101 protein-coding genes and 1 tRNA gene (2 of these 102 running past the window's edge) are annotated in these 115,343 nt (G+C 58.1%); 67 read left to right on the top strand and 35 right to left on the bottom strand.

Going from position 1 to position 115,343, the window contains the following annotated elements; translation table 11 throughout:
- The 11 genes from PVT68_RS10540 to PVT68_RS10490 form a co-directional block, all read left to right on the top strand.
- On the top strand, positions 1 to 565 hold the 3' portion of the coding sequence (locus tag PVT68_RS10540; RefSeq protein ID WP_280317826.1) for a zinc-binding dehydrogenase. Its footprint begins 458 nt before the window's first position; 565 of the gene's 1,023 nt are visible here — the last part of the coding sequence; its start codon lies off the left edge, out of view; its stop codon occupies positions 563 to 565.
- A gap of 269 nt (positions 566 to 834) precedes the next feature.
- Positions 835 to 2,451, top strand: a complete 1,617-nt coding sequence (locus PVT68_RS10535) for a type I restriction-modification system subunit M (RefSeq protein WP_280317825.1) — start codon at positions 835 to 837, stop codon at positions 2,449 to 2,451.
- Complete coding sequence (locus tag PVT68_RS10530; RefSeq protein ID WP_280317824.1) at positions 2,441 to 3,838, top strand: restriction endonuclease subunit S; 1,398 nt, start codon at positions 2,441 to 2,443, stop codon at positions 3,836 to 3,838. The genes PVT68_RS10535 and PVT68_RS10530 overlap by 11 nt, the downstream gene beginning before the upstream one ends.
- Positions 3,839 to 3,842: 4 nt before the next feature.
- A complete protein-coding gene (locus tag PVT68_RS10525; RefSeq protein ID WP_280317822.1) occupies positions 3,843 to 4,097 on the top strand; it encodes a hypothetical protein in 255 nt (84 codons plus the stop codon).
- 58 nt (positions 4,098 to 4,155) lie between these two features.
- Positions 4,156 to 5,376 carry a TIGR00725 family protein gene (locus PVT68_RS10520; RefSeq protein WP_280317820.1) on the top strand — a complete coding sequence of 407 codons (1,221 nt, stop codon included), beginning with the start codon at positions 4,156 to 4,158 and terminating at the stop codon, positions 5,374 to 5,376.
- Entirely contained in the window at positions 5,354 to 6,196 is an 843-nt protein-coding gene (locus PVT68_RS10515) for a M20/M25/M40 family metallo-hydrolase (RefSeq protein ID WP_280317818.1), read from the top strand. Before PVT68_RS10520 ends, PVT68_RS10515 begins: the two co-directional genes overlap by 23 nt.
- Positions 6,184 to 7,701 (top strand): asparagine synthetase B family protein, encoded by a 1,518-nt coding sequence (locus tag PVT68_RS10510; RefSeq protein WP_280317816.1) that lies wholly within the window; start codon positions 6,184 to 6,186, stop codon positions 7,699 to 7,701. The genes PVT68_RS10515 and PVT68_RS10510 overlap by 13 nt, the downstream gene beginning before the upstream one ends.
- The gene (locus PVT68_RS10505) at positions 7,698 to 8,426 is read left to right on the top strand and encodes a hypothetical protein (protein WP_280317814.1); all 729 of its coding nucleotides are present in this window, start codon (positions 7,698 to 7,700) and stop codon (positions 8,424 to 8,426) included. Before PVT68_RS10510 ends, PVT68_RS10505 begins: the two co-directional genes overlap by 4 nt.
- A complete protein-coding gene (locus PVT68_RS10500; RefSeq protein WP_280317812.1) occupies positions 8,423 to 10,930 on the top strand; it encodes a glycosyltransferase family 2 protein in 2,508 nt (835 codons plus the stop codon). The genes PVT68_RS10505 and PVT68_RS10500 overlap by 4 nt, the downstream gene beginning before the upstream one ends.
- Positions 10,927 to 11,580, top strand: a complete 654-nt coding sequence (locus PVT68_RS10495) for a DUF6933 domain-containing protein (protein WP_280317811.1) — start codon at positions 10,927 to 10,929, stop codon at positions 11,578 to 11,580. The genes PVT68_RS10500 and PVT68_RS10495 overlap by 4 nt, the downstream gene beginning before the upstream one ends.
- Before the next feature lie 11 nt (positions 11,581 to 11,591).
- Positions 11,592 to 14,822: a type I restriction endonuclease subunit R gene (locus PVT68_RS10490; protein WP_280317809.1), complete on the top strand. Its 3,231-nt coding sequence runs from the start codon at positions 11,592 to 11,594 to the stop codon at positions 14,820 to 14,822.
- A 33-nt stretch (positions 14,823 to 14,855) separates the two neighbouring features.
- On the opposite strand, the gene PVT68_RS10485 is transcribed toward PVT68_RS10490, so the two are convergent.
- The 4 genes from PVT68_RS10485 to PVT68_RS10470 all read right to left on the bottom strand — a co-directional run bounded on the left by PVT68_RS10485 (position 14,856) and on the right by PVT68_RS10470 (position 18,188).
- Positions 14,856 to 15,794, bottom strand: coding sequence for a restriction endonuclease (locus tag PVT68_RS10485; RefSeq protein ID WP_280317807.1), 939 nt, complete (start codon positions 15,792 to 15,794; stop codon positions 14,856 to 14,858).
- 13 nt (positions 15,795 to 15,807) lie between these two features.
- Positions 15,808 to 16,662, bottom strand: a complete 855-nt coding sequence (locus PVT68_RS10480) for an Nmad3 family putative nucleotide modification protein (protein ID WP_280317805.1) — start codon at positions 16,660 to 16,662, stop codon at positions 15,808 to 15,810.
- Positions 16,647 to 17,363 carry an Nmad2 family putative nucleotide modification protein gene (locus PVT68_RS10475; protein ID WP_280317804.1) on the bottom strand — a complete coding sequence of 239 codons (717 nt, stop codon included), beginning with the start codon at positions 17,361 to 17,363 and terminating at the stop codon, positions 16,647 to 16,649. Before PVT68_RS10475 ends, PVT68_RS10480 begins: the two co-directional genes overlap by 16 nt.
- A 225-nt stretch (positions 17,364 to 17,588) precedes the next feature.
- A complete protein-coding gene (locus PVT68_RS10470) occupies positions 17,589 to 18,188 on the bottom strand; it encodes a CAP domain-containing protein (protein WP_280317802.1) in 600 nt (199 codons plus the stop codon).
- 292 nt (positions 18,189 to 18,480) lie between these two features.
- Between PVT68_RS10470 and PVT68_RS10465 the strand changes: the two genes are divergently transcribed.
- The gene (locus PVT68_RS10465; RefSeq protein ID WP_280317800.1) at positions 18,481 to 20,172 is read left to right on the top strand and encodes an alkaline phosphatase D family protein; all 1,692 of its coding nucleotides are present in this window, start codon (positions 18,481 to 18,483) and stop codon (positions 20,170 to 20,172) included.
- Positions 20,173 to 20,419: 247 nt separating this feature from the next.
- Here the strand turns inward: PVT68_RS10465 and PVT68_RS10460 are convergent, their stop codons facing one another.
- From PVT68_RS10460 to roxB, 5 genes are all read right to left on the bottom strand, one after another.
- Positions 20,420 to 22,669 (bottom strand): TonB-dependent receptor, encoded by a 2,250-nt coding sequence (locus PVT68_RS10460; protein ID WP_280317799.1) that lies wholly within the window; start codon positions 22,667 to 22,669, stop codon positions 20,420 to 20,422.
- A gap of 150 nt (positions 22,670 to 22,819) precedes the next feature.
- Positions 22,820 to 23,809, bottom strand: coding sequence for a HupE/UreJ family protein (locus PVT68_RS10455; RefSeq protein WP_280317797.1), 990 nt, complete (start codon positions 23,807 to 23,809; stop codon positions 22,820 to 22,822).
- Positions 23,806 to 24,729 carry a peptidyl-prolyl cis-trans isomerase gene (locus PVT68_RS10450; protein ID WP_280317795.1) on the bottom strand — a complete coding sequence of 308 codons (924 nt, stop codon included), beginning with the start codon at positions 24,727 to 24,729 and terminating at the stop codon, positions 23,806 to 23,808. Before PVT68_RS10450 ends, PVT68_RS10455 begins: the two co-directional genes overlap by 4 nt.
- Before the next feature lie 26 nt (positions 24,730 to 24,755).
- A complete protein-coding gene (locus PVT68_RS10445; protein ID WP_280317794.1) occupies positions 24,756 to 26,579 on the bottom strand; it encodes a DUF3604 domain-containing protein in 1,824 nt (607 codons plus the stop codon).
- A gap of 360 nt (positions 26,580 to 26,939) precedes the next feature.
- A complete protein-coding gene (gene roxB / locus PVT68_RS10440) occupies positions 26,940 to 28,922 on the bottom strand; it encodes a rubber dioxygenase RoxB (RefSeq protein WP_280317792.1) in 1,983 nt (660 codons plus the stop codon).
- A gap of 586 nt (positions 28,923 to 29,508) precedes the next feature.
- On the opposite strand from roxB, the gene PVT68_RS10435 reads away from it, so the two are divergent.
- The 6 genes from PVT68_RS10435 (at position 29,509) to PVT68_RS10410 (ending at position 33,926) form a co-directional block, all read left to right on the top strand.
- Positions 29,509 to 30,564, top strand: a complete 1,056-nt coding sequence (locus PVT68_RS10435; RefSeq protein ID WP_280317791.1) for an AraC family transcriptional regulator — start codon at positions 29,509 to 29,511, stop codon at positions 30,562 to 30,564.
- 196 nt (positions 30,565 to 30,760) lie between these two features.
- The gene (locus PVT68_RS10430; RefSeq protein ID WP_280317789.1) at positions 30,761 to 31,750 is read left to right on the top strand and encodes an NADP-dependent oxidoreductase; all 990 of its coding nucleotides are present in this window, start codon (positions 30,761 to 30,763) and stop codon (positions 31,748 to 31,750) included.
- A 395-nt stretch (positions 31,751 to 32,145) separates the two neighbouring features.
- Positions 32,146 to 32,505 carry a hypothetical protein gene (locus PVT68_RS10425; RefSeq protein WP_280317787.1) on the top strand — a complete coding sequence of 120 codons (360 nt, stop codon included), beginning with the start codon at positions 32,146 to 32,148 and terminating at the stop codon, positions 32,503 to 32,505.
- Between the two features lie 165 nt (positions 32,506 to 32,670).
- Complete coding sequence (locus tag PVT68_RS10420; protein WP_280317784.1) at positions 32,671 to 33,012, top strand: hypothetical protein; 342 nt, start codon at positions 32,671 to 32,673, stop codon at positions 33,010 to 33,012.
- Between the two features lie 67 nt (positions 33,013 to 33,079).
- Complete coding sequence (locus PVT68_RS10415) at positions 33,080 to 33,394, top strand: hypothetical protein (RefSeq protein WP_280317782.1); 315 nt, start codon at positions 33,080 to 33,082, stop codon at positions 33,392 to 33,394.
- A 136-nt stretch (positions 33,395 to 33,530) separates the two neighbouring features.
- The gene (locus tag PVT68_RS10410) at positions 33,531 to 33,926 is read left to right on the top strand and encodes an MAPEG family protein (protein WP_280317780.1); all 396 of its coding nucleotides are present in this window, start codon (positions 33,531 to 33,533) and stop codon (positions 33,924 to 33,926) included.
- Between the two features lie 578 nt (positions 33,927 to 34,504).
- On the opposite strand, the gene PVT68_RS10405 is transcribed toward PVT68_RS10410, so the two are convergent.
- Both PVT68_RS10405 and PVT68_RS10400 read right to left on the bottom strand, forming a co-directional pair.
- Positions 34,505 to 34,581, bottom strand: a tRNA-Arg gene (locus PVT68_RS10405).
- A 136-nt stretch (positions 34,582 to 34,717) separates the two neighbouring features.
- On the bottom strand, positions 34,718 to 36,976 hold the full coding sequence (locus tag PVT68_RS10400; protein ID WP_280317779.1) for a TonB-dependent receptor: 2,259 nt from the start codon (positions 36,974 to 36,976) through the stop codon (positions 34,718 to 34,720).
- Positions 36,977 to 37,600: 624 nt separating this feature from the next.
- Between PVT68_RS10400 and PVT68_RS10395 the strand changes: the two genes are divergently transcribed.
- From PVT68_RS10395 to PVT68_RS10380, 4 genes are all read left to right on the top strand, one after another.
- Positions 37,601 to 38,269 (top strand): TetR/AcrR family transcriptional regulator, encoded by a 669-nt coding sequence (locus PVT68_RS10395; protein ID WP_280317778.1) that lies wholly within the window; start codon positions 37,601 to 37,603, stop codon positions 38,267 to 38,269.
- 344 nt (positions 38,270 to 38,613) lie between these two features.
- Positions 38,614 to 40,848, top strand: coding sequence for a TonB-dependent receptor (locus PVT68_RS10390; RefSeq protein WP_280317777.1), 2,235 nt, complete (start codon positions 38,614 to 38,616; stop codon positions 40,846 to 40,848).
- 151 nt (positions 40,849 to 40,999) lie between these two features.
- Positions 41,000 to 42,481, top strand: a complete 1,482-nt coding sequence (locus PVT68_RS10385) for an adenosine deaminase family protein (RefSeq protein ID WP_280317776.1) — start codon at positions 41,000 to 41,002, stop codon at positions 42,479 to 42,481.
- A 30-nt stretch (positions 42,482 to 42,511) separates the two neighbouring features.
- Positions 42,512 to 43,660: a purine nucleoside permease gene (locus tag PVT68_RS10380; protein ID WP_280317775.1), complete on the top strand. Its 1,149-nt coding sequence runs from the start codon at positions 42,512 to 42,514 to the stop codon at positions 43,658 to 43,660.
- 85 nt (positions 43,661 to 43,745) lie between these two features.
- Here PVT68_RS10380 and PVT68_RS10375 read toward each other — a convergent pair whose 3' ends face one another.
- From PVT68_RS10375 to PVT68_RS10355, 5 genes are all read right to left on the bottom strand, one after another.
- On the bottom strand, positions 43,746 to 44,726 hold the full coding sequence (locus PVT68_RS10375; RefSeq protein ID WP_280322502.1) for a SphA family protein: 981 nt from the start codon (positions 44,724 to 44,726) through the stop codon (positions 43,746 to 43,748).
- Positions 44,727 to 44,837: 111 nt separating this feature from the next.
- Positions 44,838 to 45,995 carry a BMP family ABC transporter substrate-binding protein gene (locus tag PVT68_RS10370; protein WP_280317773.1) on the bottom strand — a complete coding sequence of 386 codons (1,158 nt, stop codon included), beginning with the start codon at positions 45,993 to 45,995 and terminating at the stop codon, positions 44,838 to 44,840.
- 42 nt (positions 45,996 to 46,037) lie between these two features.
- Positions 46,038 to 46,976, bottom strand: coding sequence for an ABC transporter permease (locus PVT68_RS10365; RefSeq protein ID WP_280317771.1), 939 nt, complete (start codon positions 46,974 to 46,976; stop codon positions 46,038 to 46,040).
- A 64-nt stretch (positions 46,977 to 47,040) separates the two neighbouring features.
- Positions 47,041 to 48,177 (bottom strand): ABC transporter permease, encoded by a 1,137-nt coding sequence (locus tag PVT68_RS10360; protein WP_280317769.1) that lies wholly within the window; start codon positions 48,175 to 48,177, stop codon positions 47,041 to 47,043.
- Positions 48,174 to 49,763: an ABC transporter ATP-binding protein gene (locus tag PVT68_RS10355; protein ID WP_280317767.1), complete on the bottom strand. Its 1,590-nt coding sequence runs from the start codon at positions 49,761 to 49,763 to the stop codon at positions 48,174 to 48,176. Before PVT68_RS10355 ends, PVT68_RS10360 begins: the two co-directional genes overlap by 4 nt.
- A 328-nt stretch (positions 49,764 to 50,091) precedes the next feature.
- Between PVT68_RS10355 and xdhA the strand changes: the two genes are divergently transcribed.
- The 10 genes from xdhA to PVT68_RS10305 all read left to right on the top strand — a co-directional run bounded on the left by xdhA (position 50,092) and on the right by PVT68_RS10305 (position 61,676).
- Positions 50,092 to 51,591: a xanthine dehydrogenase small subunit gene (gene xdhA, locus PVT68_RS10350; RefSeq protein ID WP_280317766.1), complete on the top strand. Its 1,500-nt coding sequence runs from the start codon at positions 50,092 to 50,094 to the stop codon at positions 51,589 to 51,591.
- Complete coding sequence (gene xdhB, locus PVT68_RS10345; RefSeq protein WP_280317764.1) at positions 51,584 to 54,046, top strand: xanthine dehydrogenase molybdopterin binding subunit; 2,463 nt, start codon at positions 51,584 to 51,586, stop codon at positions 54,044 to 54,046. The genes xdhA and xdhB overlap by 8 nt, the downstream gene beginning before the upstream one ends.
- Positions 54,043 to 55,026, top strand: a complete 984-nt coding sequence (xdhC, locus tag PVT68_RS10340) for a xanthine dehydrogenase accessory protein XdhC (protein ID WP_280317762.1) — start codon at positions 54,043 to 54,045, stop codon at positions 55,024 to 55,026. Before xdhB ends, xdhC begins: the two co-directional genes overlap by 4 nt.
- The gene (gene allB, locus PVT68_RS10335; protein WP_280317760.1) at positions 55,023 to 56,489 is read left to right on the top strand and encodes an allantoinase AllB; all 1,467 of its coding nucleotides are present in this window, start codon (positions 55,023 to 55,025) and stop codon (positions 56,487 to 56,489) included. The genes xdhC and allB overlap by 4 nt, the downstream gene beginning before the upstream one ends.
- On the top strand, positions 56,486 to 57,547 hold the full coding sequence (gene alc / locus PVT68_RS10330) for an allantoicase (RefSeq protein ID WP_280317758.1): 1,062 nt from the start codon (positions 56,486 to 56,488) through the stop codon (positions 57,545 to 57,547). Before allB ends, alc begins: the two co-directional genes overlap by 4 nt.
- 16 nt (positions 57,548 to 57,563) lie before the next feature.
- A complete protein-coding gene (gene uraD, locus PVT68_RS10325; RefSeq protein WP_280317756.1) occupies positions 57,564 to 58,085 on the top strand; it encodes a 2-oxo-4-hydroxy-4-carboxy-5-ureidoimidazoline decarboxylase in 522 nt (173 codons plus the stop codon).
- Positions 58,082 to 58,420 carry a hydroxyisourate hydrolase gene (gene uraH, locus PVT68_RS10320; RefSeq protein WP_280317754.1) on the top strand — a complete coding sequence of 113 codons (339 nt, stop codon included), beginning with the start codon at positions 58,082 to 58,084 and terminating at the stop codon, positions 58,418 to 58,420. The genes uraD and uraH overlap by 4 nt, the downstream gene beginning before the upstream one ends.
- Entirely contained in the window at positions 58,420 to 59,010 is a 591-nt protein-coding gene (locus PVT68_RS10315; RefSeq protein ID WP_280317752.1) for an ureidoglycolate lyase, read from the top strand. Before uraH ends, PVT68_RS10315 begins: the two co-directional genes overlap by 1 nt.
- A 2-nt stretch (positions 59,011 to 59,012) precedes the next feature.
- Entirely contained in the window at positions 59,013 to 60,398 is a 1,386-nt protein-coding gene (gene guaD, locus PVT68_RS10310; RefSeq protein WP_280317750.1) for a guanine deaminase, read from the top strand.
- 66 nt (positions 60,399 to 60,464) lie between these two features.
- Positions 60,465 to 61,676 (top strand): urate hydroxylase PuuD, encoded by a 1,212-nt coding sequence (locus PVT68_RS10305; protein ID WP_280317749.1) that lies wholly within the window; start codon positions 60,465 to 60,467, stop codon positions 61,674 to 61,676.
- A 22-nt stretch (positions 61,677 to 61,698) separates the two neighbouring features.
- Here PVT68_RS10305 and PVT68_RS10300 read toward each other — a convergent pair whose 3' ends face one another.
- Positions 61,699 to 63,195: a C13 family peptidase gene (locus PVT68_RS10300; protein ID WP_280317748.1), complete on the bottom strand. Its 1,497-nt coding sequence runs from the start codon at positions 63,193 to 63,195 to the stop codon at positions 61,699 to 61,701.
- A 217-nt stretch (positions 63,196 to 63,412) separates the two neighbouring features.
- Between PVT68_RS10300 and PVT68_RS10295 the strand changes: the two genes are divergently transcribed.
- Positions 63,413 to 63,832 carry a c-type cytochrome gene (locus PVT68_RS10295; RefSeq protein ID WP_280317746.1) on the top strand — a complete coding sequence of 140 codons (420 nt, stop codon included), beginning with the start codon at positions 63,413 to 63,415 and terminating at the stop codon, positions 63,830 to 63,832.
- A gap of 92 nt (positions 63,833 to 63,924) precedes the next feature.
- On the opposite strand, the gene rep is transcribed toward PVT68_RS10295, so the two are convergent.
- Positions 63,925 to 65,958: a DNA helicase Rep gene (gene rep, locus PVT68_RS10290; protein ID WP_280317744.1), complete on the bottom strand. Its 2,034-nt coding sequence runs from the start codon at positions 65,956 to 65,958 to the stop codon at positions 63,925 to 63,927.
- A gap of 196 nt (positions 65,959 to 66,154) precedes the next feature.
- On the opposite strand from rep, the gene PVT68_RS10285 reads away from it, so the two are divergent.
- From PVT68_RS10285 to PVT68_RS10255, 7 genes are all read left to right on the top strand, one after another.
- The gene (locus PVT68_RS10285; protein WP_280317742.1) at positions 66,155 to 67,027 is read left to right on the top strand and encodes a helix-turn-helix domain-containing protein; all 873 of its coding nucleotides are present in this window, start codon (positions 66,155 to 66,157) and stop codon (positions 67,025 to 67,027) included.
- Positions 67,028 to 67,105: 78 nt separating this feature from the next.
- Positions 67,106 to 68,527: a hypothetical protein gene (locus PVT68_RS10280; protein WP_280317740.1), complete on the top strand. Its 1,422-nt coding sequence runs from the start codon at positions 67,106 to 67,108 to the stop codon at positions 68,525 to 68,527.
- A 58-nt stretch (positions 68,528 to 68,585) separates the two neighbouring features.
- Positions 68,586 to 68,807: a DUF3565 domain-containing protein gene (locus PVT68_RS10275; RefSeq protein WP_280317738.1), complete on the top strand. Its 222-nt coding sequence runs from the start codon at positions 68,586 to 68,588 to the stop codon at positions 68,805 to 68,807.
- Complete coding sequence (locus PVT68_RS10270) at positions 68,807 to 69,262, top strand: YaiI/YqxD family protein (protein WP_280317736.1); 456 nt, start codon at positions 68,807 to 68,809, stop codon at positions 69,260 to 69,262. The genes PVT68_RS10275 and PVT68_RS10270 overlap by 1 nt, the downstream gene beginning before the upstream one ends.
- 4 nt (positions 69,263 to 69,266) lie before the next feature.
- Positions 69,267 to 69,770: a GNAT family N-acetyltransferase gene (locus tag PVT68_RS10265; protein ID WP_280317734.1), complete on the top strand. Its 504-nt coding sequence runs from the start codon at positions 69,267 to 69,269 to the stop codon at positions 69,768 to 69,770.
- 1 nt (position 69,771) lies between these two features.
- Positions 69,772 to 70,644 (top strand): subclass B3 metallo-beta-lactamase, encoded by an 873-nt coding sequence (bla, locus tag PVT68_RS10260; RefSeq protein WP_280317733.1) that lies wholly within the window; start codon positions 69,772 to 69,774, stop codon positions 70,642 to 70,644.
- Positions 70,645 to 70,656: 12 nt separating this feature from the next.
- On the top strand, positions 70,657 to 71,202 hold the full coding sequence (locus tag PVT68_RS10255; RefSeq protein WP_280317731.1) for a GNAT family N-acetyltransferase: 546 nt from the start codon (positions 70,657 to 70,659) through the stop codon (positions 71,200 to 71,202).
- A gap of 75 nt (positions 71,203 to 71,277) precedes the next feature.
- On the opposite strand, the gene PVT68_RS10250 is transcribed toward PVT68_RS10255, so the two are convergent.
- Entirely contained in the window at positions 71,278 to 72,768 is a 1,491-nt protein-coding gene (locus tag PVT68_RS10250; protein ID WP_280317729.1) for a YifB family Mg chelatase-like AAA ATPase, read from the bottom strand.
- Between the two features lie 71 nt (positions 72,769 to 72,839).
- Positions 72,840 to 73,226 (bottom strand): accessory factor UbiK family protein, encoded by a 387-nt coding sequence (locus tag PVT68_RS10245; protein WP_280317727.1) that lies wholly within the window; start codon positions 73,224 to 73,226, stop codon positions 72,840 to 72,842.
- A 277-nt stretch (positions 73,227 to 73,503) separates the two neighbouring features.
- On the opposite strand from PVT68_RS10245, the gene PVT68_RS10240 reads away from it, so the two are divergent.
- The 5 genes from PVT68_RS10240 (at position 73,504) to PVT68_RS10220 (ending at position 77,066) form a co-directional block, all read left to right on the top strand.
- Positions 73,504 to 74,238, top strand: a complete 735-nt coding sequence (locus PVT68_RS10240; protein WP_280317725.1) for a TorF family putative porin — start codon at positions 73,504 to 73,506, stop codon at positions 74,236 to 74,238.
- Between the two features lie 56 nt (positions 74,239 to 74,294).
- Complete coding sequence (locus tag PVT68_RS10235) at positions 74,295 to 74,633, top strand: P-II family nitrogen regulator (RefSeq protein WP_280317723.1); 339 nt, start codon at positions 74,295 to 74,297, stop codon at positions 74,631 to 74,633.
- Positions 74,634 to 74,722: 89 nt separating this feature from the next.
- Positions 74,723 to 75,982: an ammonium transporter gene (locus PVT68_RS10230; protein ID WP_280317721.1), complete on the top strand. Its 1,260-nt coding sequence runs from the start codon at positions 74,723 to 74,725 to the stop codon at positions 75,980 to 75,982.
- 121 nt (positions 75,983 to 76,103) lie between these two features.
- A complete protein-coding gene (locus PVT68_RS10225) occupies positions 76,104 to 76,442 on the top strand; it encodes a P-II family nitrogen regulator (protein ID WP_043319767.1) in 339 nt (112 codons plus the stop codon).
- Positions 76,443 to 76,853: 411 nt separating this feature from the next.
- Positions 76,854 to 77,066, top strand: a complete 213-nt coding sequence (locus PVT68_RS10220; protein ID WP_280317718.1) for a hypothetical protein — start codon at positions 76,854 to 76,856, stop codon at positions 77,064 to 77,066.
- 183 nt (positions 77,067 to 77,249) lie between these two features.
- Here PVT68_RS10220 and PVT68_RS10215 read toward each other — a convergent pair whose 3' ends face one another.
- The 4 genes from PVT68_RS10215 to lptM form a co-directional block, all read right to left on the bottom strand.
- Positions 77,250 to 78,011: a DUF484 family protein gene (locus tag PVT68_RS10215; protein WP_280317717.1), complete on the bottom strand. Its 762-nt coding sequence runs from the start codon at positions 78,009 to 78,011 to the stop codon at positions 77,250 to 77,252.
- A gap of 43 nt (positions 78,012 to 78,054) precedes the next feature.
- A complete protein-coding gene (dapF, locus tag PVT68_RS10210) occupies positions 78,055 to 78,885 on the bottom strand; it encodes a diaminopimelate epimerase (protein WP_280317715.1) in 831 nt (276 codons plus the stop codon).
- A 128-nt stretch (positions 78,886 to 79,013) separates the two neighbouring features.
- Positions 79,014 to 80,267 (bottom strand): diaminopimelate decarboxylase, encoded by a 1,254-nt coding sequence (lysA, locus tag PVT68_RS10205; protein ID WP_280317714.1) that lies wholly within the window; start codon positions 80,265 to 80,267, stop codon positions 79,014 to 79,016.
- Positions 80,264 to 80,500 carry an LPS translocon maturation chaperone LptM gene (gene lptM, locus PVT68_RS10200; protein WP_280317712.1) on the bottom strand — a complete coding sequence of 79 codons (237 nt, stop codon included), beginning with the start codon at positions 80,498 to 80,500 and terminating at the stop codon, positions 80,264 to 80,266. Before lptM ends, lysA begins: the two co-directional genes overlap by 4 nt.
- 135 nt (positions 80,501 to 80,635) lie before the next feature.
- Between lptM and cyaY the strand changes: the two genes are divergently transcribed.
- The 4 genes from cyaY to PVT68_RS10180 all read left to right on the top strand — a co-directional run bounded on the left by cyaY (position 80,636) and on the right by PVT68_RS10180 (position 83,787).
- Positions 80,636 to 80,968 carry an iron donor protein CyaY gene (cyaY, locus tag PVT68_RS10195; protein WP_280317710.1) on the top strand — a complete coding sequence of 111 codons (333 nt, stop codon included), beginning with the start codon at positions 80,636 to 80,638 and terminating at the stop codon, positions 80,966 to 80,968.
- Between the two features lie 235 nt (positions 80,969 to 81,203).
- On the top strand, positions 81,204 to 82,073 hold the full coding sequence (locus tag PVT68_RS10190) for an SPFH domain-containing protein (RefSeq protein ID WP_280317708.1): 870 nt from the start codon (positions 81,204 to 81,206) through the stop codon (positions 82,071 to 82,073).
- A gap of 16 nt (positions 82,074 to 82,089) precedes the next feature.
- Entirely contained in the window at positions 82,090 to 82,299 is a 210-nt protein-coding gene (locus PVT68_RS10185) for a hypothetical protein (RefSeq protein ID WP_280317706.1), read from the top strand.
- Positions 82,300 to 82,359: 60 nt separating this feature from the next.
- Positions 82,360 to 83,787 (top strand): alpha/beta hydrolase family protein, encoded by a 1,428-nt coding sequence (locus PVT68_RS10180; RefSeq protein ID WP_280317704.1) that lies wholly within the window; start codon positions 82,360 to 82,362, stop codon positions 83,785 to 83,787.
- A 23-nt stretch (positions 83,788 to 83,810) separates the two neighbouring features.
- On the opposite strand, the gene PVT68_RS10175 is transcribed toward PVT68_RS10180, so the two are convergent.
- Both PVT68_RS10175 and argH read right to left on the bottom strand, forming a co-directional pair.
- Positions 83,811 to 84,806 (bottom strand): glycerophosphodiester phosphodiesterase family protein, encoded by a 996-nt coding sequence (locus tag PVT68_RS10175; RefSeq protein ID WP_280317703.1) that lies wholly within the window; start codon positions 84,804 to 84,806, stop codon positions 83,811 to 83,813.
- Positions 84,807 to 84,959: 153 nt separating this feature from the next.
- Entirely contained in the window at positions 84,960 to 86,381 is a 1,422-nt protein-coding gene (gene argH, locus PVT68_RS10170; RefSeq protein ID WP_280317701.1) for an argininosuccinate lyase, read from the bottom strand.
- 123 nt (positions 86,382 to 86,504) lie between these two features.
- Between argH and PVT68_RS10165 the strand changes: the two genes are divergently transcribed.
- Complete coding sequence (locus PVT68_RS10165) at positions 86,505 to 87,722, top strand: sensor histidine kinase (protein ID WP_280317699.1); 1,218 nt, start codon at positions 86,505 to 86,507, stop codon at positions 87,720 to 87,722.
- Positions 87,719 to 88,483 (top strand): LytR/AlgR family response regulator transcription factor, encoded by a 765-nt coding sequence (locus PVT68_RS10160; RefSeq protein ID WP_280317698.1) that lies wholly within the window; start codon positions 87,719 to 87,721, stop codon positions 88,481 to 88,483. The genes PVT68_RS10165 and PVT68_RS10160 overlap by 4 nt, the downstream gene beginning before the upstream one ends.
- 14 nt (positions 88,484 to 88,497) lie before the next feature.
- Here the strand turns inward: PVT68_RS10160 and PVT68_RS10155 are convergent, their stop codons facing one another.
- From PVT68_RS10155 to PVT68_RS10140, 4 genes are all read right to left on the bottom strand, one after another.
- Positions 88,498 to 90,201 carry an amidohydrolase gene (locus PVT68_RS10155; protein WP_280317696.1) on the bottom strand — a complete coding sequence of 568 codons (1,704 nt, stop codon included), beginning with the start codon at positions 90,199 to 90,201 and terminating at the stop codon, positions 88,498 to 88,500.
- A 141-nt stretch (positions 90,202 to 90,342) separates the two neighbouring features.
- Positions 90,343 to 90,615: a hypothetical protein gene (locus PVT68_RS10150; RefSeq protein WP_280317694.1), complete on the bottom strand. Its 273-nt coding sequence runs from the start codon at positions 90,613 to 90,615 to the stop codon at positions 90,343 to 90,345.
- Between the two features lie 98 nt (positions 90,616 to 90,713).
- The gene (locus PVT68_RS10145) at positions 90,714 to 91,862 is read right to left on the bottom strand and encodes a PilT/PilU family type 4a pilus ATPase (RefSeq protein ID WP_280317692.1); all 1,149 of its coding nucleotides are present in this window, start codon (positions 91,860 to 91,862) and stop codon (positions 90,714 to 90,716) included.
- 68 nt (positions 91,863 to 91,930) lie between these two features.
- Positions 91,931 to 92,965: a type IV pilus twitching motility protein PilT gene (locus tag PVT68_RS10140; RefSeq protein ID WP_280317690.1), complete on the bottom strand. Its 1,035-nt coding sequence runs from the start codon at positions 92,963 to 92,965 to the stop codon at positions 91,931 to 91,933.
- A gap of 86 nt (positions 92,966 to 93,051) precedes the next feature.
- Between PVT68_RS10140 and PVT68_RS10135 the strand changes: the two genes are divergently transcribed.
- The 16 genes from PVT68_RS10135 to PVT68_RS10060 all read left to right on the top strand — a co-directional run bounded on the left by PVT68_RS10135 (position 93,052) and on the right by PVT68_RS10060 (position 110,063).
- Positions 93,052 to 93,747 carry a YggS family pyridoxal phosphate-dependent enzyme gene (locus tag PVT68_RS10135; RefSeq protein WP_280317688.1) on the top strand — a complete coding sequence of 232 codons (696 nt, stop codon included), beginning with the start codon at positions 93,052 to 93,054 and terminating at the stop codon, positions 93,745 to 93,747.
- A 51-nt stretch (positions 93,748 to 93,798) separates the two neighbouring features.
- Positions 93,799 to 94,650, top strand: a complete 852-nt coding sequence (gene proC / locus PVT68_RS10130) for a pyrroline-5-carboxylate reductase (RefSeq protein WP_280317686.1) — start codon at positions 93,799 to 93,801, stop codon at positions 94,648 to 94,650.
- 252 nt (positions 94,651 to 94,902) lie between these two features.
- Positions 94,903 to 95,508, top strand: coding sequence for a YggT family protein (locus PVT68_RS10125; protein ID WP_280317684.1), 606 nt, complete (start codon positions 94,903 to 94,905; stop codon positions 95,506 to 95,508).
- A 206-nt stretch (positions 95,509 to 95,714) separates the two neighbouring features.
- Positions 95,715 to 97,691: a dynamin family protein gene (locus tag PVT68_RS10120; RefSeq protein ID WP_280317682.1), complete on the top strand. Its 1,977-nt coding sequence runs from the start codon at positions 95,715 to 95,717 to the stop codon at positions 97,689 to 97,691.
- Between the two features lie 277 nt (positions 97,692 to 97,968).
- On the top strand, positions 97,969 to 99,141 hold the full coding sequence (metX, locus tag PVT68_RS10115; RefSeq protein WP_407666149.1) for a homoserine O-succinyltransferase MetX: 1,173 nt from the start codon (positions 97,969 to 97,971) through the stop codon (positions 99,139 to 99,141).
- A complete protein-coding gene (gene metW, locus PVT68_RS10110; RefSeq protein WP_280322500.1) occupies positions 99,141 to 99,731 on the top strand; it encodes a methionine biosynthesis protein MetW in 591 nt (196 codons plus the stop codon). Before metX ends, metW begins: the two co-directional genes overlap by 1 nt.
- Positions 99,732 to 99,860: 129 nt before the next feature.
- Positions 99,861 to 100,310, top strand: coding sequence for a DUF4426 domain-containing protein (locus PVT68_RS10105; RefSeq protein WP_280317681.1), 450 nt, complete (start codon positions 99,861 to 99,863; stop codon positions 100,308 to 100,310).
- Positions 100,311 to 100,413: 103 nt separating this feature from the next.
- Positions 100,414 to 101,055 carry an RdgB/HAM1 family non-canonical purine NTP pyrophosphatase gene (rdgB, locus tag PVT68_RS10100; protein ID WP_280317680.1) on the top strand — a complete coding sequence of 214 codons (642 nt, stop codon included), beginning with the start codon at positions 100,414 to 100,416 and terminating at the stop codon, positions 101,053 to 101,055.
- Between the two features lie 53 nt (positions 101,056 to 101,108).
- The gene (gene hemW, locus PVT68_RS10095; RefSeq protein ID WP_280322499.1) at positions 101,109 to 102,335 is read left to right on the top strand and encodes a radical SAM family heme chaperone HemW; all 1,227 of its coding nucleotides are present in this window, start codon (positions 101,109 to 101,111) and stop codon (positions 102,333 to 102,335) included.
- Between the two features lie 148 nt (positions 102,336 to 102,483).
- On the top strand, positions 102,484 to 102,810 hold the full coding sequence (gene trxA, locus PVT68_RS10090; protein ID WP_280317678.1) for a thioredoxin TrxA: 327 nt from the start codon (positions 102,484 to 102,486) through the stop codon (positions 102,808 to 102,810).
- 446 nt (positions 102,811 to 103,256) lie between these two features.
- Positions 103,257 to 104,516, top strand: coding sequence for a transcription termination factor Rho (gene rho / locus PVT68_RS10085; protein ID WP_280317676.1), 1,260 nt, complete (start codon positions 103,257 to 103,259; stop codon positions 104,514 to 104,516).
- Between the two features lie 297 nt (positions 104,517 to 104,813).
- On the top strand, positions 104,814 to 105,095 hold the full coding sequence (locus PVT68_RS10080) for an RNA recognition motif domain-containing protein (RefSeq protein WP_280317674.1): 282 nt from the start codon (positions 104,814 to 104,816) through the stop codon (positions 105,093 to 105,095).
- A 191-nt stretch (positions 105,096 to 105,286) separates the two neighbouring features.
- Positions 105,287 to 106,750: a 4-hydroxy-3-polyprenylbenzoate decarboxylase gene (gene ubiD, locus PVT68_RS10075; protein WP_280317673.1), complete on the top strand. Its 1,464-nt coding sequence runs from the start codon at positions 105,287 to 105,289 to the stop codon at positions 106,748 to 106,750.
- A gap of 642 nt (positions 106,751 to 107,392) precedes the next feature.
- Entirely contained in the window at positions 107,393 to 107,986 is a 594-nt protein-coding gene (locus PVT68_RS10070) for a pyridoxamine 5'-phosphate oxidase family protein (RefSeq protein WP_280317671.1), read from the top strand.
- 37 nt (positions 107,987 to 108,023) lie between these two features.
- On the top strand, positions 108,024 to 108,422 hold the full coding sequence (locus PVT68_RS10065) for a hypothetical protein (protein ID WP_280317669.1): 399 nt from the start codon (positions 108,024 to 108,026) through the stop codon (positions 108,420 to 108,422).
- 732 nt (positions 108,423 to 109,154) lie between these two features.
- A complete protein-coding gene (locus tag PVT68_RS10060) occupies positions 109,155 to 110,063 on the top strand; it encodes an FkbM family methyltransferase (protein WP_280317667.1) in 909 nt (302 codons plus the stop codon).
- 145 nt (positions 110,064 to 110,208) lie between these two features.
- Here PVT68_RS10060 and PVT68_RS10055 read toward each other — a convergent pair whose 3' ends face one another.
- The 5 genes from PVT68_RS10055 to ruvX all read right to left on the bottom strand — a co-directional run.
- On the bottom strand, positions 110,209 to 111,462 hold the full coding sequence (locus PVT68_RS10055) for a heme biosynthesis protein HemY (protein ID WP_280317665.1): 1,254 nt from the start codon (positions 111,460 to 111,462) through the stop codon (positions 110,209 to 110,211).
- The gene (locus tag PVT68_RS10050) at positions 111,459 to 113,000 is read right to left on the bottom strand and encodes a uroporphyrinogen-III C-methyltransferase (RefSeq protein ID WP_280317663.1); all 1,542 of its coding nucleotides are present in this window, start codon (positions 112,998 to 113,000) and stop codon (positions 111,459 to 111,461) included. Before PVT68_RS10050 ends, PVT68_RS10055 begins: the two co-directional genes overlap by 4 nt.
- A 183-nt stretch (positions 113,001 to 113,183) precedes the next feature.
- Entirely contained in the window at positions 113,184 to 113,975 is a 792-nt protein-coding gene (locus PVT68_RS10045; protein WP_280317661.1) for a uroporphyrinogen-III synthase, read from the bottom strand.
- A 19-nt stretch (positions 113,976 to 113,994) separates the two neighbouring features.
- Positions 113,995 to 114,969: a hydroxymethylbilane synthase gene (gene hemC, locus PVT68_RS10040; RefSeq protein ID WP_280317659.1), complete on the bottom strand. Its 975-nt coding sequence runs from the start codon at positions 114,967 to 114,969 to the stop codon at positions 113,995 to 113,997.
- A 57-nt stretch (positions 114,970 to 115,026) separates the two neighbouring features.
- Positions 115,027 to 115,343: the 3' portion of a Holliday junction resolvase RuvX gene (gene ruvX / locus PVT68_RS10035; protein ID WP_280317658.1), read on the bottom strand. The gene runs 121 nt beyond the window's last position; the window shows 317 of its 438 coding nt (coding positions 122-438); the start codon falls outside the window, past its right edge — the gene reads right to left on this strand; it ends in the stop codon at positions 115,027 to 115,029.

Genomic DNA, 115,343 nt, shown 5'->3' with positions numbered 1-115,343 from the left:
TGCCGGTGGCGTCGGCCTGCAGGCCATGCGCATGGCGCGGCAGATGGGAGCGGTGCCCGTGGGTACGGTGGGCACGGTGGCTAAACAAGAGTTTCTCGCGGAGCAGGGCTTTAACGAAGTTATCCTGCGCGGCCCGGATTTTCCCGCCCAGTTAAAACACCAGCTCGCCGGTCGGCCATTGCACGCGGTACTCGACGGAATCGGCGGCAAGGTACAGCTACAATCCTTCAACGCGCTCGCCCCCATGGGGCGCCTGGTCGTCTTCGGCGCCGCCGAATTTACCCCCGGAAACCGACCCAACTGGTCCAAAGCCGCGTGGCGCTACATGAAGCGGCCCCGTTACGATGTGCTGGACATGATCAGCAGCAATAAATCCGTGCTTGCTTTCAACCTGATCTGGTTGTGGCATGAGCAGGCGCTGTTCGATCAACTGCTGAACGGCACCGCCCAACTGGGCTTGCCGTCTCCCCACGTAGGTCACAGGTTCTCCTTTGCCGAAGCCCACGAGGCAATCGAATGCCTGCGCAGTGGTCAGTCGGTGGGCAAGGTTGTGCTGGAAATTTAGGGTTCACCTGTGGAAAGCCGTTATCTCTGCGTACCATGAATCTCTGCGTAACCCCATCCTGTAGCACTTCCTCCGGCTACGGCTTAAACAGTATCGGATGTGTCGCCGCTGCTGCCCCATTTTGGTAATCTGGCGTACTAATTAACGTATTGGGGTTGAACAAGGCCACACCAAAGCTCGGCCGTTGTGGCCAGCCGCAGACTTTGCGTGACCAATGAGTCAAAAGTACCAATACAAGACGTCTTCCGAACAATCAGCCAGAGATACCTATGGCCAAAGCAGTCAAAGGCAGCGCTACCGGCACCAAAGCCGCCGCCAAGAAGCAAAAATCCTTCGAACAAACCCTGTGGGACACCGCGGACAAACTGCGCGGCAGCGTGGAATCCTCCGAATACAAGCACGTGGTGCTGTCGCTGATCTTCCTCAAGTTCATCAGTGACAAGTTCGAGCAGCGCAAGCGCGAGCTGATTGCCGAGGGGCAGGGCGACTATGTGGACATGGTGGAGTTCTACACCATGAAGAACGTCTTCTACCTGCCGGCGGAATCGCGCTGGGACTACATCGCCCAGAACGCCAAGCAGGACGATATCGCCATCAAGATCGACACCGCCCTCTACACGGTGGAGAAGAACAACAAGGCGCTCAAGGGCGCGCTGCCGGATAACTACTTCTCCCGCCTGGGGCTGGATGGCAGCAAACTGGCCGCGCTGATCGACTCCATCAACAATATCGACACGGTGGTGGAGCAGGAGGGCGGCGCGGCGAGCGAGGTGGACATCGTCGGCCGCGTGTACGAATACTTCCTCGGCAACTTCGCCGCTACCGAAGGCAAGGGCGGCGGCGAGTTCTATACCCCCAAGTGCGTGGTCAACCTGCTGGCGGAAATGATCGAGCCCTACCACGGCAAGATCTACGACCCCTGCTGTGGCAGCGGCGGCATGTTCGTGCAGTCGGTGAAGTTCGTGGAGAACCACCAGGGTAACAAGAAAGACATCTCCATCTACGGCCAGGAGCAGACCAGCACCACCTACAAGCTGGCGAAGATGAACCTGGCCATTCGCGGCATCAGCGCCAACCTGGGCGAGGTGCCCGCCGACACCTTCTTCAAGGACCAGCACCCGGACCTCAAGGCCGACTTCATCATGGCCAACCCGCCGTTCAACCTGAAGGAGTGGCGGGGCCCCGACGAACTCACCGACGACCCGCGCTGGGCCGGTTACGAGGTGCCGCCCACCGGCAACGCCAACTACGGCTGGATCCTGCATATGATCAGCAAGCTCAGCGAGAACGGTGTCGCCGGCTTTGTGCTGGCCAACGGTTCCATGAGCACCAAAACCAAGGGCGAAGGGGAAATCCGCAAGAAGATTATTGAGAACGACCTGGTGGACTGCATGATCGCGCTGCCCGGCCAGCTTTTCTACACCACTACAATTCCGGTGTGTCTGTGGTTTATCACCAAAAATAAAAAGGCCGCAGTCATCCCCGGCCACGAAGGCAGCAACCACCGCAACCGCGAGGGCGAGACGCTGTTTATCGACGCGCGCAATATGGGCAGCATGATCAGCCGTATCCATAAGGAGCTGACCGTGGACGATATCGCCGAGATCGCCCGCACCTACCACGCCTGGCGCGGCGAAGCCAAAGACGGCGACTACCGGGATATTCCCGGCTTCTGCAAGGTCGCCACGCTCGAAGATATCGCAGCCAACGACTATGTGCTGACCCCCGGCCGCTATGTGGGCGCCGCCGAAGTGGAAGACGATGGCGAGCTGTTTGAAGAAAAGATGCGCGAACTGACCCAAACCCTGTACCGGCAGATAGCGGAGGCCGAGCAGCTAGATGCGATGATTAAGCAGAATCTGGTGGGGTTGGGCTATGGAAAGTGAGTGGCAGGAACTCCGACTGGGTGATGTCGTCGAGTTCGTAGCTGATAACCGAGGCAAGAACCCTAAGGCATATGCTGAAACAGGGATACCAGTTATAGATAACTATTTGATCACTAGTGATTGGCGAATCAACATAAATGATGTTCGCAGATTTATTGATGAGGATACATACAACTCGTTTATCAGAAAGCATATTAAAGAAGACGATGTGTTAGTTACGCTGGTCGGCAACGGATATGGTCAAGTCGGCATTACCCCAAGTTGTAGGTGTGTAATAATTCAGAACACAATTGGATTGCGTTGTAATGAAGAACACGACAATAAATACCTTTATTACCTGCTTAAGTTGAATCGCCCATCCCTGATGAACCTAAATATTGGCGCTGCACAGCCAAGTATAAAAGTGGGCAATTTATTGGATTTAATTTTTCCGTTCCCTCCGCTAGGAGAGCAGAAAGCTATTGCCCAAATACTCGCAGCTCTCGATGACAAAATCGAGCTCAATCGCCAAATCAATTCCACCCTGGAGTCCATGGCCCAGGCGCTGTTTAAAAGCTGGTTTATGGATTTTGATCCGGTTATCGACAACGCCCTGGCCGCCGGCAATCCCATCCCCGACGCCCTGCAAGCCAGAGCGCGCGCCAGACAAGAAATGCGCAGCGGCGCCAGCACCTCCGCGCAGCCCCTGCCGGCCGAGATTCAGCGGCTGTTTCCCAGCAGTTTTGTATTTTCTGAAGAAATGGGCTGGGTGCCAGAAGCATGGGAGGTCGTTTCGCTACGCTCTCTGACTTCAAAAATTGGTAGTGGTTCTACCCCTCGAGGTGGTAGCCAAGTATACGTAAAAGACGGTGTATCTTTAATTCGAAGCCAGAATGTATATGACTCCGAATTTACCTGGGATGGATTAGCTCATATCAATAATGAAGCAGCAAAGCAGCTTAAAGGAGTTACTCTAGAAGAAGGCGATGTCCTTCTCAATATAACTGGTGCTTCTATTTTGAGAACTTGTATCGTTACCCCCGATGCTCTGCCGGCAAGGGTTAATCAGCACGTTGCAATTGTTAGGCCCATTACTGGGGTTCCCTCCAAGTATCTGCATCTTCATCTCTTAAATGGAAAAACTAAGAGCTACCTGATGGGCCAAAATGCGGGCGCATCTAGAGAAGCGGTGACAAAAGGTCATATTGAGTCGGTTCCAACGTTAAATCCGGGTGAACAAATTCTTTTCCAGTTCGAAAAAAATGTATCTCCCTTTACTAAAAGTATTTTCGGTCGCAACTCAAATGTAATGACTCTAACTGCACTTCGGGATTCTTTGCTTCCAAAATTGCTTTCTGGCCAGCTTCAAGTCCCCGAAGCCGAACACCAGCTTGCCGAGGTGATATAAGCCTATGTCCAAATTCACGGAAGAAAAGTTGGAGAAAGCGATCATTGCCCTTCTGGAACAGCGGGGCTTTCCGAACACGCCCGGCGGCCAGTTGCAACGTGCGCCCACCGAGGTATTGATCAAGGACGACCTGCGCCGCTTTCTCGCCGGGCGCTACGCCGAGGACAAGATCACCCCCGCGGAAATCGAGGCGGTGATCACCGAACTGGAACGGCTGCCCACCACTGGTTTTAACCAGTCATCACAATCAATTCATTAAAAATGTATTTATTAAGCCAAACGGCAACTGGCCGAAGTGATGTAGCCGGATGGATAATTTGAGTCGTAATCAGCGCATGCAGATCGCCGTGGTGGGGTCGGCCAGCAATCAGCTGAGCGAGGTACAGCGGATGCTCGCTTTTGACGTGGGCAAGCTGCTGATCGACAGCGGTTACCGGCTGATCAGTGGCGGCATGGGCGGCGTAATGGAGCAGGCGGCGCGCGGGGCCCGCAGCTCGGCCCGGCACCAGCCCGGCGACGTGATCGGCGTACTGCCTTCCTACAACAAAGCCGAAGCCAATCCCTACATCGATATCGCACTGCCCACCGGCTTGGGCGTTGCGCGCAATGCGGTATTGATGGCAGCCTGTGATGGCGTCATTGCCCTGGATGGTGGTTCCGGCACGCTGTCCGAGATTGCACTCGCCTGGCAGATGCGCAAACCCATAGCCTGTGTGGGCGGCGAGGGCTGGCATACCCGCCTGCAAACATTGGCGCTGGACGAGCGCCGCGAGGAAGCCATCGCCCTATGCCCGGATATGGACGCGTTAAGTCGCTTTTTACGGCACCTGCACGGCCGCAACCTGCCGGCTTATCGGGGGATAGCGGCCAGCGCGGTTAAGCAGGCGGAACAGCGCGATTACCTGCAGGCCACGTTTGCCGATGCCCGGAACATCGGTGCGCCAGAACTTCTCGGGTATGGCTCCGAGGGCACGGTGTTTCGATGCGGTCAGCGCATCTGCAAGATTTTCCATCCTACCGATTTCACCATACTGCTGTTTACGCACCTGAGCGGCATCGCGCAGACCCTTGTACAGTCTCAGGCGACCGTTGCCCCGGTACCGTTGTTCGAAGTGCATCTGGGAGATTATCTGGTTGTCCACTACCCGGACTTTGCCTCGCACGCCTACACGGGCGGCCAGAGGCAGCCGATGGTGGCTTTCCTGCGCGCCATGCGTGCCGCTGGCTGTTGTCTGAGCAATGTGAAGGCGGAGAACTTTCGCTGCACTGACGACAATCGCTTGGTGTGCATCGATATCGGCCGCGATTTGATGCCGTATAGCCATGCACTGTTTCTCAGCATGTGTAAACGCGCGTTTCTGACCGTGTATTACAGCGCGCATGCGGATTTCAAGCGTATGTGTCGCTACACCAATGACCACGATGATTTTGACGGTATTGCCGCCTGCGAGGGTGTTGCGCACAGCGCATCAGAACTGGCGAGCCGGTTTGATCAGTTTTACGCAGAGGTAACCCGTGCTGACGCCGTACCTGGATGAGTTAACCGATTTTGTCGCACTGCCCACCGTTGCCGGCGACGAACAGGCCAATCGCGCCGCCGTGCATTATCTGCGCATGCGCCTGCTGCGGCTGGGGTTTGATGTGCAAGTAAAGGGAGTGGCGCGCACTGATCAGCCGTTGCTGGTGGCAAGGTTTGGGGATTCCGATGGGGCGCCCCTGATCCTGTACAACCATTATGACGTGGAGCGGATACGGCCGCAGGAGGATTGGCACTCGCCGCCGTTTCAATTGACGCAGCGGGATGGCCGCCTGTGGGGGCGCGGCGTTGCCGACAACAAGGCGGTACTGCTGGCCAGGCTTTCGGTGATCGAGGCCCGCATCGCGCGAGGAGAGGCGTTACCCAATATGCTCTGGCTGATTCAGGGCGAAGAGGAAGTCGGTGCGCCCCTGGCCCACGCGTTATTTCCGGCGGAACTGGCCCCTTTGAAAAACTGCCTGTGCGTGGAGGAGACCGGCTACTATCGCGATGGTGCGCCACTCATATTCCAGCACGGCGCAGCGCTATCCGCTAGCGAGCGCGAGACATTGGCCTGTTCGCTCAACAGTGTGTTGTTCGATGGCAAAGCGCGCATAGAGACCCGCACCCTGTCTAAATTCGGCCCCTGCCCACTGATCGAAAACCTGCCCGATGGCAGCCTCTATCTGGGATTTGGACCCAACGATTACTCGGCACGTATACACCGCGACAATGAATCCATCAGTGTGGAATTGCTGGAACAATATTTCCCGTTGTTCGACCGCTTTTTGACCTGGTGCAGGCATCGAGTCGCACAAGTAGAGGCACCATGTGCGGCCTAGTATTACTGCATGGTCCTCGTGCAGCCGAACGACTTCCGGCGTGCCTGCAACGCATTGCCCACCGCGGCCCCGATGCCCAGTACCACTGGCACAGCGGTGCACTGAGCCTGGGATTTGCCAGGCTGGCGATCAATGATAAATCTCCTGCCGGACAGCAGCCCTACCGCTCCGGCAGTTATGTCGCGGCGATCAATGGCGAAATCTATAACGCGGCCGAGTTACGCGAGCGCTACCAGCTGAAGCTCGCGTCGAGCAACGACTGCCATGTGGTGCCGGCCATGCTGGATAAGCTGGGCGTGGCAGCCCTGGAAAACCTGGACGGTTTTTTTGCCGGAGTCGTGGTAGACGAGCGTGCGCAGCGCCTGCTTGTATTGCGCGATGCCATGGGCAAAAAGCCGCTATTTTGGGGTCGCTCCGGCTCGGAACGGTTTATCACCAGCGAATTGAAGGCGCTTGACCGCGTCGATGATTTTACGGCGTTGCCATCCGGCGTGAGTGAAATCAATCTTGAAAACGGTCACTGCACAAATCTCTCCGCAATGGAGCCGGAGTGCGAGGCGAAAACAAACCTTCCAAGTCCGCAATCACCGGCCTCCAATAGCAAAGCCAGCGCGCTGCGTACTTTGCTGGCCTTGGCTGTTGAAAAGCGCCTGCCGGCAGCTGGTGAGCCCGTCGGTGTCTTTCTGAGTGGAGGGCTGGATAGTTCAGCGATCGCGGCTCTCGTTCATCACCGACGTCCCGACGCACGCTATTATTGCCTGAGTGCACCGGGCGCTGCGGACCATGACCACGCGCGGCTATTGGTCGATCACCTCAAGCTTACGAACGTGCGCTACTTGACCCTTCCGACTGGTAATGCGCTGTCACAGCTAATTCACCAGCTGGTCTACGTCGCCGAAAGTTACAACCCTTCCGTTATCAGCAATGGCCTCTGTACTTACCTGCTCGCAGAGGCCGCGCGCGAAGATGGTTTGAAGGTGGTTCTGTCGGGCGAAGGGGCCGATGAATTGTTTGGTGGCTATCATCACTACCGCAATACCGATCCCTGGCGGGAAACTCGTGAACAGTTGCTGGCTAACTTGCGCAGTACCGAGCTTCGCCGCATTGACCTAACCGGTATGGCCCATGCCATAGAGACGCGTTGTCCATTTCTCGATCGCGACCTCTATAACTGGGCATTAGCGCTGGACTATGACGACCTCTATCGACGGAGTGAGGACAGCCGTAACAATAAAATTGTATTGCGTGAAGCCGTCAAAGAGCTGTTGCCAGAGCAGATAGTTTTGCGCCGCAAAACCTCGTGTGATGTCGGTAGCGGTATGCGCGCATTGGTGGTTCGGCACCTGCGCAGGAACGGTTGCACGGAACGGGAAGCTCTGCGCCTAATCTGGCGCCACCACTTTTTGGCGAGTTTCGATGGCCGGAATTTTGAAACCCATCCCTATTTTTCCGCCTACCCCGTTTTTGACGAACTCATCGATCGGCGCGGGGTGGATCACAAATGAACAAGGGCGCTCTTTCAATTCATGAAATCGAACAACTGATGCTGGACGAGTTTCGGGCCACGCCTTTCCACAATCTCCTTTATTTGGGGTTATGCGGCCCTTCTTGCGCGCTCGAAGGGGGGACCTGCTCCGACAAGGTGCTGGCGTTCCAGGCACGGCTACAGAGCGCTGGTGTCAGTGCAAGGCTGCATAATGCGTGGATAAATCATCAGTTGTGCCATCGTGTGCTGGCCTTGGAGCTGGATGACGGCGTCTATTACGCAGATGTTGGCAACGCTTGGCCGAGTATTCGCCTGTTTCCCGCGGCTCGAGAAGTTCGCTATCGGGCTTTCGGCATTGTATTTCAAACTCGGCTCCGCGATGCGTTCCTGGATGTATATCAACTCAAGCCGGGGAGCGAAACCCTGTCGCAGAGTATACCGCTAAGGCTGGAGCCGGAATCGGCGGTAATCACGGCAATTGCACGGCGCTTTAGCGGGGAGATGAACTATCCGTTCAGTGCCGGGCTGAGATATGCCCAGGTTATTGGTGACAAATTTCTGTTTCTTAAAGGGGATGAATTGCGAATTTTCTCCGATCATAAGGCGACGCGTAGTCTCCGCTTCACGAGCCTCTCCAGTCAGTTGTCAGCGTTGCGCAACTATTTTGGCCTGGATTTGGATGATTGCGGGCTATCGGAAGGTAGGCTGGGATCTGTGCGTGGGAACGTGGAGCATGCATTATGAGCGTATCCATTGCCGTGATTATCGCAACTTCAATGCGGCGTACTGATTTGTTGATTGAGCGGTCGCTTAGATCGGTGTATGCACAGGAAAATGTGATTCCTTGGCGTATCTATGTCGTAGATGATAATGCTTGCCAGGAGGAATATCTGTCGATTAGGCGGCGGGTAAAAAGGCTCCGGGACACATTCTTTTCGACAAAATTCCCGCACGGCGTGCCGGACCACTGGTACAAAACCGAGGTAATCCGAAATTCACGAACACGGGGGCGTTCAGGCAGTGGCGCCTGGAATAGCGGTGCTATGGCAGCCTGGCAAAATCGCCCTGCTGACAATCCGCTCTATTTCGCTATTCTCGATGACGATGATGAATGGTATCCCCAGTACCTGGCCAGCTGCTGTCAGCGGTTGGCCGAGGAGGATTTCTATGCTGTGGCTGTGGTCTCCGCATTTCACCGTTACGAATTTGGCCAGGACCGACCCATCCACCTGCTGCCAGAACATTTGACGCTGGATGAATTTTTTATTGGCAACCCCGGTTGGCAGGGCAGTAACACATTCATTGATGCTGAAACTTTTTGGCGGGCTGGTGGATATGACGAATCCATGCCCAGCACCCAGGATCGGGACTTCGCGATTCGTATTCTGGAAGTCAGTGAGTCACGTGGCCAGAATATTCTGGTCAATACGCGACCGTTGCTCCGTCACCATGCGCACACTGGTGAGCGGGTCACTCGGTGTCAGGCGGGCAAGCACAAGGGGCTGGACCTTTTCTATGATAAATACGCATCACGTATGGATACGTCGATCCACGAAGCCTCGCTAAAGCGGGCTGAACGCCTATTTGGCTACCGAAGGCAGAGTGTTAAAGAAACCGCCCATGACGTTGCGCACTACCGAACCTATGAAGATGAACCGCCGGTAAAGTTAGTGATTGGTGTGGCCTCGTCTTGTGCACGCAACGTCAAAAACCAGCTATCCTCCCTGGAACGACAAATTCAGCAAGAGCCGAAGTTCGTCGGCCAGTGTCATTATTTATTGTTGACCAATGGTGATCGTGAAGAGGCAATCAAATTTGCCTTGCAGGCAGTTTCTCCGAAAAATTTCTCTGTTCGTATTTTAGATCTTGCTGAACAGAAAAGGCATTATTCTCGTTTTCCTTACCACTCGGTGTTTGAGCTCAACGCAATTAGTCGGAAATCAATAGCGTTCTCTAGAAGTCTGCTTCATTTTTTTTGCTGGGAAGAAGCGAAATCACAAGGGCCGGACTGCAGGGTATTAATTCTCGATGATGATCTACAGTTCGAATCCCTAAGCATAGAGAATGGTGCTCTAGAAAGTAAAAAATTAAATTTTCTTGGTAAGCTCAGCTGGCTAATTAAAAATTGCGATGCAGATATTATTGTGTCGCCCTATTCGGATGCGCCGGCCCTGCCGTTCTACAGTTCATTGCGTACACAGTTGCTGGACCTTTACTATTCACTGCTAAATTTCGTTCGTCTTGATCCCGACACAAATTACGCTTCGAATGTTCGCTCGCTCAAAGAGGTGAGCGGTGGGGATGATTATTACTACGATTTTTCCTCTGCCCGTTATGATCACCTTGAGCGACCAGTTGCGTGGCAGCCAGTATCGTTGTCGGATGGGCATAAAGTCGCAGAGATTTTTAGTGCGTTTCTCACGGATATTCAATATCTAAATGAGCAGGCGAATATTACCCGGCCTCTACTGGCGTCAGCAGAAGCCTGGAACGCTAACACTGGCCGTAACAGCCACAGGCGTGGCGGTATAGCGTTGTATCGAAATTTGTCACTGCTTGTCGAAGCTCCCAATCTATCACCAACAATCGACCGGGGTGAAGTATCGACGCAGGTTAGGCGCAGCGATTTTATAACGGCAATTCATATGGTAAAAAACATGGGGGTCAAGATCGAAGAGGTCTCTCTCCCCCTGCGCCACCATCGAAGGATGCAGAATGGCCCTGGTGAAATCAGTGCGACAAAATTGGCGGACGATATAATTGGCTTGTGTTTTTACCGAGTGTTTGAAGAATTCTGCGATGGGAAGTTTTCCAGTAAGCGGAGCATTCAGGACCGGTTTTCCCGAATGGTGGAAGACTACCTGGAGAGGATTACCATTAACCACCTCCGGGCTGATCAGCTGATCCTCCAACTATGCAATTTGTTGACGCAGAATGAGCGGTTGATGAACCATTCTGCAAATCTTCATAGCCAGGTCATAAAAGTGGCGAAAACGGCATTGGAAGACTTTCGCCTTGATCATCTGAACGGAAAAGTGCTAGAGCAAATCGAAAAGGTCAGGGAAATCACCGGAAGCTACGATGTGGCGTCTCAGATACGTCAAATCGACCAAATTTTCGCCAGAGCGGTATCCAGTGGTGCAATATATGCTCTAAATGGTTATAAGTTGTGGTCAGTTATCAATGGCGCACGCCCAGTTGGTTCCGTAACGGATATAACACCGGCTGAAGCCGCAGAGTTCGTATGATCATCGTCCATGGCACTAAAAAACTTCTGGCAAAGCTGATTATCGACGATGATGGCCATTTACCGTTGTTGCCCCGCAGCCAGCACCTGGCGGAATCAGCGGGCGCTGATGTCAGCCCCCTGAGCGGCTGGCACGCGAATTTTTTGACCATTCAGAGGCGTAACTGCGTGCTGCTTGTGCACGATGAAACCCGTTTTCCCCTGTTTATCCCGGCGCTGACCAAGCCCGATCTCGCGGAGCTGGATTGGTGGTTTGGGGATGCGCTGATGAATACTCTATTGAAATGCAACGCCAGCCAGGTGCAGCTGGATACAGTCGCAGCACACCTGTCACGGCTGAGTTTCGACAGTGACTGTGACCGTTCGGTGCAAGGCACTATGAATCAGATGGCGCAGGATGCCGAATACAGCCTATATCACCATGGTGTTCATGTGGCCGAGATTACCGGACACCGTTTGGCGGCGTGGCTGGCCGACCGCCCGTGCACCGTCAAAGGCCGCAAAAACGCTGTCTGGCCGGTAAAAGCGTTTCTGCAATTGCTGGATGGGCTGCCCCGCGCAATACAAAGTCCTGTGCCGGTACTACAACGGGAAACCGTACTGCCGGGCAATATCGTCAACTTGTTGGAATTTCGCAAAAAGAATAAATAAGGCGAATGGAAATGAGCTTTACCGAGGCCAAATTGGAGCAGGCGATCATTGCCATGCTGGACCGGCAGGGTTTTCCCAATACCCCGGGTGGCCAGCTGCAGCGATCGCCCAGCGAGGTGTTGATCAAGGACGACCTGCGCCGCTTTCTCGGCCTGCGTTACGCCGAGGACAAGATCACCCCGGTAGAAATCGAGGCGGTCATCACCGAACTGGAACGGCTGCCCGCCGCCGATCTGTACGACAGCAACAAGACCATCCACAAGCGCGTCGCGGATGGCTTTCTGCTGAAGCGCGAAGACCGCAGCCAAAAAGACCTGTACATCCAGCTCATCGACTACGCGGGCCTGCCGGAGCAGCGCATGCCCGCCGAGGGCGAGGTGGAAACGCTGGTGGCGGAAAAGCTACGCGGCTACGGTGAGCGCAATATCTACCGGGTCGTTGACCAGCTGGAAATCGAGGGGAGAGAAAAGCGCATTCCCGATGCCATCCTGTATATCAACGGCCTGCCGCTGGTGGTGTTTGAATTCAAGAGCGCGATCCGCGAAAACGCCACCATCTATGATGCCTGGAAGCAGCTCACCACCCGCTACGCGCGCGATATTCCCGAGCTGATGAAATACAACGCCCTGTGCGTGATCAGTGACGGCGTCAACTCACGCATGGGTTCGCTATTTGCGCCCTACGATTTCTTCTACACCTGGCGCAAGGTCACCGGCGACGAAACCATCGAGCAGGACGGCATCAACGCGCTGCACACCATGCTCGAGGGGCTGTTCGACAAGGCGCGCCTGCGCGAGGTGATCCGGCATTTTGTCTACTTCCCGGATGTGTCCAAGCGCGAAGACAAGATCGTCTGCCGCTACCCGCAGTTCTACGCCGCCACCCGGCTGTACCAGAACATCCTGCGGCACCGCAAACCGGACGGCGACGGCAAGGGCGGCACCTACTTCGGCGCCACCGGCTGCGGCAAGAGCTTCACCATGCTGTTCCTCACGCGCCTGTTGATGAAGAGCGTGGAGTTCGCCAGCCCCACCATCGTGCTGATTACCGATCGCACGGATTTGGATGACCAGCTCTCCGGCCAGTTCACCAACGCCAAGGGCTATATCGGCGACCAGCATGTGGTGAGCGCGGAGAGCCGCGAACACCTGCGGCAACTGCTGAAAGGCCGCAATAGCGGCGGGGTGTTCCTGACCACCATTCACAAGTTCACCGAAGACACCGAGCTGCTGACCGAGCGCGCCAATGTGATCTGTATCAGTGACGAGGCCCACCGCAGCCAGATCAACCTGGACCAGAAGGTGCGCGTGACCGACAAGGGCGTGAAGCGCACCTACGGCTTCGCCAAGTACCTGCACGACTCCCTGCCTAACGCCACCTATGTAGGCTTCACCGGTACCCCCATCGACGCCACCCTGGATGTGTTCGGCGAGGTGGTGGACAGCTACACCATGACCGAGTCGGTGAAGGACGAGATCACCGTGCGCATCGTCTACGAGGGCCGCGCCGCCAAGGTGATGCTGGACAACGACAAGCTCAAGGAGATCGAGGACTACTACGCCGAGTGCGCGGAAGCCGGCACCAGCGACTACCAGATCGAGGAGAGCAAGAAGGCCAGCGCCAATATGAATGCGATCCTCGGCGACCCGGATCGCATCAAGGCGCTGGCCAGCGACTTCGTGCACCACTACGAGCAGCGCCTGCAAGAAGGCGCCACCATCAAGGGCAAGGCGATGTTCGTGTGCAGCAGCCGCGAGATCGCCTATCGTTTCTGGCAAGAGGTGATCGCGCTGCGGCCCGCGTGGAATGCCGTGCTGGCAGCGGAAGAGGGCGTGGAGCTCACCGACAGGGAGCGCAAAGAGATCAAGCCCATGGCGCGGATCAAGATGATCATGACCCGGGGCAAGGACGACGACAATACGCTCTACGAGATGCTGGGTACCAAAGAGTACCGCAAGGAGCTGGACCGCCAGTTCAAGAACCCCAAATCCAACTTCAAGATCGCCATTGTGGTGGATATGTGGCTCACCGGCTTCGATGTGCCCTTCCTGGATACCATCTATATCGACAAGCCCATCCAGCGCCATAACCTGATCCAGACCATCTCCCGCGTAAACCGCAAGTACGAGGGCAAGGATAATGGTCTGGTGGTGGACTACATTGGCATCAAGAAGCAGATGAACCTGGCCCTGGCCCACTACAACAAGGCCGACCAGCAGAATATCGAGGAGATCGCCCAGTCGGTGATCGTGGTCAAGGATCACCTGGACCTGCTGAACAAGATTTTCCACAAATTCGACAGCAAGCCCTACTTCACCGGCAGCCCGCTGGAGCAGCTCAACTGCCTGAACATGGCCGCCGAGTATGTGCAGCTCACCGACAAGATAGAAAAGCGCTTTATGGCGCTGGTGAAGCGTCTCAAGGCCGCCTATGACATCTGCTGTGGCTCAGAAGCGGTCAGCCAGGCTGAGCGCGACCTGATTCACTTTTACCTGGCGGTACGCTCGATCGTATTCAAGCTCACCAAGGGCGATGCCCCGGATGTGGCGCAGATGAATGCCCGCGTGCGCGAGATGATCGCCGAGGCGCTGAAGGCCGACGGGGTTGAGGAGATCTTCAAGCTGGGCGAAGACGACGCCGGCGAGACGGATATCTTTGCCGACGACTACCTGGCCAAGATCGAAAAAATCAAACTGCCGAATACCAAGATCAAATTGCTGCAGAAGCTGTTGGCCAAGGCGATCGAGGATTTCAAGAAGATCAACAAGACCAAGGGCATGGATTTCTCGGAGAAGTTCCGCCAGCTGGTGGATCACTACAACGAGCGCAAGGAAGACGATGTGCTGGTGAGTGAGGTGCTGGAAGATTTCTCCGATGAGATTATTGACCTGATCCAGGCACTCAAGCGGGAGAAAGAATCCTTCAGCGATCTCGGCATTGATCTGGAAGAGAAAGCCTTTTACGACATCCTGAAAAAGCTCGCGGTCAAATACGATTTCAGCTATCCGGAAGAAAAGCTGCTGGAGTTATCCAAAGCGGTGAAGGACGTGGTGGATGACAAGTCCAAGTACACCGATTGGAGCCAGCGCGACGACATCAAGGCCGAACTGAAGGTCGGCCTGATTCTGGTGCTGGCGAAACACGGCTACCCGCCGGTGGATCGCGATGAGGTGTACAAGGAAATCTTCGAGCAGGCGGAGAACTTCAAGCGCTACCAGGGCGATCGCGCTGGAGCGATTTGAGTTGTTCCATTTCCGCTGGATGAAGACGCCTTATTAGGCGTCTTTCATTTCATCCCAGAAATCGGCGTCCAGTTTTTTCAGTTCGATCACCTGTTCCACCTGCATGCCCAGCCCGTAATCGTAGATATAGCGGGCCAATTCCATCCCATCGATTAGCACCACATGAGTGCTGCCGTTAAGGCTGCGGGCATATTCCTTGGCACCGCTAGTGAATCGGGACGTGGTAATAAACACGCCCTTGTTAGATTGCGCCACCGCCAGCGCGCCGACAAAGCCCTGAATATCTTCACGCCCCACGCTGTTATCACGGGCGTAGCGTTTTACTTGAATATGCACGCGGCCAAAGCCGAGCACGTCCTCTTTGATAATGCCGTCGATACCGCCGTCATTACTCGCCTGGGTGACCTGTCCGGAATCCTTGATCTGGCCGCCGTAACCCATACGTCCCAGTAACTTCACCACCAACTTCTCCAGCTCATAGGGTGACTTGGAGAGGATGGTATCCAGAATGTTTTCCAGTGTTTCCGTGCGGATGGCGTCAAAGGCGGCGTTGAGGGTGTCTAGCGGCGTGAGGTGCTCGGCCGACTCGGTAAGCATGGGGCCTGCGTCGCTCACTTCACCTTGCTCGCGCTCGCGCTGCTTCCTCGCAGTGTGCTCCGCGGCCTTTTGCCGTACAAAGGTGCGCAACGCCATGTCGTCTTCAAGATAAGACTCTGCGGCCGGCGCCGCCTTGTAGATGCCGCGCCCCGGCTTTTCCACCAGGTTGGCCATATTGAGATAGCTCAGCGCCCAGGAGATACGGTCCAAGAAAACGGTGCCGTTGCCAGACGCGTAGGGCTTTTCCAACTCTTCCTGTGTGAGCCCGAAATAAGCAGCAAGCGGTTGTTCAAGATCGCGGTAACGGGTCTCGCCATGCTCCGCTAGGTAGCGCAGCGCATGGGGGATGATTTCATCGTATTTTGGAATCGTCATAGTCTATTGATGATTATTCGTTGGTAAATAGTGACGCTAGCCACGGGTGTATCTCTGGGTACTTTTCGGTATCCAATACAAATTCTTGTCCGCGTGCCGCGGAATTTAACCGGCAGTGATTTTCTTCCAATTGCCAGCGTTCCGGCTTCTGGTGATAGGTTAACGCGGCTTCCATTGAGGGTGGATAAAAAGCCTGGGGCAAGCGCCACTGGCTCGGTTTGCGACTTTCTTGCGCGCTGAGCTGTCGCGCTGGCTGGTAGTGGTTGAAGATGCCGTAGCCGCTCACTTCGGGCCGATTGCCATTGGGCAGCGATAGTTCCTGGCTCGCTTCATAGAGGGTATTGAGCGGGCCACGCTCGCCGGAAAAATGGGGGTGGTAGCGCGCCCAGGGTAGGGCCGCTGGAGCAAGCTTGGACACCGAATACACCGCGCCCACCTGTAACCATCCCCAGATAATATGGCGGGCTGGTTCGGCTTTTATAAACTGCCAGCGGCCATCGGCGTCTTCAACGGGCCGGAAGAGTCCAAAGAACAGAAACAGGTCGCCGACCGTTACCCCCTGGTTGCGCAGGTGCGCCTGTGCCGTGCTGTCCTGCCCCAGCAGACCGCGCCAGTTGGCATCGCGCGGTAGCGCTCTGCGATCCACATCCGGGTCGATATGAGCGAAATGACCGGCGCGCTTGGCCTCGCCGGTTAAATCAGTAACCAGTTTACCCGCGTTTTCTCCATTCACAGTGATATCGCAATAACGCCAGGGTGACTGCTTATCGGGAATGGGCAGGCTGCACAAACGGCCGTCGGGCAGTATTGGGCTGGGGCAGCCGCCCGCGGAAGAGTCGAAGCCCTTACGGCTTAAGATGAGCCGCATGTCGCTCGTGATGCTCTTGGTTTTTGTGGAGAGACTGGCTTGGCCGCGCTGCAGGATTTTATACCGCAGCTATTGGTGTCTTCGGGCCATTGATGGGGGACTCCATGTCGTCCCGGCTTATAGTGCTTGCGGATGTAATCTACGCAGCGTTGTGCCAGCGCTTCACTGGAAAGTTTGCCGGCACCTGACTGCCCTCGTGGAACCGCCGGTCTTACATCAAAGGGTAGGGCGATTGCATTGCGGCCGAAATAGTAAAATTCATCCGCGATCAATACAGATCGACCAGAGAGATCTCGTAGTAAATCAAATTGGCTGGGGCCGTTGCCCGCCCAATGATTGGGGTTTTCCAGCTGTTCGAACTGTTCCGGTAATACCGCTCCAGGCCCAAGGGGGCGATAGATGTTATCGCCTGCCTTGTATTCGGCGCCCCTGCGACCAAGTTGTGGGATTTTGTCTGCAAAACGTGGGTCGTGGAAATAATCAGCAATGGCTAACTTTTCTCCCACTCGCATCAAGTAAATCAATCGTTCTTCGCCTACCGCCGTTCCCGAGAGCTCGATCGAAGTAAAGCCTGCAATCCAGTCTCCGACATGCTTGTGCTTACGGATTAATGGTTTACAAGTCGCCAGTGTCAGCGTTAAGCCAAATGGATTGGGGGCAAAGCCTGTATCGTGGGTCTGTTTATAACTGAAGAGCCGCATTCTCAATTGCCTTTTGTTTTATTTATTGGCGTTGTCGGAAGCGATAATAGTGCGTCTTTTGCGAGTATCAAGTAAAGACCCAGGATAAATTGGCTGGGAAAATTCGCACTGTGAATTCAGGTGTTGTGCCCAAGTTCGGCTCTATGGCTCCGTAATATTGCTAGGTAAAAATAGAACTCGGATAGCAAGCCCCCGTTAGATTCGCGGGGATGAAATATTGCCTGTTTATATACGGTAGGGCACTACACCGTGAATATTGCCGCCCGGGGCATAGTTGCAGGTCACGATGGTTCGGTAGCGGCCTTTTTCACAGCGGTAGACTCCACAGCCGACCGCGCGCGGTACCTTCTTGCCGTTTTCAATCGTATCGATCGTATTCCAGATTAGCTGGCTGTAATGGCCGGTCTTCATCACCTTAAAGGGTTGGTAGCGATAGTCCCTCGCTTCTGTTGCCCAGGCGGCGACGGCGCGGGTGAGGGCGTCGGTGTCGGAAAGTGACTCGCTGGCGAAATAGAGGTTTTCTCCCACCCAGGGGTGCGCCGGGTTGCCGCCGTTGGCGATAAAGTGCGCGCGCCGCTGGTCATTGTGCCCTCGCCGCCCGCTGCACTGGGTAGCGGACCACTGGTAAGCGGTGCGCGCGAGTGCCCGGTCGTAGACCAGCATGGCCACTGGCGGGCTGGGTTGTGGGCTGTTGGGAAGGCGTCCGGCGTTCAGGTCTTTGCGCACCTGGTTGTGCAGGTCCAGCGCCAGGCATTCCCCTGGCGCACCGCATTCAGGCTCGCTGGCAGCTGAGGTGTGAGCGCTCAGACAGATGGCGATTGCCATTAAACCTGCCCGTATGCTGAATGAGGTTTTCACAGGATCGTCCTCCCGGTGGAATTGGCCATTTGGCAAATGGTATTGCCGTACATGGCCGGATCCACGTTCACAAGGACTTCAAGTAGCCGCTGCCACCAAGCTGGCGTACCTGTCGGTTGATGGTCTGGCCGCGAACATGCGCCGGGGGCCAGGTAATGCAGTGGCCAGTAATCAGCGAAGTTAAATGTATGTTCGTTTTCCTGTCATAACTTTTCCCTAGGCTGAGTGGTCAAACTCAATTACCAGGGGGGATCAGGGGATGCGCCAATTTACCCGACGCAATTTCATCCAGACCGCACTCGCGGCTGCCGGCGGCGTGGCCGTCTCCACACCATTGCAGGCCATGACCCGGCCGCAATTGCCCTCCGAGGTGGCGTTCGAGCACGGCGTAGCCAGTGGCGACCCGCAGCAGGACGCGGTGATCCTGTGGACCCGCGCGACACCGGCAGCGGGCACTGAGCCCACCGGGCCGACGCGGGTGACCTGGGAGCTCTCCAGCGATCTTGAATTCAGCGAGATCGTCCGCCGCGGTGGCGCGGAAACCGATCTCGCGCGGGATTACACGGTCAAGGTCGACGTGCAGGGACTGCAGCCAAACACTGCGTATTACTACCGCTTTATTGGCGCCAGCGAGCAGAGCCCGGTAGGGCGCACCAAGACATTGCCGGAAGCGGGCATAGAACAGCTGAAGCTCGCGGTATTCTCCTGCTCCAACTACCCGGCGGGTTATTTCAATGCGTATCAGCTGGCCGCCGACCGGGGCGATTGGGATGCGGTGTTGCATCTCGGTGATTACATCTACGAGTACGAACAGGGTGGTTACGCTACAGAGCGCTCTGCGGAAATTGACCGCGCGCTGCCGGAAGATAACCGCGGCGAACTCTATACCCTCACCGATTACCGCAAGCGCTACGCCCTCTACCGCACGGACCAGGGATTACAGGCACTGCACGCCGCTGCGCCGTTTATTGCGGTGTGGGACGACCACGAAATCGCGAACGATACCTGGAAGGCCGGCGCGCAGAATCACAGTGCTGACGAAGGTGACTTCTTTGCCCGCCGCGTCGCCGCCGTGCAGGCCTATTACGAGTGGCTGCCGATCCGCCCGCCCATGGGCGAGCGCAATCCACAGATCTACCGCAGCTTCAGTTTCGGCGACCTGCTGGACCTGCATATGCTGGATACCCGGGTGGTTGGTCGCGATCAGCAAATTGATTTCCAGAGCTTTATGGACCGCGAAGGCAATTTCGACGGTCATGCCTTCTCTGCCGCCCTGGCAGATCCCGCCCGTTCGCTGCTGGGCAAACCGCAACTGCAGTGGCTACAGGAAACCCTCAGCGCGTCCACCGGCCACTGGCAATTACTGGGTCAGCAGGTGTTGATGGGCAAGATGTTGCTGCCGACAGAAATGATGAACAGCTTTCACCGGGGCGGTAGTCCGGACCTCACCGCAGAATTGATCGGTCTCAAGGCGGCCAGTTTGCAGGGCAAGCCGATCACTGACCAACAGCGCGCACGCCTGGAAAAGGTAGTGCCCTACAACCTCGATGCCTGGGATGGCTATGCGGTAGAGCGCGAAGCTGTGTACGAACAGGTAAAAGGTCTGGGCAAAAACCTGGTGGTGGTGGCGGGGGATACCCACAACGCCTGGTACTCCCACCTGCACGACGTCAGGGGAGACATGGTGGGGGTGGAGTTCGCGACCCCGAGTGTGACCTCGCCGGGTATGGAAACCTATCTGAAGCTGAACGGGAAAGCCGCGACCGAGCTGGCTGCGGGCATGCCGGTACTGGTGGACGAGCTGCAATACTGCAACCTGCACCAGCGTGGCTATATGGCGCTGACCTTCCGTCGCGATGGGGTGGAAGCCGAGTGGAACTTTGTGGATAACATCGACAGCCCCGAGTTTGTTGCCGTGGATAGCCACCGCATCGTGCATCGCCTGGTGTGAATTGGCTGGTGTGAATTCGGTGGGTGCAGTAAAAGTGACGCAATTTCGACCGCGGCCACGAGATGGACGCGGTTGCTGGGCTGCGTCGGGATATCCAGTAGATATGCACAGGTCTGTCCCGAGAAGCTGTGGGCAAAAAACTTGTGGATAAAGTGTTTTTGCCCAATCGGTTTTGGCAGTCTGTGAATAAGTAAGCCAGTGCATAGATGCGCTGGCTTACTGTTACCGGTTTCGCTCTGGCTCGGGATCAAAACGCCCCGAAGCGCTTGCTGAACTCCAGGCTCAAGGTACGCGGCGCACCCTGGATATAGGTGGGGTAGCCGAAGGAAGAACCGGTATTGCCCGCATCCATGATGTACTCCTCGTCCAGCAGATTGCTGGCTGCCAGGGTCAGTGCCCAGTTGCGGTCGCTGGCGGCGATACCGGCGCGCAGGTTGAGCAGGTCTACCGCGTCTTCCTCAAACTGGTTGGCGATGTCGAAGTACACCGAAGAGCGATAACTCCAGCTGCCGCTGCTGGTAAACAGCAGGCTGTTGCTGATGGCTGTTTCATAGAGATAGCTGAGGGCACCGGTCAGCTCCGGCTGCAGGCGGAACTGGTTGCCGGCGTAGGTACCGTTGCCGGAATCATCGTCGATACCCGCATCGATGTAGGCCATATTCGCCAGCAGCTGCAGGTTTTCCGTGGCACTCCAGCGCAGTTCCGCCTCGAGGCCGGTGTTGGTGGCAGAACCGGCATTTTCCGTGCGGGTCTGGCCGCTGTCCTGGTCGACCACATTCACCTGGAAGTTATCGTAGTTCTGGTAGAAGGCGGCCACCGCATAATCCAGTGGTGTGCCCGCGAGGCGGCCCTTGATACCCAGTTCGTAGTTGTCGATCTCTTCCGCCGGAATCAGGTTTTCGAGTCCGGACGACATGTCGATCACCTCCGAGCGCTCACCTTTGGAGAGGGTGCCGTACAGGTTCACGTTGTCGTTCAGGGTATACAGCAGGTTGAAGCGCGGCAGCACTGCGGAATTATCGGAGTCCCCGCGGATCATCTCGCCGTCGGTGTTGAGGGCCAGGCCAAAGAACAGGTCAGTCATCATCCCCTGGGAAGCCCGGATCTGGGAAACCGGCAGGGCACTGGTGTAACTGGATTCACGCTTCTCGCGCACCAGACGGGCGCCCACGGTGGCTTCCAGTTGCGGGGTCACTTGGTAAGAGACATCGACAAACAGATTGAGGCTGCTGTTGTCGGCGCCGTTAGCGTAATAGCTTTCGTAGGCCAGCGCAGTGAGGGTGCCGCCAGTCAGCAGCGCGGTGCTGTCTGCGTTGCAACCCGTAATACCGATACCCGAGAGCGCACCCGCGCAGCTGAGGAAAGTCCCCTCTTCGGTGGCAAAGCCGACAAACTGCGTCGCGTCTTCCTCGAAATAGCTCGCACCCACAAAGCCATTGATACGCTCGCCGCTGAAGTTCAGGCGCAGCTCGTGGCTGGACTGGTCGCCGCTGGCCAGTTCGGAAAAGTTCAGCATCTCGAAACCGGTGCCGTCCGCATCAAAGGCTTCCAGAGAATCGTGTTCCCGCTGCGCGCCGATATAGGTGAGCGACAGCTCGTTGCCCAGTTCCCAGCTCAGGGTCGCATTGAAATCCTTCACCGTGCGCTCCACGCCGATATCGTTCATGCCCAGCACATTGTTGTCCGGTACGCTCAGCGCGGCGTTATCGGTAAACAGAACGTCCTGGCTGACAAAAGCCGTGCCCGGGTCACTGGCCTTGTCGTAGTTGTAGACAAGGTCGATGGTGAGGTCGTCGCTGGGGGTGAATCGCAGACTGGGACGAATGGCCTCGCGCTCGTAGCCGTTCAGGTCCGCCTCGCCGCTGGTGTTTTCCACATAGCCCGCGCGCTCGCGGGTGACGAACGCCAGGCGGCCCTGAACGGTTTCATTGCCGCCGGTCAGCATCCCCTCCAGCTTGCGCAGTTCGAAATTGCCGGCGCCCACGGTTAGAGACGAGGCAAATTCCTGCTGCGGCCTGGCGGTAATAAAGCTCATCGCACCGATGGAAGCGGCCGTACCGAACAGGGTGGCCTGTGGGCCCTTCACCACCTCGATGCGCTCCATGTCGTACACCTCGAAATAGGAAGTGCGCGAGCGGGAAACATCGGTGCCGTTCAGGTACACCGACACCCGCGCCGCCCCCGGCGCGCTGCCGTCGTCGGAGGTGATACCGCGGATCACATAACCGTTGTTGTTCACGCTCTGCTGCTGCACCACAAGACCCGGAACCAGGTCAGACAGGCTGTCGAAGCGATCGATACCCAGTTCATTCAGGGTATCGCCATCCAGGCTGCTGACGGTCAGCGGCACATCCTGGATCGCCTGTGTGCGCTTCTGCGCCGTGACGATCACTTCCTCCAGTTGTGTGTTTTGCTGTGCCTGAGCCTGCAGGGCGAAAGCGGAAATAACACAGGCCAGGGTGGAAAGAGGAAAATTCGGTTTCTTGTTTCGGTTCATGGGGACTCCAGCGCTTTTCTGAGTAGATATATGTGCTGGATGCTAGCGATGAACTAATACGGTGTTATTACCGAATGGCGACAGCCGCTGCTGATCGCCCTCTGGCGAACCGGCGACACAGTATTTCTGCTGGAAGGCGAGGGGTGGGCGTCAAGTGGCGAACGCTGCAACGCGCTCGATTACCCAGAAAGCACTGACCGCGCCGATGGTATAGGGCGGAATTTTACGTGCACTGATGGGCCAGTGCGTTTTGTATCGGAGTATGTAAATCAGCAGCAGGACGGCGCCGACAAACACCAGTTGCCCCAATTCCACCCCGATATTGAATGCCGCCAGCGCCAGTGGGATATCTGCCTGAGGCAAGCCGATTTCGGTTAGCGCGCCGGCAAAACCAAAGCCGTGGAGCAGGCCAAAGGTAAACGCTACCAGCCACGGCATCTGCCCGGTCAGCGTTTTCTGGCCATTGATGCCGCGCAGTATTTCCAGCGCCAGGTACAGGATACTGAGTGCAATAATGGCCTCCACCGGCGGAGCGGGCACTCTCACGTAGCCGAGAGTTGCGAGCCCGAGCGTGATGCTGTGGGCGAGGGTGAAGGCGGTTATGGTTTTGACGATACTGGCGAATCCACGGGTCAGCATGATCAGCGCCAGCACAAACAGCAGGTGGTCGATACCGAGCCATATATGCTCCATACCGAGCGCAGTGTAAGTATTCACTATCTGCCATTTGCCCGGGGCGCGCGGGATGGCGATCTGGTTGGCGGAGGGGCGCAGGAGGAAGGTCTGCTGTTCTCCATTAAGCGTTCTCAGGTTCACCAGTACATCAATTGTGGTCTGGGTGAGGTTGCGGATGCTGAGCGTTGTGCCCGGAAGCCCGCCCTGTCCGCTTAACCGATAGTGGTACACCACATAGCCATCGAGCAGGGTTTCACGGCCCCCTTTCAGCTCAAAGCCGTCAGCGAAACGTGGCTGGATGTCTACCGCCGACATGCCGCGGCGCGGCACCTTCCATAGTAGACCGTAGCTGTGTGTCGCCGTTTCCTCGATCTGCAGATAGGCGGGCCGGATTTCATGGGCGTTACTGGCGACGGCCAACCCGAGCCAGGTGAGGGCGAGCAGGCCAGCGAGTATGTTTTTCATGGCTCGGCGAAAGTGACTGGTTTGCTTGCTGGGGTGTTGATTGCGGAAGTCGTGGTTACCGGCTTGAGATTGCCGGGTATCCGTTCCGCTGTGATTTCTACCTGGTAGCCAGCGAGTAACTCGTTGAAGACGCGGTCCTGGGCTTCCAGTCCCGACTCGTATTCGTACTGGCGCGCTACGAAGTCTTTTACCTGCGCGAATTGAGGCATTGCCGGCGGCTGGTTGGTTTCGATATACACCAGGTGCCAGCCGAATCCGGAGCGGATTGGCCCGGACCATTTGCCCACAGGCAAGTTAGCCAGTGCCGATGCGAAGTCTCCGCCGAACGCGCTGTCGAGTTCACTGAGTGACGTCAACGGCCAGTGGTTGTCGAGCGAGAGCTTGTTTATGCGGCTTTCAGGAAAATCGGCGCCGTCGCGCAGGGAAGACAGCTGTGCCTGCACCTGTACGGTGTCCATTTCCTGCGGCAGAAACAGCACCTGTTGTAGGGCAAAGGACTGTGGCAGTGTGAACAGGTCCTCGTGGCTCAGGAAGTATTCCCGGAGCCGCTCATCGGTGGGCGGTTGCATCAGGTTGCCCAGATCGATGGCAACCGCTTCCATTTTTTGCGCGAGACGTTTCTTGATGATCTGATCGTTGTGATCCAGATTCATACGCAGGGCTTCGCGATAGAACACTTCCTGGCGCAGGTGGCGATCGATGATTGCCTGCAACTCACCGGCATCGGGTTCCCGCTTCCACTGCAGTTTCCACAGGCTGATCAGGTGATCGAGCTCCTGCTGGTCGATGACAATACGATTATCCGCATTTGCACTTTCGCTGTCGGGCGCATTTCTGTTTATCCAGGTGTATGCGGCAAAAATGACCGCACCAAGCGCGACGAAGTGAATAAATGGCTCGCGGAGCAATCGCAGGAGCATGGGCAATTATTATTCCTCGCGCTCGACTATTTTGGCTCGTGCCAGATGGGTGAACCCCAGGCCCGTTCGACAATCTGTTTCTGCACACGCTCCGGGAATTTCACACCTTTGCGGATTTCATCGTACAGTGACCAGCGCGCGGTCGGCAGTTGCAGGACGCGCACATAATAGTAAGCGTGCTGCTTGGGATCGTAGTCCGGGTCGGTCCATATGCCCATAAGCTCAGGGCTGCCTTTTTGCGTATTGAACTGGCCGGTTTTCAGGTTGATGGGCGCATCAATGGGGGTGACGCTGCCGTCATTCTGCAGGCGCTCGCCGGACGCGACCACATTGTAGATGGTGTCCTTCATCTCGCCATCTTCCACCCAGCCCTTGATGATCTGGATGCGATCCAGGTTCGGGCCGATGGGGTCTTTTACCGCCCACACCAGAATCTGCGGCGCCTTGTCGCCAGTGTAATCACCGCCCATGGGCACACCCTTGGCGTAGCCATCCTTCACCAGTTTCTCATAGGAGTTGTAGCTGGGCGCAAATCCCTGGCCGGCAAAGGCGCGCACTTTCATTCGCGGACCACTGGTGGCAAAGGTTTCTTTCGCCAGCATGCCATCCCAGATGGCGCCGCGGGTATTGGATGTGGCCCAGACGCCGGCAATGGCGCCGGGATTGAGATCGGCCACCAACATTTCCCCTTCGAGTACATTGTTGGCGCGATCTTCCGCGGTGCGATCGGCCAGTCCGTGGCTCCCCACGGAGTAATTGTCCTCCGCGACGTTGCTGGGAGTGCCATTGTGGCTGTCGGTGCCGCCGACAAATCCGTACTTGAATGGGTTGGTACCGAGATCTTGCTTGTATTTGAGACCGCGGGTGAGGCCGTAGCGCACGAAGTTCTCTTTCTTGAATTTGCGGTCGTTGTAGTCCTGCAGGGTAACCGCATTTTCAAAGTTGGCGAATTCGTCGTTGGGCCAGAAATTGGGCACAACTTCCGAGTTACCCTTGATCTGCATCATTTCGATCAACGGTTCCATACTGGCCCGGGTTTCTACATAGTTCTTGGTGATGGGCTTTCCAGCGAGGGTGGTTTCGGTGAAAAGCAGCCCCTTGCTTTCGTTCGAGTTGTGTGGGACGGCGAACACCTTCTTGCCTTCATCCCGCTGGGCTTGCATCCACTTCCAAAGTTGTTCCGGGTCGGGTCCGTCGTTGGCGGAAAATGGCATATCCGGAACATTGCTGTCGCGGAAGAAAACGTTTCGATGCAAATTGCCCCCACCGGGCGCCGAGGTCCATTCATAGGCGTGGATGGTGGTGAACTTGCCAGGTTGATAGTGTTTTTCGGTCGCTTCGATATTTTTTTTCCAGCTGGATTTGATGGCTTCCACACCCTGGAAAAAGGGCGGGTGTGGATCTTTCCCTGTGGCGAGTGGCGTCAGTACATATTTCGCATACAGGCCAAGGGCGGTTTTCAAATCTGTCGCTTCGCGAAACTGCTTGGCCACCGGATCGTCGTAGCCCGGCGCGCCCGGATTCATCAGGCTGTAGGCCTCACCAATAAATTCGGCGTGGTCGGTGACGGCACAGAAATCCAGCGGGCGCTGGATTTTGTGCATGCTGCCATTGACCTTCATCTCTTCACCCCTGGCAAAACGGTAGGCGTCATCCGGTGTCAGCCTGGTGCCGGCAATAAAAGCATCCATGGAAACACCGGTGTGCACGTGAGTTTCGCCGAAGTAGGCATCCTTGAGCGGGTTTTGTTTGACACCGGCGGGCGTTTCGGCAAAGGCGGCGTGCGAGCCAAAACCGAGAACGGCGAATAACGTGGCGCAATACAGCGCGGGCAAACTGGAACTGTGCACAATCAGACACCTGTGATCTTTGGTACAGGGAAGAATAGTTGGTGCGAGACGGAGTGCGTTGCATTGGGCGCCTTGCGCCCGGAGCTGTAGTAGTTATTCGGCATTCACTGGCAGGGAATTGTGTAACCCGCGGTCAGAAGTCCAGAAGGCGCTCAACGCCCGTTTACCAGAACGCTATGCTGTTTTTGTGTCGTGTAGACCAGGCCATATACATGGTTGTGCATTGTCGCGCGCATTTTTTTGCACGTTAAGGCGCCGTTGCAATTTGGAAAAAATCAGGGACAGATTTGTGATGAAACGAAGTATTGCCGATAAAAAAGCCACACCTGTGCGCACGGGTGTGGCTTTTTTAACGGTCGCTTACAGGGTCTTGAGATATTCAATAATTGCCAGCCGCTCGTGGTCGGTCAGCACACTGTTGAACTCGTGGCCTTCATTGCCATGGCTGAACAGCAGGGTGTTGTAGATCTTGCGATCTTCCATCTGTCGCATGGTCAGCGTCGGCGGGAAGAAAACATTCCAGGTCAAAATCAGATTTCCGTAAATGTCATCCAGAATCTCCTGCGCCAGCGGCGTTGCATGCTTGTCGTTGGGGTCGCAGGTGCGGAACGGTGATACCGACGGATTCCAGAACGAGCGCCACTCGCAGTCGATGGCATCGTACTTCCAGCCCATTTTGGTTGCGTCATAGGCGGTATCCAGTTTGGTGTCGTAACCCATCAGTACGTTGCCATTGTTGTACCAGGGGTTGGACAGCTTATTGTTGGATTGCCGGCGCCACAGCGGTTCGCGCTCCGACGGTTTGAGAATTTCCCACACGTTCGGAATCGAGCCGTTGTGCATGTACGGCGCGCTCGCCCACACCCCGTAGAGCGGTGGTGCCAGGTAACCCAGCTCGCGATCGCCACGCAGGCGCTCCTGGTTCTGCGGGCCACAATCCTGGTCCGTGCCCTTGGTGGGCGGATAGCCGAAGAAATTCACCGAGCCAGCGCGCTGCATACCCTCGTTGTTGGTTTTCCAGCGCACCGCATCGGTACCGATGATTTCCTGCGGAACAATGTAGGAGGCCATGCCTTCCAGTACCGGACTGGCGAGGTATTCGGGGTCGTTCACGTAGCGCGGTGCATAGGCGCCGTGACAGCCGGCGCAGCTGCCGTTGCCCTCGGGGCGGCGCACTGTGTTGTTGCGCTCCGGTGCCCACATATCCAGCTCGTGGAACAGCACCGCACCTTCCTCCGCCAGCGCGGTATCGATAGTGCCGGGATATTTCGGTGCCTTGAGGGTTTCGATCCAGGCATTGATGGGCGGGCCATTGTCGCGCATGTATTTCTGGCCGGCGTCGCTCAGAGGACCGAGGATCTCGCCGAACAGGCCGAAGAAGGGGGTGTAGAACACCTGGTCGATACGCGGTGCATCCGCCGGGAACATGCCATCGACAAACTTCACCGGGCGGTGCCCCAGATTCCACCACGCCGGGGTATCCATACTGGCGGTGGAGCCGGAGGTGATCAGGTCCACTGCATCCCGAGCGGAATAGAGACCCTGGTCCGGGAAGAGAAACGCCAGATTCACATCGCTGGCATTGTTGGTGCCGCGGGTGTGGCTCAGGTTGGCGAGGGTAGCCACGGAGGCGAGGTAGCCCTGAGGCAGCCCGTCGCGCAGGAACAGGTCCAGGTCCGCCAGCGAGCTGCCGCCACCGAGAGTCGGTTTACCGTCCACCGCACCACTGTGGCAAGCATGGCAGGTCACGCCAATGCGGCCGGTCCAGGTGCCGTCGGGATAGCGCATTTGTGTAAACATCAGCGGTAACTGGCCGGAGCCGCCGTTGGTGAGATTGGGGTTTTCCCCTTTCAGTGGGTAGGGATTGCGCTCTGCCGGTAACACCGAGCCGTAACGCTCGGCCACCAACTGGTCAAAGTTAGTGGGTTTCGATACGTAGCCGCCCCAGGATTTCCACAGGTCGTTGTACTGGCTCGGTAGCAGCGTCGAAATACCCAGCGCGGCTTCGATGGTGTAAGGATCGGTACCCGCAAACAGCGCGCCGACACCCGGTGAGCCGCCAGTCAGCAGGCGCTCGCCCCGGTCGAAGCGCTCGCGCAATTCACCACAGGTAGTGGCGGCACCCACTTCGCGCACCGCTTCCGGGTCCAAGTGGCAGTTCTTGTAATAGGCATTGAAGTGCACTGCGCGGCCATCGCTGATGCCTTCCTGCACCAGTGCGCGGGGATCTTCAGGCAGCTCGGCCTCATCCGGTTTGCCATAACAGAAATCCCATACTGCCCAGCCCCCATTGCTGCTACCGAGCAGCGCATTGGGATCGTAATCGGCGGGGCGGTTGTACACACCGTGTGGTGTGGAATACGCGCTGGGGTCGTAGTAGGGATCTTCATACTCTGTATCTGTACCGGTATAGGCAACAGATTCTAAGGAACAACAGGTGAGAATCGATGAGAACAGGGCTGTTTTTATCGAGGCTGTATACGTGCGCGGGTACCCCGCGATTATTCTACTGATTGGCTCCAACATGGCATTTGGCTCTCCTTTTTCATCGCTTTTAAATTGGCAGGTCTACCACCGAATTCAGGAACTGCCATGGATCGCCGCCGCGGATGCGTCGGCAAAAAAATGTTTGTGGACGGATTGTCATTTTTATAATTGGAGCTGTGCTGACAGTATTCCGTTTCGTGGCGGGGGGCTTCGTCGGAATGGACGAATTGGCCTGGGGTGTGATGATTTTGGGAAGAAAACTGCGACGGGCGGCCCATGGACAGGGGCATATCGGCTGGAAACTACACTCTCTTCTGCTGGAAGCATTCGTTGTCAGATGCCGTCATTATTTGCATTTTCCCGCCACACCAAGGATAACTGCCGGCACTTTAGGGGCCGCGGTAGTCGGACTGCTTGATAAAGAGGTAATCAGGGTTCACGGATGGAAGAATTTTCCAAGGCCTCATCACTGGTGATGTTTGATGAGGCCTGTCGCGAAGTGGGGCTCGACCCGCGGGGAATGCTGCAACGGGCAGGTCTCCCCGGCGACACCCTCACGCATCCGGACAACATGATTTCTTTCCAGCGCATGGCAATGCTACTGGACGATTGTGCGCGAGAATCCGGTCACCCACTGTTCGGACTGGAGCTGGGGCTGCGCCAGGGCACCGCGGTTTTTGGTCAGCTCCTGTATCTGGTGAAGAACGCCAATACCGTGGGAGAATCCCTGGCCGAGCTTGCGCGCTACTATCACCTGCACTCCAGCAGCGGTGCCGTGCAGATGGAAGTCCACAACCGGCTGGTCATTCTCGACTACACCCCGGTTCTCCGCGAAGGCATCCCCTCCCGACAGGTCATTGAGCACGGTGTGGCAGTGGGCTGGCAGTTGTTGAAAATGTTGTTGGGACGCCATTGGGCCCCGCGGGCGCTCTACCTGCAGACTGCCGCTGGAGCCCCCGCGCGCACTTACGCGCGACTATTGAATATTACGCCCGACTTCAACAGCGACAGAAACGCCTGGGTTTTTGATGCAGCCCTGCTGGAAGCGCCGCTGAGCGATGCCGATCCGGCCCTTCACGCCCTGATGCAGGCGCATATCGATAAACTGGATGAGCTTGCCCCAAAGGAATTGCCCGCGTTCGTCGGCCAACTGCTGCGCAGCCTGCTGCCGAACGGCAAGGTTTCTCTCAATTATGTCGCCAATTACATGATGCTCGGCACACGCTCCCTGCAGCGAATGCTGATGGAAGAGGGCACGAGTTTTCAGGCGCTGCTGAACGAAACCCGCCAGGCCGAGGCCACCCGCTACCTGAAAGAGTCCGATATCAGTCTGACCCAGCTGGCGGGACTGCTCGGCTACGCCGATCTGGCGACATTTTCCAAAGCCTTCCAGCGCTGGTTTGGCATGAGCCCCCGTCAATGGCGTGAAGCCAACAGCAAGTCCACCGGAGCCAAAAAGCCGGTGCGCGAGCGCCGGCGTCCATCCTGGCTGCGTTAGCGCTGCACGGCAAAAAACGGCCCACTCGAAAACAATCAGCTTGGCGTGAATTGACAAATTATTTGCGCAATATGACAAATGCGCACCATGGCTTTGTGAGGACAATGCGGCAAACCATTGACCCGGCTCCTATAGTGCCGCGGGCAGTGGCAAGACGATCTAATCTATTGCCAAGCAGTCCAGCAAAGAGTGTTGTATGACCTATAAAGCTATTCAACTGACCAAGCGCCCGAGCGGCGATATCACATCGGATATCTTCGAAACCGTAGAACTGGAAACCCCGGCACTGGAAGAAGGCCAGTTCCTGGTCAAGCAGACCTACATGTCCCTGGATCCCGCCATGCGCACCTGGCTCAACGCACGGGAAGACAGCTACATTCCGCCGGTGCAGATCGGCGAAGTGATGCGCTCCTACGGTGTGGGTGAAGTGGTCGAGTCCCGCAATGCCGCGTACCCGGTAGGGGCGCGGGTCATCGGCACCACCGGCTGGGCGGAATACGTGCTCGGCAATGAGGAGATGCAGGTGGTCGATGCCTCCCTCGACCCGGAAGCGCTGCTGTCCGTATTCTTCGTCACCGGCATGACGGCTTATATCGGCCTGATCAAGATCGGCCGCCCGCAGGCAGGAGAAACCATCCTGATCAGCGGCGCCGCGGGCTCCGTCGGTTCACTGGTGGGCCAGATCGCCAAGGCGGAAGGACTGCGTGTTGTAGGCACCGCGGGCAGCGACGAAAAGTGCCGCTGGCTGGAAGAGGAACTGGGCTTCGACAAGGCCATCAACTACAAGTCCAACGACCTCGCCGCCGAGCTCGACGCTGCCTGCCCGAACGGCATCGACCTGTTCTTCGAAAACACCGGCGGCCCGATTCAGCAGCTCGCCTACGAGCGTATGAACCGCTTCGGTCGCATCATCCTGTGCGGTATGATTTCCGAGTACAACCTGGAAAAACCCGCACCGGGCCCGAACTGGATGGACATCAATCTCAAAGGACTGCGAATTGAAGGTTTCGTAGTGCCGGATCATCTGGACAAAGCCCAGGAAGCCACCGAGGCCCTGACCCGGTATGTTCAGAACGGACAGATCCGTTACCGTACCCACGTTCTTGAGGGTCTGGAAAGCGCTATCGACGGCATCAACCTGCTGTTTGGTGGCGGCAACCAGGGCAAGCTGCTGGTCAAGCTCTGAAAACTGAGAGCGATTAGCTCTTTGGTACTAAAGCCCTGCCGATTGGTGGGGCTTTTTTTTTTGCGGCAAATATATTGGTATCCCGTAAAAGCCGCGAATGTCAGGCGCGAATCGCTGAATGAATGCGCCGAAGGCTTCTATTTACTGGATGTGAACGGTAAGTCGTTGACTTTATTGATGTGTCTAATAATCTCAAGCGACCGATGTTTATTCAGGCGACTTAAGCTTTTGGCTTGTTAATACTGGTTCAAGATAGATATAGGATCGGTAAGGGGTTGTTTTTAAAAAGTTTTGTCCTTGATCTCAAATTTCGCCACCGGTAAATAGTAGCCAAGTTGATAGTGAGCCGGAGGGACTTTAATAAATTGTTATCTTTAATAAGGAGTCATCGTTCAGTGAAATATTTGGTCGTTTTACTTACATTCGTTTCTTTGTATGGACATGGTGCGAACAATAGTATCCCGGAAGAGTACTGGGGTACTTGGGATAGACATTGTGAGTACGGCAAAGCGGCCACAGACTCAATCGTGCACATTCGTGAAAATGTAATTTACGGCTACGAAGAAAAAATGGATCTTCTGAAAGTCACCTTGCCGGAAGAAAATAAAATAGAAATTGAATATATCTTTATCTACGATGGTGTTGAGTATACGGGCTCATATAAATGGGAGCTCCGAGGGCAGTCGCTTGTTAGCATTCATCCGAAAACAGGCAGCGAGTGGTTGATTCATAGGTGCGAAACCTACAAGCCATAAGTAGGAAAAGATAACAAGGCCGAGCGACAAGGCTAGGAACCTAACTCGCTTTTACACGCGCCGCCATCTAACTGAGAGAAGTCGTTTTTCACCAAATGACTTCGAGTGTAAAATCAATTGCTAACTATTAGGTGCGTGCGAAAGCGGGTTAAGTCACGTTGAAATATGAGTCTGTATGAATTGACCCGGAGTGCAATCAGTCTTGCGCCGGCAATGGTGCTGGCGATTTCCTTTATTTTCCTCCGTCAATATACGTGGTATTTTCGGCTTGGATTGCTGTTCTTTGGCGGCTGGATATTGATTGCCGGATCAACCTATATTTTCTGGACCTATTCGATCAATTATGCCCCCGATCAAGAAATTTTAGCGGAGCTCTCCCGGCGAGACGGTGCCCCCCGGCTGTTAGGAGTATTGTTTGGTTGGGCCTATGCAATCGTTGTTTACTTTATTCTTGAAAGTTTCAGGTTGCTCTTTATTGGCCTGAGGTCAATCAATCAGGAAAAATAATATGTAGAGTTCATTTTATTTTTATGAGTAAGACCGCATAGGTATCAGTAGTAACAGGAGTGTAAGTATGAATGATCAATCCCAGATGTTACCCATTTTGTTGTTACTTCTCGGTGTGTTTCCACTAATGGCTTTTTCCTATGCGATTGGCGTAAAAAAGAAATATGATCTGATAGCGGGCTGGAAAGAAAGTGGAATGAGGGAAATTCCCGAGTTGGCCGTCAAAATCGGAAGATCGTCGTTCATTGCAGGAATGACAATCGCTGTGGCAGCCGCTGGTAGCTATTTCGGGTTTCTCAGCGACGGCTGGATAGCTGTAATTTGCGTGGCATCCTGCCTTTATGTTGCGATCCAGTCAATATATGCCAGCGTCAACGTTTGAAATAGTAGAGGCATATATAGAGTGTAGTAGCGTATAAACTTGGGGGGAGGAGCACATAGTTACGAGTGCACCCCGAGGTCAGTGTCGGGCTGTAGATAGCGACACCCAAATCCAACCAAAAAAAGGAGGAAGAGTTATGAATAGTGAACTTTATTACTTGACGCTCGTTACCATCTTTACGGCTGTGTTGTGGGCTCCGTACATTCTTAACCGGTTTGCTGTCTGGGGGTTGTTCGACACGGTGGGTTATCCCGCTGCCCCCAAACCTCAGTCGCCGTGGGCGGTCCGCCTGCAAAAAGCACATGTTAATGCCATAGAGAACCTGGTGATCTTTGCCATTTTGGTTCTTATTGCACAGGCCGCTGGTATCAGTAACTCCGTAACCGTAACGGCATGCGTTGTGTATTTCTGGGCGCGGGTGGTGCATGCCATTTCCTACGCCCTCGGAATCCCGTGGGTTCGTACCTTGGCGTTCATTGCGGGATTTTTTGCACAGGTTGCGGTGGCTTGGCAGTTGCTTACTTCGATGTAGGTTGCGGATTGTTTTTTTGCGAAAAACGTCCGAATACGGCAAGTCTGCATTGGTATTTCTGTGTAAGCGAGATCGAAGATGAATATTGGTGGGCTGGGGGCGAAGGCCGCAGCGTTGCGACATGAAAAGTTAACCGACGTTTGTGATCGATGTGGGCTTCAGTATGTACGTGAAGACAATGAAAAATGTCCCCATTGTGGGCCCTTGTCAGAATCTGAGTTGGTTCAGTTATTGGAAAATATCGAGCGGGAACAGGTGGGAAACCGTCGCTTGGGTATCTGGTTTGGTGTCGCTGCTGTGATCGTGTTGTGTCTATTGGTTGCGATTTCCGGGGCGATGCGTAAATAGCGATACTGCTTTCGGGCGCTTTGCGTCTTCGTGTTGAATCTGGGAGTTGGGCGAAGCCCTGGGGGCTTGGGGTGATATATGAGCAAGGTCACCCGAGAGGATTAGCTCCCTTCGGTCGCTGCTCTCCGGCGCATTGCGCCTCCGAGTCGAACCTGGGAATTGGGCGAAGCCCTGGGGCTTGGGACGATATAAAAGAAAAGGCCACCCGTTGGGTGGCCTTTTCTTTTATATGGCCCGCCCGAGAGGATTCGAACCTCTGACCTTTGCCTCCGGAGGGCAACGCTCTATCCAGCTGAGCTACGGGCGGAACTGGCGCCGAATCAAGGGGTTACATTACCCCGGCGCGGACGCGGATTATACAGAAGCCCCGGGATGGGGCAAAGCAGGGATTTGAGTTTTGTGCCAATCCGCCTTGTCGGGGCGGATTGGCACAGGTTCTGAGATTAGAACTGGTAGCGCGCGCGGGCCATCAGCTGGCGGGGCGGGATGAGTTCTTCGCCGGTGGCGTTGACGCCGAAGACGTCGCTCATGCGCGAGTTGACGCCGTCCTCGTCAAACAGGTTCATGGCCATCAGGTCGAAGCCCCAGCTGTTGGGCAGGTCGAAGGCGGCAACGGCGTTGACCAGGTTGTAGGCCGGCACCTTGTCCACCGCCGGATTTTCGAAGATGCGCTGGCTGAAGCTGCCGCGGTAGGTGTACTGCAGGGTGCCGGTAAAGGCGGTGCCGGATGCGAAGGTGTTGCTGTACTGCAGGCTGAGGTCGGCGGTGACGCCGGGGGTCTTGGCCAGTTCCTTGCCTTTTACATTTTCGCGGCTGTTGTAGCGCAGCAGTTCGTCGCCAAAGAAGGTGCCGCTCACGGCCACGTTGTCCAGCGCGTCGAAGTCGGAGGTGATCTCGGATTCGATTGCCGCCAGCTTGAGGTCCAGTAACCAGGCGCTGCCGAGCAGGGCGGTCACTTCCAGCTCGGTGCCGTAGATCTCCGACTCGGGAATATTGGCCACGCCGCCCTGGAAGATGTCCGGGTCGGTGGCCTGGAATTGCAGGTTCTCGTAGATGTAATAGAAGGAGGCCAGGTTGGTGCGCAGCAGGCCGCCGAGCATTTCGGCTTTCACACCCAGTTCGAAGGCGTCGATGGTCTCGTCCTTGAAGGTGGGATCCACCAGTGCGGGGGAGCCGTCGTCGCTGCTGCCGTAGGTGAGGTTGCTGCCGCCGGGTTTGAAACCGCGGGTGTAGGAACCGTACACCATGGCGTCATTGCCCAGGTCCTGTTCCAGGGCCAGACGGCCGGTGACCACATCGGTCTCGGCCTCGATGATATCCGGCGAAGGTACGAAAAAGTTGGACACTTCGCTGTAGACCTCGTCCTCGGTGTAGCGCAGGCCGGTGATCAGGCGGGTGGTATCGCTGGCGTAAAAGGTGGTCTGGCCATAGAGCGACAGGGACTCGCGGGTGGGGAAGGCGTCGGAGATGAAGCCCGCATCGCCGTCAAACACCGCCGGGAAGGACTCCGCGTAACCGTCGAGCACGCCGTTGCCGTTGGCATCCAGCTCCTCGCGGATATGGTTTTCCAGTTCGGTATCCAGATAGAAGGCACCGACGATCCAGTCGACTTTATCGAACAGTGGCTCATTGGAAATCATGTTGATTTCGAAAGTCTTGGTTTCCACCACCGAGGTTTCCGGGTCGAACGCACTGATGGTGTACTCGGGGTTCACTGCGTAGGAATGGCGGTCGTTGTCACGCACCACCAGGATGTCGTCCTTCTGCCAGCTGGCGAGGGATTTGACGGTGACCGCACCGAGGTCGGATTCCAGAATACCGCCGACAATGCGGGATTCGAGGGTGTACTTGGAGCGGGTGTCCTGCGCCAGTTCGCGGGCGTCCGGGGTGGGGTCGTCGATCCCCTTGATGGCCGCGCCGTTGGCGTCCTCGTCAAACGCCTGGCCGAAGACCCGCAGGCTGGTGCTGTCGCTGAGATTGAACAGCCAGTCGGTGCGCAGGCTGAGATTGTCCATGTCGTCCAGTTCCTGCCCGTTCAGTACATTCTTGGAGAAGCCGTCGCGGGTGGCGCTGGTGACCGAGGTGCGCATGGCGATGGACTCCGACAGCGGCACGTTGACCGAGGCGCGCAGCTTCTGCAGGTTGTAACTGCCGAAGGTGGTGTCCACCTTGGCAGTGAATACCTCGGTAGAGGGGGCGCGGCTGATCACATTGATGGCGCCGCCGGTGGAGTTCTGGCCGAACAGGGTGCCCTGGGGGCCGCGCAACACCTCGATGCGCTCGACATCGATAAAGTCGGTCTGCAGCGCAAAGGGGGAGGCCACGTAAATGCCGTCCATGTGGTAGGACACCGACGGGTTGGCAATGGCGTTCTGGTTGGCCTCATTACCCACCCCGCGGATGGAGATGACGGTCTTGTAGCCTTCGTTCTTGGCCACGGTCACCCCGGGCGCCACACCACTCAGATCGACGAAAGATTCGATGCCCTTGGTCTCCAGGTCGCTGCTGGACATGGCGGTCACCGCCTGCGACAGATCCTGCAGGCTCTCGCTGCGTTTCTCCGCCACGACGGTGACTTCCTCCAGCTGGTTCGCGTGCAGCAGTGCCGGCGTCATGGCGCTGCTGGCGAGGGCGATGGCCAGGCTGAGCGGAGATCGGATCCGGGAGCTGGGTCGTTGGGGTTGTGAAGTGGAGCGGCTCATTGTTCTGTCACCTTGTGAATGGTTTGGGTTGCAGGCCATTTACAACGACTCAGGCCAGGTCCAGCGGCGATTGCCCCTGCCTGCAGGTGCGGGCGGATGAGACGCGCGCGATCGCAGATCTGCTGGATCTGTCAGCAGTTCAGCATGAAATGTGCCAAAAGCTGACCAAACTGTCAGAAATTGGCGGCACCGCCGGATAAAGAGTTCGATCAGGGAATTTTTGTGGATATTGGCGCCATCACACCCTGGTATGTGTATACGAGGTGGGGGTTGGGAGGATTGCCGACGCTGGCTGTGGATAACTTGTGCAGGGCTCCTTCTGGGTTAAAACGGTGCGAAAACCAGGGAGATGGCCTGTTTTTGGTGCTTTTCTGTGGCCAAAAGGGATTTTTGAAGGGGGCAATCGCGTGGGGGCCGCTAGCGGGCGGACTTTCTCGCAGAAGCTGTCCACAGCCGGGGCAGGGAGGCATTTCCGCCTGATGATTTAGCGCCTTCCGGGTGCCGCTCTTTCTCTGGCATTAAAAATGCTGTCCAATCGGTTAGGAGTCTGCGCCTGCCCCGGGGTTATCGCAGGATGAATCTGTGCAAGAAATCGAAAAGAAATCGGTGCAAGGAATCGGTTGAATGAGTCTAGGCAGTGTGCGAGAGGCGATAGAGTCCGATAAAAAGTACAAATCGGGCCGAATCCGCGAGAAGAATTACCAGTTGATTCTGGATGCCGCCACCGCCGTTTTTGCCCAGCACGGATACAAGGGCGCCAGCATGATGGCCATTGCCGAGGCCGCGGGGCTACCGAAGGCGAATATCCACTATTACTTCCGCAACAAAAGCCTGCTGTACTCCGCCGTGCTGGAGCGGATCATTGCGGAGTGGAATCAGGGGCTGGAAAGTATTTCGCCACAGGACGACCCGGGCGAGGTACTCGCCGCCTATACCGCCAGCAAGGTGCGTCTCGCCTGCGAGCAGCCGCTGAGCTCCAAGCTGTTTGCTTCGGAAATCATCGCCGGCGCGCCCTATCTGCAGAACTATATCCGTACCGAACTGCGCGCCTGGCTACGGGCCAAGTCGCAGGTGTTTGAGGCCTGGATGGGGCAGGGCAAGATGCGCAGTGTCGATCCCTCCCTGCTGATCTTCATGATCTGGTCGACCACCCAGCACTACGCGGATTTCGAAACCCAGGTGTTGCTGGCGACCAACCGCCGTGAGTACGACGAGGAAACCATCGAGCGCATTACAGAGTTCGTGACTGGCATGATCCTGCGGGGCTGCGGTATCGGCGGCACCTCGTCATAGGATTACCCGCAAGGCGACCCTCCCCGGCGCAGTGGCGACAGACTCCCGGACCTCCGCTTTCCCATCACATTCATTCAATCCCATCCATTGGCAGATCCGGCAATTGTTGATTTGTCGGTTGGAACCTGACCAATCGGTTAAATATTGGCACGCTCGTTGCTCTCATTAGACGGAGTACCCGACTGGGGGACCTGTTTGTGCTGGTGTTTTGCACAGCCAGGAACTCGCACCAGAAATTCGAAAATGGGTGCGAAAACACCTCAGGACCATAAGCATAACGAGAACAAAAAGCCGCCGGCGGCCCTTCGGGGCGGATCGGTTGCTGCGCACAGGAAACTGACTCAATGAGCAAGGCTATTACCCAAACTCTTCTCGCCACAGCCATCGCGGCGACGCTGCCCGGCGCTGCCATTGGCGCGGAAGGCGACGACATCGGCAGCAAACGCAAATCGGCAATGCTGGAAGAAGTCACGGTCACCGCGCAGAAACGCGCCGAAAGTCTGCAGGAAGTTCCGATTTCGGTGGCGGCACTGTCCGGTGAGGGTTTCGACAGTATTTTCTCCGCGGGCGAAGACATCCTCGCGCTGGCGGCGCGGGTGCCGAACCTCTATGCGGAATCCTCCAACGGCCGTGCCGCGCCGCGTTTCTATATCCGCGGCCTCGGCAACTCGGATTTTGATCTGGCCGCCTCACAGCCGGTATCCATCATCTTCGACGATGTGGTGCAGGAAAATGTGGTGCTGAAAAGCTTCCCGATATTTGACGTGGAGCAGATGGAAGTGGTGCGCGGTCCCCAGGGGACTCTGTTCGGGCGCAACACCACTGCCGGCGTGATCAAATTCGACAGTCGCAAGCCGACCATGGAAAGCGACGGCTATATCAATTTTGCCGCCGGTGGACTGGGCACCACCAACGTGGAGGGCGCCTTTGGTGGCGCCCTGGTGGATGGCAAGCTGGCGGGCCGGGTGTCGGTGCTGCGCCAGGAGCGCGGCGACTGGATGGATAACACCTACACCGGCGAAACCGATGCCATGGGCGGCTTTACCGAGCTGGCCATGCGCGCACAGTTGTTGTGGACGCCGTCGGAGGATTTCTCCGCGCTGCTGAATGTGCACCAGCGCGATCTGGATGGCACCGCGAGTATTTTCCGCGCGAATATTTTCGAGCCCGGTAAAGAGGGCGAGCTGAACGACAATTTCGACCGCGATTCGGTCTACTACGACAGCGGCGACAACAACCCGCAGAAGTACGAGAGCGCCGGTTCTTCACTGAAGCTCGAGTGGGATCTGGGGGAAGCGCTGCTGACGAGTATCTCTGCCTACGAGAGTGCCGACGGCTCCAGTAAGGGCGATATTGACGGCGGTGTTGAGGGTTCTGGTCCGGGCTTTATCCCCTTCAGCGCGCTCACCGAAGACCAGGCGGATGTGTCCCAGCTCACCCAGGAAATCCGCCTCGCCAGCAATACCAGTGACCCGCTGCAGTGGCAGCTGGGTGGTTTCTATTACGATGCCGACCTGGATGTGACCAGTATCGATGGCTTCTATGGCGCCACCACCGTCAGCCACGGCAATACCTCCTGGGCGCTGTTCGGCCAGACGTCCTACGATTTCAGCGAGGCGCTGACCGGTACCCTGGGCCTGCGTTACACCTACGACGAAAAATCCCTGATGGTGGGCGATCAGAATGTTGACGGCTTTGCGGTGGTCATCGGTGCTGCCAGCATCCAGGATTACGACCCGGTGAAGATCGATGACGATCAGCTCAGCTGGGAAACCAGCCTTAACTACGCCCTGAGCGATGACACCAGCGTCTATGTGCGTCTGTCTGAAGGCTTCCGCGCCCAGTCCATCCAGGCACGCGATGTGGCTTTCGAAGGCAGCCCGTCGGTGGCGGATTCGGAAACCATTACCTCGTTTGAGCTGGGCTACAAGGCCGATCTGCTGGAAAACACCCTGCGCCTCAACACCGCGGTGTTTTACTACGAGATCGATGATATCCAGCTCACGGCCGTGGGCGGGGGTGGCAACTTCAACCGTTTGTTGAATGCCGACAAGGGTGTGGGCAAAGGCTTTGAAGTGGACCTGGAATGGGTGGTTAACGAAAACCTGTTGCTCACCGCCGGCGCCGGTTTTGCCGATACCGAAATCCAGGATGCGGACCTGACTACTGCACCCTGCGGTTCCGGCCAGTGTACCGTTACCAATCCGCTGACCGTAGATGGCCTCGCGATGATCGACGGCAACCCCTTCCAGTCCGCCCCGGAAAGCGTCTTCAACTTCACGCTGCGCTACAGCGTGCCGGTGGGCAGTGACGGTGAGGCCTTCTTCTACACCGACTGGGCCTATCAGGGCGAGACCCATCTGGCACTGTATACCGCGAAGGAATACACCATCGACAACCAGTTTGAAGGTGGACTGCGCGCCGGTTACACCAGTTTTTCCGGTGATTACGAGCTGGCGTTTTTCGGCCGCAATATTACCGATGAGGAAAACATCAAGGGCCAGATCGACTTCAACAACCTGACCGGTTTCGTGAACGATCCGCGTATTTTTGGTATGGAGTTCCGCAAGGACTTCTGATCATTGCGAAATCGGTGATACACATGGCCCCGCGCGGCGAAGTTTTGTCGCCTGCGCCGGTGGCCATGGGAATGCCATATTAACCCGGTAGAGTTCTGCGTGCGGAGTCTTGTACCGGGTTAATTATTTATTCTGCTGTCGGAGATTGATTTTGGCGATAAACAAGCGATTGAAACCCGCGCTCTTTCGCGCAATAGGAATATGCGCCGGTCTGGTGGCGGGAGTGGCGAGCTTCGCCTCAAACGCAGATGAAGCCTGGTTTGAAGAATTCAAAAGCACCGCGGACGACCGCGATCTCTACCGCTTTCTGTACGCGCTGCCCAAGGGTGGCGATCTGCACAACCATCTTACCGGCTCCAATTTCAGTGAGTGGTGGTACCAGCTTGCCACCAATAAAAAGCTGAACGGCGGCTACGAATATTACACCCGGGTACGTATCAATAACTGTGTAGGCTACGGTCAGGATATGTTCGGCCTGGCCCCCTATCTGATGTATTTCCGCAATCTTCAGGCGTCCAGTTACCAGGCGCTCTCTGATTGCGAAAAAGGGGAATACAAAAAAATCGATGCGCTGAACGGGCGGGAAAAAGCCGCGTGGCTGGACAGCCTGCGGCTGGATAAAAAACACGAGGGACGCGAGGAGTTTTTCCAGACGCACTGGCAGCGCCTCAACGAACTCGGCCGCAACCCTTACATCAATGCCGAGATGCTGGTGAAAAACATGCAGGCGTTTGCCCGCGAGGGACTCACCTATCTCGAGACCATGGAGGGCACGCGCTTCTATACCCGCGTTGACGGCAGTACCTTCGCCCCGGATGAGGTTGCGGATATTTTCCGCAAGCGTCTGGCGGAACCCGACGCGCTGGCTACCGGGGTAACCGCGCGTATGCAGTATTACCTGCTGCGCTTTATCGGCAATGCCGAGGAAGACCTGGAGTGGATTTACCGTTTTGTTGATGCCAATCGCGATCTGTTTGTGGGTGTGAACATGGTCGGCCGCGAGGACAACGACAAGGGCCATCCGCAGCGTTTTCTGCCCACCCTGCGCAAACTGCGCCGGGATATTCCCGGGGTGCCGCTGTCCATTCACGCCGGCGAGGTGGATGAGCCCAATCACCATGTGCGCGATACGTTGCTGCTCGGCGCTACCCGCATTGGCCATGGCGTCAACCTGATCAGCGATCCGGATACCATGCTACTGATGCGCAACAGCGATTACCTGGTGGAGATCAATCTGATCAGCAACCTGCTACTGAATTATGTGGACGATTACAGCCAGCACCCGTTTCCCGAGTACCTGCGTATGGGCATTCCGGTGGCGCTGTCCACCGACGATCGCGGTATGTGGGATTCCAACATGACCGACGAATATTTCGTTGCGGTGAAGGAATTCAACCTGTCCTGGGCGGAGCTGACGTCTCTGGCCCGCAATTCCCTCGCGCACAGTTTTGTCGACGAGGCGACCAAGCAGAAGTTGCTGCAGGATTACGACACCCGCCTCGCGGGATTCAAAAAGCGTTTCCAGCGCAGCGGGATGGCCGGGCTCGGCGATCTGGTGCCGCGCAGCCACAGCTTTATCTGCAAACAGTACCAGCTGTGTGAGTTTTCCACACCGCTGATGGCCGCCAATTAAAAATACGCATTATTCAATACAAGAGAAAAAATGATGTTGAAAAAAAATCTCTATCTGCACGGAGCGTCTTCCCTGTTGCTCTCTGTGCTGGCGCTGGCCGGCTGTGCAAAGAATGTCGAGGCAACGAAAGAAGGCCCGGAAATCCAGCCGCAGTCCACGATCGCTACAACCACTCCCGAACCGATTCCGGTAAAGGTGGTGGTGGTGAACATGTTTGAAATTGGCGAGGACGAGGGCGATACCGCCGGTGAATTCCAGTTGTGGAAGGAGCGCCAGCAACTGAGCCAGCGGTTTGCATTTCCGCAATCCCACCACGACCTGTTCCTGAATCCGGAGACCGGTGTGCTGGGTATGGTGACCGGCATGGGCACCAACAAGTCCGCGTCTGCGGTAATGGCGCTGGGACTGGATCCCCGTTTTGACCTGAGCAAGGCTTATTGGCTGGTGGCAGGTATTTCCGGTTTCGATCCCGCCGACGCTTCCATCGGCTCTGCGGCCTGGGCGGAGTGGCTGGTGGACGGCGACCTGATGCATGAAATCGACAGTCGCGAGCTGCCGGAAGACTGGTCCACGGGTATTTTCCCGCTGTTCAGCAAGGGCCCCTATCCGGAAAAGCGTCCGCCGAACCAGGGCGAGGTGTTCCGCATCAATGGCGAGCTGACCGAGTGGGCCTTCCAGCTGACCAAAGATGTTGATCTGGGCGATGACGATAGCATCGCGGAAAATCGCAAGGCGTTTACGGATTTCCCCAATGCGCAGCGCAAGCCGTTTGTGTTGAAGGGGGACAACCTCGCCGGTATGACCTTCTGGCACGGGGACTACCTGAACCGCTGGGCCAACAAGTGGGTAGAATACTGGAGCGAGGGGCAGGGCAGTTTTGTGTCCTCGGCGATGGAAGACACCGGTACCGCGCAATCGCTGTTTTATCTCGATCGCGCCGGCAAGGCCGACTACGACCGCTTGATGGTGCTGCGCACTGCGAGCAATTTTACCGTGCCGCACCCGGGTATGACCGCGGCGGAAAGCCTGCTGAGCGAGGGTGAGGATTACGCGGGACTGCAACTGTCACTGGAGAGTGCCTACCGCGTCGGCAGCCGTGTGGTGGACACCCTGGTAAACGACTGGGACACCTATCGGGATCAGATGCCCTACGCAGTGGAGCGCGGGCAAGATCAGTAACCGAACACGCCAGTACCTGTATGCACTAGTGCCTGTATCGGCTAGTCACAGGGATTGGCGATGGCGGCCGTGAAAACTGCGGCCGCTATTGCCACTGGTACACAAATTTGAGCCACAGATATTCGCCTTCGGTGGTGTTTCTGGTGTCGGTCTGCGGCAGCCAGCTGAGTTCCAGCAGAATATTGTCCGTGCCCATGGGCAGCATATAGCCGATCACCGGACCGATACCGCCGGAGCGCATCTTGAATTCATCGACGAAGCGACCCGGGTTGCGGTCCGGACTGAATTGCTGACCCCAGAATGCGTTGACCCCGAGGGTGATAAAGCCTGAACCGGCCTTGATCATCTGCTGCACACTGGCATCCAGGTGAAAGGTGCGACCGCTGCGATAGTCGGTGTCTGAGTTTTCGTCGTTGAACATCACTCCGGTAAATACCGAGGCGTTAAATCCCGCCGCCTGATTGGTGTAGGCAACGCCCACCACAGGGTCTACCGCCCAGTAGTTGAGTCCCTCGTTGGCAAGTCGGCCAACCTCATAGTCTCCGGTGGGCGCGTGAATGGCGAACATAAAATTGTATTGCCAGCAGCCTTCCTGCCAGGCCATCAGCGCCGGGATCAGGGTGGTGTCGCCGAGACCGGAGGCCGAATCTCGCCGGCTGAAATTGCCGAGGTCACTTTCGATGGCGCCCTTGACGGTGACATCCACCCAGGAGGGAAAGGCGCCGACGGTGTACTTGGCACCGAGCACGCTTTTCTCAAAGGTGTAGAGCAGTCCTGGTGCCACCGCATCGATTTCCACATCGACCCCAAGGGCTACCACGCCGGCAATCGGCGTTTCTGCTGTGGCACTGAAATCGCCGCTGTAATGCATGTACTGGGGTTTGAAAACCCAGCCGGTCTGTATCGGCGCCCGGTCGATCAGGGTCGCCATGGTACCGGGGACGTAGTATCCAATGCCGCCTTCGGTGGCGCGGGAGGGGGTGGGCAGCAACAGCAGCGCCGCACACAAAGACAGGGCGAGCGCGAGTGAGTGGCGCGCGTTGCGGTGGTGGTGAGTCCATGTCATCACGGGGTGTTCCTTCTCCGGTCCTTGGCTGCTTATCCAGTGATCCGAATCAGTCTAGCTGCCCCGTGAACAGACGATGACAAATGATGTGGAGCGGTGTGTTTTTTTAGATTATTGCGGTAACTCGCCCTCGATACCGGCCACAAACCAGTTCATGCCGAGCATGTCTTCGTCGCTCAAGTTGCTGCCTGCTGCGAGTTTTTCCACTCCGCTGCGGTCATTCAGCGGACCGTGGAAGGGGTGTAGTTCTCCGGCAATCAGTGCCGCTTTGGCGGCTTCTACGCGGCTGCGTACATCCTCCGGTACCGCGTCGTTAAACGGGGCCAGCGACAGGGTTTCATCCGCGAAACCACCCCAGAAGGCCTCCGATTCCCAGTCGCCGTCCAGCACCGCCTGAGCCTTGCGCGTATACAGCGGGCCCCAGTTGTGCACCGTGGCGGTCAGGTGCGCGGTCTTGCCGTATTCGGACATATCCGAGTGATAGCCGATGGCGTAGACCCCCTGCGCCTCCGCGGCGTTGATCACTCCGGGGGAATCGGTGTGCTGGGTGAGAACGTCAGCGCCCTGCAGGATCATGGTTTCCGCGGCCTCCCGCTCCTTGCCCGGGTCGTACCAGGTGCTCACCCACACCACTTTGACTTTCACATCGGGATTTACCGCCTGGGCGCCGAGGGTAAAGGCATTGATGCCGCGCACCACTTCCGGAATCGGGAAGGAGGCCACATAGCCCAGGGTATCGTTCTTGGTCATAAGGCCGGCGACCATACCGGTGAGGTAGCGACCTTCGTAGGCGCGGTCGAAATAGGTACCGACATTGTCCGCGCGTTTGTAGCCGGTGCTGTGCTCGAATTTCACGTCCGGATAGCGCTTGGCCACCTTCAGGGTCGGGTTCATATAACCGAAAGAGGTGGTGAATATCAGCTGGTGGCCACTTTTGGCGAGCTGGTTGATGACCCGCTCGGAATCGGCGCCTTCCGCCACGCTTTCCACATAGGTGGTTTTCACCTTGTCCCCCAGCTCGGCCTGCATGAACTGGCGGGCCTTGTCGTGGGAGTAAGTCCAGCCGGCATCTCCGGTGGGACCCACGTAGACGAAGCCGACCTTGAGCGGCTCTTGCCCGGTAACGCTGGCGACGCTTTCCTGTGGGCTTTCGGTTTTGACCTCCGCGGTGTCCACTTCCGGCTTGCTACATCCAGAGAGAAAAGCGGTGGTTAGCGCGAGACCGGCGAGCGCGAGCCTGGCGATAGGAAAGGTGCGTTTGGCGTGCATGGAAAATTCCTGTGATGACGGGTTATTTTTGTGCGTGATGTTTCAGTGGCCCGGCTGGAACGGCTTGCCCAGGGACAATGGTGCGAACAGTTTGCTGCGCGCCTGGTTACTCGACAGTAGTACCAGCACCGCGATGGTGACCAGATAGGGCAGCGTCGCCAGCAGGTTGGGGGAGATCGCAATCTCGAACCCCTGCAGTACCAGATGCATGATGCTCATCAGTCCGAACAGATAGGCCCCGAGCACGGCGCGCCCCACGCGCCAGCTGGCAAACACCACCAGGGCCAGGGCAATCCAGCCGCGTCCGGCGCTCATGTGGTCGGCCCACAGGGGGGTGTACACCAGGGACAAATAGGCACCGGCGAGTCCGGTCATGGCACCGCCGAACAGTACCGCCAGATAGCGTACCCGCAGTACCGGCAGGCCCAGGGCCTGCGCGGACTCCGGGGATTCGCCCACCGCTTTCACGATCAGCCCGGCGCGGGTGCTGCGGAAAAACCACGCCAGCAGCGCGGCCATGGCGAGGGAGAAATACACCAGCGGGTCGTGGGAAAACAGCACCTTGCCCAGCAGGGGAAGGTCACTCAGCAGTGGCAGCTCCCAGGGCTGGATACCGTTGAGGGCGATGCCCACATAACCGAGCCCGACAAAACTGCTGAGACCGAGTCCGAAAATGGTCAGCGCCAGCCCGGAAGCGACCTGGTTGGCGTTCAGGCTGAGGGTGATGAAGGCGAACAGCAGCGACATCAGCGCGCCCGCCGCCATCGCCAGCACAAGTGCGCTGACAATCCCGATGCCGCTGTCGCCCAGATGGTAGGCGGCAATAAAGCCGGCCACTGCGCCCATCAGCATCATGCCCTCCTGGCCGAGATTGAGTACGCCGGATTTCTCACACACCAGTTCTCCCAGCGCCACCAGCAGCAGGGGGGTGCCGGTGCGGATGGTGGCGTACAGGATGTTGGCAATCAGGTCTGGATCCATACATTGTGTCCGGTTATCGGGGTGCGCCTGTTTCAGGGCACGCCTGTTTTAAGGCATGCCTGTTTCAGGGCACGCCGATGGGCAGGTTTTCGGTTCGGCTGACGACCGTCGCAGTGGTGGCGCCGGGAGCCGCGCGCACAATACGCAGGCGGTGGCTGATCAGCACGTCGCTGGCGAGCAGGAAAAACAGCAGCATGCCCTGGAACAGGCCGGTGATCGCCAGCGGCAGCCCGAGCTCTATCTGCACCATTTCTCCACCCAGATACAGCAGGCCCATCAGCAGGCTGGCAAACAGGATGCCGAGCGGGTGCAGGCGACCGAGAAACGCGACGATGATCGCGGCATAGCCGTAACCGGGGGACACCTGCGGCACCAGCTGGCCGATGGGGCCGGTGACTTCCACCACGCCCGCCAAACCGGCGAGGGCGCCACACAGCAGCAGCACCAGCCACACCAGTTTGGCCGCGCGGAATCCGGCGAAGTGCGCCGAGCGCACGTCCTCGCCGAGCACGCGAATCTGGAAACCGACAAAGGTGCGGGTCAACAGCACCCAGGTGGCCACCACCGCCAGCAGCGCAAACACCGCCCCCAGATGGAGCCGTGTGCCTTCTGCCAGCACCGGCAGCAGCAGGCCGTCGTTGAACAGTGCCGATTCCGGAAAGTTGAATCCGGCGGGATCTTTCAGCGGCCCGTGCACCGCGTACTGCAGCAGGTTCAGGCCGATGTAGTTGAGCATGATGGTGGTGAGGATTTCGTTGGTGTTGCAGCGGGTTTTCAGCAGCGCCGGAATCGCCGCCCAGGCCGCACCGGCGCCGGCGCCGGCGAGCAGTACCAGTGGCAGGTTCCACCACTGATCACTCTCCTGCAGCGACAGTGCCAGCCAGCTCCCCACCAGCGCACCCAGCAGCAGCTGACCCTCGGCGCCGATATTCCACACCTTGGCGCGGAAGCAGATGGCCAGCCCCACCGCGCACAGCAGGATCGGGGTGCACTTCACCGCCAGCTCGCTCCAGCCGTGCAGGTCGCTCAGTGGCAGTACGAAAAAGGTGTACAGGGTCTGCAGTGGGTCTTTGCCGAGGGCGGCGAACAGCAGGCTGCCGCACACCAGGGTGGCGAGGCCGGCGATGGCCGGCGACAGCCACACCATGACACGGGAGCGCTCGCCGCGGGCTTCCAGGCGAATGTTCAGCGGCAACTTCATGCGGGTACCTCCATGCCGGTGGGGGACTCTGCTGGGTTGCCGACGGGCGCGGGTTCGCTGTCGAAGACACCCGCCATCCAGCGTCCCAGCTGCTCGAGCGGAGTGTCAGCGGTGGCCTGCAGGGGCGAAACGCGACCGTCGCAGATGGCACCAATGCGATCACTGATGGTAAACAGCTCGTCGATATCTTCGGAGATCACCAGGATCGCGGCGCCCTGGTCCCGCAGGGCCATCAGCGCTTTGTGGATACTGATGGCGGCGCCGATATCCACGCCCCAGGTGGGGTGCGCCGCAATCAGGCAGCGCGGGGACTGCAGGATTTCGCGGCCGATGATGAATTTCTGCAGGTTGCCGCCGGACAGGCTGCCTGCGGCGCTGTCGAGGCCGCTGCACTTGACCCGGAACTGCTCGACTACCCGCTGGGCAAAATCGTCAATGGCGCGAAACTGCAGCAGCCCGCGCCGCACCAGCCCCAGTCCGAAGCCGGTCAGCAAGCCGTTTTCCCGCAGGCTCATGCTCGGCACCGCGCCCTGTCCGAGGCGGTCTTCGGGTACACAGGCGAGTCCTGCGGCGCGGCGCCGCTCCGGCGGCAGCCTGCCGATGTCCCCTTCGGGAAAGCGCAGCTGGCCCGCGCTCGCGAGGGCCAGGGTTTCGCCGCTCAATGCCGCCATCAACTCACTCTGGCCGTTGCCGGCGACGCCGGCAATGCCGACGATTTCGCCGCGTTTGACCGACAAACTGATGTTTTTCAGCGTCACCCCGAAGGGGTCATTGGTGGCGAGGGAGAAGTTGTCGAGGGTGAGAAAATCCTCGCCGCCTGCCGTATTTTCAGCCCTGCGCGTGCCGTCGTGCTGCACCGGTGTCTCATCGCCCACCATCATTCGCGCCATGCTGTTGGCACTCTCCTGCGGCGGACGACACTGACCGGATACGCGGCCGTGGCGGAGCACCGTGGCGTAGTCGCACAGGGATTTCACTTCGTTCAGCTTGTGGCTGATAAACAGAATACTGGTGCCTTCCGCCGCCAGCTGGCGCAGGGTGGTAAACAGGGTTTCCACCTCCTGCGGGGTGAGTACCGAGGTGGGTTCGTCGAGGATCAGCAGGCGGATGTCCTGCACCAGGCAGCGCACGATTTCCACCCGCTGGCGTTCACCGGTAGACAGGGTGTGCACCGGTCGCTGCGGGTTCAGCGGCATGCCGTATTTTGCCGAAACCTGCTCGATACGCTGCGCCAGGGCCGCGCGGTCCGCGGCCGCCGCGGGCTCCAGGCCGAGGGCGATGTTTTCCAGTACCGTCAGGGTTTCGAACAGGGAAAAGTGTTGGAACACCATACCGATACCCAGGCGGCGCGCAGCGGCCGGGGAGGGTATCTGTAGCCGTTCACCCTCCCACAGGATTTCGCCGGCGTCGGGCTGGGTGACGCCGTAGATGATTTTCATCAGGGTGCTCTTGCCAGCGCCGTTTTCCCCCAGCAGGGCATAGATGGCCCCGGGCAGGATATCCAGGCTGACGGCGTCGTTGGCGAGACAGCCGGGATACTGCTTGGTGATGCCGCGCAGGGAAAGCCGGAACTCTGCGGTATTCAATGTGCTTTGCCCTCGCTCCCCGTGCCCTTTGTGGTGCGGCCGTGGCCGGCCCCGCCCATTTTTTATTCTGATCAAGCAGTCAGCTTTTCAGTTTTTCCGAAATCTTCGCTAAATCCTAAGCAGAACGCGTGCCACTCGGGCATTTTCCAGGGTTTTTACAAAAAACCTGTCTGGTTGGACAGGTTTTTGCTTCAGCTCTTTTTTGCGGGGAATTTCCGGCGACCACAGACGCCGCGAAAACGGCTGAAAAACGGCTGGATAAGAGGCGCGGGGAAGGGAAGTCCGGCGCCATTGAATGGCTGCGCAGCGCGCACACGGGGCACTTGCAGTGATTGAGTTTTTATTAAACGGACAGCTTCAGCGGGTGGTGCAGGGAGATCCCAATTGCACTCTGCTGGATCACCTGCGTGAACACTTGCACCAAACCGGAACCAAGGAAGGCTGTGCATCCGGGGATTGTGGCGCCTGTACCCTGGCAATGGGTGAATTGTGCGAAGAACCCGGACGGGCGGCGCGGTTGCGGTACCGCAGTATCAATGCCTGTATCACTCCGCTGGTGGCGGTGCATGGCTGTGCCCTGGTCACCGTCGAGGGGCTGGCCAGTGGCGAAGCGTTGCACCCGGCGCAGCAGGCGATGGTCGATTGCCACGGTTCCCAGTGCGGCTTTTGTACCCCGGGGTTTGTGATGTCGCTGTTCGTACTGGGGCAGGAACATGCACAGGCGCCCCCGCGCGAGGAAATCCTCGCGGCGCTGGGGGGGAACCTCTGTCGCTGCACCGGATACCGCCCCATTGTCGATGCCGCGGTGCGGATGTTCGACCCGCAGCTGCAGCAGCCCCTGGTGGGTGAATGCCGGGCCCTGGAACTGGCTTGCGAGGCCGACTGGTGCGATCGCCTGCGGGAGATCAATCGCGGTCCCAGCCCGCGCTTGCAGGGCGGCAGCCGTTTGTATTTCGCTCCTGCAAGCAGCGTGGAACTGGGGGCCCTGCTACGGGCCTATCCCAATGCGCGACTGATGGCGGGCGCCACGGACCTGGCGCTGGAGTTGACCCAGAAACTGCAATCCATCGAAGTGCTGGTCTCCACCGCGCGGGTGGCGGATATGCGTCAACTGGAGGTGAACGCCTGTGAGTTGCGTATCGGCGCTGCGGTTACCTACAGCGATTTCGCCCCCCTGCTGTTACAGCACTATCCGCATGCCCGCGAGCTGCTCGAGCGGCTGGGATCGCGCCAGATCCGCAATCGCGGCACCCTCGGTGGCAATCTCGGCAACGCCTCCCCCATTGGCGATATGCCACCCCTGTTGCTGGCACTGGACGCGCGCCTGCGGCTCTACTGCGGCGGCGAGCGCCGCGAGTTGCCGGTGGCGGAATTTTTCCGCGGCTATAAACGGACCGCACTGCGCGCGGGAGAATTTATCGAGCAGGTGATTATCCCGCGTCCGCAGGCCGGGGAGCGGCTGCGGGTATACAAGATCAGCAAGCGCTTCGAGGACGACATTTCCACCACTTGTGGTGCCTTCTGGCTGCGGCTGGAAGCGGACTGCATAGCGGATGTGCGCATCGCTTTCGGCGGTATGGCAGATACGCCGCGGCGCGCACCGGCCTGTGAGCGCGCACTGCGCGGCAGTTCCCTGAGCGCCGCCGGCACGCTGGACGATAGCGCGATCGCGGATGCTATGGGTGCACTGGCTACAGACTTCGAACCGATCAGTGATTTCCGCGCCAGTGCCGCATATCGGCTGCAGGTGAGCCAGAATCTGCTGCGTCGCCTGCAGCTGGAGCTGGCGGATCCGGCTGCGACGCTGAGGGTATACCACCATGCGTAATCTGCCCGACGCCTCCTCATCGTCAATGGCATCGACCGAGGCCGCAGACGGCACTGTGCGCGGCGCTGTCGGTCAGCCTCTGCGGCACGAGAGTGCCGAGCGCCATGTGACCGGTGCCGCCCTGTTCACCGACGATCGCGCGGCGCCGGCCAATCTGTTGCACGCCTATGTAGGCCTGTCGCAGCAGGCGCGCGGGCGCATTGTGGCGTTGGATCTGGAGGCGGTGCGCGCGGCCCCGGGAGTGGTGGCGGTGGTGACCCTGGAGGATATTCCCGGGCTGCGGGATATCGGCCCGGTGTATCCCGGCGACCCGATATTTGCCGATGGCGAAGTGCAGTTTTACGGTCAGCCACTGTTCGCGGTGGCGGCTAGCAGCCGCGATGCGGCGCGCCGCGCGGTGCGTCTGGCGCGGGTGGAGTACGCCTCCCTGGCGGCGGACCTGAGCATCGAGCAGGGCCTGGCGGCGCAGAGTTTTGTGCGTCCCAGCCACACTCAGCGCCGCGGTGATGCCGCCAGTGCCATCGCCGCGGCACCGTACCAGCTGGCGGGGAGCCTGAACGTAGGCGGGCAGGAACAGATGTACCTGGAAGGACAGGTGTCGCTGGCCTGTCGGGATGAAGAGGGCGGTATCACTCTGTACACCTCCAACCAGAACCCGTCCGAGGTGCAGAAACTGATCGCCGAGGTACTCGCACTGCCTCTGAACCAGGTCACCGTCGATATGCGCCGTATGGGCGGCGCCTTCGGCGGCAAGGAAACCAACGCCAATCAATGGGCGGTGATCGCCGCGCTGCTGGCGCGCAAAACCGGCCGCCCGGTGAAAATCCGCCTCGCCCGCGCCGACGACGTGACTGCCACCGGCAAGCGCCACCCGTTCCGCGTGGATTACCGGGTGGGCTTTGACGCGCGGGGCCTGATCCGCGGGCTGGATATGTCTCTGGCGGCGGCCTGTGGTTTCTCCCCGGACCTGTCCGATGCCATTGTCGATCGCGCCATGTTCCACAGCGACAACGCCTATTTCCTGCCCACCGCTCGCATCGTCGGCCATCGGGTGAAAACCAATACCGCCTCCAACACCGCGTTCCGCGGTTTTGGTGGGCCTCAGGGGATGGCGGCGATCGAGGGCGTGATCGACGATATCGCGCGCGCGGTAGGGCGGGACCCGCTGGATGTGCGGCGCGACAATCTCTACGGCCCCGAAGGCGGTCGCGACATCACCCACTACGGGCAGAAGATCGAGCGGCATATCCTGCCGGGGCTGATCGAGCGGCTGGAGCAGGGCGCCGACTACCGCCGCCGCCGCGGGGAAATCATCGCGTTCAATCAGCGCAGCCTGGTGCTGCGCAAAGGCATCGCATTGACGCCGGTTAAATTCGGTATCTCGTTTACGGTGCAGCACCTGAACCAGGCCGGCGCGCTGATCCACGTCTACACCGACGGCAGTATCCAGCTCAACCACGGCGGCACCGAGATGGGCCAGGGCCTGTTCACCAAGGTGGCGCAGATTGTGGCGTCGGTATTGCAGGTGGACGTGGCGCAGATACGCCCCACCGCCACCCGCACCGACAAGGTGCCCAACACCTCTCCCACCGCCGCGTCTTCCGGTACCGATCTCAACGGCATGGCGGCAAAAAATGCTGCGGAAACTATTCGCGGGCGGCTGACGGATTTCGCCGCCGCGCATTTCGGCATCGATCCGGCGGAAGTGCGCTTCCACAACAACCGCGTGCAACTGGGCAGTGACCACAGCGTGGGTTTCGGTGAACTGGTGCAGCTGGCGTACCGCCACCGGGTTTCCCTTTCCGCCACCGGCTATTACCGCACCCCGGAGATCTACTACGACCGCGAGCGTGCCGAGGGCCGACCGTTTTTCTATTTCGCCAACGGTGCCGCGGTATCGGAGGTGCTGGTGGATACCCTCACCGGCGAATACCGGGTGACCCGCACCGACATTCTGCAGGACGTCGGGCAATCCCTGAACCCGGCACTGGATATCGGCCAGATTGAGGGCGGCTATGTGCAGGGCATGGGCTGGCTCACCACCGAGGAACTGGTGTGGGGCGAAGACGGCCGCCTGCAAACGGATTCCCCCGCCAGTTACAAGATTCCCGCGGTGGGCGATACCCCGGAAATTTTCAATGTGGCACTGCTGCCGGACAGTCCAAACGTGGAGGCCACCGTATTCCACTCCAAGGCGGTGGGCGAACCACCGCTGATGCTGGCGATTTCCGTGTGGTCGGCACTGCGCGATGCCATTGCCAGTCTCGATGACTATCGCCACAGCCCGCGTCTGGATATTCCCGCAACCCCGGAGCGGGTGCTGGCGGCGGTAACCGCAGCCGTGGCGGCACGAGGGATGCAAACCGCGACTACTGGCACGAAAGCCGCATCGCCGATGGAAGAGGAAGTGGCAGTAGAAACGAAAGAAGAAATGGAACCAGGGATGGATGCATGAGCGAGCAGAGCAATGGCTTCAACGCCCGTCTGGGCACCCGACACTGGGCGAGTGCCGCCGCCGGCCTGGAACAGCTGGGCCGCGCCTATGTGCTGATCACCATACTGGGGGTGCGCGGGTCCACCCCCCGGGAGGACGGCACCAAGATGCTGGTGAGCGCGGATGATCAGGGTGATCTGCAGTGTGAAGGCACCATCGGCGGCGGGCACCTGGAATACCGCGCGATCGAACGCGCCACCGCGCTGCTGGCGGAGGGACGGTCGCAACAGGCGCTGGAGCACTTTCCCCTGGGGGCAAAACTGGGCCAGTGCTGCGGCGGCTCCGTGGCGGTGCTGTTTGAGATGTTTGCCCCCGCGGGAATCGACCTGATGCTGTTCGGCGCCGGCCATGTGGGCCGCGCGCTGGTCAAGCTATTGGAAGACCTGCCGTGCCGGGTGCGCTGGGTAGACAGCCGCGCCGAGCTGCTGGCGCATTCGCTGCCGGCCAATGTCGCCAGCAACATCACCACCAACATCGCCACCAATGTCATCACAGTGGCCACCGACGATCCGGTGGCGGCGGTGGCGGACATGCCGGCGCAGGGGTATTACCTGGTACTGACCCACAACCACCAGCTGGATTTTGAAATTACCCGCGCCATTTTGCAGCGGGGCGATGCGCATTATGTGGGGTTGATCGGTTCCGAAACCAAATGGCGCCGCTTCCGTATGCGCTTCGAGCACCGCGGCCACCCGCCGGCGTTTTACCAGCCGGTGCACTGCCCGGTGGGCCTGTCGGCAGTGCCCGGCAAACGGCCGATGGAAGTGGCGGTGAGTATTGCCGGGGAAATCATCGGCCACTACCAGCGGCAACACCGACAGCAATCGCCGCGAACGGTGCGGCGGGGATTGGGGTGGTCGGAACTGGAATCTCTCGTGCGCGATACCAGCGCCGCTGCGCAAGCGGCGGCTGATGGTGCAACCCTGGAGGCTGACCAGTGACGCAAACCGAAACAGGCAAGGCAGAATTTGCCCTCCACAGCGAGCGCGTGGCGCTCGACGGCACCCTGCAGCCAGCCACGGTGTATATCGGCAGTGGCAGAATTGTCGCGGTGGTGCGTGACGCTAAATCGTCCGGGGATGAATCCCCTGAAAGTGAGTGTATCGGGCCGGGTATTCTTCCCGAGCGACTCGGTGACCGCGTGCTGATGCCGGGGCTGGTGGACACCCACGTACATGTGAACGAGCCAGGCCGCACCGAGTGGGAGGGGTTCAACACCGCCACCAGCGCGGCGGCGGCCGGCGGTATCACCACCGTGGTGGATATGCCGCTCAACTGCAGCCCGGTGACCTGTACCGCCGACGCACTGCGCCAGAAGCTGGCGATTCTCGACCGCAAACTGTGGGTGGACACCGGATTCTGGGGCGGTGTGGTGCCCGAGCACCTGGACGACCTGCCGGCGCTGCTGGAGGCCGGTGTGCTGGGAGTGAAGTCCTTTACCATTCACTCCGGCATCGATGAATTTCCGCGGGTGGAAGCGCAACATATGCGGCGCGCACTGCCGGTACTGGCGCAATACGGCGTGCCCTATCTGATCCACGCAGAACTGGAACAACCGAGCGCGGGCGCTCCAGTGTCCATCGGCCGCCACTACCGGGCCTTTCTCGCCTCGCGTCCACGCAGTTGGGAAAATGCAGCCATCGACCTGATGATCGACCTGCTGCGGGAGGCAAAAGCGGCGGGTGTGGATGGGCGTATGCACGTAGTGCACCTGTCATCCGCCGATGCCCTGGCGGCCATTGCCGGTGCCCGCGCCGAAGGATTGCGGCTCACCACCGAAACCTGCCCGCACTACCTGACCCTGTATGCGGAAACCATTCCCGACGGCGAGACCCTGTACAAGTGTTGCCCGCCAATCCGCGAAGACGAAAACCGCCAGCGCCTGTGGCGCGGGCTTGAGGACGGCGTTATCGATTTTATCGTGTCCGACCACTCCCCCTGCACGCCGCAACTCAAACACATCGACAGTGGCGATATCGAAAAAGCCTGGGGCGGCATTTCCTCGCTGCAGTTCGGTTTGCCCCTGATCTGGACCGAAGCGCTACAGCAGGGCGTGAGCCTTGCGCAGGTGGTGGAGTGGATGGCCACCAGGCCGGCGGAATTTGCCGGTCTGGGCAACCGCAAGGGGCGAATTGCTGCGGGTTATGACGCGGATCTGGTGGTATTCGATGATCGCTACCGCGGCACCGTGCGCGCTGAGGACATCCTCTACCGCAACAAGATCACCCCTTACGAGGGACGGGAAATCTGCGGGCGTGTGGAGTCCACCTACCTGCGCGGGCAGCGGATTTTCGCCAGCGGAAAAATGCAGGGAACGCCGTTGGGCGAACCGCTGTTGCGACTGCCGGAAAAAGCTCATCGTGCAACACGAAACAGGGATACCGTGGGAGCCATTGTCGAATGACGGAAATCACACCAGCGCCGCACCCGCTTGCACAACGATTTACCGACCTGCTGAGCGCGCGCCTCGGTGGCCGCGCGCTGGCGTGCAGTGATGCGTGGTTTGCACCCGCCGCCAACCTGGTTTCTCCCGGTGATGCCATCTCCCGTCCCGGCCATTTTGTCGAAACCGGGCAGTGGATGGATGGCTGGGAGTCGCGGCGAAGTTTTGCGCGCGGCTCGCGGGGTGACGGCGATTGTGACTGGTGTGTGTTGCGCCTCGGCGCGCCGGGCAGGGTGCGGGGGTTCGATATCGATACCAGCCACTTTCGCGGCAACGCCCCGGAGTTTGCGCTGGTCGAAGGCACCTGCATTGCCGGCGAGCCCCATGGCAACACCTGCTGGCAACCGCTGTTGCATAAGTCGCCGCTGCGCGCCGACGCGCACAATTTTTTTGAAATTGACAGTGAGCAGGTGTGTACCCACTTGCGCCTGAAGATATTTCCCGACGGTGGCGTAGCGCGTTTGCGCGCATACGGGGAAGCGCGGGTGAACCTGCAGGAATTTATCGAGGGTGAACTGCTGGATCTCGCCGCCGCGCGTCACGGTGGCCGCGGCGTTACCTGCAGTGACCGTTTTTACAGTGATCCGGGAAACCTGCTGCTGCCGGAGCGGGGGATAAATATGGGGGATGGCTGGGAAACCCGCCGCCGCCGCGATGACGGTAACGACTGGGCGGTAATCCGTCTCGGCCTGCCCGGTAGCATTCGCAAGATTGTGCTGGATACCGCGCATTTCAAAGGGAATTTTCCCGACCGCTTTTCCCTGCTGGCTGCGAATGTCGCGGGTGATGATATGGCCGCGGAGGATATTCCCTGGGCCACGGTCATCGACGAAACGCCGTTGTATGCCGATCGCGAGCATATTTTCGTGGGCGAAATTCTGGTGGCCGCGGAGACGCAGTTTACCCATGTGAAACTCAATATTTTCCCCGACGGGGGTGTCAGTCGCCTGCGGGTGTTGGGGTTTCCGGACTGGCGTGCAGCGGACGACAGATTGTTCGAGCTGCCGCGGCAGGACTGAGCCGGACGAGCACAGAATGGATACGACACTGATGAAAGATGGCCTGCAGTTTTTCAATACGTCTTCGCCTGCACAAGCGCAACAGATGCTGTTGCAGTGCTGTACCAGTCGCGCCTGGGTGCGAAAAATGCTCGACGGCCGCCCGTTTGCCTCGCTCAGTCAATTGTTGGCAGCCGCCGACGACAGCTGGGGGACATTGGAAGAGGCCGATTATCTGGAGGCGTTTGCCGGTCATCCGAAAATTGGCGATATGGCTTCCCTGCAAAAAAAATATGCAGCGAGCAAGGCGCTGGCCGCGGGTGAGCAGGCCGGTATGGATGATGCGGATGATGCGGTGATTGCCGCTCTGGCACGGGGCAACCGGGATTACGAACAAAAATTTGGTTTTATTTTTATCGTGTGTGCGACCGGGAAAAGTGCCGCGCAAATGCTGGCATTACTTCAGGCGCGATTGCCCAACAGCCGCACGCAAGAACTGCGCATTGCCGCGGAAGAACAGCGGAAAATTTTCCATTTGCGACTGGAGAAGTTGTTGTGAGTCAGATCACCACTCATGTACTGGATACCGCGTGCGGCAGACCTGCCGCGGGCATCGCCATTGCCCTGGCGCAGCGCGACGGTGACCGCTGGCTTACTCTGGACGAGAGCGTCACCAATCAGGATGGCCGTGCACCGGCGCTAAGCCGCGAGTTGTTTCTGCGAGCAGGAATCTATCGGCTGCGCTTCACCACCGCCAGTTATCTCGAGGAAATCCACCGCTCGGCATTTTATCCCCATGTGGATGTGGTATTTGCGCTGGATGACAGCGGGCAGCATTACCACATTCCACTGCTGCTCTCGCCGTTTGGCTATTCCACCTACCGGGGCAGCTGATGCATATCACCGAGCGGCAAAATACCCACAGCATGCTGAAGTTGCAGCCCCTGACCTCAGAGGCGTTTGCGCCCTATGGGGACGTGCTGGAGGTGAGTGATCACAGGCAACATTTCCCGATTAACCGCGGTAATACCGAACGCTATCACGCACTGGCGCGGGTGGATGTGACGGGTCAGGAAGGTTACCCGATCATCAGCATCTTCCGCACACAGCCGGTGGTATTGCCGTTTCGCATCGAGTGTATGGAGCGGCACCCGCTGGGAAGCCAGTCGTTCACCATGTTGGGGGGTGAGCCCTATCTGGTGGTGGTGGCAGAGCCGGGGGAGTTCCGTCCGCAGACCCTGCGCGGATTTCTGGCGCAGCCGCATCAGGGCGTCAACTATCACCGAGGAACCTGGCATCACTACTGTCTGTGTCTGAACCGCGCCTGCGATTTTTTAGTGGTGGATCGCGGTGGTTGCGGACACAACTGCGATGAAATTTTATTGCCGGCAGAACAGCAGCGACTGCTGATGCTGGATGCTACCGACAGCAATGATTTGGCAACAGACCTCGCGCAGACGTCGTGTACCGAGCTGGAGGACTGAGTATGCCGCAGGCGTATCGTGCATCCATCCTGCATTTTCTCGCCGATCCCGGCACTGCTAAAAATGCCCGGGCGCTTGCTGAAACCTATGAATATTTTGCCGATGGCCTGCTGCTGGTGGACCGGGGCGTGGTCCAGGCGGTGGGGAATGCGGAAACCCTGTTGCCGAAGCTGGATAAAACGGTGCCGGTGACCGTGTACGAAAATGCACTGCTGACACCGGGCTTTATCGATACCCATATTCACTATCCACAGACGGAAATGATCGCCGCCCACGGCGAGCAGTTACTCGAGTGGCTGCAGTCCTACACCTATCCGATCGAGTCGAAATTCAACGACCACTGCTACGCCAGCGGTATCGCCGAGCGCTTTCTGGATGAACTGCTCCGCTGCGGTACCACTTCGGCGCTGGTGTTCGGCACGGTGCATCCGCAATCGGTAGATGCTTTTTTTGAGGCCTGTGAACAGCGCGACCTGCGCATGATCTGCGGCAAGGTCATGATGGACCGCAACGCGCCGGAGTATCTCACCGATACCGCGGAAAGCGGCTATAGCGAAAGTCGCGCGCTGATCCACAAGTGGCACAACCGCGGTCGCCTGCGCTACGCGGTTACCCCGCGTTTTGCGCCTACTTCCACGGGGGAACAATTGTCCCGCGCGGGAGAATTGCTGCAGGAGTTTCCCGATGTATACCTGCACACGCACCTGGCGGAAAACCCGCAAGAAATAGACTGGGTAAAGCAACTGTTTCCCGAAGCGGAAGATTATCTGGATGTTTACGAGCGCGCGGGCCTGCTGGGAAAGCGCAGTGTTTTCGCTCACTGCCTGCACCTGGGGGAGCGCGAGTGGCAGCGGCTTGGTGCGACGGATAGTCGCATCGCGTTTTGTCCCACGTCCAATCTGTTTCTCGGCAGCGGTCTTTTTCCCTTTTCCCGTGCGCGGCAACAGGGAATCCGTGTCGGGCTCGGTACCGATGTCGGCGGCGGCAGCAGTTTTTCCATCCTGCAGACATTGAACGAGGCCTACAAGGTATTGCAGTTGCGCGGGGAAACCCTGACGCCGCTGCAGGGATTTTATCTGGCCACGCTGGGGGGCGCGCGGGTTCTGGACATGGACGATGTTGTCGGCAGTTTTCGTCCCGGGCGCGAGGCGGATTTTGTGGTGCTGGATAAAGCCTGCACACCGCTGCTGGAATTCCGGATGCAGCAGTGTCGCGACCTGAATGAAGAGCTGTTTGTGTTGGCAATGCTCGGCGACGATCGCGCGGTGCGCGCCACCTATGCGAACGGCAGACTGGTGCATCGGCGGGATTTATCGGACGCAGATCTCGAACCCGTGCATCCCGCAGAATTTGAGGAAATAGCTGTGGAAACAGTGGCGGAGATATGACGGTAAGCGGTCGTGAGGACCGATAACAACGGATAGCAACGGATAGAAAAACAGGAAGTCTGGGTTATGGAAGCTTACTTGAGCGACTGGCTGCAGTTGATCCTGCGCCTGTTACATGTGATTACCGGTATCGCGTGGATCGGCGCATCTTTCTATTTCATCTGGCTCGACAATCACCTGCAAACGCCGCCGCAATGGAAGAAAGACCGGGGCATCGCCGGTGACCTGTGGGCGATACACGGCGGCGGCATTTACGAAGTGGCGAAATACCGCAGGAGTCCCGGACAGTTGCCGGAGACACTGCACTGGTTCAAGTGGGAAGCCTACAGTACCTGGATCAGCGGCATGCTGTTGTTGACCGCGGTGTACTACCTGGGTGCGGATGCGTACCTGATCGATCGCCGGGTACTGGATCTGGCGCCGAGCGCGGCTATCGCCATTGGTGTCGGGTTTATCGCGCTGGGCTGGTTTGCCTACCACGGTCTGTGCGGCAGCGCGCTGGCCAATCGTGTGCCGGTACTGAGTGCCTTGCTGCTGTTGTTGCTGGCTTCCTGCTGCTATGCGCTGACCCATCTGTTCAGCGGGCGCGGTGCCTATATCCACATCGGTGCAATGCTCGGCACCCTGATGGTGGGCAATGTGTTTGCGGTGATCATGCCGTCCCAGCGCGCGCTGGTGCAGGCCATCGAGACCGGCGGTGAGGTCGATCCTGCGTGGGGCGCGAAGGCCAAGCTGCGCTCCACGCACAATACCTATCTGACCCTGCCGGTGCTGTTCATCATGATCAGCAATCACTACCCGATGACCTATGCCCATCAGTACAACTGGCTGGTCTTGCTGCTGGTGATCGGGATTACCGCGGCGATCCGCCAGTTCTTTGTGCTGCGTCACAAGGGCGCGATACGTCCCCGCTGGCTGGTGGGGCCGGCGCTGGCGACTCTGCTGTTGGGGATTTGGCTGATGCCGGCAGACCAGCGTGGGGCATCCGCGGAGGACGCGCTGGCAGCAGGCGCCGGTACCGCGGATGCACTGGCGGTGCAGCAGATCATTGAGCAGCGCTGCACCAGTTGCCACGCCCAGCAGAATACCGATGCGCAGTTTGTGGTGGCGCCAGCGGGGGTGAGTCTGGAAACCGCGGACGAAATCCGCCAGTGGGCGCCGCGGATTCTGGCGCGCGCAGTGCACACCCAGGACATGCCGTTTATGAACAAGACCGGCATGACCGAGGAGGAGCGGGCAATGGTGGGAACCTGGATCGAGGCGGGCATGCCGGAGTGATCCGCCACTCATCCGCAGGGAATTAGCCCTTCCACCAGCGCAGGAACTTTTTGCCCACGGAAAACTGCGGCAGGGACTGGGACTCTTCCTCGATACCCATGCCTGTTTCCATTTCCGTCACGCGCATTTTTGCCCGCTGGAACCAGGCCTGTGGGTCTTCCAGATCCTGCTGCTGCAGTTCTCCATAGAGCGCGCTGCTGAACCAGGTGCGCTGGGAGTCGCTGTCGCAGCCGAAGGAGGTGCGGTCGGCGGCGGAGGAGGTGAACACCACCCGCTCCGGTGAGGCCAGCGCGTCCTGCCAGTGGCCGGAGTAACAGGCGGAGACAATGATCCACTGGTGGCTGGCGCGCAGCCCGTCAAACCAGTACATGCCATCCTTGACCGAAAGATCGTTGAAGTCGAGGCCCTGTACACCCAGCACTAGGGTACCGTCGCTGTCGCCGTGGCTTACCAGGTGCACCAGCAGCAGGTCTTCCTGTGGATCGATCAGCTTGTCCAGGGCATTCAGGCTTTTGCGGATGCTGGTGCCGGTGGCGAGGGGCCAGCGGCCGCTGCCATTGCTCAGGCGCAGCTGACGGTCGTTCAGGTCGAAGACATGGCCCAGTTGTGTCGCCACCCAGTCGACTTCCCTGGGAAATACCGCTTCACTGCCGTCGCCGCCGACAATCAGCAGGTACACGTCCCTTACCCCGGGGCGCTGGGGGGCGAGTTTTGACAGCGCGGATTCCAGGCGGCGGTCTTCACTGTAGAGACGTTTTTCCAGGCGTTTGGCCTGTGTGCGGGTATTGTCCTGCCAGGCCCAGCGGCTGGGATAGTAGCGGCCGGCATCGAAATAGGCGCTCTCCTCACGCCGTTCACCACTGTCACTGTTGTAGATAAGAACGGCGGGTCCATTGGCTTCGCCGTATTCGAAAGTGGCCCGCAGGGTGACGCCGTCGGGGTAGGTCAGCTCACCCTCGCCGTGATACATCTCTCCTTCAAAGGTGCCTTGATAGTGGTGGCCGAGGCTATCCCGGTAGCTTCCTTCAATCAGCAGTCCCTGCTGGAAAGTCCCTTCGTAGTGACTGTCGTGTGCGGTTGTCCGGTGTCCCTGACCGTGGGGCATAAAGTCTTGCAGCGCTCCGCTATAGCGATCGCCGTTTTCCCACGCGATCGATCCCTTGGGAAGCACGCCATGCTGGAACTCTCCCTCCCAGACAATGCCCTCGCAGTCGTAGCGGCCGGGACCGTGAAAATCCCCGGCCTGAAAACCACCCAGGTAAACGCAATCCTCGCTGTATTCCAGGCGCCCGTCGCCGCTCATGACACCCTGCTGAAACCCGCCTTGATAGCGGCGGCCATCGGGCCAGGTGAGGGTGCCCTGACCGTGTAGCAGACCGTTTTTCAGCGCGCCTTGATAACGGCTGCCATCCGGCAGCGTGACCGCAGAACTGGCAGATACTGCTGGCGTGTCGAGGCTGTAGGCCGGACTGCTCAGGGTAAACAGCAACAGCAGGGTAATACGGTGGGCGGGTTGCATGGGCAAACTCTCTGGGTGGTGCAGGGTATTCAAGTGATTGATGGTTGAAGAGGCTGGCACGATTTGCAACTGGAAATTCCCCCGACGGGAATGTGATCGGGTGTGTGCGGGCCTTCGCAGGCGCCGGCACTATGCTTATAATGCGCGGCTGTTTCGTAGAGGTTTGTGGCGATGTCGCCAAAATCTACAGGCCGCCAAGGGCCTTCAGGGGGATTTGATGAAAGTTGTACTGAATTTTGTAGCGGCCCTGGCCGTAGTGGCGGGTGCTGCGGTAGCGGTAGCCCAGTCTGTAGACGAGCAGATCGCCGAGCGCATCGCACCGGCGGGCAAGACCTGCATGAAAGGTGACGAGTGTGCCGCAGCAGCGCCTGCGGCCGCAGCCTCTTCTGGTGGTGCGCGCAGCGGTGCCGACGTCTACTCCGGCAGCTGCGCGGCCTGTCACGGTACCGGTGCTGCCGGTGCACCCAAGTTCGGCGATGCCGGCGCCTGGGGTCCTCGCGTTGCCAAGGGTATGGACACGCTCTACACCCACGCATTGAACGGTTTCAACGCGATGCCGGCCAAAGGTCTGTGTATGACCTGCTCCGACGACGAAGTGAAAGCCGCCGTTGACCATATGGTGGAGAACAGCAAGTAAGCAACCGCTTACTTTGTTCGCAAAAAGGCCGCTCGTGGAGCGGCCTTTTTTGTGTCTGGTGACCGGATCAGGTCCGGCACCAGCCTGTGCCGTCAGTCAAACATACTCAGTAGCGAACCCAGGGTTTCCGCGCCCTTGGCCTGATTCTGCTCCGGCGTCGCCTTGCCGAACCCTTCAAACACACAGTCTTCCTGCGGCAATTCGTCGAGAAAACGGCTGGGGGTGGTGTCCTGATTTTCACCGAACATCTTGCGCTTGCCCGCCAGGGTCATGGTCAGGGTTCTCTGCGCGCGGGTAATGCCCACATAGGTGAGGCGGCGCTCCTCCTGGATGTTGTCGTCTTCGATGCTGTTGCGGTGCGGCAGCAGGTTTTCTTCCATGCCGATCATGAACACGTGGGGGTACTCCAGACCCTTGGACGCGTGCAGGGTCATCAGGCTGACCTTGTCGGTGGCCTCCTCTTCCTCCTGGCGGTCGAGCATGTCGCGCAGGATGAGTTTGGAGATGGCCTGTTCCAGGCGCACGTCCTGCTCGAGCTCGTCGTCGGTGCCCTCCATGGTTTTCATCAGGCTATCCAGGAGCCAGTAGACGTTTTCCATGCGCTTCTCGGCGACCTTCTCGCTGCTGGCGTTCTGGGACAGCCAGCCGGGGTAGTCGATGTCGTCGAGCATCTCGCGCAGGGCGGATTCCGGGCTGTTGTCCACGCAGTTGCGGGCGACGCCCTCGAGCCAGTGGGCGAAGCGGTTGAGACGCTCGTAGCCCTGCTCGGTGATGTGCTCCTTGAAACCGATCTCGCTGCAGGCGCGCAGCATGGAAATCTCGCGGCCCTTGGCGTAGTTGCCGAGCGCCTCCAGGCTGCTGGTGCCGATCTGGCGGCGCGGGGTATTGATGATGCGCAGGAAGGCGTTATCGTCGTCCGGGTTCACCAGCAGCCGCAGGTAGGCCATCACGTCCTTGATCTCCGCGCGCGCGAAGAAGCTGGTACCGCCAGACATCTGGTAGGGAATCTGGTTTTCCTGCAGCTTCATCTCGATCAGCCGGGCCTGGTGGTTGCCCCGGTAGAGCACGGCAAAATCCATGAATTTGCAGCCGCGGCGCGCCTTCTGCAGGAAAATCTCGTTGGCGACGCGCTCGGCTTCCTCATTCTCGTTCGCCACCTTGAGCACGCGGATTTCGTCGCCGAGGCCCTTGTCCGACCACAGTGCCTTGTCGAATTCGTGCGGGTTGTGGGCGATCAGGTGGTTGGCGACCTTGAGGATACGGCTGGTGGAGCGGTAGTTCTGTTCCAGTTTGATCAGGCGCAGGTTGGGGTAGTCCTGGCGCAGCTGGCTCATGTTTTCCGGGCGCGCGCCGCGCCAGGCGTAGATGGACTGGTCGTCATCCCCCACCACGGTAAGACCGCCGCGGCCGCCCACCAGCAACTTCACCAGTAGATACTGGGAGCTGTTAGTGTCCTGATACTCATCCACCAGCAGATAGCGGATTTTTTTTCTCCAGCGGTGCAGCAGCTCGGGATCCGAGTCGAACAGCTGTACCGGAATCATGATCAGGTCGTCGAAGTCCACGGAATTGTAGGCCTTGAGGGCGTCGCAATAGCGCCCGTAAGCCACCGCCATGGCCTGTTCCCCGGGACTCTGGGCCATTTCCAGTGCCTTGCGCGGGGGCAGCATGTCGTTCTTCCAGTTGGAGATCTGGTTCTGTACCCGGTCCAGCAGGTCGGTATCCAGATCGCCGTCGCGCAGCATCAGCTCCTTGATCAGGCCGCGGGCGTCTTCCGAGTCGAAGATGGAAAAACCGGGCTTGAAGCCGGCGGCGCGGTATTCCTTACGCAGGATATTCAGGCCCAGGTTGTGGAAGGTGGACACGGTAAGGCCGTGGGACGCCTTGGATTTCTTGCCGTCGGGTCCGGTGATCAACTTGCCCACCCGCTCTTTCATCTCCCGCGCGGCCTTGTTGGTAAAGGTCAGGGCCGCAATATTTCGTGCCTGATAGCCGCACTCTTCGATCAGATAGGCGATTTTTCGCGTAATTACGCTGGTTTTACCCGAGCCGGCACCGGCCAGAACCAGGCAGGGGCCGTCGATGTATTTGACTGCTTCCGCCTGGCGCGGATTAAGTTTGGTCATAGGGGTACAGCTGATCTGTGGGTAACAGGTACGGGTTTGGCTAGTAGGGCCGACACGAAGACGGGCATTCTACCAGCCGAGTTACGGGTTGGCTGCGTCTCCCGGTTGGATTTATATTGACCAGTGAGACGATGAGACGAGCGCTGCACTGCAGCGCCAGATATAACGACAGGCATAACAACAAAAAGGCCGCACCATGAAAACCACAACCCCGCTTACCCTGGTGGAGCAGTCCCGCAGCGAGAGCGCCTTCGGACGCCTGATGCACTTCTGGCGCAAGACCCTGGGGATGTCCCAGGAGCAGCTTTCGGAAGATCTCGGCGTGTCCACCCGCCATATCAGTTTCCTCGAGACCGGCCGCTCACAGCCGTCGCGGCTGATCGCCGGGGCGCTGGCGGACTGTTTTGGTCTCAGTGCCCGGGACCGGGGCTATCTGCTGACCGCCGCGGGGTTCTCCGCCGACCAGTCGGTGTTTGACTCCCCGGAACTGGCCGCGTGGATGAACAAGTCGATGCAGAATTCGCTGGTGCGGGGCGAGCCGGAACCGGTGTTTGCCCTCGACAATTTCGGGCGGGTAATTTCAGTCAATCGCGCCTGGCTGGCATTTTTCCTGCCGCGGGTGGATTCGTCGCTGTTGCTGGATCCGAACATATACGAGCTGGTAATGCACCCTCAGGGCCTGCGCCCGCAACTGTATAACGGTACCGCGCTGTCCTGTGGCCTGGCCCTGTACCTGGCTATGGAAACCCTGCAGGGAGACGACCCCATGGGCTGGGCCGTACTGGAGCGCCTGGAGGCGGCGGGGGCCTTGCCCGAGGGCTGGCAGCAGCTGGCGCGGCGATTGATCCATACCAGTGACTATCCGCTGGCGCTCAAGACCGATGAGGGGCTGGTCAATATCACTGTCTACAACGACACCCTCTCTTCCACCTCGCAGCTGGTGCAGCCACGCTTGCTGATCGGGCGCATCTACCGCGACGACGGCCGCCGCGTCGTGACCGACGAAGAGCTGGCAGCCGTCTCCAGAGATCACCCTCTGCTGTACCGACCACTGGTTTCCGGGCTGTAATTACCTGTCGAATAATGGCGGCCCGCGGTGGCCGCGCCTAGGCTCGAAGTGACAGAAAACAATAACGAGAGCTTAGCGATGAATACGACGCCTGAAAAAAGCCCGGGTGTTACCGGTGCCCGTAACGGGGCCGGTGGCTGGCGCTGGGGACCCTTCACCCTCTGTGTACCCTTTCTGCACCTGAAAGTGGTGCCTTCCCAGTTGATCCAGGGCCTGGTGGTCGCCAGCGGCACCAGCATGATCATGGCGCCGGTGCTGATCGGCTACTTCGGTCTCAGCTTCGAAGAAGCGGTGGCGCTGATCATGCTGGCGAATACGGTGCTGTGTACCTCGTTCCTGCTGTTCGGCGAACCCTTCGCTCCGGGCATGCTGACCCCGGCGTTCCCGCTGGCGCTGACATTCATTGTCAGCAGTTACCCGGAAGGGCCTGAGCGCTTCCAGGCAATGACCGCGCTGTCGATCTGCCTGGCGGGCATCCTGCTATTCTTCAGCCTCACCGGGCTGTCGCGACGGGTGATGGCGTCGCTGCCGGCGGCACTCAAGGCGGGGATTATCTTCGGCGCCGCCATCTCGGCCCTGGACCGGGTGTTCGTGAAGGACGTCGCCCTGTTCGAAAGCCATCCGATCAGCGCCACTGCCGCCTTGCTGGTGGCACTGCTGTTTACCTTTTCCGGTCCGATTCAGCGGCTGCGGGCGAAGAGTCCGCTGGTGGACGCTATCTGCAGCCTCGGTCTGCTGCCGGGATTTCTCGCGGCGGCCTTTGTCGGGCTGGCGGTGGGGGAGGTGCAGTTCACCATTCAGTGGGGCTGGCTGCTGCCACCGGTCCCGGAAATGTTTGCCAAGGTATCCCCGCTGTCGATCGGCTGGCCACCGGCGGCGATGTATCTCGACGTGTTGCCACTGGCGTTTGTGGCCTACGTGATCGTATTCGGCGACTTCATTACCGGCTCGGAAATGATCCGCAGCGCCCAGCCGATGCGTAGCGACAACCCCATCGATCTCGACTTCGAGCGCACCCAGGTGGCGGTGGCGGCGCGCAATGGCGTGTCCGCGGTGATTGCGCCACTGTTCCCGTTTCAGGGTGTGCTGTGGACCGGGGTACATGCGGTGATCGTACAGGCGTGGGGCAGCGGCCGCGACAAGGTGGCCAACTTGCGCAGTGGGATCGGTTCCTACTACGTGTTCGGGCTGCCGTTTATTTACCTGTGCTGGCCCTGGATCAGCCTGATCAAACCGCTGATGAGTATCGCGCTGATGCTGACCCTGGCGCTGACGGCCTTTGCCTGTATTCTGGTGGCGGTGCCGCTGGTGAAAAAGCCGCTGGAAATGGTCTGTGCCCTGGTCACCGGCTACATGCTGGCGATGTTCGATGTGTGGACCGCACTGGGCGCTGCGGTATTCCTGCTGGTGTGTATCAATGGCAGCCTGCCTCAGTGGAACAAAAAGGCGCAGGGGCGCGATAAAACGGAAATGGCCGCCAGCGGCGAAGTGCCGGATTAACTTTTTACCTGACCGGATTAATTGTCTATAAAGGCACCTCAACCGAGGTGCCTTTTTTATGCTCCAGCCCATCACCGGCTATCACCGCGATGAAGACGACCACTGGGTGGCGCAGCTGGGCTGTGGCCACAACCAGCACGTGCGCCACGATCCGCCGTGGCAGAACCGCGATTGGGTGACCACCGCCAAAGGTCGCGCACAGATGCTGGGTTACAAGCTCGACTGCAAAAAATGCGACGAGGATGCACCGATCGACCATCAACCCCGAGATCACCATTAATGCCGAAAATCTGGGTCGACGCCGATGCCTGTCCCACGGTCATCAAGGAAATTCTGTTCCGCGCCGCGGAGCGCACGGAAATTGAGATGACCCTGGTAGCCAATCAGTATGTGCGTGTACCGCCGTCAAAATTTATCCGCGCGTTGCAGGTAACTTCTGGCTTCGACGTCGCCGACAACGAAATCGTGCAGCGCTGCAGCGCGGGCGACCTGATTATCACCGCCGATATTCCGCTCGCGTCGGAAGTGATCGACAAGGGTGCTACCGCGCTCAATCCCCGCGGTGAGAAATACTCCAAGGCGAATATTCGCGCGCGCCTGAACATGCGCGACTTTATGGAAACACTGCGCTCCAGTGGCGTGCACACCGGTGGGCCGCCGCCGTTGGGGCAGCAGGAAAGAAAGGCGTTTGCGGATCAGCTGGATCGCTGGCTGGTGCAGGCAAAACGCAATTAATCCGATGGAAAATACAAAGCTGCAGTTACTGCCCTGTGAGCAAAAACATCTGCCTGTCTTGATGACCTGGGTGAAAACAGAATCGCAGTGCCAACAATGGGGTGGCCCGTTTTTTCGCTACCCGTTTGATGCCAGGAGCTTTGCCGAAGACTGCAGCTGGCGCGAGCTGCCAAGCTTTGTCGTGCAGGATTCCGGTGGCGAATTACTTGCATTCGGCCAATATTACGCGCGCCTCGACCGCTGTCACCTGAGCCGGCTGATTGTCGCTCCGGCTGCGCGAGGTCGCGGCATAGGAAAAGGGCTGATCAAACAACTGGCGCTGAGAGGCTGCTGTGATCTCAAGCTCGATCAGTGCTCGCTGTTTGTGCTGAAAGAAAATCTGGCCGCACAGGTACTCTACGAAAAACTGGGGTTTCAACAAATGGAATACCCGGAACCTTTTGATGGGCTGGAGCTGTGCTACTACATGGCGGCGGCCGCGAAAGAAATGCTGGAAATGGAAGTCTGAAATGCGAGGAAGTTTTGGTGTGCGCGGTTGGTTGAGTTTGGCGCTGCTGCTGAAAGTAACTGCGGTGGCAGCGTCAGTGGAGCCAGTACCGCAACTGAAAGCCTATGAGGTGCCCGCCTCCTGGCGCACGCCCGTAGAGCCCCTGCAGATCAGCGATCGCACCTGGCAAATAGGTACCCAGGATCTCACCGCACTACTGATAAAGACCAAATCTGGCGCGGTGCTGATTGACGGTGGCATGCCCCAGCTGGCGGACCACCTGCTGGCAAATATGCGCAGGCTAGGGGTGAGCCCGGAAGACCTGACGTGGATTTTGCACAGCCATGCGCACGCGGATCACGCCGGACCGCTGGCTGAGATAAGGCGCGCAACCGGTGCGCGTCTCGCGAGTAATGCGGAATCCGCCCACTTACTCGCGAATGGCGGTGCTGGAGATATCCACTTCGGCGATGGTCTGCTGTTTCCGCCAGTCATCGTTGACCGCTACCTGATGGATGGTGAAATCCTTGCACTTGGAGAATTGCAGTTGCAGGTCCATTTCATTCCCGGACACACCCCGGGGAGCATGGCCTGGACCTGGCAGGATACCCGCGACGGTAAAACGGTCGATATGGCCTATGTGGACAGTCTGACCGCGCCGGGCTACCAGTTACTGGAAAATCCGCGCTACCCGAAACTCCTGCACGATTTCCGCGCGACTTTCGCCAGGGTACGGGACCTCCCCTGTGATGTTTTGCTGACACCCCACCCGGGTGCCAGCGGCTGGCAGTACGCTGCCAGCGCCCGGCAGCTCTCGGCAATGGACTGCGCCGATTACGCGGCAAAAGCGCAGATCCAACTGGACCAGCAGCTCAATCAGCAGCGGCAAAAATAGTCGGATGGTGCGATGACCCAGTTGATTGAACCGCGCACTGCACGCCTGCAATTGCGCCAGTGGCGTGACGAAGATCGCAGACCCTTTGCGGCGATGAATGCCGACCCGCAGGTGATGGAATATTTTCCCGCGCTCCTGAGTCGCGCGGAAAGCGATGCCGGTATCGATCGCCAGATTACCCATATCGAAAACTTCGGCTGGGGATTCTGGGCCGTAGAGCGACGCTTGGACGGCCGGTTTATTGGCTTCGTCGGCATCAAGAATGTCACCGACGATATGCCGTTTGCACCGGCGGTGGAGATTGGCTGGCGATTGGCCAGGGAATTCTGGGGGCAGGGTTACGCTACGGAAGCGGCGCAAGCCAGTGTTGCGATTGCGTTTGGACAACTGGGACTTGCGCAGATCGTCTCTTTTACCGTGCCGGACAATTTTCGCTCGCGCGGGGTGATGGAAAAATTGGGGATGCAGGAAGATGGCTTCTTTCTACACCCCTCGCTACCGCCGGGCCACCGGATGCAGCAGCACGTGCTCTATCGCCTCGAACGTATTGTCTTGTAGGAGCCTGCCTTGCAGGCGAACCGGTCGCCTCACAGAATGTTCGCCAGCAGGCAGGCTCCTACAGTGTGCGCAGTCCTAGGCCGGCTGGATACTTTTGCGATCGAGATTGCGATACGCAAGGGCCTCGGCGATGTGGCCGGTGCCGATGCTCTGCTGGCCGCCCAGGTCGGCGAGTGTGCGGGCCACTTTCAATACCCGGTGATAACTGCGTGCGGACAGGCCGAGCTTTTCTACCGACGCGCGCAGTAGTGCGCCCTCAGCATTCCCCAGCCGACAGTGTTCATCCAGTTCACTGCCTTTCAGATCTGCGTTGATCTTCCCCTGCCGGTTCAGCTGGCACTGTCGTGCAATCTGCACTCTTTGCCGCACGCGATCGGAGTCTTCACCGGGCGCCGCCTGCTGCAGCTGGCTGGCGCTCATGCTCGCCACCTCCACCTGCATATCGATACGGTCCAGCAGTGGGCCGGAAAGTTTGTTGCGGTAGCGATCGATACGGTCTGGGGTACAGCGGCAGCGGGGTTCGCCGAGATAACCGCAGGGGCAGGGGTTCATCGCCGCGACCAGCTGGAAGTCGGCGGGGAAGGTCACCTGGGCGCGGGCACGGGAGATGCGCACCTCGCCGTTTTCCAGTGGCTCGCGCAAAATCTCCAGTGCGGAGCGCGGGAACTCCGGCATCTCGTCGAGAAACAGCACGCCGCGGTGCGCGAGACTGATTTCTCCCGGGCGCGGATCGCTGCCGCCGCCTACCAGCGCGGTGGGCGAGGCGGAGTGGTGCGGTGCGCGAAATGGGCGCTGGCGGATACGGCTGAGGCCCGCACTGGAATAGAGCGCGGCCACTTCGATCAGTTCGCCCTCGGTAAGCGGCGGCAGGATGCCCGGCAGGCGGCTGGCGAGCATGGTCTTGCCCGTGCCGGGTGGGCCATAGAACAGCAGGTTGTGGCCGCCCGCCGCGGCGACTTCCAGCGCCCGTCTGGCTTTCAGTTGCCCGCGTACATCGGCGAGATCCGCGCACACCACGGGCGCCTGTTCGGTATCCTGCTGCGCGTCCGGCAGCGCTTCGCGCCCGTGCAGCTGCGCGCATACCTGCAATAGTGACGAGGCCACTTTGACCGGTGTATTGATCAACGCGGCTTCGCTGGCGGATTCACGGGCGGTAACCAGAATACGGCTACTGTTGCGACACGCCATGGCCGCGGGCAGGGCGCCGGGTATCGGGCGCAGGCTGCCGGATAACGCCAGTTCGCCGATAAATTCGTAGTGTTCCAGCGCTTCCCCCGGCACCTGCCCGGAGGCGGCCAGAATACCCAGGGCGATGGCGAGGTCGTAGCGACCTCCGGCCTTGGGCAGATCCGCCGGCGCCAGGTTGACCGTGATCCGGCGTTGGGGGAATTCAAAATGACTGTTGACGATGGCGCTGCGCACTCGGTCACGGCTTTCCCGCACGGCGGCTTCCGGCAAGCCGACAATATTGAATGCGGGTAGTCCGTTGGCGAGGTGGGTTTCCACCGTAACCAGCGGTGCATCGATGCCCAGCTGTGCGCGGGCGTAGGTAATCGAGAGACTCATTTTCTTCCTTGAAAAACTGTCTTCCGTGAAATTTTCGGCAGGTATGATGGATTGGATTTGGACTGCAGGATTTAATCGCCGCTGACCTGATCTTCCAGTTCCTTTATCTGACGTTCGAGCTGCGCGAGTTTTTCCTCGGCGCGGGCCAGTTTTGCCGTCTGGACATCAAATTCCCGTTGACTGACCAGTGGCAGTTTTCCCAAGGCAACCTCCAAGGCGTCGCGCAAATCGCCACTAATCACCGCACCCTGTTGTTGCAGTTCATCCAATAACTGTTGCAATTTTTCCGCAGCCAAGCGCAATTCTCCACTAATAAATCCGGTTTCCGTAGCGGCAAATAGTACCGCAGCCGGCATATCCCACCAAGACCAGGCTTTTTTGCTCTTTCTTGGTTCGCGTGTCCGCGAACCTTTCCCTGAGCTGCGCAATATCGGTGCAGGTGCCATTTTGGTGCGCACTGTTTTTGCGCAGGTTTTGTGGGCGGCCAGTCAAATATTTCCGTAAATCGCTGGCAAAAGCCCTTAACCCGTTGATTTCCGGAACTGTTTCAAAAGTTGGCACTAACTCTGCAAGTACCTGTAAGCGAATCGCCCTGGTAATGAAGGCAGGGGATAGGTCTTCAGTGTGAAGTGCCGGGGCGAGTGTGGTGTGTACCGTTATTCCCCGGTGAAGTCATTACCGCAGACAACAAAAAACAAAATGAGCATTTCACACAGAGATCAAGGAGAACCAAAAGTGGGAATCAATCTGTATAAGACAGTTGCCGCGGTTATTTCTGGAAGCGTGCTGGCCATGGCCATCAGCAGCAACACTGCAATGGCGCAAGATGGCGGTGTCAGCTTCAGCGCGAACGTTGGTGTTGTCAGCGATTACCGTTTCCGCGGTGTTTCCCAGACTGACGGCGGCCCCGCAGTGCAGGGTGGCGTGGATCTGGATCTGGGCAACGGCGTTTACCTGGGCACTTGGGCATCTCAGGTGGACTTCGCCTGGGGAATGGATGAAACCAAGTTCGAACAGGACTTCTACGCCGGCTACGCCGGTGAAACCGCTGGCGGTATGGGCTACGACGTAGGCTACATCTACTACGCCTACCACGGCAGTGACTGGGATGAAGATTACCAGGAAGTATACGGCAGCCTGAGCTTCGGTGATGCGTCTGTGGGCTTTGCCTACTCCGATGACTACTGGGCAAAAACCGGTTCGTTCATGTACCTGAGCGCCGGCTACTCTTTCGCGCTGCCGAGTGATATCGCTCTGGATTTGAGCGCCGGCCTGAACATGTTTGATGAAGAAGTTGGATTCCTGAACGGTTCCGACTCCTACATCGACTACTCCGTGTCTGTCGGCAAGGAGTTCGGTGGCCTGGCACTGAGCGCTTCTGTGGTCGGCACTGATGCGAGCAAAGGAGAGTGCTGGGGTCTGGACTGGTGTGAGCCGACCGTACTGGCTGGCGCAACCTACAGCTGGTAACAGCAATAGTGAAACGAGCCTGCTCACGGAGTGGGCTCTTATCTTAGGGGGAGACCATGAAACTGGTAACCGCAATCATCAAACCTTTCAAGCTCGACGCAGTGCGCGACGCGCTGGCTGAAGCCGGTGTCAGTGGCATTACCGTGAGTGAAGTCAAAGGTTTTGGGCGGCAGAAGGGGCATACCGAGCTCTATCGTGGAGCGGAGTATGTGGTGGATTTTCTGCCCAAAACCATGTTGCAGATCGCCATTGATGACAGTCAGCTCGACGCTGTGCTGGAAGCCATCGGCACTGCAGCGCAGAGTGGCAAGATCGGCGACGGTAAGATCTTTGTTGCAAACCTCGAACAGGCAATCCGTATCCGCACCGGGGAAACCGGTACGGAAGCGATCTAACAACAGCACAGATTGCCAGAACGATTTTTTGATCAACTGAAATAACGACCGGGGCAACTCGGGAAAGTTTGGGTTAAACGGAGCGAAAAATGGAAAATCAAATTTTTCAGTTGCAGTACGCAATTGATACATTTTATTTCCTCGTGTGTGGTGCACTGGTTATGTGGATGGCAGCGGGCTTTGCCATGCTGGAAGCAGGCCTGGTGCGTTCCAAAAACACGACTGAAATTCTTACCAAGAACGTAGCGCTGTTCGCGATTGCGAGCATCATGTATCTGGTCACTGGTTACGCCATCATGTACGACGGCGGCTGGCTGCTGAGCGGCATTGAAGCCTTCGATCTCGACAGTGTACTGGCGAGCTCGGCGGAAAACGGTTTCGACGGTGACTCCGTTTACTCAGGCGCTTCCGACTTCTTCTTCCAGGTGGTCTTCGTGGCAACTGCCATGTCCATCGTTTCCGGTGCGGTTGCCGAACGTATGAAGCTGTGGAGCTTCCTGGTATTCGCCGTGGTCATGACCGGCCTGATCTACCCGCTGGAAGGTTCCTGGACCTGGGGTGGCGCTGAAGTATTCGGCATGTACAACCTGGGCGATCTGGGCTTTTCCGACTTTGCCGGTTCCGGCATCGTGCACATGGCAGGTGCTGCCGCTGCTCTGGCTGGCGTACTGCTGCTGGGCGCACGTAAAGGCAAATACGGCCCGAACGGCGAAATCTACGCCATCCCCGGTGCCAACCTGCCGCTGGCTACCCTGGGTACCTTCATCCTGTGGATGGGCTGGTTCGGTTTCAACGGCGGTTCCGTGCTGAAACTGGGTGACGCGGCTAATGCGCACTCCGTCGCCATGGTCTTCCTGAACACCAATACCGCTGCAGCGGGCGGTGCTGTTGCAGCTCTGGTCACTGGCCGCATCCTGTTCGGCAAGGCCGACCTGACCATGCTGCTGAACGGCGCGCTGGCCGGTCTGGTTGCCATTACTGCTGAGCCGTCCACCCCGACTGCGCTGCAGGCGACCCTGTTCGGTGCCCTGGGCGGTATCCTGGTGGTCTTCTCCATCATCGGCCTGGACAAACTGAAGATCGACGATCCCGTCGGTGCCATCTCCGTACACGGTGTTGTGGGTCTGCTGGGTCTGCTGCTGGTACCGGTTACCAACGACGGCTCTTCCTTCAGCGGTCAGCTCATCGGCGCTGCCACCATCTTCGTATGGGTATTCGCCGCCTCCTTCGCAGTCTGGTTCGCCCTCAAGCTCATCACCGGTATCCGTGTTACCGAAGAAGAAGAGCAGCAAGGTGTTGACTTGGTTGAATGCGGAATGGAAGCTTATCCGGAATTTATGAGCAAATAAGCGCTCATAATATTGCCGCCGGGTGTGGGGGCCTGCCCCCCGCCCGGAGGCCGCAAGAATCTTCCGGCACCGGTTCTACTCGGGCCGGTGCCCGCAAGAAACACAATCAGGGGATAAGCCAATGAAATTGATTACGGCTGTGGTAAAGCCATTCAAACTGGACGACGTGCGCACTGCGCTGTCCGAAGTCGGTGTACAGGGCATGACCGTGACCGAAGTAAAAGGTTTCGGCCGCCAGAAAGGACACACCGAGCTGTACCGCGGTGCAGAATACGTGGTGGACTTTCTGCCCAAGGTAAAACTGGAACTGGCGGTGGACGACAGCATGGTCGACAGCGCTGTGGAAGCCATCACCAAAGCGGCACAGACCGGCAAGATTGGTGACGGTAAAATCTTTATCACTGCACTCGAAGAAGTTATTCGTATCCGCACCGGTGAAACCGGCAGCGAAGCAGTCTGATCAAAGAATCCGACATTTCGAAGCCCCGCTTGCGGGGCTTTTTTGTGCCTGTAAAACGCCCCAAAGGGCGACCAGTGCTCCTTTGGCATCCAGATGTAATTAACGCCGAGACACACTTCAAAAACGTGGCGGAAAAATCTGCATAACCAACAGCAATAAATCCGGCATAAACCCCACAAAAAAACTCTACCGAATCCGGGAACCTTTTCTGGCAGGCCGATCAGACACCGCCTATAAATATTTCGCCGCAGGAAATCTTCTGCCCGGCGGATTGTATTTGCAGAAATTGTGACCTTGTCGCAAGTGCGCAAAGAAAGTTTTACGGGACTAAACGGAATTTGCCGGGAAGGCGCTGTGGTAGCAGGGGTAATCCCTCTGTAACAGGGGTATCAAGTTACAGGGTATATCGACATGAAAGACGATCAGACCAGCGCTCGCTCGAAAGACAATGAGGAGTTCGGCGAAGAGCGTTCCATTTCCTCCCGTCAACGGGCGCGCAGTCAATTGAATGAGGAAGTCGACGCTTTCCTCGCCGGTGGTGGCGCTATCAACGAGATAGCTCCGGATGTCACCGCGGACCCGCCGCGCAAGCCACAGCCGAAATACGGCAGTCGGCCTATCTGAGAGAGCGGAAGGGAAAAAATACTGGATGCCGGCGCATGCCGGGATGGCGAAAAATTGGAGGGCGCTGCCCGCAGATTGACCGCGTCACCCCGGCGTATGCCGGGGTCCAGTTCTTCCCTCCAGGCCCGGTTGTCAAACTTCCATTCAAGTCAGATCAAAGCGAGCGGCAGAGAGCCTCTGAGGTTAACTGCGCGCCAACAGGTCCGGTAGCAAGCGCTCGAGAATCTCACCGATATACGACAGGAACATGGTGCCAAGGCTCGAGCGGTAGTGATTGGGGTCACTGGAGCCCACCGCGAGAATACCCAGTTGGCCCGCCAGTGGGACCACCGCAGCCGAGGCGACACGACTCGCGTCCTCACCAAACAGAAAGGCGGTTTCCGCCGGGCGCAGGGTGCCACAAACAGTGCGTCCATTGCGCAGAATGGAGCCGATGGCAGTTTCTGCACTGGTGCGCGAACAGCAGCGCACCTGGCCGAGACGCCTGCCGGAGCCGGGCAATGGGCCAAACAGGGTCAGCGCGGTGATCTCGACATTGAAATCTTCCTTGAAGCTTCTCAGTAATGCATCGCCGGCTTCTGCCACGGTGTGCGCTTCCAGCAGTGTCAGTATCAGGCGGCGGCTGTGCAGGAACAGCTGGTCGTTGTCACGGGCGTTTTGCAGCAGCTGATCCAGCCGCTGGCGCATTTCGATATTGCGCTCCCGCAGCAGGTTGGTCTGATGGGTCATCAGCGACACCGTCTTGCCGCTTTCCTTTGGCAGCTGGATGGATTCCAGCAGCTCCATGTTTTCCGCAAAGAAGGCGGGATTCTGGATCAGGTAGCGGGCCACCTGGCGCGCCAGCAGCTTCTTGTTGCGCTGGTTTTCGCTGTCGGTGGCGTGCTGTTTTTCCAGGCTGGCCTCGACGGCACTGTCGATCAGGGGGGCGTCGCTGTGGTCGGTCATTGAATTTATCGCTGAGTCGGTCTCTGGTTCCTGAGTATCTGTGTCAGATAACTATCTGTCCGTGATATACCGCGGTGGCGGGTCCGGTCATGGTAACCGGCTCACCGGGGCCCGGCCAGCGGATTGTCAGGGAGCCACCGGGCAGGGTGATGTTCACTTCCTCATCCACCAGCCCGCGCAGGCGTGCCGACACCATGGCGGCGCAGGCGCCAGTGCCACAGGCGCGGGTCTCGCCCACACCCCGCTCGAATACCCGCAGGCGGGCACTGCCGCGATCCAGGACCTGCAGGAAGCCCACATTCACCTTCTGCGGAAAGCGCGGATGATGCTCAATGGCGGCACCGAGGGTTGTCACCGGGGCGCTGTCCACGTCCTCCACCAGCAGTACTGCATGGGGATTGCCCATGGACACGGCGCCCACCGTGTATACCTCGCCGTCGACTTCCAGCGGATAGGTCTCGGCCTGGATATCTGCGTCGAAGGGAACCTGTTGCGGCTCGAGAATAGGGGCGCCCATATCGACGCTGACCTGATCCCGCTCCTGCACGTTGAGCTCGAGAATACCGCCGGCGGTTTCCACCAGGATCTTGTCCTTGCTGGTCAGGCGGCGCTCGTGCACAAAACGCGCGAAGCAGCGTGCACCATTACCGCAGTTTTCCACTTCACTGCCATCGGCGTTGTAGATGCGGTAGCGGAAATCCACGTCCGGATTGCGCGGCGCTTCCACCACCAGCAACTGATCACAGCCGATACCGGTGTGGCGGTCGCCGATGGCGCGGATCTTTTCAGTGGACAGTTTGACCCGTTGGGTAATGGCGTCGACCATCACAAAGTCATTGCCCAGACCGTGCATTTTGGTGAATTTAAGCCGCATGCTGTTTCTCTTCCGTTCCCGCGATGGGTCTGGATTCCGGTGAACTCCGGAATCCTAAATTGCTAAACCCTGGCTACTAAAATCCAAAGCTACTGGATGGACGAATAAAAAGCACCCACTGTCAGGGATTAGTTTTTCGCCGGTACCGTGGACTCACCGCGCACCAGATCCGCCAGGGCCTCGCGGGCGCGTACCAGATAGGTCTTGTCGCCATCCACGAGTACTTCCGCAGCGCGAGTGCGGGAGTTGTAGTTGGAGCTCATGGTGAAACCGTAGGCACCTGCGGACAGCATCGCCAGCAGCTGACCCTGCTCCAGTGCCAGCGGGCGATGCTTGCCAAGGAAGTCGCCGGTCTCGCACACGGGGCCGACGATATCCCAGGTTTCCGTTTCACCGCTGCCGGGGGTCACCGCGACGATATCCTGCCAGGCCTGGTACAGGGCGGGGCGCAGGTTGTCGTTCATCGCCGCATCGACGATGGCGAAGTTATGCTCCTCGGTGCGCTTGAGGAATTCCACCCGGGTCAGCAGCGCGCCGCCATTGGCAGAAATGGAGCGGCCCGGCTCCATGACCAGGGCGAGGTTGCGCCCTGCGAGCTTTTGCTTCACTGCGCCGAGGTAGTCGCTCACTTGCGGGGGTTCTTCCCCCCGGTAGCGCACACCGAGGCCGCCACCGAGATCCAGGTGCTTCAACTGGGTGCCGTCTTCGGCCAGTTCGTCGACCAGCGCCAGCAGGCGATCCAGTGCATCCAGGAATGGCGAAATGTCGGTGAGCTGAGAACCGATATGGCAGTCGACACCCACCGCGTTGAGGTTGGCCGATGCCGCGACCTTGCGATACACCGCCCGCGCCTGATCAATGGCAATACCGAATTTGTTTTCCTTGAGACCGGTGGAAATGTAGGGGTGGGTTTTGGCGTCCACGTCCGGGTTTACCCGCAGGGAAACCGGTGCCACTACCCCGAGCTCCCCGGCAACCGCGTCCAGGCGCTCAAGCTCCGCTTCCGACTCGACGTTGAAACAGTGCACGCCCACTTGCAGCGCGCGGCGCATTTCATGGGCGGTTTTGCCCACACCGGAGAACACCACTTTGGCGGGATCACCGCCGGCCATCAGTACTCGTTCCAGTTCGCCCTCGGAGACGATATCGAAACCCGCGCCGAGCTGTGCCAGTACGGACAGTATGCCCAGATTGCTGTTGGCCTTGACCGCATAGCAGATCAGGCCCGGGTGCTCGCCGAGGGCTTCGGCGTAGCTCTGGTACTGGCGCTCGAAGTGCGCGCGGCTGTATACATAGGTGGGCGTGCCAAACTGTTCGGCGATCTGCTCAAGGCTGACGTTTTCGGCCCACAGGCTTCCCTGCTGGTAGTGGAATTCACTCATTTGGATACTGCTTCTGCTTCCGTATTTTGCTGCGGTTGGTTTTCGGGAGTGGTTGGTTTTTCCTGCTCACCCTCGGCGCCGGCCGGCACACTGCTGCCGGTACCGGGTGCCGCTGGCGCAGAACCCGGTTGCGCCGGATCCTGGGGCAGGTAAAGGGGACCTTTCTGGCCACAGCCACTGAGCTGCCCGATAAGGGCGATTAGCAGTGCCAGGGCGGCGATGGGTGTACGCATCGGAATTTCCTGCCGCACGTTGCGGGACGAGAATACTGGAAAAGCCTGCTAGTATAGCGACCCGCGATCATCAACAACACCGTGGACATGCCTGGAAATCGTCGCCAGCGGTCCAGTAACAGAAGTAACCGGAATATGACCCAGGCTGCCTCCCAAGCCACCTACAACGCCGCCATCGAAGAAACCCTGATGGCGATCGAGGATGCGCTCGACAATTGCGATGTGGATATGGATTACGAGCGAGCGGATGCGGTGCTCACCATCACCCTAGAAGACAACGGCACTCAGGTGATCCTGTCGCGCCAGAGTGCGGTGCAGGAACTGTGGGTGGCAGCACGCTCCGGGGGCTATCACCTCAGTTTCGAAAATCCCGGCTGGAAGTGCAGTGGCAGCGGTGAAGACCTGCCGACACTGCTGGACCGGGTATTGACCGAGCAGCAGGGAAGTCCCGTCACTCTCGGCCTGTAACTCACAGCGCCCACCCACCTTGCCTAACCCACCTTGCCGCCTGCTTGCAGGCGAATAGCGCTGTGGTCTGAACTGTGCGCCTGCAGCCGGGCTACCAACGCGGTTTCCACGCTTCCCCCTGCCAGCGACTGGCACCTTTTTTCTCTACGGATCGCGATACGGTCCCCGCGCCGGTTGTGCCCTTGTCTGTCTGGTGCTATTTTGATATCAAAATGACATCAAAGGGATAGGTTTAATGATCAAGGAAAAACGTGCATTTACCGTCAATGGTTACGCAATGCTGGCGGTTCTGTTGGCGCTGCAGCTACTCAGCGCGGTTATGCTGGTGCGCAACCTGGTGGCGACGGACTTTGCCATGGCGGGGGGGTGGGGGCTGGTGACGGTGATCGTCGTATTCTGCTGGCACGGCCTGTTCATGGTGGCGCCCAACCAGGGCAAGATCCTGCAGCTGTTCGGCAAATATGTAGGTACCGAGCACACGACCGGTCTGCGCTGGGCCAACCCGCTGATCTTCAAGCGCACACCCATCTCCCTGCGTATTCGCAACTTCGAGAGCGGCAAGCTCAAGGTCAACGACGCCAACGGTAACCCCATCGAAATCGCCACCGTAGTGGTGTGGAAAGTGGTCGATTCCGCCGAGGCCTATTTCGAAGTGGACGACTACGAAAGCTTTGTCACCATCCAGACGGAGGCAGCGCTGCGCAATGTGGCAAATGAATATCCTTACGATAATCACGGTGAGGAAATCCTGTCCCTGCGCGGTGATCCCATCGAGGTGGCGGAAAAAATCCGCGATCAGGTGCAGGAGCGTCTGGGCCGCGCCGGCATCCAGGTGATCGAGGCGCGTATCAGTCATCTCGCCTATGCCCCGGAAATTGCCCAGGCGATGCTGCGCAAACAGCAGGCAGGTGCGGTACTGGCGGCGCGCAAACTGATTGTGCGCGGCGCGGTGGAAATGGTCACCGATGCGATTTCCACCCTGGCGGAATCCCACGATCTCGAGCTGGACGAAGAGCGCAAAGCCAATATGGTGAATAACCTGATGGTCGTCATCTGTGGCGAACAGCAGGTGCAGCCGGTGATCAACAGCGGCAGTCTCTACTGATCGCGCAAAGTTTGTTATGGCAAAAAAGAAAGCATTCCCACTGCGGATCAACGAACAGGTACTGGCCGCCATGCAGCGCTGGGCCGACGACGACCTGCGCAGCCTGAACGCACAGATTGAATATGTGCTGCGGGATGCGCTGGTGCTGTCCGGGCGCGTAAAGCTGGTGCAGAAAGTGATAACGGAAGTTGAAGAAACGGGCAAGGACTCTGAAGAGCTCGAATAACCTGCGCTGGGTGTGGTTATGTCAGTGTAAAGAAAAGCGAACCTGACCTAAGGATTGAGGATGAAGAAGCAAAACTGGATTGCGAATTTAAAGTTACTTTTTGGGGGGATGCTTCTCAGCCTGTGTTCCCTTGTTGCCCATGCCGCCGAAATCGCTGGCGACTGGAGCGGCACTCTGGTGGTCAACCCCGCAGTCAAGTTGCCACTGGTGATTCATCTGCAGGACAAAGAAAGCCTTTGGCAGGGCTCGCTGGATTCTCCCGCCCAGGGGGCATTTGCCATTCCCATGTCCCGCGTACAGGTAGATGGTAAAAACCTGGCCTTCGAGATTGCCAGTCTGAACGCGAGTTACCGCGGCACCTTCGATCCGCAGAGTGGCAAAATTCGCGGTGCTTTTACTCAGGGGCAACCCTTCGAGCTGGAATTTTCCCGCGCTGTGGAATCGTCGGGGCCCGTAAGGCCACAGACACCGGTGGCACCTTTTCCCTACGTGGTGGAAGAAGTGCAGTTGAGTCATCCTGCCGCAGGTATCCGCTTGGCCGGGACCCTGACGCGTCCCGCGGGCCACATCAAGGCTGCGGCCATCCTGATTACCGGGTCCGGCCCTCAGGACCGGGATGAGACCATCGCCGGGCACAAGCCATTTGCGGTAATAGCCGATCACCTGAGTAGAGCAGGCTTTGCGGTGCTCAGGCTGGACGACCGCGGGGTTGGCAAGTCTACGGGTACTTTCGCTACCGCGACCTCAGAGGATTTTGCTGGGGATATCAGTGCCGCGGTGGACTACCTGCAGGGCCGCAAAGATATACCTTCGCGGGCGATCGGCCTGATCGGTCACAGTGAAGGCGGAATGATCGCGCCGATGGTGGCGAGTCAGCGCAAGGATCTCGCGTTTGTGATCATGATGGCCGCCCCCGGGGTTGATATCGTCGATTTGTATATCGAACAGCGGGCGAATATTTTCCGCTCTCTTGGCGTGCAGCAGCAGAGCCTTGAAAAGATACGCGGGCTCGACCGGTCCGTGTTTGAGCAGATTAACCAATTGCCGGCTGGCGAAAGCCTGACGGCAGAAACCCTCGATATGCTGCGGGAAATTTCTCGCGCAACCGGAGTCGTCAATGCGGGTGATATTGATGGGCAGGTTGCTGCATTGGCTGAGACCTATGCATCGCCCTGGTTCCGGTATTTTCTGCAATTTGATCCCCAGCCGTATATCCGTGCGCTGAAGATACCGGTGCTGGCCTTCAACGGTAGTCTGGATATCCAGGTTTCTGCGCCGCAGAACCTCGCCGGAATCCGCACGGCGCTGCAACAAAGCCAGCATCGGGATTTCGAAGTTGTCGAGCTCAAAGGCCTGAATCACCTGTTGCAGAGCGCGGAAACCGGAGCCGTCTCTGAATACGGTCTGATACAGGAAACTATTTCTCCCAGGGCCCTCAATCTGATGAGCAGTTGGCTGGATAAGCGCTTTTCCCCGTCGGAGAGCTGACAGCGAGCTATCCGGAATACCGGTCACAGCGATTCTGTCGCCTCACTGGTGAATTTTGTATTCGCGTAAGGTCCGACTGTTTCGATCTTTTCCACCCAGAGCGCCCCGCGGTAGTCGGCCGGCAGGAAGTCGATCTGTTCCGGCTTGTAGATCCCGTGCATACCGCCGGGGCTGCGGGCCCTGAAGTCCAGCACCATCACCATACTGCCAGCATCTTCCATGCGCTGGATAAACCGGTCCGGCCATCCCCACAGCGCCCAGTGCCAGGTATTCGGCGCAATTACCGCACCGTTGCGACAGGCCTCAGGCACATAGCCGCTCCAGCCCAGTATCAGGTAGCGATAGGTGCATTGTTTGACGCTGTCGCGGCTGAACAGCCAGGCATCGGGGCGCAGCTCGCGCAATGTGACCCGCGTTTTCTCATTGCCGTAGGCCATCAGTGGACCGCTTAGTAACTCTCGTTCGCGCAAATAACGGTCCAGTTTCTTCGCTTCTTTCACGTGGCCGCCTTTGATGTTGATCAGAAAGTTTTTGCCTGGAAAGTTCCGGTAAACCTCTTCCAGCGTCGGCATCAGCCCCACTCCTTTGCCGCGGAACGGAAACGTCTGGCCGCCGTCCGCGGTATAGCCGTAGCCGATATCCAGGGTCTTCAGGTAGCTCATCGCATGCTCGCGGGTGACCCCGCTGCCCTCGGTGCGGCAGTCCAGGGTCCAGTCGTGGAACACCGCAAACTCACCGTCGGTAGTGGAGTGCACATCGAGTTCAACGATATCCGCACCGGCGTCGAACGCCGCCTGCATGGAGGCGAGGGTATTTTCGAGATACTGGTGCTGCGGCTGATACACGCGAATTGCGGTGCAGTCGTCGCGGCCGAGGTTTTCCCGGTTGTAGGTCTGGTAGACGCCGCGGTGGGCGATCAATGTGGGTTTGCCCGGGCGCTTCTCCGCCAGCCAGGAGGCGTTGGTGAGGTAGACGGCGATCGCGAAGGCGGCAGTGCCGAGCAGCACGTATTTACGCATGGGGGACTCTCCCTGTGAGGTTGGATGAGTCTAGCGGGTCACAGATTCCGAATGGTGGCTGTGGACGGGATGAATTGTGGCGAAATGTGGCAGGGGGTGGAGATGCGGGCCTCGCGGCCCGCACGCGGAGCTGGAGCTCCGCGCTCCCGGGAATCAACGGGCGGATATTAAAGTGCGCGCCCGGGCGCAGGCGGCGCGCACTTGGTTTGGCGCAGTGCCACCGATATGGTCGCGGGCGGCGACGGAACCTTCCAGGGTCAGCACCTCGAATACGTCTTCGCCGATCACCTCGGAGAATTTCTGCAGCTCCGCGAGACTCAGGTCGGCGAGATCACAGTCCTTTTCGATAGCAAAAGCCACGGACTGCCCAACGATTTCGTGGGCATCGCGGAAGGCCACGCCCTTGCGCACCAGATAGTCCGCCAGGTCGGTGGCGGTGGAGAAGCCCTTGCCGGCAGCGGCGTACATGTTTTCCTTCTTCGGCTTGAGCGCCGGCGCCATATCCGCGAAGGCGCGCAGGCAATCCAGTGCGGTGTCGGCGGCGTCGAACAGTGGTTCCTTGTCTTCCTGGTTGTCTTTGTTATACGCCAGCGGCTGACTTTTCATCAGGGTCAGCAGGGCGATCAGGTGGCCGTTGACGCGGCCGGTTTTGCCGCGCACCAGTTCCGGTACATCCGGGTTTTTCTTCTGCGGCATGATCGAGGAGCCGGTGCAGAAGCGGTCGGGCAGGTCGATAAAGTTGAACTGGCTGGAGGTCCACAGTACCAGCTCTTCACTGGCGCGCGACAGGTGGGTCAGCAGCAGCGCCGCGAAAGCGCAGAATTCGATGGCGAAGTCACGGTCGCTGACCGAGTCCAGGGAGTTTTCGGTGGGGGCGTCGAAGCCCAGCAGCTCGGCGGTACGCGCGCGGTTGATCGGGTAGCTGGTGCCGGCGAGGGCGGCGGCGCCGAGCGGCGAGCGGTTGACGCGCTTGCGGCAATCCATAAGGCGCTCGTAGTCGCGGGTCAGCATCTCGTTCCACGCCAGCAGGTGGTGGCCGAAGGTGACCGGCTGCGCGGACTGCAAGTGGGTGAAGCCGGGCATGATGGTGTCGGCGTTCTGTTCCGCGAGATCCACCAGCCCGGTCTGCAGGCGGGTCAGTTCGGAGGCGATCTGATCGATACGGTTGCGCAACCACAGGCGTATGTCCGTCGCTACCTGGTCGTTGCGGGAGCGGCCGGTGTGCAGCTTTTTACCGGTGGCGCCAATGCGCTGGGTCAGGCGCGATTCGATGTTCATATGCACATCTTCAAGCTCCACCGACCAGGGAAATGCGCCGGCCTTGATCTCTTCGGCGATGTCTTTCAGGCCGCCTTCGATCTGCTTGAATTCGTCCGCGGTCAGTACCCCGACTTCTGACAGCATCTGCGCGTGGGCCAGGGACCCCTGAATGTCTTCCAGCGCCATACGCTGGTCGAACATTACCGAGGCGGTGAAGCGCTCCACAAAGGCGTCGGTGGCTTCGCTGAAGCGACCGCCCCAGAGTTTCGCTGCCGGGTTCTGTGCACTGTTTGTGGAGGAGTTATCGTTGCTCATGCTGCCTCTGGTCTGTTTTCAGGAAACTGTTTCATGAAACTGGGAAACGGTATATGGAAGTAGGCCGAAGATGGCGGTATCTTCCCTGTCTGGAAAGCGAGTCCAGAATAAAGATAACGTGGTATGACATCTTCCAGGCCCGCGCAAGCGGCCGGCATTATAGCGCAGCAAATTCGCGAAATTGCCCCTGCAGGCAAAGATTCTGCGCGCCTGCGCCAATCTGACTCTTCCTCCAGTCCTGCCCCTTTCCTGCCCGACCTGTGTGGCGTGACTGGTGTGGCCGCTCTGGTTCTGATGGGCGAGCTGCTGTCGCTGGTGCTGGTGCTCGCCACCGATGGCCTCAATCCGTTCAACTGGCAGCGTCTGGGGCTGGTGTCCCTCACCGTGCAGTGGGCCATCCTGCCTTCTGCTGCCATCCTCTGTCGCCTGCGCCCGAGCCTCGCGCGCCTGTCACACACCGTTGCCGCGGCGCTGAGTTACTCCACGGTACTCGCGGTGTTGCTGCTGGTGCTGGGAGGCCAACACTGGTGGATGGCGGATATGACGGCGACCTCGATCGATTTCGCGGCGCTGCTGGCGGACCTGCTGGTGGGCGCCATTTGCGCGGGTGTGGTGTTGCGCTACGCCTATGTGCAACAGCAATTGCACAACCAGCAACAGGCGGAGCTGGGGGCGCGCATTGAGGCGCTGCAGTCCCGCATCCGCCCACATTTTCTGTTCAACAGCATGAACAGTCTCGCCAGCCTGATTGCCGTGGACCCGGAGCGCGCGGAGAAACTGGTGGAAGACCTTTCTGCCTTGTTCCGCGCTTCGCTGGCCGACTCGAAACTGATGCCTCTCTCACAGGAAGTCGCGCTTGCCCGCCGCTATCTGGAAATTGAATCCCTGCGCCTCGGCGACCGCTTGCAACAGGAGTGGCACATCGATGAGCTGCCTTCCCAGGTACAGTTACCCTCGATGCTGTTGCAGCCGCTGCTGGAAAATTCCGTGCTGCACGGCGTCGCCCGTCTGCGCCAGGGCGGTACTATCCGAATAACTATTCGCCAAAATGTCATTGGCAGCCAGCGCGCTGAGCTGTTATTGTCGATTCAAAATCCCATTGCAGATTCTGAGGCGGAAAGTAGCCGCAGCGTGGATGCAAAAATTCACCGCGGCAATGGTATGGCGATGGAAAATATTCGCCAGCGTCTCAGTGCTTTTTATGGCAATCGCTACCGCTTTAGCGCGGGTGTTCGCGACAGCAATTACCATGTGGAATTGCATTTGCCGCTGGAAGCAAAACAGCAAACCGGAATAACTGAGCCAGTGAAAACAGCCACAGTTGGGGAGGTGATGCCATGAGTGTCACTGAGCGCCCGCTGGGTGTGCTGATCGTCGATGACGAACCGCTGGCGCGGGCCAGACTGGCCCGACAGTTGCAGGCTATTGATGGTTGCCAACTGCTGGGAGAAGCTGCCGATGGGGAAAGTGCGTTACAACAGCTGGATTCACTCGACCCGGACCTGTTGTTACTGGATATCGAAATGCCCGGAGATAACGGGCTCCAACTCGCCGAACAAATTTCCACTCGCCCGAACCCACCCGCGATCATATTCTGCACCGCCCATGACGAGTTTGCGCTCCCTGCCTTTGCGGTCGCTCCATCCGGTTACCTGCTCAAGCCCGTCAGTGTGGAGCAATTGGCACAGGCGATTGCCCAGGCGCGAAGACTGAGCAAGCCACAGCTACAGAATCTGCGTGCCGAGGCGATAACATCTGAGTCCGCGACAGGTCGCCGTCAGATAAAGGCGGTGAGTCGCCGCGGCGTGCAGTTGCTTGATGTGGATGATATCCGCTGCTTCATTGCCGAAGACAAATATGTCATCGCCCATCACAGCGGTGGTGAGACAGTACTGGATGAGTCGCTGAAGGAACTGGAGGCGGAGTTCGGTGAGCGCTTTGTGCGCGTGCACCGCAATGCAATAGTTGCAGTGGGTTTCATTACCGGACTGCAAAAGGGCGGTGAGGGCTATCGGGTAATTCTCGCCGGGACAGCGCAGACCCCCGCGGTGTCCCGGCGATTGCTCGCCGGGATTAAATCACTGTTGTCTGAAATGGCGTAAAGCGGCGGCGTATATCATCTTCTCCCGGCAAGCCGGGTTTCCAGGACGCGAATTTCTCGCCAATTTTCCACTGGTGTCGACAGCGGGTTTTTATCCAGAATCACCAGGTCTGCGCTCTTGCCCACCTCGAGACTGCCGATTTCCTTCTCCATCCCAAGCTGCCAGGCGGCGTTAATGGTCATGGCGCGCAGTGCCTGCCTCGGTGTCAATGCCTCGGCCTCCCCGATCCGGATGCCTGCGCGACTGTGGCGGCTGATTGCCGTTTGCATCAGGCTGAACGGTTCTGCAGGAAACATTGGGCTGTCTGAGTGCAGGGTGGGATGCATACCCAGCTCAAATGCACTTTTTACCGGCAGTGTCCGCTGGGTGCGCTCTGCTCCCAGCAAATCTGTTTCCAGGGCGTCGCCATAGTAGTAAATGTGATTGATGTGAAAACTCGGCGAAATACCCAGTTTGGCAAACGCCGGCAGTATCTCTTTGCTGAGCAGGAGTCCGTGTTCGAGGCGGTGCCTGCGGGTGATGAATTCCTTTTGTTGTGTTTCGGACAGACTTTCGTACACCTGCTCGAGAATCTGTAAATATTCCTGCGCAGCGCGGTCGCCCTGCACATGGATGGCAATCTGCCAGCCGCATTCATTCAATTCCTGAATTTGGGTACGCAGCGCCTCCGCGGAAATCACCGGTTCGCCGTGGCTTCCGTGGGCGATACCCAGCTCCTCCGCCAGATGGCTGTCCAGATACGCTTGCTCCACCACCATACTGCCGCTGTACGGCGAGCCGTCGTACCAGAACTTGGCGCCGCGCACGCGGAAGAAGTCGTCGTTATCTCGCGGGCTCCCCGACAGTTTGCTCAGGTTGTCCCCGCGGTAATAGAACAACTGGCGGATGCGTGGCTGCAGGTTTTCCATGGATGCCCAGCGGGCGAGCCATGGGGGCATATTGAACCCGAGGGATGCAACACTGGTGTAGCCCGCATTGCGTAAATCCGTCAGCACACCGGCATAGGCGGTGGTCACTTTGAATGGGTTTTTGTGCTTGGCGAGAAAAGGCTCCAGCGCGGGCTTTTCCACCAGGGTGCCATTAAGGCGGCCATTTTTATCGCGGCCGTAATAGGAGCCTTCGCCGGGGTCGGGGGTCTCTTCATCGATATCCATCGCGGCCAGCGCGGCCGAGTTCACCCACGCGGTGTGCATGCTCTGGGCGAGGATAAAAACGGGATTGTGCGGGGCCATCTGGTCAAGGGCTTTTCGGTCCGGCAGCTGCAGTCCTTCAAGCAAAACCGGGTCCAGCCCCATGGCGTAGATCCATTCCCCCTTTGGCGTATCTGCGATAGCACCTTCCAGTACCTGCCAGGCTTCTGCGGCGGTGCGGTGGCGGAAGCCGCTCATATCGACAAAATTGCGGAACACCGCGCTGATCGCAGGGTGTTCATGCACTGCGATAAAGCCGGGCAGCAGGGCTTTGCCCTGGAGGTCGGTGGTTTCTGTGTGCGTATCCGCGAGTGCGGTTATTTCTTCACTGGTACCGACTGCGATGATCTTGCCACCTTTCACGGCAAGTGCACTGGTGACGGTGTCTAAGGCGTCGACGGTGAGGATATCGCCGTTGATATAAATGCGATCGGCTCCGGGTGATTCCGTGCAGGCTAGGAGTAGATTTCCCAGCAGCAGAAAAATGCCGAGTTTTACGCTATGTGAAAAAAACTGGGGATATCGCATTTTCAGGGAACTACCGGATTTGAATTTAACTGCTGCGAAGGGTCATCCACAGGCCGGCACAGATCAGGGCACTACCACCGACCCGGCTGGCGGAACCGTTTTGTAAATACCGCCGCGCGCCGCGCGTACCGAGGGTGGTTATCACGTAGATCGTGAGCACATCGGCAGCATCAATCCGGCTTCGGCGAGACGCCCGCGCAGTTGTTCCAGGGTTCCGCGGTACTCCCAGTACATGATGCGACCGTGTGAGCCGGTGACGAGTACATACTGTTCGCTTACGGACTGAATACGTTCAAGGGCAATCAGTTTGTTGGCAAACGCGGGGTCATTTATTTGTTCGGTAATTTCCCGGTTGTGTTCGTCGTAGCCGTGCACGATCAGTGCGGTGCGAACTTCCAGTTCCAGAAATTTCATGGTCAAAACTCGTCCAATGGGTTGTGCATAAAAAGGTGTTGTGCATAAAAAAAGGCAGGGCGTTGCCGCGCCTGCCCTTCATTCGGCGTCCGCGTCTATCAGTAAATACGCGGGCTACTACCGCTGTCGCTATCGCTGGCGAGACTGAGTTCGTCGGCGGCGCTGTTGAGGTACTCGGCGTCGGACTCGGACTTGAGCTTGATCATCAGGCGCAAGTCGTTGGCGGAGTCGGCATGTGACAGGGCGTCTTCGTAGGTGATTTCGCCGCGGTCGTAGAGTTCGTACAGGGCCTGGTCGAAGGTCTGCATGCCCTGCTCGGTGGAGCGTTTCATCAGCTCCTTCATTTTGTGCACTTCACCTTTGCGGATCAGATCCGACATCAGCGGGGTGTTGATCATGATTTCGAGACAGGCGCGGCGGCCGTCGCCATCCGGTGTCGGCACCAGCTGCTGGGCGACCATGGCGCGCAGGTTGAGGGAGAGGTCCATCCACAACTGCTGGTGCCGGTCGGCGGGGAAGAAGTGAATGATCCGGTCCAGCGCCTGGTTGGCGTTGTTGGCGTGCAGGGTACACAGGCACAGGTGGCCGGTTTCGGCGAAGGCGATGGCGTGGTCCATGGTTTCGCGGGAGCGCACCTCACCGATCAGGATGACGTCCGGCGCCTGACGCAGGGTGTTCTTCAGCGCGGTTTCGAAGGAGTCGGTATCGAGCCCCACTTCGCGCTGGGTCACGATACAGCCCCGGTGCTGGTGAATAAATTCGATCGGGTCTTCGATGGAGATGATGTGACCCTTCGAGTTCTCGTTGCGGTGACCGATCATGGAGGCGAGCGAGGTGGATTTGCCGGTACCGGTGGCGCCCACGAAGATGATCAGCCCGCGCTTGGTCATCGCCAGCTCTTTGAGCTGTTCCGGCAATCCGAGGCCGTCGATGGTGGGAATTTTGGTTTCGATACGACGCAATACCATGCCGACGAGGTTGCGCTGGAAGAAGGCGGAGACCCGGAAGCGGCCGACGTTGCGCACGGAGATGGCGAAGTTGAGTTCTTTGGTTTCGATGAACTCTTTTTTCTGCCGCTCGTTCATGATGCCGACGACCATTTCCCGAGCTTTTTCCGGCGTCAGGGAGGAGGTGCTTACAGGAACGATCTTGCCGTGCAGTTTGATGGAGGCGGGTACACCGGCGGTGATGAACAGATCCGATGCGCCTTTTTCAGTCACCAGTTGTAGGAGTCGTTCGATTTCCATTTTTTACCGCCTTGGATTTGCGTTTTTGTGCTTCGTAAGCGCTTGCTTGTGCTGGGCGCGTAACTTTTTTAGAAATTCTCCGGCATTTTCGCTTTTTCCCGTGCCGATTCACGGCTGATGATACGTTTTTCCACCAGTTCTTGCAGGCACTGGTCCATGGTCTGCATACCTACACTGGCGCCGGTCTGGATGGCGGAGTACATCTGCGCGATCTTGTCTTCACGGATCAGGTTACGGATGGCCGGGGTGCCGCGCATGATTTCGTGGGCGGCGACGCGGCCGCCGCCGTTGCGCTTGAGCAGGGTCTGGGAAATAACCGCCTGCAGCGATTCCGACAGCATGGAGCGCACCATGGATTTTTCCTGCGCCGGGAATACGTCTACCACACGGTCGATGGTTTTGGCAGCAGAGGTGGTGTGCAGGGTGCCGAAAACCAGGTGGCCGGTTTCCGCGGCGGTCAGGGCCAGGCGGATGGTCTCCAGGTCGCGCATCTCGCCCACGAGGATGATGTCGGGGTCTTCACGCAGGGCAGAGCGCAGGGCTTCGGAGAAGCCGTGGGTGTCGCGGTGGACTTCCCGCTGGTTCACCAGGCACTTTTTCGACTCGTGTACGAATTCGATCGGGTCCTCAATGGTGAGGATGTGTTCGTATTTGTTGTCGTTGATGTAGTCGATCATCGCCGCCAGGGTGGTGGACTTACCGGAGCCGGTGGGGCCGGTGACCAGTACCAGGCCGCGGGGGGTGTCGGAGATGTGTTTGAACACCTGGCCCATCCCCAGGTCTTCCATGGTCAGTACCTTGGACGGAATGGTCCGGAATACGGCGCCGGCGCCGCGGTTGTGGTTGAACGCATTCACACGGAAGCGGGCTACACCAGGGACTTCGAAGGAGAAGTCGGTTTCCAGGAACTCTTCGTAATCCTTGCGCTGCTTGTCGTTCATGATCTCGTAGATCAGGCCGTGTACCTGCTTGTGCTCCATGGGCGGCAGGTTGATACGGCGCACATCGCCGTCGACCCGGATCATTGGGGGCAGGCCGGCGGAGAGGTGCAAGTCGGAGGCGTTCTGCTTGGCGCTAAAGGCGAGGAGTTCTGTAATGTCCATACTGCTACCTTTCGTTATTCTTCGGATATGACTCGCGAGCGGCGAATGCATAGAATGCCCGCCGAACAAATATTGGGTGCCAGTATATGCCGAAAGGGTCTATCGCCGAAAACCTCAATTCCGTCGCTGCCAGAATTGTGACCGCTTGCCAAAGTTGCGACCGCTCACCGGAATCTGTCACGCTGTTGGCGGTATCAAAAACGCGCCCGGCTGCGGATGTGCGTGCTGCGCGTAGTGCCGGCCAGCGGCATTTTGGCGAAAACTATCTACAAGAGGCGCTGGAAAAACAGCAGGCGCTCACCGATCTGGATATCGTCTGGCACTTTATCGGTCCCCTTCAGTCCAACAAGACCCGAGATGTGGCGGCGAATTTCCAGTGGATGCATACCGTCGACCGCCTCAAGGTTGCGCGTCGCCTGTCGGAGCAGCGTCCGCCCAACCTGCCGCCGCTGAATGTTTGCCTGCAGGTGAACATCGACGAGGAAGAGAGTAAATCCGGTGTATCTCCAGAAAATTTGCCGGCGCTGGCGGCCGCGGTGGCCGAACTGCCCAACTTGCGCCTGCGCGGCTTGATGGCAATTCCCGCACGCCGCGGGGAAAATGAGGACCAGCGCACACCGTTCAGGCAGTTGGCGGCGTTGCTGGCGGCATTGAAGGCGCAGCTGCCAGATCAGCCGCTGGACACCCTGTCAATGGGTATGTCCGGGGACATGGAGGCGGCCGTGTTCAGTGGCGCGACCATCGTGCGGATAGGCACGGATATTTTCGGTGCGCGTCAATAGCATCAGTAACGCACCTTTAACCATTCCGATAACCAGATTCAGAGGGAAACCATGTCTAATCAGCCGCCGCAACACAAGTCGCAACACAAAATGGTATTTATCGGCGGCGCCGGCAACATGGCGGGGGCCGTAATTGGCGGGCTCGTGGCCAGCGGCTACCCCGCTGACAGCATCGTTGCCACCGGGCGTGACCAGCAGAAGCTAAAAGCTTTCACCGCGCGCACCGGTGTGCGTGGCAATACGGATAACCTTGCCGCCATCGCGGATGCAGAGGTCGTCGTGTTGTCAGTGAAGCCACAAGTGATGAAAGAACTCTGTGAGACGCTGGCACCCGAGGTGAGCGCTCGCAAACCCCTGGTGATCACACTCGCGGCCGGTATCCCGGTGGCGGCTTATCAACGCTGGCTGGGCGATGGCGTACCTATCATCCGCGCCATGCCCAACACGCCGGCGATGGTTGGCACTGGCGTTACCGGGCTTTATGCGGGTGCCGGGGTGACTGACGAACACAAGTCGATCGCCACCCAGATGGCGGATGCCGTGGGTATCGCACTGTGGGTAGATCAGGAGTCTGGTATCGATCAGGTGATCGCCGTGTCGGGTTCCGGCCCGGCCTACTATTTCCAGTTTATGGAATCCATGATCGACGCGGCGGAAAAAGCCGGTATGAACCGCGCCGACGCAGAACGCCTCACCTTGCAAACCGCCCTGGGCGCAGCGAAACTTGCGGTGGCCAGCGATTTGGATGTGGCGCAACTGAAGCGCAATGTCATGTCACCCAATGGCACCACCGAAAGGGCGGTCAAGCGCTTTCAGGAGGGTGGTTTGCCCGAGCTGGTGGAGCAGGCGATGAGTGACTGTGCGGCGCGTGCGGCGGAGATGGCGAAGGAGCTGGATAAGTAGAATAGGAAGTCTTGATTTAAGAGTTCCTCGATTTCAAGGACAGGGACCTCTTGGCGAAAATTTCAGGCGGTGAAGATAGCCGTCGCTTACGGAGCGAAACACCAGGAAATGAAGGGGGAGCCTTACCCGGGTGATCCCCCGCCACCAAACCTGCTGCAAAACCTGAGCCGCAGGGATTGCTAGGCAAACAAGAAACCAGATGAAAACTATTCCATAGGTCTGGCAAAAATTACCAAACAACAAGGATTTTCGATGGGCAACACCTTTAGCAATATCGGCGTATTTTTGCTCGCCACGATCGGCGCACTGTTCCTGTTTGCGGTACTTCTGCGCTTTATGCTGCAAGTGGCGCGGGCGGATTTTTACAACCCGATCTCCCAGGGCATCGTCAAGGTCACCAACCCGCTGTTGCGCCCCCTGCGCAAAATGGTGCCCGGCCTGTTTGGTATCGATATGGCATCCATCATTCTCGCGCTGCTGGTCGGCTGGGTGATGATCATGGGAGCGGGCTTTCTGGTGGGCGCCGGGTTGCTCAATCCACTGTCGGCGCTGTTGTGGTCCCTGATTGGCTGCCTGATGACGCTGATTGCGATCCTGTTTGTGGGCATGCTGATTTCCATCGTTGTCAGCTGGATTGCGCCCCATAGCAGCCACCCGGCACTGATGCTGCTGCGGCAGCTGCTGGAGCCTGTGTATGCCCCGGTGCGTAAAATCATCCCGCCTCTGGGGGTGATCGATATCAGCCCGATTTTTGTGTTTATCCTGCTGACCGTTGCCGACAAGCTGTTGCTGGGATTTGCGCAAAGTGCCCAGATGCCACCGGTTGTATATAACCTGTTCTGGCATATTCCCTTTTAAGCCGCACCTTGTCCGCGGAGCCATTTGCTCTGGCTCCGCAAGCATTCTGTCTCCCTTCTGAGCTGACTTAACTGTCAGTTGGTCCATCCGCAGCAGATTAAACTTGGCCAGGTGCCCGAAAATCCTTCAGTGGGGTTTAACTCGGTGCCTGCTTGCTGGAAAATGCACGGTCAACCCCGTAAGTAGTAATAAAAAGAATACCTAACATGGAAGATGCGACTTTGCGCCAGCACATTGCTGATTATGACCGCTGGAAAAAGGCCCTGGACCGCCAGTTTCACAACTTCAACCTGTGGCTTGAAGAACATTTCCCCAATTCTGCCGGCGCCCGCCAGGTGGTTCAGCAGGCGCGCCAACTGCTGGGGGATGACCAGTTCACCGTTGCGTTGGTGGGAGAGTTCTCCCGTGGCAAGACCGAGCTGATCAATGCGCTGCTCTCCCATACTTACGGTAAACGCCTGCTGCCCTCGCGACCGGGCCGCACCACTATGTGTCCGACGGAAATCTACAGTGATGGGAGCGAACAGGCCTGTGTGCGCCTGCTGCCGATCGAGACCCTCGCCACCAATACCAGCCTGGAAAGTTTTCGTCGCATCCCGCAGAAGTGGGTCAACTTTGAATTCGACCCGGACGATGCCGAGGCGACCCGCGGTGCCCTGATGAAGGTTGCCGCCACCAAGGCGGTAACACCGGAAGAGGCCGCTCGTTATGGTTTCGATCGCCGCCATCTGGATGGCGCCGGCAACCTGGTGCAGATCCCGGCCTGGCGATACGCGCTCATTTCCCTGCCGCATCCGCTGCTGGCTCAGGGGTTGCGTATTATCGACACCCCCGGATTGAACGCCCTGGGGAACGAGCCCGAACTGACCCTCTCTACCCTGCCCAGCGCCCAGGCGGTGGCCTTCCTGCTGTCTGCCGACGCCGGCGTCAGTGGTACCGACCTGAATATGTGGGAGACCCATCTGGTGCCGCTGCGGGAACACCGCGGCACGGCGGTGATGGCACTGTTGAACAAGATTGACGTGCTGTGGGACGACCCCGACGAGGACGCCGACCAGATGCTGCAAAAAATGCGCGCGGAAGTGAGCAAGCTGCTGGATCTGCCGGAGGCCAACGTGGTGGGGGTATCCGCGAAAAAAGCCCTGCTCGCCCGCGCCGAGCGCGATCCGGTGCTGTTGCAACAGAGCCGTTTCAGCGAGTTTGAACGGCTATTGGTGCTGCGACTGCAGGAGCATCGGGAAAAGGTCGCCGACCACCGCTCCCTGCATCAGGCCTTGATGTTGATGGCGGACACCCGCGATCTTCTCAAGCGCCGCCTCAACAGTGGCCGCGCGACACTGGAGCACCTGAAGCGCCAGGGTGCCACCAGTCCGGAGCAGCTAGAGGAATTAAAGCAGCAACACCAGACTGCCAAAGAGCAGCACAAATTCTGCCATCAGGAGCTGCTGACCCTGAAATCCAGCCAGCGCATGCTCTCCCGACAGCGAGCCTCCCTGTTGGCGCCGGTATCCAGCCAGCAGCTGCAGCAGTTGATCGATGAAACGCGAATTGCCCTGCACGAGCGTTGGTCGCCGCTGGGTCTGGCGCGCGCGATCGATGGTTTTATGGGTGGGGTTGAGCATCAATTGTCAAACCTGGAGCGAGAAGTAGAGCAGGCCAACCGCCTGGTCGACGCGATTTACGATCGTTCGACGCTCAGCAACGTTATTTCGGCGGAACAGCATTTCGATATCGCCGGCTTCCGCGCGGCACTGCGCGGCCTGTATCGGCAGGCGGCTCAGTTGCGCCGTTCGCCGCAGCTGTTGCTGGCCCGGCGCAACCGTCTGACCGAACGTTTTGTGGCGACCTTGGCGAACGAGGTGGGGCGTATGTACAGCCAGATGATTTCCTCAGTGGACGGCTGGCTGGATCAGGTGCTGGAGCCGCTCAAACAGCATGTGCAGTACCAGAAACACCTGCTCAATCGCCATCTGATCAAATTGACGGAACTGAAACAGAAGACCCAGAACAAGCGCACCGATCTGCGCACGCTGGAGGAAGAGCTGGTGCGTAACCACGGCGCCCTGTCCGCGCTGGAAGATCTGCTCAGACAGACTCAGGCGACACCGCAGCCCATTGCACCGGCACCGGTGGCGACGATTACCAATAATGTAACTCCCATCAAGGCCCCCGTCGCCTCTTAAGCGGGCGCTTGCGGCGGGGGGGCTCGGGCGAGGCTGCCGAGAAAGAGTATCTTATCGGCAGCAACCCTGTCTCAGCCACCTCGTCTATGGAAGATCCGGAAGCGTACACGCGAGCTTTGTCGAGGATCCTCCGGCGGCCTGACAGTGATCCGGGGCACATCACTCCCGGGGTTCCCGACGCAAACGGTGTACTCCTCCCGCGAGCTTCCGTAAACTTGGCCCCCCGCCAACCAACCACGCACGAAAGATTTTGACCACGGAAGCGCAATCTCCCAATCTGGGAAACACGGCAGATCTGCCCGCAAACTCGGTGGGTATCGTTGAGCCCAAGAGCCACACTTTTCCCGGGCCCTTCAAACTGGCCTGCGGCAGGGTGCTCGATGAATACACTCTGAGATATGAAACCTACGGCACCCTGAATGCGGATAGGAGCAATGGCGTGCTGATCTGCCATGCCCTGTCTGGCCATCATCACGCCGCTGGTTACCACAGTACCAGTGACAAGCGCCCCGGCTGGTGGGATCACTATATCGGTCCCGGCAAACCTATCGATACCAACAAATTCTTTGTGGTGGCACTGAACAATCTCGGCGGTTGTCACGGCTCCACTGGCCCGGCGTCGATTAATCCACAGACCGGCAGACCCTGGGGCCCGGATTTTCCGCCCCTGCGCGCGCGGGACTGGGTGCACAGCCAGGCACAGCTGGCGGATTTGCTCGGTATCGAGTGCTGGGCTGCGGTTGTTGGTGGCAGTCTCGGCGGCATGCAGGCGATGCGCTGGTCGCTGGAGTATCCGCAGCGCCTGCGCCACTGTGTGGTGATCGCGTCGGCGATGAAGCTGTCCGCCCAGAATATCGCCTTCAACGAGACCGCACGCCAGGCCATTACTTCCGATCCGAATTTCAGCGATGGCCGCTATCTGGAAAATAACACCCTGCCGCGGGACGGTCTCGCGGTAGCGCGCATGATCGGACATATCACCTACCTGTCCGATGACGGACTGGGCAAAAAGTTTGGGCGTGAATTGCGCTCGGGCACGTTCGAGCAGGGCGTGGAAGAGCTGGTGGAATTCCAGGTACAGAGTTATCTACGCTATCAGGGCGATTCGTTTTCCGGTAGCTTCGATCCCAATACCTATATCCTGATGACCCGGGCTCTGGATTATTTCGATCTCGCCAGGGAATACGACAACGACCCGGTAAAAGCCTTTTCTCATGCGCGGTGTAAATTCCTGCTGGTATCGTTCACCTCTGACTGGCGCTTTGCCCCGGAGCGCTCGCGGGAAATTGTCGATGCATTGATGCATGCCAATGTTCCGGTGAGCTACGCCGAAGTGGAGTCACCCATGGGACACGACGCGTTTCTATTGCCCAACGAGCGCTATGAGAAAATATTTTCCGCATACATGGATAATGTCGCGAAAGAAGGGCAAAGCGGGGTGCTGTCATGATGCGCAAGGATCTCGATATCATTTATAACTGGATCCCGGAAAAAAGCCGTGTGCTGGATCTGGGATGTGGTGATGGCGCACTGTTGCAACGCTTGAGCAGGCATAAAAATGTCAGTGGTTACGGCCTGGAAATAGACCCGGCCGAAATCCAGAAATGTATCGAGCGCGGCGTCAGTGTTGTGGAGCAGAACCTGGACAAGGGACTTGCCAATTTTGCCGATCACAGTTTTGACACCGTAGTCATGAGTCAGGCACTGCAGACGTTGCGTTTCCCCCATCTGGCGGTCGAGGAAATGCTGCGGGTGGGGCGTGAATGCATTATCACCTTCCCCAATTTCGGGCAGTGGAAGGCGCGCTGGCACCTGGCTTTCTCCGGACGTATGCCTGTGTCTGACTTATTGCCTTATGAATGGTATGACACGCCCAATATTCACTTTTGTACTTTCAGGGATTTTGAAGTGCTCTGCCGCCAGCATAACTGGCAGATTCTTCACCGTCAGGTGGTTTCGGAGTCTAAGGTTTCTGCGGCCTTGAAGGACTTTTTGCCGAATCTATTCGGAGAGACAGCGATTTACCATCTGACTCGCTAATATTATGGGCAGAAGGTTGTTTGATGCGCCGTCTTCGGTGCGGGCAGGTCTCCAGTAACAACGTCGGAGGCACAGCGTGAAAGGGTCGAGCGCGAACCGTACTGAACAATTCAATCAAAGGAGGACGCCGTGAAACGTCTGTTTGCTGCAATCATTTCCATTACGCTGCTATTTTGGGCGGTCGCAACGGCGGCGCAAAGTGCCCGCACGATTGAAAGTCACGAGGATTTCGGTGATTACCGGGTGACTTATACCGTGTTCAATAGTGACTTTATCCCTCCGGATGTGGCGCGTAACTATAATCTCGTACGTGCCCGCGACCGCGCGTTTGTGAATATTTCGGTTACCGAAAAAGGCGGGATCAAAGGGATGAGTGCGGGTGTTTCCGGCACCGCCACCAACCTGATCCAGCAGTCGCGATCATTACCTTTTCAGGAAATTCGCGACCAGGACGCAGTTTACTATCTGGCACCTTTCCGCTTCGAGAACGAAGAAAGTCTGACATTTAATATTGATCTGGTGTTGCCCGATGGCAGCAACCGACAGCTTACTTTTCGTCGTCAGCTTCACAAGAACTGAGCCGGTATCCAGCTTTACAAGAGCTGGCCCGGTATAGTGCAGTGCAGCAATCAGCGGGCCTCTACGCTCGCTGTTTTTTATTGGTAAACCAAAAATATTCACTATGGACAAGATTGTTCTCGCCAGCGGCAATGCGGGCAAGCTGAAAGAATTTTCCGAGCTGTTTGCCGGCTGGCAGATCGCGGTGCTGCCACAGTCGGAATTTGTGGATGAGGAAGCGGAAGAAACCGGGCTCAGCTTTATAGAAAATGCCTTGATCAAGGCGCGCCATGCCAGTCGTGCCAGTGGCTTGCCGGCACTGGCGGACGATTCCGGACTGGCAGTGGATGTGCTTGGTGGTGCTCCGGGGATTTACTCTGCCCGTTATGCTGGCCCGGGTGCGAGCGATGAGGACAACAACCAGAAATTGCTCGACGCACTGGAAGGCGTGCCGCTGGAGAAGCGAAGCGCGAGCTTCCACTGTGCACTGGCCTTTGTGCGCACCCCGGATGACCCGGTACCGTTGGTGTGCAGCGCGCGCTGGCAGGGAACGATTCTTACCCGTGCGGCGGGCGATCAGGGCTTTGGTTACGATCCGCTATTCTATGTGGCCACAGAAAAACTGACGTCGGCGCAACTGCCCCGCACAGTAAAAAACCGCTTGAGCCACCGCGCACAGGCGGTGAAGAAATTCGAACAGTTGTGGCATGAAGAAATGGTGCTTCCGGAACAGCAGCACGTGGAAACCGGCAAGACGCTGATCTGAGCCTTACCGTGAATACACCCGTAACGGCGCTATCCAATACTGAGGCCTCCCTGATGAGGCTGCCACCACTTAGCCTGTATGTGCACATCCCCTGGTGCGTGCGCAAATGCCCCTACTGCGACTTCAACTCTCACGAGGTCACTCCGGGCACCCATGTGACCACCCGCCACGCTATCGGCAGCGAACCCGCGGGCAACCATGTGCCCGAGGCAGAGTACGTGGACCAACTGGAGCGTGACCTGCGCAGCCAGTTGCCGTGGGTTCAGGGGCGCAGGCTAGGCTCGATCTTTTTCGGTGGCGGGACACCGAGTCTGTTCTCTCCCGTAGCGATCGGCCGTATTCTCGACCTTGCCGAAGCGCTGATCGGCTTCCAGGATGGAATTGAAATTACCCTGGAAGCCAATCCTGGCACCTTTGAGCAGGCGAAATTTGCCGGTTACCACAGTGCGGGAATCAATCGTCTGTCCATCGGTGTGCAGAGTTTCGATCCGCTGCAGCTGCAAAATCTGGGGCGTATCCACACCGGGCCAGAGGCGGAAGTTGCGGCTACCCAGGCTCGTGCCGCGGGTTTTAGCAATATCAATATCGACCTGATGCACGGCCTGCCGGGACAGACGGAAGCCGATGCGCTGAAGGATTTACAGCGCGCGGTGGAGCTGGGTGTGGAGCATATCTCGTGGTATCAGTTGACCATCGAGCCGAACACTGCGTTTTACTCCGCACCTCCGGTTACTCCGGGCTCGGCACAGATCGCAGCAATCCAGCGCGCGGGCAGAGCGTATCTCGGTGATGCCGGCTATGCGCGCTATGAAGTCTCCGCCTACGGCCGCGCGGGACGGGCCTCCCGGCACAACCTCAATTACTGGTCATTTGCAGATTACATCGGTGTTGGAGCAGGTGCCCACGGCAAATTTACCCTTCCGGACATCGGGCAGATTATCCGTACCCAGCGCACCCGCACCCCCCGGGATTATTTATCCCTGGGGCTGTCTACGGGCTCGGGCGATGGCGGTGAGGCGTTCCCATTGCCCAAAACCAGCCCGGTAGCGATGGCGGAGCTGCCCGTGGAGTTTCTGATGAATGCCCTGCGGCTGGAGGGGGGCGTCGAGGTGGAAACCTTCTCCGCCTATACCGGCTTGCCATTGGCCGTGCTCGAGCGCGAGTGGCGGAGTCTGCGGGCTATGGAGCTGGTGGAGCCCCTGGGGCCCCGAATTACTACCAGCCAATTCGGATATGACTATATAGACGAAATCCTGCAGCGGTTTCTACCGCGGGACTGAGCGGGCTTGAATCCGCGCCTGCTCGCCCCAATACAGGGGGAATGCCGATAACGGCGACAGCATTTGCCTTGCGGGGCCAGCGGGCGCTACTTATTATGTGTGCCAGCACGGCCCCCAGGCTGAAGACATAGAACCACAGGAAAGCAATATGAGCGCGAACATCGTCAACATTACAGATGCAGAATTTGAAGCCGAAGTACTCAAGGCGGATGGCCCGGTACTGGTCGACTTCTGGGCGCAGTGGTGTGGCCCCTGCAAGATGATCGCCCCGGTACTGGAAGATCTGGCGGGTCACTACGGCGAAAAGCTGAAAATCGTCAAAGTCGACGTGGATTCCAACAAAGAATCCGCAGCCAAGTACAACGTGCGCGGCATTCCTACCCTGCTGCTGTTCAAGGGCGGCAATGTGGAAGGCACTAAAGTGGGCGCTCTGTCCCGTGCCCAGCTGACCGAGTTCATCGACAGCCAGATCTGATTCCAGTGAGGGGCGCCAGCGGGCGCCCTTCGTCGTTGTGGGCTTCTGGGTATGACTGGCTATTGCGCCCAACAAGGCGCCTCAAGCGTGCTAAATAGCCCTTGCAGGATGTCAAACTGCCGTTATACTGCCTATTAATCAAATTAACTGTTCAGTACAGACCTGAGCCAAGTCGCCAACCCCGCTGTCGACACAGCCTCTCCGGCGCAAACTCCTCAAGTTGAACATCTCTCCAGGCACCCAGGCCGATATCGGCTTGCCAATGCAAACGTTAATCCGTTACCTGGTGAGTGGTGTTTTTCAGCGAGTGAAGAATTGCGTTTGGTCAGTTTGTCCGTCGGCAATCCGTTACGGGCTGTATCAACATCGAGCTTGCAACTCCCCCCGCATAAATTTCCGGTGCGTCCGCACCAACTGATAGAAGAAACCTTAATAAAGCAATTGGTATGAATCTTTCTGAATTAAAAACCAAACCCATTGAAGAACTGATTGAAATAGCCAAGGGCATGGGCCTTGAAAACCTCGCCCGCTCGCGCAAGCAGGACATTATTTTCAATATCCTGAAGCGCCATGCCAAAAGCGGTGAAGACATCTACGGCGAGGGTGTACTGGAAATTCTTCAGGATGGATTCGGCTTTTTGCGATCTGCCGACTCTTCCTACCTCGCCGGCCCCGATGATATTTACGTTTCTCCCAGCCAAATTCGCCGCTTCAATCTGCGCACCGGTGACTCCATTTCCGGCAAGATCCGCCCGCCGAAAGAAGGTGAACGCTACTTCGCACTGCTGAAAGTCAGCGACATCAACTTCGACAAACCGGAAAATGCTCGCAACAAGATCCTGTTCGAAAACCTTACCCCGCTGTTTCCCAATGATCGCCTCACCCTCGAGTGCGGAAACGGCTCCTCCGAAGACCTTATCGGCCGTATCATCGATCTGATTGCCCCAATCGGCAAAGGCCAGCGCGGTCTGATCGTGGCACCGCCCAAGGCCGGTAAAACCATCATGTTGCAGAACATGGCCCAGGCCATCACCCGCAACAACCCGGAATGTCATCTGATTGTTCTGCTGATCGATGAGCGTCCGGAAGAGGTTACCGAGATGCAGCGCTCCGTGCGCGGTGAGGTGGTTGCGTCTACGTTCGACGAGCCGCCGGCGCGTCACGTGCAGGTTGCGGAGATGGTGATTGAGAAGGCCAAGCGCCTGGTAGAACACAAGAAAGACGTGGTGATCCTGCTCGACTCTATCACCCGTCTGGCGCGCGCCTACAACACCACGGTACCCAGCTCCGGCAAGGTGCTGACCGGTGGTGTGGACGCCCACGCCCTGGAGCGCCCCAAGCGCTTCTTTGGTGCAGCGCGTAACATCGAGGAGGGCGGTAGCCTGTCCATTATCGCTACTGCGCTGGTCGATACCGGCTCCAAAATGGATGAGGTGATCTTCGAGGAGTTCAAGGGCACCGGTAACATGGAGCTGCAGCTGGACCGCAAGATCGCGGAGAAGCGTGTCTATCCGGCCATCAACGTACGTCGCTCCGGTACTCGCCGCGAAGAGTTGCTGATGCCGGAAGGCGAATTGCAGCGAGTATGGATCCTGCGCAAGTTGCTGCACGATATGGAAGACCTGGCGGCGACCGAATTCCTCATCGACAAGTTGAAGGATTTCAAAACCAATGACGAGTTCTTCCTGTCCATGAAACGGAAATAATTCCCCAACTGAATAAAGGCTGACGATAGTTGTCAGCCTTTTTTGCATTCTGTGGATGAATGTTGCAATAGGACAAATAAGGCGTGAAATTGCGCCGAAATCTGTTGAAACGGCTTGGCGTTAAGCATATAAAGGCCAACATTGTGGCGCTGAACCAATGTCCAGCGCTGACCGAATTGGTCTCAGGCGACTGGGAAGTCGACTGAATCTGGACCAATCTCAGACGAGTAACGTGGTGGTGCTGGTTACTCATTTGTGAATCGACCGACAGCCCACTGACTCATGTGAGACATTTTAGTGAATATCTATATCGGAAATCTGGCCTACGGCGTTACCTCTGACGATCTGCACGAAGCATTTGGTGCGTTCGGTGAAATCTCCCGGGCTACTGTAATCACTGACCGGGAAACTGGCCGTTCTAAAGGTTTTGGTTTCGTAGAAATGCCGAACGACGACGAAGCGCGTAAGGCAATCGAAGAAATGAATGACAAGCCGCTGTCTGGCCGTAACATCCGTGTTAACGAAGCCAAGCCGCGCGAAGACCGTGGCGGCGACCGCCCGCGTCGTCCCCGCTTCTAAGACCTAGCGTCACCTAGAAGCAAGGCAGCCCGCAGCATTGCTGCGGGTTGTTGTCGGGCTCTCGCCGCTCTCAGGCTCTCCCTTCTCCCGCTCTACCCGCCGATCTGGTGTGGTGCAAATTCCCCATTTCCTGCTGACTGCTTTACACTGGCCGACCAGTCTCCGCCATATGGTCCACAGCCAGGAAACCGATGAAATACAAAGACCTGCGCGACTTTATCCAGTTGTTGGAAAAGCGCGGCCTACTGAAACGTATCAAACACCCCGTCAGCCCCTACCTGGAAATGACTGAAATTGCCGACCGTGTACTGCGTGCCGGCGGCCCAGCGTTGTTGTTTGAAAATCCCACCGGCTACGACACCCCGGTACTCGCCAATCTGTTCGGCACGTCCGAACGTGTCGCCCTCGGTATGGGGCGTGAGTCCGTTGCAGAATTACGGGAAGTGGGCGAGCTGCTCGCGTTCCTCAAGGAGCCCCAGCCCCCGGAGGGCCTGAAGGACGCCTGGGAAAAGCTGCCCATTTTCAAACAGGTTATGAACATGGGGCCGAAGGTGGTGAGCAAGGCCGCCAGCCAGCAGATTGAGCTGGACGTCGATGCCATCGACCTCAACAAACTGCCGATCCAGACCTGCTGGCCCGGCGATGCCGCGCCGCTGGTCACCTGGCCTCTGGTAATTACCCGCGGCCCGGAAAAGAAGCGCCAGAACCTCGGTATCTACCGCATGCAGCTGATCGGCAAAAACCGCCTGATCATGCGCTGGCTTTCCCACCGTGGCGGTGCACTGGATTACCGCGAATGGCAGCAGAGCTTTCCCGGCGAGCCGTTCCCGGTGGCTGTCGCCCTCGGCGCCGATCCTGCGACAATTCTCGGCGCGGTTACCCCGGTGCCCGATACGCTGTCAGAATACGCCTTTGCCGGCCTGCTGCGCGGCGGCAAAACCGAAGTTGCCGAGGCCCGCCTCAGCAACCTTCAGGTACCCGCCAGCGCCGAATACGTACTCGAGGGATTTATTTACCCCGAAGATATGGCTGATGAAGGACCCTACGGGGATCACACCGGCTACTACAACGAAGTGGACCGCTTCCCGGTGTTCACCGTCGAGAAGATCACCCACCGCAAAGATCCCATCTACCACAGCACCTATACCGGCCGCCCACCCGATGAACCAGCGGTACTCGGTGAAGCACTGAACGAAGTCTTCGTGCCGATTCTGCGCAAACAATTCCCGGAGATCGTCGATTTCTACCTTCCGCCAGAGGGCTGCTCCTACCGCCTCGCGGTGGTCACCATGAAGAAGCAGTACCCGGGGCACGCCAAGCGCGTGATGATGGGAGTGTGGTCCTTCCTGCGACAATTCATGTATACCAAGTTCGTCATCGTCACCGACGACGACGTCAATGCGCGGGACTGGAACGACGTGATCTGGGCCATGACCACCCGAATGGACCCTGCGCGGGATACCGTCATGGTGGAAAACACACCTATCGATTATCTCGATTTTGCCTCTCCGGTATCTGGCCTCGGCTCAAAAATCGGTTTCGACGCCACCAATAAATGGGAAGGGGAAACGACCAGAGAGTGGGGCAGGCCGATTGTCAAAGACCCGGAAGTCACAAGAAAAATAGATGAAATCTGGAAAGATCTCGGTTTGTGATCGCCGAGGGGTAGCGGTTTGGGGGGCTCCCGGAGAAATAACTGAATCGTATTTGGGGGCGCCAGGTGCTTTACATGAATCGGGTGTTAAATGTTGTTTTCGGTTGGGTGGGTCTGTTCATATACGTGATCTTATTTCCCATTCTATTTGGCGGCATTTTCTTAAATGTAAGTTGGGAGCCTGTTGTTGGACCCTGTCGGGAAACCTTCGAGATTGATTCATGCCGCGCCCTGGTTAGAGTTTTGATGTGGATGGTGGATCTCCCGGTAACCATGGTGATTTTCGCTGGCTACACACTAATCCTGGGGATGTTGGAAAAGTATTCAGGAAAGCTCAGTCTGAGTTGTACATGGCTGGGAGTCGGGGTTGTTTCCGGATTTGTGATTGCGACTTTCTGGGCCCCGGTGAACGCGGAAATTTTTTCTTATTATCTGGTAACTGTGTGTACCTGTGTGTTTTCCATTATGGTTGGTGTTAGGTTGTCCAGATATTTAACTGGCGGATATATAAGTGACGAAATTTAAGTTAGATCGGATTTCTCGAGGCGGTCAAAGCGGGTAAGTAAAGCACAACAAGCTGCCCAGGTTGGCGGCACTATATGGTTGGTTTTATAGCGGATTGTAGTGAATTAAGGAGGATTCAGTGGGGCAGCAATATTCAGAGTTAAATGATCGTCACATCCAGTTTATTTCTGAGCAAAAAATATACTTTGTCGGGACGGCAGCCCAAACAGGAAGCGTCAACGTTTCTCCGAAAGGAGGAGATTCACTTCGGGTAATTAATTCTAAAGAGATTGCCTGGTTGAATCTCACAGGGAGCGGGAATGAGTCGGCTTCTCACGTGTTGAAAAACTCCAGAATGACATTGATGTTTTGTGCTTTTAAAGGTAAGCCTTTAATCCTGAGGGCCTATGGTGAAGCCAGGGTTCTGCATAAGACGGATAAGGATTGGGGGAAATATGGTTCTAAATTCCCGTTCAGTGTGGCTGCAAGACAGATCTTTGTTTTAGCTGTCAGTCTGGTTCAGTCTTCATGTGGGATGTCAGTTCCCTATTTTGGTTATGAAGGCGATCGAGACGATTTGGCCAAATGGTCGGAAAAGCAAGGCACGGATGGCATCGAGAAGTATTGGGCTAAAAAAAATCAGCAAAGTATTGATGGTTTCGAGACAGAAATACTGGACCGAGCTGGTATAAAGGGCGTAATGCCGAGTGGTGAGAAATTTTCGGTTGAATGATGGTCGGTTATATTTTGGCTGAGAGACTAAGAGTTCCATGAAAAATATAGTTTTATTTGTTTTTGTGTTTTTTTTGAGTTCGATAGTTACAGCACAGAGCCTGGTTGGCGTTTGGGAGTTGGATTCTGGTGAATATATCGATGGCGATGGACAGTTGGTTGATTACAGTGGCCTCGGGTTCAAGTCTTTGAAAATAATTTCTAATTCACATTTTAGCTTTACCTCTATGAAGGGCGATAAATTTTGGGCGTCGGGATCTGGGACTTATAAAGTGAAGGACGGGAAATATACCGAAAAATTGAAGTTCAACTCGTTTGGTGAAGAATCCGGATCTGAATTTGTTTTTGATGTGAAAATAGAAAATCAGTACTGGCACAATTCTCGCTGGAAAGATGGAGTGCGAGTTGAATATGAGGTTTGGCGTAGAGTGGAGTGACTCTCTGGACTGAATGTGAATGATGCCTGCTCCATAGCTCGCCTCGTTTTTCAAGGGAAGGGTATAAATAGCGACGAAGCTTGTTTGCACACACGAAAATAAAATAATTGTTGAGAATGCACGATACTTTTTAATGCGGGCACAAATCTTCGGTGTAGATTACTGCCGTTTCGCTCTTTTATAGTGCGCTGAACATTTTTTGTTGGGTTATGTTTGCTGCGTCGGCATATTAGCCTAAATCTCGATCAAAGTTGGAAGCAGTATTCTCGCTATAGGCCATATCTGATTCTGGATTGCCGTATGATCGTAATCCTACTGGATGATTTAATGAAAATGGTGTGGTTGAATTTTGATCGGCCGAATGGGCAATTGATTGAATATCTGCCGACTCAATTTTAATAGAGCACTGCATCCATTTTCGAGTGCGCTCATTCTTTCCCGTGTAATTTTTGTGACAATAATTAATATTGGTGAGAATGTGACTATATATCATATGAGGTAAAGAACAGTGGGCTTTCGGGCGGAAGCTATCTGTAAATTTAGTTCATGCTGAATCACAGCTAGATGTTGGCTGTTAACCGATTTATGATCGATTTATACGAACGATTCGTGAAATAACAAAAAATAACTGGGTGGGCAGGGTGTGCGCAGTTGCAAGAGCCCGCCAGTGCAAGGAAATCTGAATAAACCTTAAGCTATCAGGGATGAAATATGGTTGGTGGATTAGAAGCTATGGACCAGCAGGCTCGTCAAATTTCTTTCAGTGAGTCTATTCTCTCCTTTCTGCTTCGCGGGATACCTATAAAGCACGGTAAACATCGAATTCTCGATATTCTGTCTCCCCGGATTTGGAATAAGAGCGGTAAGCCAGTTACGTTTTCGCTTAATACCCACAAGGTAACTTTGGATCCCCATGATCTTGTTGGTTGGCATTTTTTTATTCTGAAGTCGTTTGATCCGGAAGTGATTGAGGTTCTGGAGAAGGCGTGTGATCCAAATGCCAAGGAAGTTTTCTGGGATATAGGTGCAAATAAAGGGGCCTGTTTTAGTAGCCTGGCTGCGAAACTTCCAATGTTACAGGTGGTAGCCATAGAGCCACAGCAAAAATTGCGTGCTAACAATGTTGCGAACCTGGAGTCCATTTGTGCCGGTCGCTATGAATACGTCCAGGCCGGTGTCGGAGATGAACCCGCGAAGTTAACTCTGGTTGTACCGAATGCCAATTTCGGTGCTGCGAGTTTGCATGTGCAAGAAATAACTGAAAATGATGAAGTCGAAGAGATCGAGATCAAAACTGCATCTCAGATAGCTGAGAGATCTCGATTCGGTTGGCCGAGCGTTATCAAGATTGATGTCGAGGGGCATGAAGCGCAGGTCTTCAGGTCACTTAAACCTTGTATTGAGTCCGGGGCGTGTAAGGCGATTGTTTTTGAAAATCATTTGTCTGAGGCGGCGGCATTCAAAGAAATTAAAACGATAATCGAGCCTTATGTGTACCGAATTTACGGTATCAAAAAATCTCCCTGGTCTACCACGCTGGTTCCTACGGGGGGGCAGTTGCCTGGTGTAACCGACTATGCGGTGATTCGATCTGATTTGGTTACAGAGAATTCAAAACTGGCCAAACTGGTTGCACAGTGAATAGAGATCTGACGATCGTGGGCAGGTAGCGAAAGATCGCAACTTCGCTTGAGTTTTGGCGTGCTTTTTTTGTGAGTGTTGCCCGTCCGGCCTCATATATGTGTGGACGGACGGGCGCGGTGAAAGCGGTTCCCGTTTTCGTTTATCAGGGCGCTCGGCTGCTCAGTATCCCCGTACTCTGGTCGGGCAGAGGCAATTTCGGTAAGTCCGATACGGCCTGCATTAAACCTTCTTCATAAAGGCGTGCGGCGTGTTCCTTTTCCCCAAGGGCGTAGAGCAGTCGTGCCAGTTCCGCGGAAGTCGCGGGATCCGAGCGCAGTAGCAGGCTCTTTTCAAAGTACTGCCGGGCTTTGCCCCAGATTTCATTGCGCAGGCACAGGCGGCCGAGACAGGTGAGCAGGTCGGCGTTTTCCCCGTATTCCTTCTGCCAGCTGTCGGCTACCGCCAGTTGCTGGCTGGCGTCGGCGCCGGTGAGATAGCCGTACAGGCGCACAGTGTCAGCGCGCCATTCGCGGTTCAGGATCCATCGCAGATGTTTTTCTGCTTCCAGGTCTTCTCCTACCTTGTGCAGCAGCGCAGCGTACTGGTTGCGCAGTTCGATATTGCGTTGCCAGCGACCGCTCAGGCTTTGCCAGGTTTCCCGAAGTTTTTCCCTGTCGTTACGGTTGGCCGCATCCTGCAGCAGGTGTTGATACACCTCCAGCTCCAGCTGTTGCAGTTGGGACTCGGACATGGTGCCGTGCTTTTCCAGTCGCGGTAGCAGTTCGCGCAGGCCGTGCCATTCCCCGATGTGGTAGTAGGCCTGGCGCAGCAACTGCAGCAGCGCTGGATGGTTGGGTTCCTCCTGCATGGCGCGCTGCAGGCTGGCGATACACTGCTCATAGTGCTTATCCAGCAGTTGCATGCGCGCCTGGCTGATAGCGACGGCGAGCTGAGTATCGTCGCCGGTGGCTTCGGCTTTGGCCAGCAGCTCGTTGGCTTCGTCCCGGTAGCCCAGTTCAAAGGCGCTGCGGGCCGCGGCAAGATAATTGATGATGGGTGCATCTGAGCGGGCCGCACTTTTCAGTAACAGGCGACGCGCGCGGGCCCAGTTACCTTCCATGTATTCCACCAGGCCGTTGGTCAGGCGCCGGCGGGCCATGCGGCTGCGGCCGAAGCGGATACGGCTGACACTGCCGCCGATCGCGCGCGCGAGACTGCGCAGTAGCCAGAAAAACAGGAACAGGCCGAGGATGCCGAGGGTCAGGCCGCCGATTGCGACCCACAGATTCATCTCGATCCGCTTGCCGGTTTCACCGCCCACCATCAGCAGCAGGTAACCGGGGTAGGTGCGCATGGCTTCGGCCAGCAGGGCACCGCCCAGCAGTAGTACCAGGGTTAAAAACAGGAAGCGTTTCACTGGAGGCTGCCTCCGTCAGTGGTTTCCGGGGACTGGCCGGAAGAAACCTTGTGCAGCCTGTCGATGTAGTTGCGCAGAGCGCTCTGGGTGCCATTGAGATTGGGCAGGTCTACCTGGATCTTCTGTTGCGAGAGCGCCTCCAGTTCGCGCAGGATTGCCTGGCGCTGGGGGGTGTCGATGCCGTACTCCACCAGCAACTGGCGCGCGTGCTTGAGCGCGTCGATATAGACGGTTTCGTCCGCGCGCAATACCGCAAGTTCTGCCTGCTCCATATTCAGGCGCAGGCTCTGGCGGAAGCGGGTTTCGCTTTGTGGTGAAAGAAGCACCGGATCCAGTTCCGCGTCGCGGATGCGCACTGAGTCCTTGAGGAAACTGACGAAGTTATCCCAGCTGGAGCGGAAATGGGCTTCACCCACATCCGTATTGTCTGCCTGGGCTTGGGCTGTCGCGGCGTCGCGTTTGGCGAGGTCAAATTTGGGTTGGATGTTGAGCTTTATCATCTGCTCTTCCAGGGCGCGCAGTTGCAGGTAGAGTCCTTCCCGGTCCACGTCTTCTGCAAGTTTCAGCGCGGTGATATCCCGGGCCAGCTGCTGACGCACGCCGTACAGATCCTGCAGGTCTACATTGCGGAAAATGGTGTCCACCTGCTGCAGCAGGCCAAGAGCGGCGCGGCTGTCCTGTTCCAGCATCAGGCGCTGGTTGGCCAGGCGCAGCAGATAGTCCGCCTCCGCCAGTTGCCAGTCTTCACGGCTGGCGTTGCCTAGTTGGCTGAGGCGGTTGCCCTGGGCGGTGACGTTGCGCTGCAGCCCTGCCAGTTGCTGTTGCAGCTGCTCAATGGTCTGATTTTGCTGGGTGAGCTGTTGGCGCAGCTCGCTGATCAGCTGCGTATTCTGGTGGTACGGCGGAACCGGAGACGTCGCAGACGGCACCGGTGGCTGGCCGGATTGCTCGGGAGCCGCTTGAGTGACCTGCTGTGTGTCGGTTCCGGTTGTTGCCGGCGCAGTAACCGAGGGCAAATTGGTTGCGGCCTGCCCGGAGGTTGTCGTTTGCTGATTGCCGGCGGTGTAGGCTGAGTTGCTGCTGTCGCGCGGCGGTGTCTGGTCCGCGACGGTGCTTGGAGATTCCGCCTGGTCGCGGGCCGAAGTTGATCTTGTGTCGGCGCTCTGCGCGCTTGACGTCGCATCGCTGGCAAAGTGTTTGCCCACCACCGGTAGCTGCTGCAGCTGCTGGCTCATTTGTTGGCGGACACCGGGGATCAGGTGCCAGGCAGCGACGGCTGCACCGATCAGTAGTAACACAAACAGCCAGAACCAGATCCAGCCGCGGCCTTTTTTGGCCGCGCGTGTACGGGGTGGCGTGGTCGTGCCTTTTTGGTCGCCAGTAGTTCTGGATTCACCCTTGCCCTGTTTCCCGGCTTCGGCGGCCTTGGCGAAATTGCTTTTGGGCTCGACTTTTTGCGTCACCATCGGAACGTCTTCGTTTTTGCTGTTATTACCGTCGTCTTTGTCGGAGGAAGCCGGGGCTTTGTTATCGCTCATGGACTCGCTTGCTCAGGGTGGATGCCGGCACGTAAGGGGATGCCGGGCGTGTCGGGACAGCGGCGGACAGGCTGATCCCGATAGAAATTTTGTCGCCAAATTATAGCGACAGAAGTTGTTCTTTATACGAAGTCTGGCGTGGAAATGAAATTTTTTACCCGGACAGGCGTAATTTGGGCGCCGTCAGGACTGTAAAGCCGCCTCGAGAGACTCAAGCATGGCACTGTCGCTGGCATTGGCGGCGGCGTATACACGGGTGAAGCCGAGTGTGCGGGCGTGCCCGGCGACGCGTTCGCTGGGACAGATGAGCGGTGGATTGAGCAGATCTTGGCGGCCGCTGGCCTGTAACGCCTGAAGCAGGTTGTCGAGGGTTTCACCGCTGTGCACGGTGATCGCGTCGGGCGTGCAGCGGTAGTCGTGCAACTGCTGTTGCGCGCTGGTGGGCAGCAGGCGGCGGTAGAGCTCGCAGTAATCGAGGCGCGCGCCGCGCTCTATGAGGGTGTCGCCAATCAGGGTGCGCCCACCCTGGCCGCGAAAAATAATCGCGCGCTGGCCCGCCGGGTGTTGCAATTGCGGGAGCGCCAGCAGAGCTTCGGAGTCCATCGCAGTATCGATATTGTCCGTCACCGGTTCCGCCCCGCGGGTACGGATGGCGCGGGCGGTAGCGGCGCCGATGGCGTAATGGCGGGGCCCCTGTGGCAGCTGCGGCCAGTAGTCATCCAGCCAATCAAAACCGTATTGCACGGCGTTCTGGGACACAAAGATGGCATGGTCGAACTGGTCGAAATCCATGATCAGATTCTTGATCTGTTGCGCCCCATCCCCCTCTTTAATCGGCACGATTTCCAACAGGGGTACCGCGTCTACATCGGCCCCTTGTGAACGCAGCAGGTCGCGCCACCCCCCGCACTGGTGCACGGGGCGTGTGATCAGGATGCGCTGGCCGACGAGCGGTGTTGCTGTGGGTTTGGTCATGGATAGCGCTTGCCGCGATTCAAATGGCTGCGAGGATTTTGTCAGCGCCGGCCTGCAACAGTTGTTCTGCCAGGCGGATGCCCAGGGCTTCGGCTTCGTCAATGCCACCGCGCACCTCGCCACTCAGCATGGTGGCGCCATCGGGGCTGCCCACCAGGCCGCGCAGATATAGCTCGCTACTGGTTTGGTTACTGGTTTGGTCGCTTGCTTGATGAAGAGTGGCGTAGCAGCCGATCGGCACCTGGCAGCTGCCGTTGAGACGGCGCACCATGGCGCGCTCGGCGATCAGGCGGTAATTGGTCTCGGTGTGGTGCAGCGGTGCCAGCAGTGCTTCCAAGGCAGGATCGCGGCGGGACTCGATGCCTACGGCGCCCTGGCCACCGGCAGGCAACAGGGTTTCCGGTTCGATAAATGCGGCGATACGGTCGCGCATTTCCAGGCGCAGAAGACCGGCAGCGGCGAGGATAATTGCGTCGTATTCACCCGCATCAAGTTTGGCGAGGCGGGTATTGACGTTGCCGCGCAGGAATTTCACCTGCAGGTCGGGTCGCAGGGCCAGCAGTTGGCACTGGCGGCGCAGGCTGGATGTACCTACCACGGCGCCCTGGGGCAGGGCTTCTATGGTGTTGTAGTGATTGCTGACGAAGGCATCCCGGGGGTCTTCCCGCTCGCAGATCACCGCCAGGTGGAGGCCTTCGGGGAATTCCATCGGCACGTCTTTCATGGAATGCACAGCGATGTCTGCGCGGCCATCGAGCATGGCTTTCTCCAGTTCCTTCACGAACAGGCCCTTGCCGCCGACCTTGGCGAGTGGGATCTCCAGCAGCTGGTCGCCGCGGCTGGTCATCGGCAGCAGCTCGACGGTGAGCTCGGGGTGGTGGCGTTCGAGCTCCTGCTTGACGTAGTTGGCCTGCCACAGGGCGAGAGCGCTCTCGCGGGTGGCGATACGGATTTTGCGGATGGCGGGACTGGAGATAGTGACGTTGTCGGACATGCGCGGAAGTCGGGTCTGTTGAAAATTCGCGGCAAGTCTAACAGCTTGTGCGGGCAATTACTGACCGCTGTACTTGCGCAGCCAGTCTTCGAGAAAGATGCGCGCGGCAATGGAGTCTACCGGCTGGTCTGCATAGTTGCCGCGGTGGCCGCGGTCACGGGCTTCTTCCTTGGCGGCGCGCGTGCTGAGGCGTTCGTCGGCGTACTCTACGGGCAGGCCGAGGCGTCCGTGCAGGCGCTGTCCGAACTTGCGCGCGCGGGCGCTGAACTCGCTTTCGCTGCCGTCCATATTCAGCGGTAGCCCCACCAGCAATACCCTGGGCTGCCATTCATCGACAATGCGCTGCACCCGCGCCCAGTCGGGCTTGCCGTCTT

The organism is Microbulbifer bruguierae, from assembly GCF_029869925.1.
In the GTDB taxonomy this organism is placed as follows: domain Bacteria; phylum Pseudomonadota; class Gammaproteobacteria; order Pseudomonadales; family Cellvibrionaceae; genus Microbulbifer; species Microbulbifer bruguierae.
Note: the sequence above shows the minus strand (reverse complement) of the source record. Positions and strands in the feature narration are given on the sequence as shown.

Coding starts and splice junctions, on each gene's coding strand:
- PVT68_RS10315 (WP_280317752.1), top strand. CDS start 58,420: ATGCATATCACCGAGCGGCAAAATACCCACAGCATGCTGAAGTTGCAG.
- PVT68_RS10530 (WP_280317824.1), top strand. CDS start 2,441: ATGGAAAGTGAGTGGCAGGAACTCCGACTGGGTGATGTCGTCGAGTTC.
- PVT68_RS10215 (WP_280317717.1), bottom strand. CDS start 78,011: ATGACCGACCACAGCGACGCCCCCCTGATCGACAGTGCCGTCGAGGCC.
- PVT68_RS10280 (WP_280317740.1), top strand. CDS start 67,106: ATGAATACGACGCCTGAAAAAAGCCCGGGTGTTACCGGTGCCCGTAAC.
- PVT68_RS10410 (WP_280317780.1), top strand. CDS start 33,531: ATGAATAGTGAACTTTATTACTTGACGCTCGTTACCATCTTTACGGCT.
- PVT68_RS10395 (WP_280317778.1), top strand. CDS start 37,601: ATGAGTCTAGGCAGTGTGCGAGAGGCGATAGAGTCCGATAAAAAGTAC.
- PVT68_RS10165 (WP_280317699.1), top strand. CDS start 86,505: ATGACATCTTCCAGGCCCGCGCAAGCGGCCGGCATTATAGCGCAGCAA.
- PVT68_RS10150 (WP_280317694.1), bottom strand. CDS start 90,615: ATGAAATTTCTGGAACTGGAAGTTCGCACCGCACTGATCGTGCACGGC.
- PVT68_RS10180 (WP_280317704.1), top strand. CDS start 82,360: ATGAAGAAGCAAAACTGGATTGCGAATTTAAAGTTACTTTTTGGGGGG.
- PVT68_RS10145 (WP_280317692.1), bottom strand. CDS start 91,862: ATGGAAATCGAACGACTCCTACAACTGGTGACTGAAAAAGGCGCATCG.
- PVT68_RS10485 (WP_280317807.1), bottom strand. CDS start 15,794: ATGACGATTCCAAAATACGATGAAATCATCCCCCATGCGCTGCGCTAC.
- PVT68_RS10225 (WP_043319767.1), top strand. CDS start 76,104: ATGAAATTGATTACGGCTGTGGTAAAGCCATTCAAACTGGACGACGTG.
- PVT68_RS10235 (WP_280317723.1), top strand. CDS start 74,295: ATGAAACTGGTAACCGCAATCATCAAACCTTTCAAGCTCGACGCAGTG.
- PVT68_RS10220 (WP_280317718.1), top strand. CDS start 76,854: ATGAAAGACGATCAGACCAGCGCTCGCTCGAAAGACAATGAGGAGTTC.
- PVT68_RS10365 (WP_280317771.1), bottom strand. CDS start 46,976: ATGGATCCAGACCTGATTGCCAACATCCTGTACGCCACCATCCGCACC.
- PVT68_RS10250 (WP_280317729.1), bottom strand. CDS start 72,768: ATGAGTCTCTCGATTACCTACGCCCGCGCACAGCTGGGCATCGATGCA.
- PVT68_RS10460 (WP_280317799.1), bottom strand. CDS start 22,669: ATGAACCGAAACAAGAAACCGAATTTTCCTCTTTCCACCCTGGCCTGT.
- PVT68_RS10430 (WP_280317789.1), top strand. CDS start 30,761: ATGACCTATAAAGCTATTCAACTGACCAAGCGCCCGAGCGGCGATATC.
- rdgB (WP_280317680.1), top strand. CDS start 100,414: ATGGACAAGATTGTTCTCGCCAGCGGCAATGCGGGCAAGCTGAAAGAA.
- guaD (WP_280317750.1), top strand. CDS start 59,013: ATGCCGCAGGCGTATCGTGCATCCATCCTGCATTTTCTCGCCGATCCC.
- PVT68_RS10480 (WP_280317805.1), bottom strand. CDS start 16,662: ATGCGGCTCATCTTAAGCCGTAAGGGCTTCGACTCTTCCGCGGGCGGC.
- PVT68_RS10190 (WP_280317708.1), top strand. CDS start 81,204: ATGATCAAGGAAAAACGTGCATTTACCGTCAATGGTTACGCAATGCTG.
- PVT68_RS10435 (WP_280317791.1), top strand. CDS start 29,509: ATGGAAGAATTTTCCAAGGCCTCATCACTGGTGATGTTTGATGAGGCC.
- PVT68_RS10415 (WP_280317782.1), top strand. CDS start 33,080: ATGAATGATCAATCCCAGATGTTACCCATTTTGTTGTTACTTCTCGGT.
- hemC (WP_280317659.1), bottom strand. CDS start 114,969: ATGTCCGACAACGTCACTATCTCCAGTCCCGCCATCCGCAAAATCCGT.
- PVT68_RS10270 (WP_280317736.1), top strand. CDS start 68,807: ATGCCGAAAATCTGGGTCGACGCCGATGCCTGTCCCACGGTCATCAAG.
- xdhC (WP_280317762.1), top strand. CDS start 54,043: ATGAGCGAGCAGAGCAATGGCTTCAACGCCCGTCTGGGCACCCGACAC.
- PVT68_RS10175 (WP_280317703.1), bottom strand. CDS start 84,806: ATGCGTAAATACGTGCTGCTCGGCACTGCCGCCTTCGCGATCGCCGTC.
- PVT68_RS10420 (WP_280317784.1), top strand. CDS start 32,671: ATGAGTCTGTATGAATTGACCCGGAGTGCAATCAGTCTTGCGCCGGCA.
- PVT68_RS10125 (WP_280317684.1), top strand. CDS start 94,903: ATGGGCAACACCTTTAGCAATATCGGCGTATTTTTGCTCGCCACGATC.
- PVT68_RS10370 (WP_280317773.1), bottom strand. CDS start 45,995: ATGCACGCCAAACGCACCTTTCCTATCGCCAGGCTCGCGCTCGCCGGT.
- PVT68_RS10490 (WP_280317809.1), top strand. CDS start 11,592: ATGAGCTTTACCGAGGCCAAATTGGAGCAGGCGATCATTGCCATGCTG.
- PVT68_RS10155 (WP_280317696.1), bottom strand. CDS start 90,201: ATGCGATATCCCCAGTTTTTTTCACATAGCGTAAAACTCGGCATTTTT.
- PVT68_RS10450 (WP_280317795.1), bottom strand. CDS start 24,729: ATGCTCCTGCGATTGCTCCGCGAGCCATTTATTCACTTCGTCGCGCTT.
- lptM (WP_280317712.1), bottom strand. CDS start 80,500: ATGCGTACACCCATCGCCGCCCTGGCACTGCTAATCGCCCTTATCGGG.
- dapF (WP_280317715.1), bottom strand. CDS start 78,885: ATGCGGCTTAAATTCACCAAAATGCACGGTCTGGGCAATGACTTTGTG.
- PVT68_RS10275 (WP_280317738.1), top strand. CDS start 68,586: ATGCTCCAGCCCATCACCGGCTATCACCGCGATGAAGACGACCACTGG.
- PVT68_RS10360 (WP_280317769.1), bottom strand. CDS start 48,177: ATGAAGTTGCCGCTGAACATTCGCCTGGAAGCCCGCGGCGAGCGCTCC.
- PVT68_RS10185 (WP_280317706.1), top strand. CDS start 82,090: ATGGCAAAAAAGAAAGCATTCCCACTGCGGATCAACGAACAGGTACTG.
- PVT68_RS10060 (WP_280317667.1), top strand. CDS start 109,155: ATGGACCAGCAGGCTCGTCAAATTTCTTTCAGTGAGTCTATTCTCTCC.
- PVT68_RS10160 (WP_280317698.1), top strand. CDS start 87,719: ATGAGTGTCACTGAGCGCCCGCTGGGTGTGCTGATCGTCGATGACGAA.
- rho (WP_280317676.1), top strand. CDS start 103,257: ATGAATCTTTCTGAATTAAAAACCAAACCCATTGAAGAACTGATTGAA.
- PVT68_RS10305 (WP_280317749.1), top strand. CDS start 60,465: ATGGAAGCTTACTTGAGCGACTGGCTGCAGTTGATCCTGCGCCTGTTA.
- PVT68_RS10510 (WP_280317816.1), top strand. CDS start 6,184: ATGTGCGGCCTAGTATTACTGCATGGTCCTCGTGCAGCCGAACGACTT.
- PVT68_RS10045 (WP_280317661.1), bottom strand. CDS start 113,975: ATGACCAAACCCACAGCAACACCGCTCGTCGGCCAGCGCATCCTGATC.
- rep (WP_280317744.1), bottom strand. CDS start 65,958: ATGACCAAACTTAATCCGCGCCAGGCGGAAGCAGTCAAATACATCGAC.
- PVT68_RS10050 (WP_280317663.1), bottom strand. CDS start 113,000: ATGAGCGATAACAAAGCCCCGGCTTCCTCCGACAAAGACGACGGTAAT.
- argH (WP_280317701.1), bottom strand. CDS start 86,381: ATGAGCAACGATAACTCCTCCACAAACAGTGCACAGAACCCGGCAGCG.
- PVT68_RS10120 (WP_280317682.1), top strand. CDS start 95,715: ATGGAAGATGCGACTTTGCGCCAGCACATTGCTGATTATGACCGCTGG.
- bla (WP_280317733.1), top strand. CDS start 69,772: ATGCGAGGAAGTTTTGGTGTGCGCGGTTGGTTGAGTTTGGCGCTGCTG.
- PVT68_RS10300 (WP_280317748.1), bottom strand. CDS start 63,195: ATGCAACCCGCCCACCGTATTACCCTGCTGTTGCTGTTTACCCTGAGC.
- PVT68_RS10500 (WP_280317812.1), top strand. CDS start 8,423: ATGAGCGTATCCATTGCCGTGATTATCGCAACTTCAATGCGGCGTACT.
- PVT68_RS10455 (WP_280317797.1), bottom strand. CDS start 23,809: ATGAAAAACATACTCGCTGGCCTGCTCGCCCTCACCTGGCTCGGGTTG.
- uraD (WP_280317756.1), top strand. CDS start 57,564: ATGGATACGACACTGATGAAAGATGGCCTGCAGTTTTTCAATACGTCT.
- PVT68_RS10470 (WP_280317802.1), bottom strand. CDS start 18,188: ATGGCAATCGCCATCTGTCTGAGCGCTCACACCTCAGCTGCCAGCGAG.
- PVT68_RS10265 (WP_280317734.1), top strand. CDS start 69,267: ATGGAAAATACAAAGCTGCAGTTACTGCCCTGTGAGCAAAAACATCTG.
- PVT68_RS10535 (WP_280317825.1), top strand. CDS start 835: ATGGCCAAAGCAGTCAAAGGCAGCGCTACCGGCACCAAAGCCGCCGCC.
- cyaY (WP_280317710.1), top strand. CDS start 80,636: ATGACCCAGGCTGCCTCCCAAGCCACCTACAACGCCGCCATCGAAGAA.
- PVT68_RS10495 (WP_280317811.1), top strand. CDS start 10,927: ATGATCATCGTCCATGGCACTAAAAAACTTCTGGCAAAGCTGATTATC.
- PVT68_RS10475 (WP_280317804.1), bottom strand. CDS start 17,363: ATGCGGCTCTTCAGTTATAAACAGACCCACGATACAGGCTTTGCCCCC.
- PVT68_RS10505 (WP_280317814.1), top strand. CDS start 7,698: ATGAACAAGGGCGCTCTTTCAATTCATGAAATCGAACAACTGATGCTG.
- lysA (WP_280317714.1), bottom strand. CDS start 80,267: ATGAGTGAATTCCACTACCAGCAGGGAAGCCTGTGGGCCGAAAACGTC.
- PVT68_RS10465 (WP_280317800.1), top strand. CDS start 18,481: ATGCGCCAATTTACCCGACGCAATTTCATCCAGACCGCACTCGCGGCT.
- PVT68_RS10375 (WP_280322502.1), bottom strand. CDS start 44,726: ATGACATGGACTCACCACCACCGCAACGCGCGCCACTCACTCGCGCTC.
- PVT68_RS10230 (WP_280317721.1), top strand. CDS start 74,723: ATGGAAAATCAAATTTTTCAGTTGCAGTACGCAATTGATACATTTTAT.
- ubiD (WP_280317673.1), top strand. CDS start 105,287: ATGAAATACAAAGACCTGCGCGACTTTATCCAGTTGTTGGAAAAGCGC.
- PVT68_RS10140 (WP_280317690.1), bottom strand. CDS start 92,965: ATGGACATTACAGAACTCCTCGCCTTTAGCGCCAAGCAGAACGCCTCC.
- hemW (WP_280322499.1), top strand. CDS start 101,109: ATGAGGCTGCCACCACTTAGCCTGTATGTGCACATCCCCTGGTGCGTG.
- PVT68_RS10380 (WP_280317775.1), top strand. CDS start 42,512: ATGATGTTGAAAAAAAATCTCTATCTGCACGGAGCGTCTTCCCTGTTG.
- trxA (WP_280317678.1), top strand. CDS start 102,484: ATGAGCGCGAACATCGTCAACATTACAGATGCAGAATTTGAAGCCGAA.
- PVT68_RS10255 (WP_280317731.1), top strand. CDS start 70,657: ATGACCCAGTTGATTGAACCGCGCACTGCACGCCTGCAATTGCGCCAG.
- PVT68_RS10285 (WP_280317742.1), top strand. CDS start 66,155: ATGAAAACCACAACCCCGCTTACCCTGGTGGAGCAGTCCCGCAGCGAG.
- PVT68_RS10295 (WP_280317746.1), top strand. CDS start 63,413: ATGAAAGTTGTACTGAATTTTGTAGCGGCCCTGGCCGTAGTGGCGGGT.
- PVT68_RS10390 (WP_280317777.1), top strand. CDS start 38,614: ATGAGCAAGGCTATTACCCAAACTCTTCTCGCCACAGCCATCGCGGCG.
- PVT68_RS10400 (WP_280317779.1), bottom strand. CDS start 36,976: ATGAGCCGCTCCACTTCACAACCCCAACGACCCAGCTCCCGGATCCGA.
- PVT68_RS10065 (WP_280317669.1), top strand. CDS start 108,024: ATGAAAAATATAGTTTTATTTGTTTTTGTGTTTTTTTTGAGTTCGATA.
- PVT68_RS10525 (WP_280317822.1), top strand. CDS start 3,843: ATGTCCAAATTCACGGAAGAAAAGTTGGAGAAAGCGATCATTGCCCTT.
- PVT68_RS10135 (WP_280317688.1), top strand. CDS start 93,052: ATGCCGAAAGGGTCTATCGCCGAAAACCTCAATTCCGTCGCTGCCAGA.
- proC (WP_280317686.1), top strand. CDS start 93,799: ATGTCTAATCAGCCGCCGCAACACAAGTCGCAACACAAAATGGTATTT.
- xdhB (WP_280317764.1), top strand. CDS start 51,584: ATGCGTAATCTGCCCGACGCCTCCTCATCGTCAATGGCATCGACCGAG.
- metW (WP_280322500.1), top strand. CDS start 99,141: ATGCGCAAGGATCTCGATATCATTTATAACTGGATCCCGGAAAAAAGC.
- alc (WP_280317758.1), top strand. CDS start 56,486: ATGACGGAAATCACACCAGCGCCGCACCCGCTTGCACAACGATTTACC.